Raw genomic sequence first — 112678 nt, 5'->3', positions numbered from 1 at the left:
ACAGGGCGATGGCGAAGCCGAGGGAGATCAGATCGGGCCGTTTCGCCTCGGTGACGTCCTCGATGAGGGGGCGCGCGATCTCGTTCACGCCCCGCTCGGACAGGACGGTGCGGGCCGCGTGGAGGATGTTCTCCTCGATGCTGGCGACCGTGTTGGTGTTGGTCCACTCGTCGGCGTAGCCGAGGAGGGCGATCAGACCGAGCAGCAGCGGTGGCAGGGACAGCAGCGTGAAGAAGGCGGCCTCGGCGGCGAGACCGAGGATGCGGTACTCCATGCACGAATTGATCGTGTCCTTCAGGAGCAGCCAGACCATCTGCCGTTTCGAGACGTTCCGGTAGAGAACGCGGGCGCGATGGAGTCTGCTCCAGGGACGCCGGTCGGCCTCTTCGGCCCGCGCGCCCCGCTCGGGTGTTTCGTTTGCTGCCTGCACCTCCTTACCGTATCGGCATGGCTCCGAGGACCCACACCGTGACCAATCAGGCTCCGCCGCTGGTCGGGTACGACCTGTTCGGTACCGACCGGGCACTGACCGAGGCCGTGGAACGACATCTTCCGCCGGAGGTGTACGAGGAGGCCCGGGCGGAGCTGTCGGAACTGGGGCGCTCGGCCGGCTCGGCGCAGGTGCTGGAATGGGGGGCGCTGGCGAACGAGTTCCCGCCTCGGCTCGTGACGCACGACCGCTTCGGCAACCGGATCGACGAGGTGGAGTTCCACCCGGCCTGGCACCGGCTGCTCGGCCACTCGGTCGGCGCGGGGCTCGCAGGCGGGGCGTGGGACCGCCCGGGTGGTCATGTGCGGCGGGCGGCGGGCTTCCTGCTGGTGTCGCAGACGGAGTCGGGGCACTGCTGTCCGCTGTCGATGACGCACGCGGCGGTGCCGGCGCTGCGGGCCGAGCCCGCGCTCGCGGCGGCGTGGGAGCCGCTGCTGGCCTCGCGGGTGTACGAGCGGGAGCTGCGGCCGCCGCTGGAGAAGGCGGGCGTCCTGCTCGGCATGGCCATGACCGAGAAGCAGGGCGGCAGCGACGTCCGGGCGAACACCACCCGCGCCGAGCCGCTGGCGGAGGCCGGGACGTACACCCTGACCGGGCACAAGTGGTTCTGCTCGGCACCGATGTCGGACGGGTTCCTGGTGCTGGCCCAGGCACCGGAGGGCCTGTCGTGCTTCCTGGTGCCGCGGGTGCTGCCGGACGGGGCGCACAACGCGTTCGCGCTCCAGCGGCTGAAGGACAAGCTGGGCAACCGGTCGAACGCCTCGGCGGAGGTCGAGTTCGACGGGACGACCTGGGCGCGGCGGATCGGGGCGGAGGGCGAGGGGTTGCACGCGATCATGGGGATGGTGGCGGCAACCCGGCTGGACTGCGTACTGGGCTCGGCAGCGCAGATGCGGCAGGCGGTCGCGCGGGCCGTGCACCACACCTCGTACCGGAGCGCCTTCGGCCGGCCGCTCGTCGACCAGCCGCTGATGCGCAACGTGCTCGCCGATCTGGCGCTGGAGTCGGAGGCGGCGACCGTGCTCGGGCTGCGGCTCGCGGCGGCGTACGACATGGCGGAGGGTGCGGCGGCGGGTGCGACGACGGGCCTGGCGGTGGGCTCGGCGGCGGAGGCCGGGGCCGTACGGAGGGAGAACGGCGGCGCCCGGGATCAGGAACGGGATCGGGAGCGGGAACACGAGCGGCAGCTGCTGAGGATCGCGGTGCCGGTGGCGAAGTACTGGGTGACCAAGCGGTGTACGCCGGTGGTGGCGGAGGCCCTGGAGTGTCTGGGCGGGAACGGGTACGTGGAGGAGTCGGGGCTGCCCCGGCTGCTGCGCGAGTCGCCGCTGAACTCGATCTGGGAGGGCGCCGGGAACATCCAGGCGCTGGACGTCCTGCGGGTGCTGCGCCGGGAGCCGGCCGCGCTGAACGCCTTCCTCACCGAGGTGGGCCGGGCGCGCGGGGCGGATCACCGGCTGGACCGGGCGATCCGGGACATGCTCGCCGAGCTGGCGGATCTGGAGGGGATCGAGGCGCGGGCGCGGCGGCTCGTGGAACGGATGGCGCGGGTGCTCCAGGGGGCGCTGCTCGTGCGGTGGGCGCCGGCGGAGGTGGCGGACGCGTTCTGCGCGTCGCGGCTGGGCGGGGACTGGGGCGCGTCGTTCGGGACGCTGCCGCACACGGTGGCGCTGGGCGCGGTGGTGGAGCGGGCGCGGCCGGTGGGGGTGGGGTGAGGGCGCGCTCCGTATCCCGCACTTAGATCTGAACTGAAGTTCGAGGCGTCCGCCCTTCGGGTGAGGGGGCCGGGCGGGTCGGGCGGCGCCGGCGACCGGCCCCGCGAGGGACCGGCCGGAGCGAAAGCCGAGGGTGGTGCCGCGCCGACACGGCACCACCCTCCGCTTCCGCCCACCCTCGCGCACCGGGGGCGGCGTTCGCCAGGGTTGCAGGGGGTTGCAGGATGGCTCCGAGCGTCCGGCGCCGACTGTCACCGGGCGATACGACGGGCGCCCGCGCCCGCGCGCGTCGGTGTCACCCGTACGCCGGCGTTCCCGCGTACGCCGGAGCGTCCGGAGCGCGGGGAGCGAGCGTGGGGTGCGAGCGCGCGCCGGGCCGCCGGAGCGTCTGTCCGGAGCATCGCGCGAAAGGCGGCACCGGGCGTGAGTGCCGGTGCGGCGAGGCGACGAGCGCGGGCCACGGGCGGCCGGGAGGGGACCGATGAACGACAGTCAGCTCGACCTGAAGCGGCTGGCGACGATGGACGCCGCGCGGGCGACCCGGCTGCTGCGCCGGGTGCGCGAGGCGACCCTGGCCGGCCGGACCCCGCCGGTGGCGCCGCGCCCGGTCATCGACGCCTCCTGGCAGCGGATGACCCGTCTCGGCGTCCTGCCCGACCAGGCCACCAGCAGTGTGCTGCTGCGCCGCGACGAGTTGGAGGAACGCCGCCGGACGACGGCGCTCGGCGCGGTGATGCGCACCCTGGCGGGCGGGCTCGCGGGCATCGCCGACGCCTCGACGCAGATCATGGTGGTGACGGACGAGCACGGCCGGGTGCTGTGGCGGCAGGGGCACACCGGGGTGATGCGCCGGGCGAACGGGATCTGTCTGGAGGAGGGCGCGGCCTGGAGCGAGCACTCGACCGGGACCAACGCGGTGGGCACGGCGCTCGCGATGGGCCGCGCGGTGCAGGTCCACTCCGCCGAGCACTACGTCGAGTCCCTGCACGACTGGACGTGCGCGGCGGCCCCCGTGCACGACCCGCGCGACCGGCGGCTGCTCGGGATCGTGGACGTGAGCGGTCCGGCGGCCGCCTTCCACCCGGCGACCCTGGCCCTGGTCGACGCGGTGGCGCGGCTGGCCGAGGCGGAGTTGCGGGAGCGGCATCTGCGGTCGGTCGAACGGCTCCGGTCGGTGGCCGCCCCGATCCTGTGCCGGGTGGGCGGACGGGCCGTCGCGGTGGACGAGCACGGCTGGACGGCGGCGGTGACCGGGATGGCGCCCGTGGACCGGCTCGTCCTGCCGAAGCCGCTGCGGGCCGGCCGGGTCCGGCTGCCGGCGCTCGGGATGTGCGCGGTGGAGCCGTTGCCGGGCGGCTGGCTGCTGCGGGTCGAGCCCGGGGAACCGAAGGCCGGTGATCCGGTGCCGGGCGCGGGGGCGGCGAGCCGGGTGGTGCTGGACGTGAGCCGGCCGCACCGCTGGACGGTCGCCGTGTCGGGCGCGGTCGGCTCCTGGTCGCAGGAGCTGAGCCCGCGCCACGCCGAGCTGCTGTACGTGCTCGCGCGGCACCCGGAGGGGCGGACGGCGGCGGAGCTGGCGCGGGACGTGTTCGGGGACCCGGCCCGGACGGTGACGGTACGGGCGGAGCTGTCCCGGATCCGGCGCACCCTCGCGGGGGTCCTCGCCCATCGGCCGTACCGCTTCGGCGAGGAGGTGGAGGTCGAGCTGCGCGGCCCTGCCGACCCGGCGGACCTGCTGCCCCGGTCGACCGCCCCGGCGATCCGGGCGGCCCGCGCGGCCCGCGACACACCGCCGGATTGAACGGAGGGGCGGCCGGAAGCGGACAACCAGGCACGAGCGGCGGAGAAGGAGCGGGCACGGACCGCCGGACGAGCGGCCGGGCGAGGCCGGCCGAGCGGCGGGGGCAGACACCCGTCCACGGACTGACCGACTGTCCACATCGTGGACAGAGGTCGCCGGATTCACTGCCCGTCCGCCCTGGGAATCCGGCGCTCCGCATGATGCGATAGGCCCATGAGCATCACTCTCACCACCTGGTCCCTGGAACAGACCTCGCCGGACGACCTCCGCCCGTCCCCCGCCCCCGAGGGCCGGGAGCTGCGGATCGCGCGCGCGGGGTTCCCGTCGGCGGAGTTCAGCCGCTTCCTCTACACCGCGGTCGGCGGCGACATCCACTGGGGCGACCGGCTGTCCCTGACCCGCCCGCAGTGGCAGGCGATCCTGGAGAAGCCGGGCACCGAGACCTGGGTGGCGTACGAGGACGGGACGCCGGCCGGGTACGTGGAGCTCGACGCGCAGGACGAAGGGGTCGTGGAGATCGTCTACTTCGGCCTGATACCCGCCTTCCGGGGGCGCGGAATCGGCGGCCGGCTGCTGTCGTACGGCGTGGCGCGCGCCTGGGACCTGGCGGAGCGCTGGCCCGAGCGACCGCCGACCAAGCGGGTCTGGCTGCACACCTGCTCCCTGGACGGGGAGCACGCGATGGCCAACTACGAGCGCCGCGGCTTCCGCCTCTTCGACACGAAGACCGAACAGATCGAGCCGTCCGAGACCCCCGGATCGTGGCCGGGCGCCGGCGCCTGAGACACCGCGCCGCATCACGCACACCAGGTCGCACAGCGGCCACAACCGCACCATTCCATCAGGGAAAAGGGGCCCCGAAACGGGCCCCTTTTTCTATGCCCCGACCTCTCTGATCTCGCCATGCGAGACCGAATCGTCCACATCCCGGATGTTGGTGGACTGGGTCCAAAGTCCCGTGACACGCTTCCGTCATGCCTGGAACTGGAATTGCCTTGGTGAGTCGGCGGCACGTCGACCTCGGCCGCGTGTCCAGCGCCATTTGTCCGGCGCGCTGAAAGATCCAGCACCGCCGCGTTTCCCCTGACGTCCCGTTTTCCTTGCGCATCGCCGCGCCCTCCCCTGCCCTGCGCGCGAATGTGCAGGTCAGAGCCGCCCTCATTCCGTCCCGAAGGACACATCGCCATGGCCGCCAGCCCGGAATCCCCCACGCCCGCCGCCGCGCCCCGCCGTAAAACCGGGCGCCACCGCGGCGAGGGCCAGTGGGCCGCGGGGCACCTCACTCCGCTCAACGGCAATGAGCAGTTCAAGAAGGACGATGACGGTCTCAATGTACGGACACGTATTGAGACGATCTACGCCAAGCGCGGATTCGACTCCATCGACCCCAACGACCTGCGGGGACGCATGCGTTGGTGGGGTCTGTACACCCAGCGCCGGGAGGGTCTCGACGGCACCAAGACCGGTGTCCTCGAACCGGAGGAGCTGGACGCCGAGTACTTCATGCTGCGGGTACGCATCGACGGCGGCCGGCTGACGACGCGGCAGCTGCGGGTCATCGGCGAGGTCTCCGAGGAGTTCGCGCGCGGCACCGCCGACATCACCGACCGGCAGAACATCCAGTTCCACTGGATCCGCATCGAGGACGTCCCCGAGATCTGGAACCGGCTGGAGGGCGTCGGCCTGTCCACCACCGAGGCGTGCGGCGACACCCCTCGGACGATCCTCGGCTCGCCGGTCGCCGGGATCGCGGCGGACGAGATAGTCGACGGCACGCCGGCCATCGAGGAGATCCACCGCCGGATCGTCGGCAACAAGGAATTCTCCAACCTCCCGCGGAAGTTCAAGACGGCCGTCTCCGGCTCCCCGCTGCTCGACGTGGCGCACGAGATCAACGACGTGGCCTTCGTCGGAGTGCGCCACCCCGAGCACGGCCCGGGCTTCGACGTGTGGGTCGGCGGCGGTCTGTCCACCAACCCCAAGCTGGGCGTCCGGCTCGGCGCCTGGGTGCCGCTGGAGGAGGTGGCCGACGTCCACGAGGGCGTCATCTCCATCTTCCGCGACTACGGCTACCGCCGGCTGCGCAACCGGGCCCGGCTGAAGTTCCTGGTCGCCGACTGGGGTCCGGAGAAGTTCCGCCGGGTCCTGGAGGAGGAGTACCTGAAGCGCGCGCTGACCGACGGGCCCGCCCCCGAACAGCCCGCCGGCCGCTGGCGCGACCACGTCGGCGTCCACGCCCAGCGCGACGGCCTCTTCTACGTGGGCTTCGCCCCTCGGGTGGGCCGGGTCGACGGAGCGACCCTGACGAAGATCGCCGACCTCGCGGAGGCGCACGGCTCGGGCCGGGTCCGCACCACCGCCGAGCAGAAGATGATCGTCCTGGACGTCACCGAGGAGAAGGTCGACTCGCTCGTCTCCGACCTGGAGGCGCTGGACCTGCGAGTCGCCCCGTCGCCGTTCCGGCGCGGCACGATGGCCTGCACGGGCATCGAGTTCTGCAAGCTGGCGATCGTGGAGACCAAGGCCCGGGGATCGCTGCTGATCGACGAACTGGAGCGCCGTCTCCCGGAGTTCGAGGAGCCGGTGACCATCAACATCAACGGCTGCCCGAACGCCTGCGCCCGGATCCAGGTCGCGGACATCGGCCTCAAGGGCCAGCTGGTCCTGGACGAGGCGGGCAACCGGGTCGAGGGCTACCAGGTCCACCTGGGCGGCGCGCTCGGCCTGGAGGCCGGCTTCGGCCGCAAGGTGCGCGGCCTCAAGGTCACCTCGGCCGAACTCCCCGACTACATCGAGCGGTTGCTGAAGCGCTTCCAGGCGGAGCGCGAGGACGGCGAGCGCTTCGCCGCCTGGGCGGCGCGCGCGTCCGAGGAGGCCCTCGCGTGAGCGGCCGGGCCGCCCCCTTCCACTGCCCCTACTGCGGCGACGAGGACCTTCGCCCCGGCGAGCAGGGCCACGGCGCCTGGGAGTGCGCGGCGTGCAGCCGGGCCTTCCAGCTGAAGTTCCTGGGCCTGCTGGCCCCCGCGACGCACCGTGCGCCGAACCCGACCGAAGCCGGCACCACCATCGGCACCGGCACCGGCACCACCGAGAACACCGACAACACCCCGCGAGAGGAGGAGAGATGACGGACACCCGCCACCCGACCGAGACCGAACGGAAGGCACTGGCCGAGCGGGCCGGCCGCGAGCTGGAGGACGCTTCCGCGCTGGAGATCGTCCAGTGGGCGGCGGACACCTTCGGTGACCGGTTCTGCGTCACCTCCTCGATGGAGGACGCGGTCGTCGCCCATCTCGCCTCGCGGGCAAGGCCCGGCGTGGACGTCGTCTTCCTCGACACGGGCTACCACTTCCCGGAGACCATCGGCACCCGGGACGCGGTCGACGCCGTCATGGACGTCCGTGTGATCACCCTGACCCCGCGCCAGTCGGTGGCGGAGCAGGACGCCGCGTACGGTCCTCGCCTGCACGACCGCGACCCCGACCTGTGCTGCGCGCTGCGCAAGATCCGGCCGCTGACCGAGGGCCTGGCGGGCTACGACGCCTGGGCCACCGGACTGCGCCGCGACGAGTCGCCGAGCCGGGCCGGCACCCCGGTCGTCGGCTGGGACGAGAAGCGCCGGAAGGTGAAGATCTCCCCCATCGCCCGCTGGACGCAGGACGACGTGGACGCCTACGTCGCGGAGTTCGGCGTCCTCACCAACCCGCTGCTGATGGACGGTTACGCCTCCGTCGGCTGCGCGCCCTGCACCCGCCGGGTGGCGGCGGGCGAGGACGCGCGGGCCGGCCGCTGGGCCGGGCGCGCCAAGACCGAATGCGGGATCCACGGATGACGGCCGGCCGCCAGGACGCGAGCGTCCCGTTCGACGCCCAGGAAGTTCAGGAGACAGACGTGACCACGGGCACCACCATCTGGCTGACCGGCCTGCCCAGCGCGGGGAAGACCACCATCGCGTACGAGCTGGCCGGACGGCTCGGCGCGGAGGGCCGGCGGGTCGAGGTCCTCGACGGCGACGAGATCCGCGAGTTCCTCTCGGCGGGCCTCGGCTTCTCCCGCGAGGACCGGAACACCAACGTCCAACGGATCGGCTTCGTCGCGGAGTTGCTCGCCTCGCACGGGGTGACGGTCCTGGTGCCGGTCATCGCTCCGTACGCCGACAGCCGGGACGCGGTGCGCGCGCGCCACGAGGCCGCGGGCACGCCGTACCTCGAAGTGCATGTGGCCACGCCGGTCGAGGTGTGCTCGGTGCGGGACGTGAAGGGGCTGTACGCCCGGCAGGCCGCCGGCGAGATATCCGGGCTCACGGGGGTCGACGACCCGTACGAGGAGCCGAAGGCGCCCGACCTGCGGATCGAGTCCCAGCACCAGACGGTGGCGGAGTCGGCGGCCGCGGTGCACGCGCTGCTCAACGAGAAGGGTCTGTCATGACGACCGTCGCGCACCCGCACGACACCACCGGCAGCCCGTTCACGCTGTCGCACCTCGACTCGCTGGAGTCGGAGGCCGTCCACATCTTCCGTGAGGTGGCGGGGGAGTTCGAGCGTCCGGTGATCCTGTTCTCCGGCGGCAAGGACTCCATCGTCATGCTGCACCTGGCGCTGAAGGCGTTCGCCCCGGCACCGGTCCCCTTCACGCTGCTGCACGTGGACACCGGGCACAACTTCCCCGAAGTCCTCGCCTACCGCGACCGCGTGGTGGCGGCGCACGGACTGCGGCTCCATGTCGCCTCCGTCCAGGAGTACATCGACGCGGGCACCCTGCGCGAACGCCCGGACGGCACCCGCAACCCGCTCCAGACGGTGCCGCTGACCGACGCGATCCGGCGGCACCGCTTCGACGCCGTGTTCGGCGGCGGGCGGCGCGACGAGGAGAAGGCCCGTGCCAAGGAACGGGTGTTCAGCCTCCGTGACGAGTTCTCGCAGTGGGATCCGCGCCGCCAGCGCCCCGAGCTGTGGCAGCTCTACAACGGGCGGCACGCCCCCGGCGAGCACGTCCGGGTGTTCCCGCTGTCCAACTGGACCGAGCTGGACGTGTGGCAGTACATCCAGCGCGAGCGGATCGAACTGCCGGAGATCTACTTCGCGCACGAGCGCGAGGTGTTCCGGCGTGACGGCATGTGGCTGACGGCCGGCGACTGGGGCGGCCCGAAGGACTCCGAGACGCCCGAGAAGCGGCTGATCCGCTACCGCACGGTCGGCGACATGTCCTGCACGGGTGCCGTCGACTCCGACGCCGCCACGCTCGACGCCGTGATCGCGGAGATCGCCGCGTCCCGGCTGACCGAGCGGGGCGCCACCCGGGCGGACGACAAGCTGTCCGAGGCCGCGATGGAAGACCGTAAGCGCGAGGGGTACTTCTAGCCATGACCACATCCACCACCGGGCCCGCGCCCGAGGCGCACACCGCGCTCGGGGCCACCACCCTGCTGCGCTTCGCGACCGCCGGTTCCGTCGACGACGGCAAGTCGACCCTGGTCGGGCGGCTGCTGCACGACTCCAAGTCGGTGCTCGCCGACCAGTTGGAGGCCGTGGAGCACGCCTCGCGCTCGCGCGGCCAGGAGGCGCCGGACCTGGCGCTGCTGACCGACGGCCTGCGGGCCGAGCGGGAGCAGGGCATCACCATCGACGTGGCGTACCGCTACTTCGCGACCGCGCGCCGCCGTTTCATCCTGGCCGACACCCCGGGCCATGTGCAGTACACCCGGAACATGGTGACCGGTGCCTCGACCGCCGAACTGGCCGTGGTCCTGGTCGACGCGCGCAACGGTGTGGTCGAGCAGACCCGCCGGCACGCCGCCGTCGCGGCGCTGCTCCGGGTCCCGCACGTGGTGCTCGCCGTGAACAAGATGGACCTGGTCGGCTACCAGGAGTCCGTCTTCGCCGCGATCGCCGAGGAGTTCACGGATTACGCGACCCAGCTGGGCGTTCCGGAGGTCACCGCGATCCCGATCTCGGCGCTCGTCGGCGACAACGTCGTGGAGCCGTCCGCGCACATGGACTGGTACGGCGGCCCGACCGTCCTGGAGCACCTGGAGACCGTGCCGGTCAGCCACGACCTGACGGCATGTCACGCACGGTTCCCGGTGCAGTACGTGATCCGTCCGCAGACCGCCGAGCACCCCGACTACCGAGGCTACGCGGGCCAGATCGCGGCCGGCGTGTTCCGGGTCGGCGACCGGGTCGCCGTCCTGCCCTCCGGCAGGACCTCCGAGATCACCGCGATCGACGCACTCGGTGTCTGCGTGGACACCGCCTGGGCCCCGCAGTCGGTCACCCTCCGACTCGCCGACGACATCGACATCTCGCGCGGCGACCTGATCACCCCGGCCGCCGACGCGCCGCCGACCGGTCAGGACGTCGAGGCGACCGTCTGCCATGTGGCGGACCGGCCGCTGAGCGTGGGTCAGCGGGTGCTGCTCAAGCACACCACCCGTACGGTCAAGGCGATCGTCAAGGAGATCCCGTCCCGGCTCACCCTGGACGACCTCTCCCAGCACCCGGAGCCGGGGCGGCTCGTCGCCAACGACATCGGACGGGTGAAGGTCCGTACGGCCGAGCCGCTGGCGCTCGACGCGTACGCCGACTCCCGGCGTACCGGATCGTTTCTGCTGATCGACCCGGCCGACGGCACCACCCTCGCCGCCGGCATGGCGGGCGACTCCTTCGCCTCCGCCGCCCCGGCTCCGGCCGAGGCGCCCTCGGTGGACGACGAGGACGGATGGGATTTCTGATATGAAGCAGGACATCTGGGCCGGATTCGCCAAGGAGGGCGGCCGGGTGGGCTCCGGCGCCCTCGGTGCGGGCCTGGGAGGGGTCGCGCGATGTGCGTGCTGACCTCCGTGTGCCGTCGCCGTTCCGGCGGCGCGGCACCGCTCCACCCGTACCACCCGCTCGCACCCGGGCGACGACATCGACATAGGCCCAGCCTCCGCTGAGCTCAGACCGAGGGGACCACCTCCCGTGCCTGCCACGCCTGCCACCACCCCCCGCACCACCCGTACCGTCTTGCGCCGAGGCATTTCCGCGGCCGCCGCCCTCCCCCTGCTGATCGGGGCGCTCGCCTCCTGCGGCTACGGTTCGCAGGCCGACGGGGCCTCGAACGGCGGAGCGGACAACACGGCGAACGCCGCGAAGAACGCGGCCCCGAAGGGTCCCAAGCTCTCGGCCGACACCGTACGGCTCGGGTACTTCCCCAACCTGACCCACGCGACGGCCCTCGTCGGCGAGCAGGAGGGCATCCTCCAGAAGGAGTTGGGCGGCACCGCGCTGAAGTCCACCACCTTCAACGCCGGCCCGTCCGAGATCGAGGCGCTGAACGCGGGCTCGATCGACATCGGCTTCATCGGCCCCTCCCCCAGCATCAACGGGTTCACCAAGTCCAAGGGCACCAGCCTGCGCATCGTGGGCGGTTCGGCCTCCGGCGGTGTGAAGCTGGTGGTGAACCCGACGAAGATCAAGACGACGGCCGACGTCAAGGGCAAGCGGATCGCCACCCCGCAGCTCGGCAACACCCAGGACGTGGCCTTCCTCAACTGGGCCTCGGAGCAAGGCTGGAAGGTCGACGCGCAGAGCGGCAAGGGCGACGTGTCCGTGGTCCGCACCGACAACAAGGTGACGCCGAACGCCTACACCACCGGTTCCATCGACGGCGCGTGGGTACCGGAGCCGACCGCGTCGAAGCTGGTCTCCGAGGGCGCGAAGGTGCTGCTCGACGAGCGGGACCTGTGGCCGGACAAGCAGTTCGTCATCACGAACATCATCGTGTCGCAGAAGTTCCTGAAGGAGCACCCGGACGTCGTGGAGGCGGTGCTGCGCGGCTCGGTGAAGACCAACGCGTGGATCAACGCCCATCCCGAGCAGGCGAAGACCTCGGCCAACGACAAGCTGCGGCAGCTCAGCGGCAAGCCGCTGCCCGCCGACGTGCTCGACAGCGCCTGGTCCTCGCTGCGCTTCACCGACGACCCGCTGGCCTCGACGCTGCGCGCCCAGGCCGACCACGCGGTGAAGGCGGGGCTTCTGGGGCAGCCCGACCTGACCGGCATCTACGACCTGCGGCCGCTCGACAAGGTCCTCGCCGCCGAGGGCCGATCCGCGGTCCCCGACGCCGGTCTCGGCGTCAAGTAACCGGGCACAAGCCCGCGTTCAGGTCTCCCGCCCCGTCTCCCAGGAGGTGACATCCATGGCTGCTCTCGACACGCTCGCCAAGGCCGAGGACCACGTCGTCGCCACGACCGGTCACGCCGCGCGGCTCAGCCACGTCTCGAAGTCCTTCGGCGGCCCTTCCGGCGGCCAGCTCGTCCTCGACGACATCTCGCTCGATGTCGCGCCGGGCGAGTTCGTGACCCTTCTGGGGGCCTCGGGCTGCGGCAAGTCCACTTTGCTCAACCTGGTCGCCGGACTCGACCGGCCGACCCGGGGAAGCATCGACACCCCGGGCGGCCGGCCCGCCCTGATGTTCCAGGAACACGCCCTCTTCCCCTGGCTGACGGCGGGCAAGAACATCGAACTCGCCCTGAAACTAAGGGGGATGCCGAAGCCGGAGCGACGCCCGGAGGCCGAGCGACTGCTCTCCCTGGTGCGCCTCGACGGCTCGTACGGCAAGCGGGTGCACGAACTGTCCGGTGGCATGCGGCAGCGGGTGGCACTGGCCCGCGCGCTGGCGCAGGCCGGGAATCTGCTCCTGATGGACGAGCCGTTCGCGGCGCTCGACGCGATCACCCGGGACGTCCTGCACGACGAGCTGACCCGGATCTGGCGCGAGACCCGGCTGTCGGTGCTCTTCGTGACCCACAACGTGCGCGAGGCTGTGCGGCTGGCCGAGCGTGTCGTCCTGCTGTCCTCCCGGCCGGGCCGGATCGCCCGGGAGTGGCACATCGACATCCCGCAGCCGCGCCGCATCGAGGACGCCGCCGTGGCGGAACTGTCCATCGAGATCACCGAACATCTGCGTGGGGAGATCCGCCGCCATGGCCAGCACTGATACGACGACGGCGACGCCCGGCGGCGACGCCGCCGAGGCCGGGGAGGCCGTCGCGGGAGGGGCGGCCGGGGTGGGGGCCGGGAGCGGGTCCGGGAACGGCTCCGATTCCGGGAACGGGTCCGTCTCCGGGTCCGGGAACGGCTCCGACGATCTGGCGGGCCTCGGCGCCGGTCTCGACGCCCTCGACAGCGTCCAGGTCCGCCGCGCCCCGGTCCGCGAGGTCCTGGTACGCAAGGTGCTGCCGCCGGCCATCGCCGTCACCGTCGTCCTCGCGGTGTGGCAGCTACTGGTGACGGCACAGGTCGCCGACGCCGGCAAGCTCCCGTCACCGGGCGCGGTGTGGGACAGCCTGACGGCCATGTGGCTGGCGGGGACACTGTTCGGCGTGCTGTGGACGAGCGTGTCCCGGGCACTGCTCGGCTTCCTGCTCGCGCTCGCGATCGGTACCCCGCTGGGTCTGCTCGTGGCGCGGGTGAAGCCGGTCCGGGCCGCGATCGGCCCGATCCTGTCCGGTCTGCAGTCGCTGCCGTCGGTCGCCTGGGTGGCGCCCGCGGTCCTCTGGCTGGGCCTGGACGACAGCATGATGTACACGGTGATCCTGCTCGGCGCGGTCCCGTCGATTGCCAACGGTCTGGTGGCGGGCGTGGACCAGGTGCCGCCGCTGTTCCTGCGGGCGGGCCGCACGCTGGGCGCGACCGGCCTGAAGGGCGCCTGGCACATCGTGATGCCGGCGGCGCTGCCGGGCTATCTCGCGGGTCTGAAGCAGGGCTGGGCGTTCTCGTGGCGCTCGCTGATGGCGGCGGAGATCATCGCGTCCTCCCCCGACCTCGGCCTCGGCCTCGGCCAGCTCCTGGAGAACGGCCGGAACAACTTCGACATGCCCGGCATCTTCCTGGCGATCCTGCTGATCCTGCTCGTCGGCATCGCCGTCGACCTGCTGATCTTCAGCCCGCTGGAGCGTACGGTGCTGCGCCGCCGCGGCCTGCTGGTGAAGGGCTGAGCGACCCCGTGAACACACCTGCCTCCGCCCCCGTGCTGCTCGTCCTCGCCCACGGCAGCCGCGACCCCCGGCACGCGGCGACCGTCCGGTCGCTGGTCGATCGCGCCGGTCTGCTGCGGCCAGGGCTGCGGGTGGAGACGGCGTTCCTGGACTTCAACCTGCCGTCCGTTCCCGGGGTGTTGGACCGGCTCGCCGCCGAGGGCGTACGCGAGGTGGTGGCGCTGCCGCTGCTGCTGACCCGCGCCTTCCACGCGAAGGCCGACATCCCCGCCGTCCTGAGCGCGGCCCCGCCCGCGCTCAGGATCCGCCAGGCAGCGGTGCTCGGTCCGTCGCCGCTGCTGCTGGCCGCAGTCGAACGGCAGCTGTACGAGGCGGGTTTGACGCCCGCCGACAAGAGCACGACCGGGGTCGTCCTGGCCTCGGCGGGCTCCTCCGACCCGGAGGCGATCGCGGTGATCGCAGAAACGGCGCGGGAGCTGCGGCGCACCGGTTGGTGCTCCGTGCGGCCCGCGTTCGCCTCCGCTTCCCTTCCCCGTACGGAGGACGCCGTACGGGCCCTGCGATCCGAGCCGGGAGTGCGGCGGGTGGCGGTCTCCCCGTACGTGATCGCCCCCGGCCGCCTCCCGGACCGCATCGCCGCAGGCGCCGCCATATCCGGCGCCGATGTCCTCGCCGACGTCCTCGGCCCCTGCCCCGAACTGGCCCGGCTGCTCATCGAACGGTACGAGGCGGCGGCCGGGGTGTGGCAAGGGGAACAGGAGCAGGAGCGGGCCGGACTGGCACTGGTGGCGGCAGCAGGCTGACGCCTGCCTCGCGCAGCGAGCCGCATGGCTCACTCGGGCCGCGCGGGTTCGGGGCCGGGCGCGCGTGACGCCCGGCCCCTCGCTCAGCGCACCACGCTCACCGCACCACGCTCACTGCCCCACGCGCCCGTCGACGCACTCGCGCAGCAGGTCGGCGTGTCCGCAGTGGCGGGCGTACTCCTCGATCCGGTGCACCAGCATGCTGCGGATCGAGACGTCGTCCTTGCCGACCCGGGTGCCGAGGTCGGCGAACGCGGCCAACGCGGCGTCGGTGGTGGCCTGTTCGCGTTCCAGATCGGCGTAGGCGGCGTCGACGAGGGCCTGGTCGGCGCGGGCGCCGTCGAAGTCGGCGTCGCGCGCCCCGTACAGCTTGGGCAGCCGCTCGTCGTGGGTGAGCCAGTTGCGCCAGTCCCGCTCCACCTCGGCGAGGTGCCGGATCAGACCGAGCAGCGACATCGTGGACGGGGGCACCGAGCGGCGGGCCAGCTGCTCCGGGTCCAGACCCTCGCACTTCATGCGCAGGGTGTACCGGTAGTCCGCCACATATCCGTCGAGAGTGGCGCGTTCACCCTCGGGGCCGGGCCCCTCACTGTCACGGGGGTCGTCCTTCGGGTCCACCCACATGTCGGGGTAGACGGTCGCCTGGGTCCATCGCTCGGGTTGATCGCTCATGTCGATCATGGTCGCCGCTGCTTTCTCCGCCCGCCACCGAATTCCCGCGCCCCCGGCGGGCCGGGGGCCCGCGTGTCAGGGGCGCCGACCGCTCAGAGCGAGAGCGCGGGTGAACGAGGCGTCATCGGCGTCGACTTCGGCCACCGGCTCGTCGAATCCCTCGTACTGCCGGTACATCCCCGCGTACCGCTCGACGACCTCCCGCACATACGCACCGGTCTCCTCCGGCAGCTCGAAGGCCCGTCCGGTGCTGTGGGCCAGGTCCCAGCCGTGCAGGGCGAGTTCGAGGACGAGCATGGCGACGATCTCGGCCGCCGGGACCGGGCTGCCGGCCATCTCGACCTCGCCCTCCCACGCCTCGGGCTTCTCCCACGCGGCGAGCGCACGGTCGAGCTGGTCCGCGTACCGCTCGGGCCAGTCGGCGTCGGCGGTGAAGTCGCGCGCGACCGTCTCCTTCGGCAATTCGGTGCGCAGGGCGCGGTGTTCCAGACCGTGGGCGGAGTAGAGGACGAGATGGTTGGCGAGTTCGCGGACCGACCAGCCGGCGCAGACCGACGGCCCGGCCAACTGCTCGGGGGTAAGGCCGCGAGCGACCCGGGCGGCTTCGGCGGCACAGAGGGCGAGGTGGTGGTGGATCGTGTTCATACGGCCGACGCTACGAAGCCCCGGCACGACGGGTCTTGAAGAATCGCGACACGGCCGGGCGCTCCGCCCCTGCCCCCCTGAGCCCGGACAACCCCTGCTCCCGGACCGCGCGGGCCGCCTGCCCTCGCGCGGAGATCAGCTGTAGTCGAGACCCCCGGTGCGGGTGCGCTTCAGCTCGAAGAGGTCGGGGTGGGCGGCGAGGGCGCGGACGTGGTCGAAGAGTTCGGCGGCGGCCTCGCCGCGCGGTATGGCGCGGAGTACCGGGCCGAACCAGGCGGTGCCGTCGATGTGCAGGGTGGGCGTGCCGATGTACGCGTCCGCGCCCGGGTCGCGGCCCGCGTCGTGGCTGCGGCGGACGAGCGCGTCGTACGCCGGATCGTGGGCCGCGGCGGCGAGTTCGGCGGGCAGGCCGAGTTCGGCGAGGGACTCGGCGACGACCACGCCGACGTCCGTTTCCTTGCGCTCGTGGATACGGGTGCCGTACGCGGTGTAGAGCGGGCGCAGGATCTCCTCGCCGTGCCGCTCGGCCGCCGCGGCGGCGACGCGGACGGGCCGGATGGAGTCGTCGACGAGGGTGCGGTACCAGTCGGGCAGTTCGTTGCCCTCGTTGTGGAAGTACAGACTCATCACCCGGAAGCGGAGGTCGATGTCGCGGTGCCGCTCGACCTCCAGCATCCAGCGTGAGGTGATCCAGGCGAACGGGCAGGCGGGGTCGAAATAGAAGTCCACAGTGGTCGTCATGCCGGAAAGCCTAGGCAGCGGATGGACCGCACTTCTGGGCCATTTCCTCGCCCTGCGACTGGGCCAATTCGGCACCCCGCGCGTGCTGTTCAGCTGGTCGGCTCGGTGGGCTCGACGGGGGTCTCGACCGGGGTGAACTCGGGCTGGTCGAGCACGCGCAGCCAGCTTCCGTCGGGCTGGCGGCGGACGACCTGCGCGCGGGCGCCCGCGCCGTCCTTCGGCGCGGTCGACGTGAGGGCGAGCCCGTCGCCGACCAGGGCGGGCAGCGGCGTCTCCGGCGCGAAGCGGGGACGGTTCGCCAGCACCTTCTCCCACAGCGCGCGGATCGCCTCGCGGCCCACCGTCCGCCGGCCGGGCGGATACGCCAGCACCGCGTCCTCCTCGTAGAGCGCGGCGACTCCGGCCGCGTCACCGGCGTTGGACCGCTCGACGAACAGACGGGTGATGTCCTCGGGGCTCATGGCCTTCTCGTACTCCGGCACAGGGGTTCTCCTGACGTGACGCGTGGACGGGCCGCGGCAGGTGGGCCACAGGCGGGCAGCCGTGCGCGCGGGGCGGCTGGAACGCTTCCCAGCCTCGTCCCCCACCAATCAGAAGTCCAACAGATGGTTCTTCTCCTCACTAGAATCCACAGTCATGGAACTGAGGCAGCTGGAGTACTTCGTCGCGGTCGCCGAGGAACGGAACTTCACCCGCGCCGCCGAGCGCGTCCACATCAGCCAGTCCGGCGTCAGCGCACAGATCCGGCAGCTCGAACTCGAGCTGGGCGCCACGCTGTTCGACCGGTCGGGCCGTACGGTCACCCTCACCGCGGCCGGGGCGGCGGCGCTCGATCACGCCCGCGCCGCGCTCGCCTCGGCCGGGGCCGTCGGCCAGGCGGTGGGCGAGGTGACCGGGCTGATCCGGGGCAGCCTCACCCTCGGGATGGTCGTCGGCTGCACCCTCACCCCGCTGTTCGACGCGCTCGCCGCGTTCCACCAGGCGCATCCCGGGGTGGAGATCGCGCTGCGCGAGGACGGTTCCGACCGGCTCGTGGAGGGGGTGCGCACCGGCACCCTGGACCTGGCCGTCATCGGGGCGGCGGGCGCCGCGCCCGCGGATCTGGAGTCGCTGACGATCGTCAGCGAACGGCTCGTCGTCGCGGTCCCCGACGGGCATCCCTTGGCCCGGCGACGGCGCGTCACCCTGCGCGACCTGATCCCCTACCCGCTCGCGTGCATGCCGTCCGGAACGGGCCTGCGCACCCTGTTCGACCAGGCCTGCGCCGCGCGGGGCCTGCGTCCCACGATCACCCTGCAGGCCGGTGCCGCCGACGCGCTCGCCGGCCTCGCCGCGCGCGGACTCGCCGCGACGGTCCTGAGCGAGTCGATGGCCGCGCGGTACGAGGACCGGCTCACCGTCCGCCCGCTCGACGACGTCGAGGAGCCGGCGCTGCTCGCCCTGGTGTGGAAGGGATCGCACGGGCCGGGCGCACGGGAGTTCCTCGCGCACGGGCGACGGGCGTTCACGGCCGGGCCCGCGTCCTGACCGGCGGCGCCCCACGACAGAGCTCCGATGCGGGCCCCTTTCCCCTACGCGGCTCCCATGGCGCGCAGGCCCCGGTCGGCGAAGGTGACCAGCCACTCGAAGCTCTCGTCTATGTCGGTGCTCCACTGGAAGCCGTTGGCGGCCTGCAGCGTGGCGAACCCGTGGCACAGGCTGCGCAGCATGCGCAGGGCGTGCCCGACGTCCGCCTCGCCGATCGCGTAGCCGCGCAGGACGGCCGCGAACGCACCGAGCAGACGCTCCCCCGCGAGGGCCAGCGGGTCGTCGGAACCGGCCGGCTCCATGCCGATGGTCGCGGCGTAGCGGCCGGGGTGGGCCACGACGAAGGTACGGAAGGCACGGGCGGCGGCGGCCAGGGCGTCGCGTTCCGTACGGCCGTCGACCGCGCGTTCGACGGCGTCGGCGGCCTGGCCTAGCGCCAGGGCGGCGATCCGGCGGTTGAGGTCGTCCTGCCCGCCCACGTGTTTGTACAGGGACGGGGTGCGCACCCCCAGCCGCGCGGCCAGCGAACCCATCGTCAGCTGGGCGAAGCCGACCTCGTCGGCGAGCGCGGCGCCGGCCGCGACGACGGCCGCCGGGTCCAGTCCGGCCCTAGGCACGGGCGGCCTCCGTCCGGAGGAAGTCGAGCACGAGGGAGACGACGCGGTCGGGGAACTGGTCGTGCGGGTAGTGTCCGGCGCCTTCGATCATCTCCAGGCGGCCGAGGCCGGCCGGCAGGTCCGCGACGATCGCCGTCCCCTCGGCGTGCGGGTCGGCCCAGTCGGGGTCGAGGGTGCCCTCCAGGACGAGGACGGGGCAGCGGACGTTGCCGAGCTGCGCGCCGGCGTCGGTCGGGGCGCTCTTGCCCATGTTCTGCATGGCCTTCATCCGGCCGGGCTCGTTCAGCCGGCGCTCGATGAGGTCGAGCCGCTCGGCCCAGTGCGCGGGCTTGGCTCCGGGGTAGGCCACGTCGAGGTACCGGCGCCACATCGGCAGGCTGCCGAACAGGGCGGTGCCGAGCAGCCGCAGCATGCCCTGGCGGTAGCGGGTGACCCGCAGGTCGCCGAGGCGCATGGACTGCTTGCGGGTGAACGGCGCGATCTCGACGACGGCGGTGATCAGCGCGGGCTCCCGCGCGGCCGCGATGGTGGCGGCGCCGCCGGAGACCGAGTGCCCGACGAGGACGGCGGGGCCGCCGAGGTGGCGGACGAGGGCGAGCAGATCGCCGGCGATGTCGGTACGCGTCCAGGCGGGCCAGTCGACGCTGGACTCGCCGCAGCCCCGCAGGTCGACCGCGGCGACCCGGTAACCCGCCGCCACGAGCTGCGGCATGACGGCGCGGTACGCCTCGCGGCTGTCGCCCATGCCGTGCGCGAGCACGATCAGCGGGCCGGATCCCGCGATCTCGTAGGCGAGGGTGCCGCCGCCGTCGACGGTCAGGTACTCGGTCTCGGTCATGTCGTCCCCCAGAGGCTTGGCTAATCTCGTTAGCCAAAAGCTAATATGATTAGCCGAAAGAGTCAACAGCGGAACCCGGGCGGGGCAGCAGGGAGTACGCGACCTTCGGAGGGGACCCGCTGGAGGCTCGCGCGAACGCGCCCGCGTCCGCGTCCGGCTTCGGCGGAACGGAGTCGGTCGCCGTGAGAGTGACCGCGCGGCACCTTTGCCGTGATCATGGGGACGTGGACACGGAACTTCCCGACGGCTGGACGATCGAGCGGGTGCGCTCCGCTTCGGGCGACGTCGCCGCGGACCCGCTCCCCCTGGAGCGGCTCGTCGTCATCGAGGAGTACGAGGACGGCCGGACCGACTACGCCGTCCTCCAGCCCGACGTCATCCTCTCGTTCCACGAACTCTGTCTCGCGCGGGTCGACGGCGACTGGTTCATGGGACATCTCGAAGCCGACGGCTCGATCGTCTGCTGGGCCTCCTACGGCCCGGATCTGGGCGAGGCCATCCGAGGGTTGTGAGCCGGGCGCCGCGACACGCCGACGGTCCGCACACCGGCAGTCCGCACGCCCACAGGCCCCGCGCCGCCCGCGTACCCGCGTCGCTCAGGCGCCCGCCGTCATCCCGACGAGCTTGCGCACGGTGTTCCAGTTGCGCGCGGTGACCGTGAGGCCCTTGAAGAAGGCCGGGCGGCCCAGGGCGTCGCCGAGCTTCGAACGCCCCAGCCCCTCGGGGGTGTACAGGTACAGCGCGCGATCGCCGAGCGCGAAGGCCTCGGGGGCGAAGACGGCCGGATCGAGGGAGGCGAAGCGGTCCGCGTCGAGGGGGCCGGAGCAGTAGAAGGCGTGGAGCTGTTTGCCCTCCAGTTCGGCGGCGGGGAAGGGGCAGGCCCGCTCGACGGCCGACAGATAGGCGTGGTCGCGTACGAGGCAGGGGACCGTGAAGCCGAAGTGCCGCTCGATCGCCGCCTCCAGCTCGGCGGCCAGTTCGCCTTCCGCGGCTGCCACGGACCCGGACCCCGCCGTCGCGCGGTCGGTGGTGAAGACCGCGTTGCCGCTCTGCAGATAGGTCCGCACGCCGGTGTGGCCGAGCCCTTCGAGCACGGAGACAAGCTCCGCCATGGGGACCTTGTTGCGCCCACTGACGTTGATGCCGCGCAACAGGGCGGCCCACGTGGTCGTCGTCATGACCTCACCCTAGGGTCCGCCCCGGTCCGTGTCCGGCAGGTCCCAGCAGCACGACGACGGCCGCCGTGCCCCGTGGGGGAGGGCGCGGCGGCCGTCGTCCGGCCGGCCGGGGCCGGTGCCGTACGGGTGCCCGAGTCCGTACGGCACCGGCCGGTCGGCGGCCGGGTCGGTCGGTCCTACTCGACGATCTTCAGGAGCCGGTTGGCGGTGCCGGGGCTCGCGTTGCCGATCGTGTCCGGGGTGGCCCCGTCGACCAGCGCCTCGGCGACCTGGTCGGGTGTGGCGTCCTGGTGGCCGGCGAGGTAGACGGCGGCGGCGCCGACGACGTGCGGGGTGGCCATCGAGGTGCCGGAGATGGTCTTGGTCCCGCTGTCGCTGTCGTTCCAGGCCGAGGTGATGTCCGAGCCCGGGGCGTAGAGGTCCACGACCGAGCCGTAGTTGGAGAACGAGGACTGCTCGTCGTCCTTGGTCGAGGAGGCGACCGTGAGGGCCTCGGTGACCCGGGACGGGGAGCCCTGGCCCGCGTCGGAGGACTCGTTGCCGGCCGCGACGCCGAAGGTGACGCCGGAGGCGATGGCCTGGCGCACCGCGTCGTCGAGGGCCGGGTCGGCGCCGCCGCCGAGGCTCATGTTGGCGACGGACGGGCCCTGGTGGTTCTTGGTGACCCAGTCGATGCCGGCGACGACCTGCTCGGTGGTGCCGGAGCCGCTGTCGTCGAGCACCCGGACGGCGACGATCTTCGCCTTCTTCGCGATGCCGTAGGTGGATCCGGCGATGGTGCCCGCGACATGGGTGCCGTGGCCGTTGCCGTCGTCGGCGGTGTCGTCGTTGTCGACGGCGTCGTAGCCGAAGGAGGCGCGACCGCCGAAGTCCTGGTGGGTGATGCGGACTCCGGTGTCGATGACGTACGCGGTGACGCCTTCGCCCGCGCTGTCGGGGTAGTTGTACGCGTCGTCGCCGGCGGTCTCGGTCTGGTCGACCCGGTCCAGGCCCCAGGACGGCGGGTTCTCCTGGGTGGCCTCGATGCTGAACTTCCGGTTCTGGACGACCTTGGCGACGGCCGGGTCGGCGGCGAGGCGCTTGGCCTGGGTCTCGCTGAGGCCGTTGACCGAGAAGCCGTTGACACGGGAGTCGTAGCTGCGGCGCAGGGTGCCGCCGTACTCCTTGGCCAGCTCGGACTTGCCGGCCCGGCCCTTCTTCTGGTCGAGCAGCACGACATAGCTGCCCGCGACGGCGTCCTTGACGCCGAGACCGTAGACCTTGCCCTCGGCGGGAGCGGGGGCCGCTCCCGCGAACTGGCCGGTGAGGACGGTCACTCCGGCCGCCGCCGCGATCGCGGTCGCGACGGCGATGATCCGGGTGCGCTTGCGGTCACGCTTGTGTATTGCCATGAAGAGGAGTCTCCTCGTCAGGTTTTGTGGGGGGTTGAGCCGTCGGACGGAACCCTTCCGGCGGCTTGCTCGAAACCTTGTCTGATTGACGAGTGCAAATCAAGGCCTTCACGAACCCCTGACTTTTCCAACAAGCTTCCTTAAAGAGAAAAGGGGCGAGTCGCCTCAACTCGCCCCTCACATCTCTAGAGTTGTCGGCAACCCCACCCGCCGAAGCCGCCCCGCACCCCCCGCCACGGCCCGGCCCCGCCCTCCCTCTCCGATGCCACGCGCGCGCTTCGGGCACCCCTTCCACACCCCCGCCACCGCTCCGGCCACCACTCCGGCCACTCTCCCGGTCTCCCGGCCACCACCCCGAGGCCCCGGCATCCGCCCCGCCACCCACCCGGCCGATCGCGGCGGCCACCAGCGCGGATGCGAGACTTTGGCGGAAATCGCACCTGATGTGGGGAGAGCACGATGAACGAGGCGCGGGCCCGGGAGATCCTGGCCGCCGCGGGACTGCGGGCGGACGAGGCGACCCTGCTCGCCCTGGGCGAGAACGCGGTCTTCGCCCTCGGCGACCTGGTGGTCAAGGTCGGCCGGGACGCCGAGCTGCTGCCGCGCGCCACGCGCGAGGTGGCCCTGTCCGGCTGGCTGGAATCGGCCGGCATTCCGGCCGTACGGGCGGCGGAGTCCGCGCCCCTCGTCGCCCTGGGGCATCCGGTGACCCTCTGGCACCGGCTTCCCGACGCGGTCCGGCCGCCGGAGCCGCGTGATCTCGCGCCGCTGCTGCGGGCCGTCCACGCCCTGCCGGAACCCGAGGACTTCGAGCTGCCCCGCCGCGAACTGCTGGGCGGGGTGGAGCGCTGGCTGCGGCTCGCGGGCGACGCCATCGACCCGGCGGACGCCGCGTTCCTGCGCGAGCGGCGCGACTCCTTCGCGCCGACGGCCGCCGCGCTCACCCCGCACCTGGCCCCCGGGCCGATCCACGGCGACGCGCTCCCCCGCAATGTCCACGTCGGCCCCGACGGCCCGGTCCTGGTCGACCTGGAGACCTTCTCCTCCGACCTGCGCGAGCACGACCTGGTGGTCCTCGCGCTGTCCCGGGACCGCTACGGCCTGGACCCGGCCGCCTACGACGCGTTCACCGAGGCCTACGGCTGGGACGTCCGCGCCTGGGAGGGCTGCGCCGTCCTGCGCGGCGCGCGGGAGACCGCGAGCTGCGCCTGGGTGGCCCAGCACGCGCCGGCGAACCCCAAGGCGCTGGCCGAGTTCGAACGCAGGGTCGCCTCACTGCGCGACGGCGATCCCGAGGTGCGCTGGTACCCGTTCTGACATCATGGCTCCCCGTAACGAACGGACCGGTCGGGACGGGGTGTTGTGATGCGCGTGGAACTGTCGGACGTCACGCTGGACGTCGAGGTGAGCGGCGAGGGACCGGCGGTCCTGCTGGTGCACGGGTTCCCGGACTCGCACCGGCTGTGGCGCCATCAGATCCCGGTCCTGAACGCGGCGGGCTTCCGTACGATCGCGCCGACCCTGCGGGGGTTCGGCGCGTCGGACCGTCCGGAGGGCGGCCCGGAGGCGTACTCCCCGGCCGCCTCGGTGGGCGACCTGGTGCAGCTGCTCGACCGGCTCGATGTCGAGCGGGCCCATCTGGTCGGCCACGACTGGGGAGCGGGCATCGTGCAGGGCCTCGCCCAGGGGCTGCCGCACCGGGTGCTGAGCCTCAGCCTCCTGTCGGTCGGTCACATCGCCGCCTACCGGCAGGCGGGCTGGACGCAGAAGCAGCTGTCCTGGTACGTCCTGCTCTTCCAGATCCCGGAGATCGCCGAGAACTGGCTCGCGCACGACGACTTCGCCAACCTGCGCGACATGCTCGCCGAGCACCCGGACGTGGAAGAGGTCCTGGAGCCGCTGCGGGCGCCGGGCGCGCTGACGTCCGCGCTGAACATCTACCGCGCGGGCCTGCCCCCCGAGCTGGTGTTCGCCCCGGAACTTCCGGTGCCGCCACTGCCCGACGGGTTCCCGGTGCTGGGGATCTGGTCCAGCGGCGACCGTTTCCTCACCGAGTACCAGATGACGGGTACGAGCGAGCGGGTGTCCGGCTCCTGGCAGTACGAGCGCGTCGAGGACGCGGGCCACTGGTTCCCGGTCGAGCGGCCGGAGTCGACCGGCGAGCTGCTGCTCTCCTTCCTCAAGTCCCACTCCTGACACCCTCGGGCCCAGTACCTCTCAGGCAGCCCACACCCCTCGGCCCGGGATCCGGGAACGACCGCCCCGCCCCCTGACCGTCCGGACCGCCCCCGCCGCTAGAACGGCGCCCGGGCGGTCACCGGCTCCTCGGACCCGGGCGTGAGCACGGACAGGCCGCGGATCGGCCAGACCGGGTCGATCACCGCCTGCGCGTCCCCCTTGCGGCGCAGGAAGGCCTGGAAGTCCACGGCCCAGGTCCGGTACCAGCCGATCTGGCTCTCGTGCAGCGCGGCCGGGGTGAGGGCGGCGACGGCCGGGTGCCGCTCGGCTATCGCGATGGCGACCCGGACGGCGGCGAGCGCGTCGGCCGACGCCTGGTGGGCGGCGGTCAGCTCCACCCCGTACTCCCCGCAGACCGCTTCCAGGGTGCGCTTGCCGCGCCGGTAGCGGTCCACGGCCCGGTCGATGGTGTACGGGTCGACGACCGGGCCTATCGTGGCGCCGCCGAGCCGCTCCTCCAGGGAGGGCAGCCCGTGCCGGCGCAGTTCGGCGGCGAGCAGGGTCAGGTCGAAGGACGCGTTGTACGCGACGACCGGGACCCCGTCCCGCCAGTACCCGGTGAGGGTCTCGGCGATCTCGTCCGCCACCTCGCGGACCGGGCGGCCCTCGGCGGCGGCGCGTTCGTTGCTGATGCCGTGGATCGCCGACGCCTGTTCCGGGATGCGGATGCCCGGGTCGGCGAGCCAGTCCCGCTGCCGGACCACCCGCCCGCCGTGGACGCCGACGACCGAGGCCGTGACGATCCGGGCCTCCAGCGGATCGGTGCCGGTGGTCTCCAGGTCGAAGCCGACCAGTGCTTCCGCATGCCAAGCCATCGGGTCCTCCTTACGTGATCTCCCCCGTGGTGATGTTCACCCTCGCACGCGCCACTGACAATCCGCCGCGGGCCATCGCTCGGGCGACGGCTCGGGCGCGGGGTCGGGCGCAGGGCCGGGGTACGACGCCGGGCGTGACACCGACTGTGGGGCGGGTGTCGGTCGACTGCGGGGCGGGTGTGGGTCGGAAGGCGGTCCGGCGGTCAGGAGACCGGCCGGGAGTCGAGCCACACGGACTCGAATTCCTCCCGATATGTCGAGAAAAGCCCGTTGTCCTCGTCGGCGTCGGCGGCCCCGTTCGGCCGCACCATGTTCCGTCCGCCGCCCCGCAGCACCAGGACCGGCGCCTCCATCCCGCGCGCCTTGCGCAGGTACGACTGGACGACGGCGACCCCGTCGGGGCCGTCCCCGTCGACGAGGTACGCGGTGAAGCGCGGCGTCTCGTCGAAGACGTGGATCTGGAAGGCTCCGGGGTCGCGCAGCCGGGAGCGGACCCGCCGCATGTGCAGGATGTTCATCTCGACCGCGCGGCTCAGCTCGCCCTTCTTCAGACCCAGCTCGCGTTCGCGCCGCTTGACGGCGCTGCTGGCCGGATTGAGGAACAGCAGCCTTATCCGGCAGCCCGACTCGGCCAGCCGGACCATCCGGCGCCCGGAGAAGTTCTGCACGAGCAGATTGAGGCCTATGCCGGTGGCGTCGAGCCGGCGCGCCCCGCCGAACAGGTCCTCGGCCGGCAGCTGCCGCTGGAGCCGGACCCGGTCGGGGTGGACGGAGACCACGTCCGCGTACCGGTCGCCCACCAGGTCCTCGACCGCGTCTACCGGCAGCCGGTCCGCCGAGGGCACCCCGGCGCCGCTGCCCAGGATCTCCAGGAGGCGGGCGGAGGCCCGTTCGGACTGGGCGAGCACGGTCAGCGACAGGGCCCGGTTGCGGGAGACGACGTTGCGCGTCACCTCCAGTTCGTCGAGGGCCAGCTCGACCTCGCGCCGGTCGTCGAAGTACGGCTCGAAGCACGGCCAGTGCTGGACCATCAGCTCGCGCAGCTGGGGGAGGGTGAGGAAGCTGAGGACGTTGTCGTCGGCCGGGTCGAGCAGATAGCCCTTGCGCCGCGAGACCTCACGGACCGCCACGGCCCGCTGGACCCATTCCTGCCCGGCGGGTCCTGCCGCGGCGACCACCCAGTCGTCGCCGTGCACCGGCTCGTAGACGGGGCGCAGCACCGCCGCGACGACGGCCCGCAGCCGCTGCTCGACGAGATTGAGCCAGATGTACGCGCGGCCGGCCCGCTGGGCCCGGGTGCGCACCTCGCTCCACGCCTCGGCGCCCCACTCCAGCTCGGCCCCGATCTCCACCGGCCGGGCGACGGAGACCGCGCCGGGCGGCACCGTCGCGGGCTCGGCCGCCCCGCCGTCGCCACCCGCCTCGCCTGGGGGCAGCTCCAGCTCTCCCGAGCTCACCCGCGCACCGCCTTCTGCTCCCGGACATCCGATCCGGCCCACCGGCCGGACAACCCGCCACTACCACCTGACAACGATCAAGGAAGGGTACTCCGGGACCGGGAGCCGACGCAGCAGGATCGTCCGGGGCTTTGCCCAACTGCCCGGATCCGGGCCGAGGTTCCCGGGGTCAAGATCGTCCGGAGTGAGCGGATTCATAGGGGTACGCCCCACTGTCGGGCCACTCCGCCCCACCGGCCCCGCCCCGCGCGGCACGGCCTTCCACCGAGGGGCGACGGCGCGGAACCCGATGTTGACCGCCGGGAGCGGACCGGCCGGACTCCCCCGGTTCGCCGGGCTTCCCGGCCGCGTGTTCGGGCCGTCCACGTGTTCAGACCGGCGGCGCGTTCGGACCGGCCGCGTGTCCAGACGGGCCGCACCTTCGGACCGGCGGCGCGTCCAGGCCGTCCGCGCGTTCGGGTCGCCCTCACCCGCGGCGGCCACCCTCCACAGGCGATCACCCGTCCGGAGGAATCGGCCTCCTAGGAGCTTGTCCGCTTTTCGGGCAGGATCGGCCTTTCGGACCGGGTCGGCCCGTAGGGCGGTCTCCCCGCCGCGTCCGGCTCGTTCCGCTGCCGTTGGCGCCGCGGTCGCCGTGTGCCGCTGCCCGCCCCGGATCGGAAGTGGGAGAGGTTCGCCTATGCAGGTCTGGCCGGGACAGGCGTATCCCCTGGGCGCCACCTACGACGGCGCCGGTACGAACTTCGTGGTCTTCTCCGAGGCCGCCGACCGTGTCGAGCTGTGCCTTCTCGACGACGACGGGGCGGAGACGACGGTCGAGCTGCGCGAGACGGACGCCTTCGTGCGGCACGCCTATCTGCCCGGGGTGATGCCGGGGCAGCGGTACGGCTTCCGGGCCCATGGTCCGTACGCGCCGGAGCGCGGGCTGCGCTGCAATCCGGCGAAGCTGCTCCTCGATCCGTACGCGCGGGCGATCTCGGGCTCGGTCGCGTGGGGGGAGGCGGTGTACGGCTACCCGTTCGGGCGGCCGGACGCGCGCGACGACCGCGACTCGGCGCCGCACACGATGACCTCGGTGGTGGTGAACCCGTACTTCGACTGGGGCGACGATCGCAGGCCGCGCACGGAGTACCACCACACGGTCATCTACGAGGCGCATGTGAAGGGTCTGACCATGCGCCATCCGGATCTGCCGGAGGAGCTGCGCGGGACGTACGCGGGGCTCGCGCATCCGGCGGTGATCGGGCATCTGAAGGAACTGGGGGTCACGGCACTGGAGTTGATGCCCGTCCACCAGTTCGTGAACGACCACCGGCTGGTGGACGCGGGGCTCTCGAACTACTGGGGCTACAACACGATCGGCTTCTTCGCCCCGCACAACGCCTACGCCTCCTGGGGCGATCGAGGACAGCAGGTCCTGGAGTTCAAGGCGGCGGTCCGGGCGCTGCACCAGGCGGGCATCGAGGTGATCCTCGACGTGGTCTACAACCACACCGCCGAGGGCAACCACCTGGGTCCGACGCTGTCGTTCCGGGGCCTGGACAACCCGTCGTACTACCGGCTCGCGGAGGACCAGCGCTACTACACGGACACCACCGGCACCGGGAACTCGCTCCTCATGCGCTCCCCGCACGTCCTCCAGATGATCATGGACAGTCTGCGGTACTGGGTGACCGAGATGCATGTGGACGGCTTCCGCTTCGATCTGGCGGCCACGCTGGCCCGCCAGTTCCACGAGGTGGACCGGCTGTCGTCGTTCTTCGACCTGGTGCAGCAGGATCCGGTGGTCAGCCAGGTGAAGCTGATCGCGGAGCCGTGGGATCTGGGCGAGGGCGGCTACCAGGTGGGCAATTTCCCGCCGCAGTGGGCCGAATGGAACGGCAAGTACCGGGACTGTGTCCGCGATCTGTGGCGCGGCGAGCCGCAGACGCTCGCCGAGTTCGCCTCGCGGCTGACCGGCTCCTCGGATCTCTACCAGGACGACGGTCGGCGGCCGCTCGCCTCGGTCAACTTCGTGACCTGCCATGACGGTTTCACCCTGCGCGACCTCGTCTCGTACAACGAGAAGCACAACGAGGCCAACGGCGAGGGGAACCAGGACGGCGAGAGCCACAACCGTTCCTGGAACTGCGGGGTGGAGGGCGAGACCGACGACATCGGGATCCGGGAACTGCGGGCCCGGCAGACCCGTAACTTCCTCGCCACCCTGCTGCTTTCGCAGGGCGTGCCGATGCTCAGCCACGGCGACGAGTTCGGCCGCACCCAGGGCGGCAACAACAACGCATACTGCCAGGACAGCGAGGTCTCCTGGGTGGACTGGCCGAAGCCGGGTGCCGAACCGGAGGCCACACTCCTGGAGTTCACCCGGGCGATGGTGCGGCTGCGGCGCGAGCATCCGGTGTTCCGGCGCCGGCGGTTCTTCCACGGCCGGCCGGTCGAGGGCACCCACGACGAGCTCACGGACATCGCCTGGTTCACCCCGGAGGGCGAGGAGATGACCGCCCGGGACTGGCAGGCCGCACACGCCAAGGCGCTGACGGTGTTCCTCAACGGCGACGCCATCTCCGAGCCCGGCACCCAGGGCGAGCGGATCGCCGACGACTCCTTCCTGCTGATGTTCAACGCCGAGTCGGCGCACCTGGACTTCGAGGTGCCGGACACGCACGGCGAGCGCTGGCAGGTCGTCGTGGACACCTCCCACCCGGAGGGCATGCCCCCGGAGCGCGGGCCGGAGGTCACGGCGGGCGAGCGGGTGACGCTCGCACCGCTGACCCTGACGGTGCTGCGCCGCCCCGCCTGACCCGTAAGGCTCCGAGGCCGGGCCACCACCCCGCGCCTGACCCGTACGGACCCCGACGCTCGTCACGCGGGGCGGCCGGCCGAGTGAGCCGAACGAGTGAGCCGGGACGGCCGCGCGGGTCCGGGCCGCCCCGGCGAGGGGCGTGGTCTCCCGCGTCCGACACCCGATCGGACGCGGGACGGGATGACAAGGAAGGCGTCCGGCGGGGTACGTACGTTCGCATGACGTCCTCCTCGCAGCGGGCGCTGCCCACCGCCACCTACCGGCTCCAGCTCGGGCCGGACTTCCCCTTCGCCGCCGCCGCGCGCGCCGTGCCGCACCTGGCCGGGCTCGGGGTCTCGCATCTGCATCTGTCGCCGGTGTGGGAGGCCGTGCCCGGTTCGGCACACGGCTACGACGTGACCGACCCCCGGCGGGTCCGGGCCGAGCTGGGCGGCGAGGACGGGCTGCGGGCCCTCGCGGCGACGGCGCGGGAGCACGGCCTCGGGCTGGTCCTGGACGTGGTGCCGAACCACATGGCGGCCTCACCCCGGCACAACCGCCCCCTGTGGGAGGCGCTGCGGGAGGGGCCGGGGTCGCCGTACGCCCGCTGGTTCGACATCGACTGGGCGGCGGGCGACGGGCGGGTGCTGCTGCCGGTACTGCCGGCGCGCCTGCCGGACGTCCGGGGCCGACTGCGGGTGACAAACGGGATGCTCGCGCTCGACGGGGCGGACGGTCTGGATGGGGCGGACAGTCCGGACGGGCTGGACGGGCCGGTGTTCCCGCTGCGGGCCGGTACGGAGGGACTGCCCCTGGACGAGCTGCTCGATGCCCAGTTCTACCGGCTCGGCTGGTGGCGGCTGGCCCGCACCGAGCTGAACTACCGGCGTTTCTTCACCGTCGCGGATCTCATCGGGGTGCGGATGGAGGACCCGGAGGTGTTCGCCGCCACCCACGCGAAGGTACGGGAGCTGGTGGCGGACGGGGTGGTGGAGGGGCTGCGGATCGACCACCCGGACGGGCTCGCCGACCCCGAGGACTATCTGGCCCGCCTTGAGGAGGCGACCGGTGGGCGGTGCTGGATCGTGGTGGAGAAGATCCTCACGGGGGACGAGGGTCTTCCCGGGGCGTGGCCGGTGGCGGGGACGACCGGCTACGACGCGCTGCGGCGGGTGGACGGCCTGTTCACGGATCCGCTCGGCGCCGAGGAACTCGCCGATCTGTACCGGGAGTTCACCGGCCGGGCGGGCGACCGGGGTGGCTACTGGGAGGCGACGGCCCGGCGGGCCGCGTACAAGGTGGTGACCCATGAACTGACCTCCGAGATCGTCGCGTTGACCCGCTCGGCGGCCCGGATCTGCGCGGCCGAGCCCGCCCTGCGCGATCACGCGCCCTGGGCGCTGCACACGGCGATCCGTGAACTCCTGGTCCGGATGCCGGTCTACCGCCCCTACCGCACGGGCGGCGAGCGGGTGCTCACGGCGGAGGCGGTACGGGGCGCGAAGGCGGCGTTCGCGGTACCGGAGGAGGCGACGGCGGTGGACGTCGTGCGCGGTCTGGCCCTCGGCGCGTACGGGGACGGCCCCGGGCAACGGTCTTTCCGGGCCCGGTTCGCGCAGACCTCGTCGGCGCTGCGGGCCAAGTCCGTGGAGGACACGGCCTTCTACCGATACACCCCGCTGCTCAGCGCCAACGAGGTGGGCGGCGACCCGGGCCGCCCGGCGGTCTCACCGGAGGAGTTCCACGCCTTCTGCGCCCGGCTCGCCCGGGACTGGCCCGCGACGGGGACGGTGCTGAGCACCCACGACACCAAGCGCAGCGCGGATGTGCGGGCCGCGATCGCGGTGCTGTCCCAGTGTCCGGGGCGCTGGGCGGAACTGTTCGCCGACGTGACCGCCCGGGCCTCGGACGTACCGGCGCCGGATCCGCATCTGGCATGGACGGCGTGGCAGACCGCGTTCGGCTTCGGCGCCCCGGACGCGGAGCGGCTGGGACCGGCGGTGCTGAAGTCCGTACGGGAGGCCGGGCTGCACACCAACTGGACGGAACCGGACGCCGGTTACGAGCGGGCGGTGGCCGACTTCGCCGCGGCGGGGCCGGGCCGGATCCCGCTGCGCGGTCCCGCCGGTCCGGCGGCTGGTCTCGAACCGCACATCCGGGCCCAGCTCCTGGGCGCCACGCTGGTCCAGCTGACGATGCCGGGGGTGCCGGAGCTGTACCAGAACACCGAGCGGGAGTACCGGGCCCTGGTGGACCCCGACAACCGGGCGCCGTTCGCGGCCGGTCCGGACGACGACAAGACGGCGGTGGTACGGGCCGCGCTGCGGCTGCGCCGCGACCGCCCGGAGCTCTTCGGCCCGGCGGGCACGTACACCCCGCTGACCGCGACCGGCCCGGCCGCCCGGCACTGTGTCGCCTTCGCCCGTACAGGGCAGGTGCTGACCGCCGTCACCCGGCTGTCGCTGCGGCTCGCGGAGACGGGCGGCTGGCAGGACACCACGCTGGTGCTGCCGGAGGGCCGTTGGGCCGATCTCCTGGACGGAGTACGGGAGTTCACCGGCGGCCCTGATACTCCGGTGAAGCTGGCGGAGTTGTTCGAGGCCCGGCCGGTGGCGCTGTTCGCGCGGGCCTGAGAAGAGAAAGAGGGGGCGAGGAAAGCGAGAGGACTAGTTCATCAGAGAGTGAATAAGAAGGAAGCCCTCTCATGGCCTCGCCCCGGGAGCGACCGTAACACTCAGGCGGGGATCAGGTCGCGCAGATTTCCGGGGGTGATCACCCGCGAGCCCGGCGCCAGGCCGTCGAGCGGCTCCAGACCGAGGTAGACGACCGGCTCGTCCGGTACGGTCCGCCCGTCCGCCACCGTGATCCGGGCGCCCTTCCCGGCCATCAGGTCCAGGAGGTAGCGGAGCGTCAGCGGGGTGCGTTCGACCAGACCGCGGACCAGAGTCGCGAAGGTCACCCGGTTCCCCTCGGCGGTGTTCGCCGCCGGGCTTCCCTTGAGATACAGGTGCATCCAACGGGCCTGCCAGCCGCCCTCGTCGTCGCGCTCGAAGACGAGCGGCAGCGCGATCCGGCCGGGACCGCGCAGATCGGACTTCATCCGCACGGTCCGCGGCTCATAGGGCCGCCCACCCTGGGCGGCGTCGCGCAGCATGAAGCCGAAGAACGACTCGGCGACCTCGTCGAATCCCTCCCCGGAGTAGATGTTCACGTGCGGCACGATGAACCGGCCGTCCACCGCGCCGAGCCACAGTTCGATGAACTCCGATGCCCCGTCCGGCGCTTCGGTGACATCGCCCGAGTGCGTGCCCGCCACGGACCGGAGGTTGGTGTACGACAGCCAGGTCCCGGTCGTGTAGTCGTCGCGCAGGACCAGCGCGGACAGGTCGTAGTCGGTGTTGCGCGCCGCCTGCTTCCAGTAGGTGAAGAAGCGTAGGAGCTCTCCGTCGACCGGGGAGAGGGAGCCGCGCGGCAGGGTGCCGAGCCCGGCCGCCGTCGCCCGGCCGCTCAGCGGCAGCGCCACGTCCAGGATGTCCGGGTCGACCAGCAGGTGCGCGGGCGCGTCGAGCCGGCGCCGGATCTCGGTGTCGAGCACGCCGAGGACCCGCTCGCGTACGGCGGACGGGAGCGGCTCGCGGGTGTCGTCGGCCACCCAGGCCCCGCCCGCACGGTTCACGAACACCCGCTGGGGTACGGCCTGTTCGGAGCGGTTCTGGAGGTGCTCGCGCACGGAGAGCAGGACCCGCCCCGACCCGCCGGGCACGGCCCGCAGGGCGGCGGCGAGGACGGCGTCGCGCTCCTCGTCCCCGGCGGCGGTGCGCAGCAGCCGGTCCAGTGAGCGCAGCAGCAGACCGGGCGCCTCGCGGGCGAGCAGTCCGGCGGCCTCGGCGACCTCGCCTCGGCCCAGCAGTTCCTCGGCGCGGGCGGCGAGCGAGGGCACCTTGCGCTCGCCGCGCGCGATCGCGAACACCTCGGCCGCGTGCGGCCACTGGGGGTACTCGTGCGGGTGCAGCCGCTCGCCGAGCCGCTTCCACTGCTCGCGGTACGGCGCCACGTCGGCGTACTTGCCGGGGGCCGCGGCGAGCACCGCGTCGAGCCCGGCGAGCAGGGCCCGCCGGTGCGGCCGGGACAGGGCACGGAAGCGGGTGCGCTCGCGCAGGGTGACATCGCCGTCCGCGAGCGCGCAGGCCAGCCGGAGCGCATCCGTCGCGGTGTCCAGGAGCGGCGCGCAACCGGCCATCAGGCGTGCCTTGTTGACGACGGCACGGCTCTCCCGGATCGGGATCGTGTCCGGCTGGGGGCCGTCGGCGCAGTGCGCGGCGAGCACGGCGAGGTCGGCGAGGTGTTCCGGGCCGAGCGGGGTGGTGCTGCCGGCCAGCGCGCGGTAGAGGCCGGCGACCTCGTCCTCCAGGGGTCCGCCGAGGACGAGGACGGTCACCCGGTCCCGGGCGGAGGCGGTCAACTCGTCGTGGGCGGCGAGCATGTCCTCGTACGTGTGCTGGTAGCGGCCGTAGGTGGGCAGGCTCAGCAGGTCGAGGTGTCCGTGCCGGAGCTGGTCGAGGACCCGGGTCCGGGTCTCCTCGTCGGCGACCAGCGCCTGGGCGACGCACGCGGCCCAGAAGTCCGGGGTGTCGGGCACCCCGGCGGGGAAGTCCTTGAAGTAGACGTTGTGGTCGACGTGGTCGCCGACCAGTTCGCGGACCGTGGCGAGGGTGCGGGCGGCGATCGTCTCGACCGCCGGCCGGTCGAGCCCGCCGAGCGCGGCCATGAGCCCGCCGGACAGCTTGAACCCCACGGACATCAGAGCGACGTCGAACTGCCGTACCGCGTCGGCCCCTTGGCGGAGACCTTCTTCCGGAGCGTTCCGTTCAAGGGTCTTTCCCTCGGCCGGGGCGGGGACGCGAAGGGTGTGCCGGACGACCAGTCGTTCGAGTGTGTGCGCTATGGGGTGTTCCATGGCGGCATGTTCGCAGGCCCCCGCACCTGCCCGCACACCCATTTCGCCCGGCCGCCTCGCCCCCTTTCCTCCGTTCTTGTCGTCGTCCGTCCTGTTATCCGCCCGGCCGGACGACGAGGCTGCGGGGCGCGCGGGTGACGACTCCGGCGCGCACGGGGCGGAAGCCGTCGGCGAGCCGGAGCCGGGGCATGGCGGAGAACAGGGCGCGCAGCGCGTACTCGGCTTCCAGGGCGGCGAGGGTGACGGCGGGGCACGGGCCGGAGCCGTAGGTCAGTTGGGCGGGGTCGGCGCGGCCCGGGTCGAAGCGGTCGGGGTGCCGGAAGCGTTCCGGGTCGCGGCCGGCCGCGCCGAGCAGCAGCGCGACGGGCGCGCCGGACGGCAGCACGCCCCCGCTGACATGGATCTCGCCGCGCGTGCGGCGCAGCACGATCTGCACCGGCGGCTCACGCCGCAGAGACTCGGCCCAGGCCCGGGCGACGAGGTCGGAAGGCGCGTCGCGCAGCGCCGCCGTCTGCTCGGGGTCGGTGAGGACATCCGCGAGGAACCCGGCCAGGGCCTTCTCCCGGACGGCGATCTGTCCGGTGCACTGGCCGGCGAGGGCGGCAGCGGCACGGCCGCGGACCAGCCGCATCATGTCGCGGTACGGGACGCCGACGGCGGCGGCGACGGTGCCGGCAGGCAGCCAGCGGCAGAAGTCGGCGACGAGGTCGACGAGCGGCCGGCCGACGAGTCGGTGGGCGAGGACGAAGGCGGTGCGTTCGGCGACGGCCCGCAGTTCGGCCTCGTCGACGTCGGTGTGGGTCTGGGCGCAGGGCGGATCACCGGGCCGGTGCCCATGGGTGAACCGGGAGTCGGTCAGCGCGCCCGCCACATCCGCGTACCGGCTGAGCACCCAGGCCCGCAGCAGCGGGTCGTAGGTGAGCGGGAACTCCTCGCGCAGGACGCGGTACGTGCGATACGGATCGCGCGCCGCCCCCGGCGCGAGCGGACTCGGCGGCACCCGGCGCGCCCCGGGCCGCGGCGCCCGCTCGACGGGCCGGGCCGCCGGCGCCATGGTGGGCAGCCGGGCCCAGAGGTCCCGCCAGGGCGCGCGGTCGTTCCGATGCCCGAGGGTGCTGCAGCCCGCCGGTACGCCGTCCGGCAGGTCGGACGGCGGGTCGGACGGCAGGCTGGACGGCAGGTCGGACGGCGGGCCTTCGGCCGCACCGCCGCGCATGTCTTCGTTCCCGTCGCCGGCCGCACCGCCGGGCACTTCGTCGGGCACGCCACCCGTCCGCTGCTCGCTCATCTCGCCCCCTCACCGGATCCGCGCCACCGATCACCTTCTCCTCACAGCACCACCGGCCCCACTTGGTCGCAGCAGGTGTACCGCCGACCGGGTGAAGCGCCTCTCGGGACCCCGGAGGGGTGCGAGCCACCCCTCTGCCGTCGCGTCCGGGTGCGGGCCGGGTACCTACCGCCGCACCCACCCGCGAGCCCAGCCCCCAGCCGCCTCGCTTACGTGCGGCCCATTCCGGAGGCACCGCGAGTACGGGCCACACCCCTACCGTCACGCCCCAGTGCGGGCTCACCCTGCTCCCGTGAGTGCGGGCCACGCCACTGCCGAGTGCGGGCTCACCCCGGCCGTTGCGAACCGGTGCGGCCCCGCTCCGGAGGCACCGCGAGTGCGGGCCGCTTCCCTGCCGTTACGTCTTTGTGCGGGCCGCCTCCTACGGCCGAGTGAGCCGAAGGGGTGCGTCGGGGGAACAGTGCCGAACGCGCGCAGGCCCGCGAGGAACGAGTGGGCCGAGCACGATCGGTGCTGTGAGTCCGACTCCAGCACCCCGGAGGCGAAGGAGGCACAAAAAAGGCCAACGTTGCCCAATCACACATGCGCCCAGGCTTGCCGCCGCGCTTACGTGCGGGCTGCACCCCCGCCGTCTCGCTTACGCACGGACCCCGCCCCCACACGTCTCACGCCCGTGCGGGCCGCACACCAGCCGCCGCGCTTACGTGCGGGCCGCACACCAGCCGCCGCACTCACGTACAAGCCCAGCCCCCACACGTCTCACGCCCGTGCGGGCCGCGCCCCCACCGCCGCACTTACGCGCGGGCCCACTCCTCAGTCCCCCGAAAGCCGGTACGCCACCTGCCCGAAGCCGACCTGGTCTCCGGGCCGGACCGCCACCGCGCCCACGACGCGGCGGCCGTTCACGGTGGTGCCGTTGGTCGAGCCGAGGTCGCGCAGGACCCAGGTTCCACCTTGGCAGGAGAGTTCGGCGTGCATGCGGGAGACGGTCTCGTGGGTGAGCCGGAGCCCGTTCAGGGGGTCGCGTCCTATGCGCAGCGGGTAGGGGCCGGGCGGCGGGAGGAGGAGTTTGGGCAGGCGTTCGGCGTGCCAGGTGCGGCTGAGTTTCGCCGTGAACGCCGACATGCGGCCGACCGCGCCCATCACCCGGCGGCTCCAGCCCGACTCGGTGGCGAGGTCGGAGGTGAGTACGACGAGTTCTTCGGGCCGCCTGGCGGCCAGGACGCGTTCCATCCGGAAGAGGAACGTGTCGTGCGAGAGCCGCCCTTGCGCGACTCCCTCGCGCAGCACCGCGAGCGCCTGTTCCCGCTCGGCGTCGCCGAGGCGGGGGGCACGGTCCGGCGGGGGCGCCGGGAGCGGGTACGGGTGAGGGGTCGTCACGCTCGTGATTGTCCGCCGGAAGGCCCCGAGGTGTCCAGAACGGCCGTTAATCGCGTGCCACCCTGCAGCTTCGTTGTTACGGTCGGCCCGCTTCGACCACGTGGAGGACCCCGTATGACCTCACCCGAGTCACCCGACTCGTACGCCCTGACCGCCCCGCAGGCCCCGCACGACCTGCACGACCCGCAGACCCCGCAGGCCCCGCTTGTCGTACGGCCGCTGGCCGGCCCCGGGGAGCTGGATCTCTTCAACCGTCTCGACTACGTCCTGGACCACGAACTCGCCGACGACCTCGCCACCGGCCGCCGCCGCCCCGAGTGGCTGTGGGTGGCGCTGCGCGGGGAGCGGCTGGTCGGGCGGATCGGCTGGTGGACCGGCCGGCCCGGCACGGAGCCCCAGTATCTGGACTTCTTCGATCTGGACCCCGCCCTGCCCGCCGACGAGGCCGCCGCCATTGGCACACGGCTGCTGGAGACGGCGAGCGCGGCGGTCGTCGGGGACGGCCCGCGCCCCGAGTACGGACGCTACATACCGCCGGACTGGCAGGGCGTACCGGAGACCCGCGCGCATCTGGAGACCCTGTTCGGCGTTCTCGCGGCCTCGGGTGCCCGGCCCCTGGTCGAGCGTCTCCGTCTGGAGTGGCGCCGCGAGCCGGCACCCCCGGACCCCCATCCCACTCCCGCACCCACCGGCCGGCTGGTCTTCCGCCCCGTCCGGGACCGTGAGGATCTCCTCGCGCTCATGACCCCGGTCATGGAGGGCACGCTGGACGCCCACGGCCAGGCCGATCTGGCGTCCGGGCTCTCCCTGCGCGAGGCCGCCGAACTCCACTACGACGACGAGCTGGCGCACTACACGACGCCCCGCTCGTGGTGGCGGATCGCGGAGCTCGCCACGACCGGGGAGCCGGTCGGCTTCGTCGTGCCCGCGCGCAACAACTACCACGCGATCATCGCGTACCTCGGGGTGCTGCCCGCCCACCGGGGCCGGGGGCACATCGACGAGATCCTCGCCGAGGGCACCCGGATCCTCGCCGAGGAGGACGTGCCGCGGATTCGCGCGGCGACGGACGTCGGCAATGTACCGATGGCGCGTTCCTTCGCGCGGGCCGGTTACGTCACCTTCGAGCGGCAGATCAATTACGTGTGGGACGCGCCGGATGTACCGGGCGGACAGGGCGTACCGGGCGGACAGGGCGACTGACTGCCAGGATGGTCCCGTAGCCGTGGATCGGGCGTGTGGACACGGGCGCGGTCACAGGGGCACAGGGCACTCGGTCATATGGCCATATGACCGAGTGGTCGTACGGCCGCCGGCCGGGTCCGGCCCACCCCCGGGTCCGGCCCACCCCCGTGTCCGCGCGCCCTCGACGAGACGAGGGGACCGTCACGTGCTGTTCGAGGTATGGGCGCCACAAGCCCGCGACCGGGTGACGCTGGAGCTGGCGGGTGCCGCGCACCCGCTCGCGCGGGACGCCGAGCGGGCCGGCTGGTGGACGGGTACCGCCCCGGCGGCCGACGGTGACCGGTACGGCTTCGCCCTGGACGGCGGCCCCGTGCTGCCCGATCCGCGCGCCCGCCGTCTCCCCGACGGCCCGGACGGTCTCGCCGCCGTCGTCGCTCACGACACGTACGTCTGGCGGCACGACACCCCGCGGCTGCGGCTGCGGGCCGGTGTCGTATACGAGCTGCACATCGGCACCTTCACTCCCGAGGGCACGCTCGACGCGGCGGCGGCGCGGCTCGGCGAGCTGGCGGGGCTCGGGATCACCCATGTGGAGCTGATGCCGCTGTGCCCGTTCCCGGGAACGCGCGGCTGGGGGTACGACGGGGTCGCGCCGTGGGCGGTGCACGAGCCGTACGGCGGGCCGGAGGCGCTGAAGCGGTTCGTGGACGCGGCGCACGGGCTCGGGCTCGGGGTGGTCCTGGACGTGGTGCACAACCACCTGGGCCCGTCCGGCAACCATCTGCCCTCCTTCGGGCCGTACTTCACCGACACCCACACCACCCCCTGGGGTCCGGCGGTGAACCTGGACGCGCCCGGTTCGGACGAGGTCCGGGCGTACTTCCTGGGCAGCGCGCTGGCCTGGCTGCGCGACTACCGGATCGACGGGCTGCGGCTGGACGCCGTGCACGCGCTCGTCGACACCCGCGCCCTCACCTTCCTGGAGGAGCTGTCGGCGGCGGTCGACGAACTCTCCGCCGAGCAGGGCCGCCGGCACTTCCTGATCGCCGAGTCCGACCAGTGCGACCCGCGCATGACCGCCCCGCGCGGGACCGGCGGCCTGGGGCTGCACGCGCAGTGGAACGACGACTTCCACCATGCCCTGCACACCGCGCTGACCGGTGAGTCCCAGGGGTATTACGCCGACTTCGCGCGCGCCCCGATGGCCGCGCTGGCGAAGACGCTCACGCGGGTCTTCTTCCACGACGGCACGTATTCGAGCATCCGGGGCCGCCGGCACGGCCGGCCGGTGGACCGGGCGCGTACCTCGGCGCACCGGTTCCTCGGTTACGCCCAGACCCACGACCAGATCGGCAACCGGGCCGCCGGCGACCGGCTCTCCGCCACCCTCTCCCCCGGGCTGCTGGCCTGCGCGGCGGCGCTGGTGCTGACGGGTCCGGCAGTGCCGATGCTGTTCATGGGTGAGGAGTGGGGGGCGCGGACGCCGTGGATGTACTTCACCGACCACACCGATCCGGAGCTCGCCGAGGCCGTACGACAGGGGCGGCGGCGGGAGTTCGCGGCGTTCGGCTGGACGGAGGAAGAGATTCCGGATCCGCAGGACCCGGCCACCCGGGACCGCTCCGTACTTGACCGCGCCGAGCGCGGGCGTGATCCGCACAAGCGGCTGCTGACCTGGCACCGCGAGCTGATCGCGCTGCGCCGTACCCTGCCGGACCTGACCGATCCGGACCTGGCGGCGGTGCGGGTGGCGTACGACGAGGAGGCGCGCTGGCTGGTGTTCCGGCGCGGGGACGTACGGGTGGCGGTGAACCTGGGGCCGAAGCCGGCGGAGATCGCGCTCGGTTCGAACGGCCGCGACCGGGTGCTCGCCGCCTGGGAGCGGACGGAGGCACCCGGCCGGGACGGGCTGCTGCGGCTGCCGGCGGAGTCGGCGGCGGTCTTCACGGACGGGTGACGGGCGGACGGCGGAGGGGTGACGGGCGGACGGCGGAGGGGTGACGGACGGACGGCGGACGGCGTCTCGCGAGGCCAGTGCCGCCACCCGCCACCCCGCCACCCCGCCTCCCCTGCTGTGGGACTACTCGACGAGGGCCATCTCCCGCGGGGTGTTGTTGAAGCGGCGGCCGGTGCCGTCCTCCGTCAGGGTCACGATGTCCTCGATGCGCACGCCGAAGCGGCCGGGCAGATAGACACCCGGCTCGATGGAGAAGCACATGCCGGGGACGATCGGCCGCTCCTCGCCCTCGATCATGTACGGGGGTTCGTGCGTGGTGACGCCGATGCCGTGACCGGTGCGGTGGATGAAGTACTCGCCGTAGCCCGCGTCGGCGATCACCCGGCGCGCGGCCCGGTCCACGTCCTGGCAGGCGGCCCCGGTCCGGACGGCCTCGAACCCGGCCTGCTGCGCTTCCCGTACGAGGTCGTGGACGCGCCGTTCCTCCGCGGTGGGTTCGCCGACGTGGACGGTACGGGTGGTGTCGGAGCCGTAGCCGTGCTTGAGGCCGCCGAAGTCGAGGACGACCATGTCGCCGTGCTCGATCGTCCGGTCGCCGGCCTCGTGGTGCGGGTTGGCGCCGTTGGGGCCGGAGCCGACGACGGTGAAGTCGACCTGGGAGTGTCCGAAGCCCATCAGCAGGGCGGCCAGGTCGGCGGCGACGTCGCTCTCCTTGCGGCCGGCGAAGCGGACCTTCAGGATCTCGCCGTACGTCCGGTCGGCGGCGGCCCCGGCGGCGGCGATCCGGGCCAGTTCGTGGGTGTCCTTGACGGCGCGGAGCATCGGCAGGGAGTCGGTGAGCGCGGTGTACGAGGTCCCCGGCAGGGCCTGCTGGAGGCCAAGCAGGTGCATGGCCCAGGCGTTGTCGCTGACGCCGAAGCGGCCGGAGGCGTCGAGCAGGGGCGCGGTGACGGCGTACGGGTCCTTGCCGTCGGTCCAGTCGCGCAGGGTGAGCGCGGCGGCGCCGGCGGCCTTCGCCGCGTCCGGGGCCTCCAGGGTGGGGACGACGAGGACGGGGTCCCGGCCGGGGACGAGGGCGAGGACGGTGAGCCGTTCGGTGCTCGCGGTCGGCTGGTAGCCGGTGAGGTACGTGAGGTCGGGGCCGGGTGCGACGAGCAGTCCGGCGAGTCCGGCCGCGGCGGCGGAGTCGGCGGCGCGGGCCATCCGGGCCCGGTAGTCGTCGGCGGTGAAGGGGGCAGGGGCGCTCTCGGGATCCTCGGGGGTGGTGCTCCGGGGCGCGGGGCTCTCGGTCATGGGTGATCTCCTCCTCGACGTACAGCATCCTGCCCCGGGGCGGCGGCGTCCCGCGACCGCGCGCGGGGCGGACCGGCGGAGGGTCGCTGGGCGGTCATCGGGCGGTCGGGAGACAGTCGGCGTGCGGTCGGCGGACCGGCGGACGGTCATCGGGCCGTCATCGGGCGGGCGGCAGACAGTCGGCGTGCGGTCGGAGAGCGGTCGGCGGACCGTCCGCCGACCACCGGGACTGCCGGTGACCGGGGCAGGCGGTGGCCGGGACTGCCGGTGGCCGGGGCAGGCGGTGGCCGGTGGCTGGTGAGCGGCCCAGGGCTTGGGGCCGCCGCCCGGCGGGAGCCGCAGCGGCAGCCGTCCGACGCCGCCTCGCCGGCCGGGCCCACGCCCGGCACCGTCAGAAGACGGATCCCCGGCAGATGCCCTCCGGGTCCTCTCTGGCCGTCTCCGCGAACTCGCGGAAGCTCAGGTTGGCGATGTTCAGGTTCGCGTTCATCTCGTGGACGGCGGGCGGCGTGACGCGGAACAACCCGGCCCACTCCTCGAAGTGTTCATGGTCCTCGGCGTGATCCTCGCTCAGCAAGGACAGGGCCAGCAGTGTCAGGGGAGTGCTCGTCATCGTGACGCGGTCGGCGAGATACACCTCGTGGTCCTGTTCCCCGGCCGAAGAGGCCATCGCGAGCATCCAATCGGGAGTGACACCCGCCCACGCCGGATCGTCGACGATGTGGAGGTACGACTCGTAGTCGTCGCCCCATTCCTCCGGGAGCTTCCTCAACTCTGCCAGCACCGTCTCCCACGCCCGGTCGTCGGAGTAGTCGGTCCTCACGATCAGCGCGGCGTCGACATCCCGATCGACCGGCCACTCCACACCGTCGCCCATGTCGCCGCCCCTCCACCCGCGCGCCCGCCGCGCGGTCGTTCACTGTCCGCTCACGCTAGGGGGTAGCTCTGACAATCCGTTGATCAGCCGTGTGGAGCCGGGGCCGGAACCAGGGCAGGGGCAGGGCCAGGGGCCAGGGACAGGGCCAGGACTTACGCGTGGGCCGGACGTACGCCGGACCACTGTTCGGCGCCGTACGCCTCGAAGCGCTCGACCTCGGTGAAGCCGAGCTTCGACGCGAGGCGCATCGCGCGAGCATTCGCTGTCTGGGTGCGGAGGGTCACCGGTTCGCCGGGGAGTGCGGCGGCGAGCCATGCGAGGGCCGCTTCGCTCGCCTCGGCGGCGTAACCGTGTCCCCATGCCTGCGGGAGGAGCAGGAAGCCGAGTTCGACCGGTCCGGCGGTCGGAGGGGTGTGGCCCGGGTGGTCCGAGCGGTCCGGGTGCTCCCCGGACTCCCGCTGCTCCTCGTGTCCCTGGTCGTCCTGGCCCTCGCCGGCCTCTACGTCACGGCGGTCGAGGGTGACCGTGCCGATCATCTCGCCGTCGAGGTCGATCACGAAGAAGCCGGGGCGCTGCCCGGGCTTCTCTGGCATCACGCGTGCGAGGTGGTCGCGCGGCTGGGCGCCGCCTATGTAGGTGCCCACCTCGGGCGACGCGAACAGGTCGACGAACGCCGCCCGGTCCCGGGCCTCGGCCGCCCGGAGCACGAGCCGCTCGGTACGGAGGGGGACGGGTGGCCAGGCGACGGGGCCGAGATCGGTCGTGGCGGTCATGGCGGTCATGACGGTCACCTTAGCCCCGCTCGGCCCCGCGCCACCGACCGTTCGTGCTCCAGGCGGTGCGTGCGCTCCTTCGCCTCGGCGGCGCGCGCTGCCGCGTCCGTCCGGCGGACCGGAGCCCGCCAAATCGGCCGGGCCCACCCCCGTCTCCCCGAACCACCCGCCCCCCACGGACCGGAAGCAGCTCACCGATGGGCGAGCGTGTCCTCAGCGGTGTGGATGACCCGGTCCAAAGAGCGCCGGTCCGCAGCCAGTTGCGTGGCGTGCTCCCGCACATAGCCCTGCTGGATACGGCTTTCGGCCTCGAACCAGGTCCGGGTGACCCGGTGTTGGTCGCGGCACGTGATGTCCGCCAGCGCGGTCGCGATCTCCTGCCCCGACACCCCGGCCCGGCTGGGCCGGAAGCGCGGGTCCTGGTCCGCGTCCATCGGGGCGGCGTAGTGGTAGCCGCGCTGCGCCATGCACTGCGACCAGCGGGCGAAGACCGCCTTGACCTCGGGTGCCTTCAGGGACGCCGGGTAGGAGTCGAAGGTCAGCCGGTCCACGAGGGGGGTGATGCCGTGGGTGGCGCTGCCGAGAGCGGCGCGGGCCTGCCCGAAGCAGCCGCCGGGCGGGATCCGCCGGCCGTTCTTCGTACCGCCGCGCACGTCGGCGCTCGCCTTGGCCGAGGGCCCGCCGGGCATGTCAGTGCCGCTCAGCAGGACTTGGGTGTCGGCGGAAGAAGCGGGCCGGGACTCATTCGCGCGCAGCGCGGCCTCGTACCGGGCCTGCTCTTCCGCGTCGGGCTGGTAGCCGCGCTTGGCGGACAGGGTGGCGTCATGGATGCCGTAACGCCAGTCGAGCATGTTGCGGGGGCCGACCTTGGGCAGTTCGGCGTCCGGCTTCCAGGCCACGCCGAACTCCTTCATGCACCGGCCGACCAGCTCCCTCTCGGCCAGGCTGATGGTCTTGGCCTGCGCGTCGGTGGGCCGGTACCGCTGGAGGGGAAGCGTCCAGGTGGCCGGATCGGCCGCGGTACCCCGGGACGAGACCGGTGACGCGGACGAGGACGGCGACCCGGAGGAAGCCTTCAGTGCGGTGTCGGCGGGCTGCCCTGACGCGCAGCCCGTCAGCAGGAACGCGGCGCCTGCCAGGGCCGCGACCGTCCCCCGCCCCTGGCGGTGGCCTCTTCTCATCGTGATTCCTCGTCCGGCCGTGGGTGTCCGTTACCAGCAGTTGGAGAATTCGATGGAGCGGTTGTTGTTGCGCAGCCCGGCGTCCTGGAGGTTGCCTCCGCTGTTCGGCCAGTACGACTTGTAGGCGCCCTTGCGGTTGTAACCGGCGTAGTAGTACACCGTGCCGCAGTACCCGTTGTACCAGTTGTAGACGGAGGCGGCGTTGTTGCCGACGTTCTGGCCCCAGCCCGCGCCACCGCCGCCGCAGAACGTCAGCGGGTGCGCACCGTCTCCGGCGTACACCGCCAGCAGGTCGTACAGCGGGTGGCCGATGTTGATGAACGCGCCCTGGTAGTTCGGGCTGTAGTAGAAGCGGAACCGCTGCTGTTCCGTGTGGTCGGCGCATCGCGCGCTGAAGGTGGTGGTGCCGTCGGTCTCGACCGCCCACCACTGGTCGTAGTCGCCTTCGATCATCGGGTTGTTCTGCGCCATGGCCGGAGCGGCCGAGAGGGTCATGCTGAGTGCGGTCAGCACGCCCGCGACGATCGCGGCCGACTTGCCTCTCGACTTCTTCTTCGTGATCACGTGATTCGTCTCCCTGTACGTACGTTGCGGACGCGGGCCGGCCAGGTGGCCGCCCGGCCGTGCCTGTGGCGTGCGGCTGAACCGTATGTACGTGCGGGCCCGTTCCCGGACCGCTGGGACGGGTGGGACGTCCCGTGACCGTCCCGACTGCGCTCACCTGCGCGTTCGACTCCGTCCGGGGACGCGGGACGGGACGCGGGACACCTTCGACTGGGTACGTCCGCCGGGCCGGCGTCTCCTCCCGGGCGCCGGCGAAGACGTCAGCCGGCTTCCGACAGCCGTCCGGCCCGGACGAGGTCGTGGATCGTCCTGCCCATTCTCCGTACCCCGGCCGCGGCGGTAGGTCGTCCACTCCATCCACGCCATCCACGCCATCCACGGGAAGGGGACATCGATCAGCGCGCGGGATACGGCGGCGCCGGCTCAAGCTCCAGGCGGCGCCCCCGCATCTCCTGGACGCGGGTGGCGGCCCAGGCGGGCGGGTTGTCGCCATGCGGGCGGCCGCGGACGAGTCCGAGGGCGGCCTCCAGGCCGACGATGCCGAGGTCCGCTGCCCGGGCTCCGCTACCCGAGCTCAACTACCTGGGGTCCGCTACCCGGGATCCCGGACGATGAGGCGTTCGAGCAGGTCCTGGAACTCGTCGCCGACGACGATCCTCAACTGGCCGTCGTCCTCACTGTGCTCGCTGAGCTGAGTGAGGGTGCCGGAGTGCCACCAGAAGACGTACGGGCTGATGGCGCCGGGGGTGTCCTCGTATCCGGAGGCGGCGAAGGAGGCCATGGCGCCGAGGGCGGGGACGATGGTGGTGTCGCGGATGACGTGGAAGGCGAGCTGGTGCCGGAAGGGCAGGGCCACCAGCGCGCCGTCGGGGGTGAGCGGGCGGCCGGTGACGCGGCGGACGACGGCGTCGAGGTCCAGGACGCGGCTGGCGGTGTAGAAGGAGTCGCCGAGGATGACCTCGAAGCTCATGCCGTCGGCGTCCTTGACCGTCTCGTGGCCTTCGACGGGCAGTCCGCGCAGGTTGTCGAGCGCCCGGGCGCGGAGCCGGGCCGGGTCGCCGAGCCGTTCGAGTGCCTCGTCGGTGAGGGTCATGACGCTCTCCGGCAGGTCGAGCGCCAGGACTTCGTAGAGCCCGGGGGCGACGCTGCGGGCGTAACCGAACGCGCCGGGGTCGATGCCCTCGCCACTGACGACACGCGGGTAGAGCTGGGAGCGGATCTGCTCGGGTGGCAGGGTGTCGAGGGCGGAGGGCCCTTCGAGGGCGCGGACCACGAGTCCGACGTGACGGTTGACGAGCTGGTGCCAGACGCGGGTGCCGCGCGGGTCGTGATGGCAGACGGCGGCGAGATTGGCCAGCCCGAAGCGGCGGCCCGAGTCGTCCGTCACATGGTCGGCGTAGAGGGTGACCTCCAGTCCGAGTTCGGCGAAGGTCTGCCGGACCCGGCTACGGAAGAGCGCGGCCTCGCGCTCGGAGAAGTACGTGAACTCCGGGTCCCGTGGCGCGCCTTCGCCATCCCGTCGGGGTCCTCGCCGGAACCACCCCACGTCGTCCCGCCTTTCGTCGGCCGTTCTCGCCAGATTACCCACCCGCCTGGGGCGCGGACGGCGCATTGGCGGCGCGCTCCGGTCAACCCGGGGGTCGTACGGACGGGTTGGCCGCCCGGGAGCGCCTCGCCACGCGCGCCGACGCGGGCCCGCACGCCGGAGGCGCCGGGGCGCGCGTGTCCGTCTCGCGCCCGGAGACCGGACATCAGTTCATCAGGTAGTCGCCCACCGTCCGCCTCACCCGGCGCGGGGACTCTCCGAGCCGCCCCTCAGCGGAACATCCCGGCCGCAGGTTCCTGCCGTACGTGGAGGACCGCGTCGAGGTCGGGGTCGGTGTCAGTGTCAGTGTCAGTGTCGGTGTCAGTGTCGGTGTCAGTGTCGGTGTCAGTGTCGGTGTCAGTGTCGGTGTCGAGGAAGCTGTCGGCGCTGGTCTTGGCGATCACCGGTTCCCCTTCCTCCGGGGCGAGTTCGGGGACGACGTGCCGGCCGTGGGTGCCGGGTTCGAGGTCGGGGCCGTGGCGCTGGACGGTGACGACGGGAACACCGGCGGCCCGGGCCCGGGCGCGGAGGCGCGCGATGACGGCGATGGTGCGGGCGGCGCGGTGGGCGATCCCGGCGAGGGCGTTCCGCATGTCGATGACGAGGAGCGCCGGCACATGGGTCATGCGCCCACCGTAGTTCCGCACGGGCCCGGGTGGGGCCGGGCGGGGCCGCCCACCTGCGGGAACCGCCAACGGCCCGGACCTGGGGAGGAGCTAGGGTCTGGCCATGGGCACCCAGAGGAACAGCTTCCGGAACCGTTGCGCCGTCGTTGCCAGGACCTTGTCCCGCATCCGTGGCTCCTCCTGGCCTGGATCCTGCTCGCGGTTCTCGTGGTCGGAGGGCAGAAGATCGTGCCGCAGCCGTGGAGTGCGGGTATCTACCCCGTCGCTCTCTTCGTGGCGATTTCGCTCTTCTCCCTGGCATCGTCGCCGAGGGAGTGACCGCCGCTCCGACAAGCCGCCCGAGGCCGGTCAGGAGGCGGACGGCTCGATCTCACCCGCGAAGACGATGACCTGGTCGATGAGGCTCCGCCGCAGATGAACGACGTCCGTTCCCGCCAGGCGGGGGCCTCCCTCAGGCAGGGTGAAGACCCACTGGTACCGGGCCCATTCGTCGGGCATGTCCACCGCCGAGCAGCGCACCATCGTGCCGGTCCCCGCCGGGTGGCGCCGGATGTCCAGCACGAACCGCTCGACCGCCGCGATTCCTTCGCTGCGGCCCAACGGCCCCCAGAAGACCACGTCCGAGGTCAGGGCCTGGGAGAGCAGGTCGGTCACATAGTTGTCGTCCGAGGCGTTGAACGCGGAGATGAATGTGTCGATCGCGGAACGTGCGGTCTCTTCCTGCATGTCCCAGTAATACCAGCCGTTTCGCGCGCCCTCGCCCCCCGAGCCGCCTTCCGGTCACGGTGAACCATCCCGGCCGCAGCACCGCACTGGATGCCGTCCGACGGCTCCCCGGGGGTACGGCGTCGGCGGGCGCGCCCTCCGCGCCACGCCGGATCAGCCGCCCCACCACCACGCGCCTCGCCCACCACGCCCGTCGCGTCAGCCAGGGAACCTGAGCGGGATCAAACCCGTGGAGCGGGCGCGGCCGAGTACGGCGGACAGCGAGGCCGCTCGGCCGCGTCCGAAGCCGGGGACCACCACGACCCGGGTGAAGTAGTCGTACGCCCAGTCCTCACCGCCGGGGACGGGGTCGACGTCCGGTCCCGTGACCGTGCCCCGCAGCAGCCATCCCGGGCCTTCCCGCCCCAGCATCCGCACGTCCGTGTCGGTGCGGCGGCCTTCGTAGGACTCGGCGGCCAGGGCGCACCGGACCTCGGTTCCGCCCGGTCCGGTCCGCTCCCAGGCGGTGCCGCCCCGGTCTTCGACGCCCTCGATCAGCTCGGCCCGCACGGCCGCCCAGCGCACGTCGGGGCCTCGGTACGCCTGGAGTTGCAGCGCCGATTCCTCGTGGAGCACCGTGGCCGCCAGCAGACGGGCCGGAACTCCCCCACTCTCCAGCCTGACTTCGATTCCCGGCCCCTGCGGTATCCGCAGCCCGCCCAGATCCAGCATGTCGGTTTCCGGCATCGGTTCCCCCCGTCGCCTCGCGCACCGGCCCGCCGCGCTCTGCCGAGGCTAACCGCCGGAGCGGGAGGCAGCCAGGGACAGGACGACACGGAACGGCGGCGGAACGGAGACGGAACAGCGACCGTACCGAAGGAGTGGAAGGGGGTGAAGGAGGTGAAGTAGCCGCAGGAACAAGGCCGTTACGACGCCGGGTTCGTCGACCGTTCCGCCGCTTCGCCCACCGACTCACCCACCACCCCGATCACCGCGTCGATGCTCGCGAGATGGTCGGCGAGGATGTCCTCGAACGCGGCGGGGCGGTCCACGCCGAGGGGGCGGATGTCGCGGGCGAAGTGGGCGAGGGCGGGGAAGCGTTCGGGGTCGGCGCCCAGGACGGCGACGCGGAAGTGTTCCATGCCCTGTTCGTACTCTTCGGAGGTGAGGCCGCCCATGCCCGCCTCCGAGGTGATCAGTGCCGTGAGGAGCACCACGATCCGGTGGTAGCGGACCGGGATCTCGGCATCGGGCAGCCCGGACAGGCGCAGGGCCTGGAGCAGTTCCTCCGCGATCAGCCGTGAGCCCGCGCCGCCCGCCCCGTAACGCCCCCAGACGGCGGCGAGTTGGGGCTGCCGGCCGAAGACGTCGCGCGCACGGCCCGCCAAGGCGGTGATGCGCTGCTTCCAGTCGCCCTCGGGGCGGTAGCCGTCCATGGCGGCCTCGAGTTGCCGGTCCGCGACCGCCCGCAGCAGCTCCGTCTTGCTGCGGAAGTGCCGGTAGAGGCTGGAGGAGTCGGTGCCGAGGGTCGCGGCGAGCTTGCGCACGCTGAACGACTCGGCGTCTCCCGTCCGCAGCAACTCGACCGCCGCGTCGAGTATGTCGTCGGTCGACCAGCGACGCCTTCGGCCCGTGCCCGCCATCATCTCGTACTCCTCGCCCTCTCCCCCGCCGCGTTCCCCGGCCCTCTTGGTTCCGGCTCTCTGTCTCTCAACACCCACCATAACGTGTGCACTTGGCGTTGCACGCACCGCGTGCATAATGAGGACATCAGCCGGCGGCGGGCGCATGCCATCGATGCCAGCGAGGGCATCGCCGCCGGGACAGGTGACCGAGAGGACGCACGTCATGAGGAACTCGCTCGATCCCGCACAGCTGAACGCCGCTCTCGAAGAGGTCCACCGCGCCGGGATACCCGGCCTGTTCGCCGAAGTGCGCGCGGGCGACCAGGTCTGGCGCGGGGCCGCCGGCGTCGCCGATCTCGACACGGGCCGCCCCGTCACCGCCGACCTGCGTCACCGCGTCGGCAGCGTCACGAAGACCTTCACCACTGCCGCCGTGCTGCGGCTCGTCGAGAGCGGCGAGATCGAGCTGGACGCGCCCGTCGGGCGGTATCTGCCGGAGCTGGTGCCCGGGGAGCGGGGGGCGTCGATCACCGTACGGATGCTGATCAACCACACCAGCGGCCTCGCCGAGTACCTGCCGTACATCTACCCGTCCCTCAAGGGCTTCCCGGTCGCCGGGGACACCCGGCCGGACAGCCTGGACGACCACCGGTTCACCCGGTTCGACACCGTCGAGATGATCGAGAAGGGGGTCGCCGCCCCCGCCGTCGGCACCCCGGGCAGCGGTCAGGGGGTCTACTCCAACACCAACTACCTTCTCCTCGGCGCCCTTTTGCTGAAGGTGACCGGCACACCGGCCGAGGAGTACATCACCCGCGACGTCATCGAGCGCGCCGGTCTGCGTGACACCGGATTTCCCACCGATCCGCAGATCGACGGGCCGCACGCGCGGATCTACGAGAGCTGGTTCGGCATGATCGAGCCGGCGCGGGACTACAGCGTCTACGACATGTCGTTCGTGGGCCCGGCCGCCGCCCTGGTCTCGACCGTCGCGGACCTGAACCGGTTCTTCCGCCTGCTGCTGGCCGGCGAGATCGTCGCCGCCTCCTCGCTCGCGGAGATGCAGCGCACCGTGCGGGTCTTCTCCCAGGAGAGCAAGATCATCGACTACGGTCTCGGCCTCTACCCAGTGCACGTATCCGGCCCGAACACCTTCTGGGGCCACGGCGGTTCGGTGTGGGGCGGCGGAACCCTCGCCGCGATCCGCGCCGACGGCGAACGGCAGATGGCGCTCGCCTTCACCCGCCAGCGCTGGAACGCACTCGACGCCGACGGCCGGCCCCAGCCCCACCCCATCGACGCCGCGCTCGCCGCTTTCCAGCGCGTGGCACTGGGCGGCTGAAACGCGGGTGCGGGGCACGGGGCACGGATGCGGATACGTCAGCGCGAACGTACCCGCGTCAGCGCTTCAGTCGAATCGACCGGTCAATGGATGTCGTGGCCGGGGTGGGTCTCGCCATACGCGTGCCGCGCCTCGGCGATGACGGCTCGGTGCGCGAGCGACCAGTCGGCGAGCGCCTTCACCAGATGGGTGAGGCCGGCTCCGGTCCCGGTCAGGCGGTAGTCGACCTGCGCCGGAACGGTCGGGTACACGGTACGCAGGACGAGTCCGTCACGTTCGAGCCTGCGGACGGTCAGGGTGAGCATGCGCTGCGAGATACCGTCGATCGCGCGCTGGAGTTCACGGAACCGGCGTGGCCCGCCCGCGAGTTCGACGATCACGAGCACCGACCACTTGTCGCCGATGCGGTCCAGGACGTCGCGGATGCCGCAGTCGGGGTGGTCTTCGCGCCCGCAGGCCTCCAGTTCGGCGGGGGCGGTCACCCCGGCGCCGGCGAGGACGGCCACCCCGGCATCGGCAGGGACGGTGACCGCTGCGCCGGCGGGGGTGGTTACTCCGGTGTGCGTGAGTGACATCGAACTGCCTTCTTGTCGTCGGGGTTCACGCGTTCGAGGATCAAGCGTAGTTACCGAAGAGAACCACGACGGAAGACGCGATTGACATGATCTTGGTGACAGGAGCGAACGGACACCTCGGCTCGGCCACCCTCGCGGCGCTGCGCGCCCGAGGCGCCGACGCGACGGGCGGCAGCCGCACACCGGGCGAGGGGACCCGGCGTCTCGACTTCGACGACCCCGCGAGCCTCGATCTCACCGGGGTGGCGACCCTGGTCCTGGTCTCCGCCGGGTACGGCGAGGACGACCTGGTCGTGGCGCGGCACGCGGCGGTCCTGGACGCCGCCGTGCGCGACGGCGTCGGTCATGTCGTCTACACGAGCCTGACCACGGCCGGCGACCACCTCGCCTTCGCCCCGGCCCACCGCGCCACCGAGCGCCTGGTCCGGGCGAGCGGACTGCCGTGGACCATCCTGCGCAACGGCCTGTACGCCGAACTCTTCGGCGGCCTGCTGATGTGGACGGGGGCGGACGGAGACGTGGACGCGGGCGTGGAGTCCGCGTTCGGGGACGGTGCCCTGGCGGCGGTCGCGCGGGAGGATCTCGCCGAGGCCGCGGCGGTCGTCGCGGAGGATCCGGCCCGGCACGACGGCCGGGTCTACGACCTCGTCGGCACGCCGATCACGGCGGCCCAGGTGGCGGCCCGGCTCGGGGTCCCGCACCGCTCCATCGGCCTGGGCGAGTACCGGGGCCGGCTCCTCGACGAGGCTGCGGGACTGCTGCCGTTCCAGCCGCCCATGCTCGCCTCGATCGCCACGAGCGTCCGGCACGGCTTCCTGGACGGCACCACGTCCGACCTCATGGATCTCCTCGGCCGCCCGGCCCGCGACCCGCTTGCCGTGGCCGTCGGGGCCGCGTCCGCCACCCGCCCTGGGGCGGACGGGTAGTCAGCGCCCCATGCCGTGGGTCGGCGGCGGAGGCGGCACGCGACGGGTCCGGGAGAGCTGCGCGGCCTTGCGCCGGGCCGCTTCGAAGCCCAGGACCGCGTTGCCGTTCTCGCGCCAGACCTGGGCGCCGCACCACACGCCGATCAGCCGGAACTGCTTCAGGGCGGGCCCGTACAGCATCGATCGCAGCATGGCGTGCGCCAGCAGATGGCGCAGGTACGGCAGGCGCTCGTCGTCGGGCTCGACCGTGTCGAACGTGGCCGCGATCCGCTTCAGCCGGCTCCGCGTCATGGGGGTGACGGGCGGCAGCAGGCCGGCCGGACGGTCGCCCAGTTCGCTCAGCGCGTGCAGATAGATCCCGGCGAGCGGGCTGCCGGGCGGGGCCTTGCGGACCGCCTCGCGGCCGAACCGCAGCATCTCCCGGTCGCTGCCGAACCACTTGGCGCACCAGTACTGGAGCGCCTGCCAGTGCCCCTCGTAGTGGTACGGCGCACGGGCGACGAGTCCGTCCCAGAGCGGCCTGAACCGGGCGTGGTCGTACTTCGCCCCGCGCGCCGCCGTGATCATGACGACCCAGGGGCCCGGGTTGGCGGGGTCGAGCAGTGCGGCCCGCCGGGCCTCCTCGATCGCGGCCGGGAGCAGGGAGACGAATTGATTCATGGCCGAGGTGCTGACCTCGTGGGCGTATCCGCGGCCCCGGATCTTCCAGGCGCGGTGGACCATCAGGCTCGCGTGCAGGGTGGCCGCGTCGCAGTCGCCGGGCTCGGCGGCGCGCCAGGCGTCCAGCCAGGCGTCGTCCTCCTCGGCGACCTGCTGCAGGATCTCCAGCCGGCTCCAGCGCTCGTCCCAGTCCTCGCCCGCCGCCCGGACGTACCGCGCGGCGGACTGCCAGTGCCCTGCCCACGCGGCGTCGGCGACGGCCTGCCGCTCCTTCGTCCGGTGGGGCGGCGGAGGCGGGCCGTGGCGCGCCGGGTCGAGCAGTTCACGAGGCGGCAGACCGTAGGCGGCCGCCTCGAAGACCTGCTTGTCGGCGCGGGCCGGTCTGAGGAACAAGTGGTAGAGCACGGGGAGGGACGCGCCGCAAACGACGACGAGGACGAAGGTGATCACAGCGGGGAATCCTCCCCGAAACGATCACCCTCCGCAATACCTTAGGCCAGGTAAAACCCCTGGTCAGAGCAGGTAGAGGCGACCAGTGCCACGACCGGGGTGACGGTCACCCGTCGGACACATTCCCGTCGCCTCCGCCGCACCCGCCGCTCCCGCCACACCCGCCGCGTCCGTTGCTCCCGCCGCGTCCGTTGGGGTCACGGCATGGGGACGACGCGATGGGCGCGGGCTCTGCCGCGCGCCACCAGGCGGGCGTTGGGCTCGTCGGAGTCGGCGACCCAGCGTGCGGCGTACGCCGGGTCCTTGCCGAAGCGGATGTGCCGCGCGACGAGCCGGGCGACCCGGGTGCGGTCGTCGAGATCCGTATACCAGGCCTCGTCGAGCAGCGGCAGTACGGCGGCCCAGGGGCCCTCGTCGTGCAGGAGGTAGTTCCCCTCGGTGATCACCAGCGGGATCACCGGCGGTACGGGGATCGCCCCGGCCACGGGCTCCTCCAAGTCCCGGTCGAAGGCGGGCGCGTACACGGTGACGCCGGGTTCGGCGGCGCGCAGCCGGGTGAGGAGGGCGGTGTACCCGGCGGCATCGAAGGTGTCGGGCGCGCCCTTCCGGCCGGCACGCCCGAGGCGTTCCAGTTCGGCCTGGGCGAGGTGGAAGCCGTCCATGGGTACGAGGACGGCCGCGCCGTCGAGTCGCGCGACGAGTGCGGCGGCGAGCGTCGACTTCCCGGCGCCGGGCGGCCCCGCGATACCGAGCACGCGCCGCCGGCCGTCCCGGGCGAGCTCCCGGGCCCGCTCGACGAGAAGTTCGAGTCGTCCGTCCATGCCCGCCATTGTCACTGACCGGCCCTCGGCCCGAGGCCCGGGGGACCACGCCGACCACGACCCCCGTCCCGCACCCGGCCTTGTCCCCGGCCGGAATTCCGTGGTCGGCGCCCGGTGCCCGGCGGTAGCGTCGCGTCTCCACCCCCGTACCTGTACCTGTACCTGTACCTGTACGCATACGACACGTCAGAGAAAGACCGCGAGCATGTCCAGCAGGCCGACGACCAGCACCGCGAGCACCATGACCACCGCAAGTCCCATGACCGCCGCAAACACCGCGCGCACCACCACTCTCTGGCGTCCCACGGGACCCGAGGAGCTGGAGCTCGTGCGCGCTTCCGGATGGCGGGCGTGGCCGCCGCGGCTGCCGGAGCAGCCGATCTTCTATCCGGTCCTGAACGAGGACTACGCGATCCGGATCGCGCGGGACTGGAACGTCCCGCACAGCGGCGTCGGTTACGTGACCCGCTTCGAGGTCGAGAGCGACTTCCTGTCCCGCTACCCCGTGCGGCAGGCCGGGGGCGAGACGATCCTGGAGCTGTGGGTGCCGGCGGAGGAGCTGGACGAGTTCAACGCGCACCTCGTCGGCACGATCGGGGTCGTCCGCGAGTTCCGCTGAGCCGACGGGCCGGGACCGGTCCGGCGGCGGGGGTGGCGGGGTGGGGAGCGCGTGGCGGGCAGCGGAGCGACCGCCGCCTGTCCACTCCCCCCTCTTCCCCTCTTCCCTTCTCCCCCTGCCGCCCGACTGCCTGCCCAGCGCTGGGCTTTCGGCGAAGGCAGCCTCCGCCTCTCTTTATCCGAGCGGCGCGAGGCGGCGCTGCAGGAGGCAGAATTCGTTGCCCTCGGGGTCCGTCAGCACGTGCCACGAGGCTGACTCGCCCTGGCCGATGTCGACCGGCTTCGCGCCGAGGGCGAGCAGTCGCTCCAGTTCGGCGTCCTGATCGCGGTCGGTGGCGTTGACGTCGAAGTGCAGACGGAGCTTGCCGGCGCGCGGGGCGTCGTTGCGGAGAAAGAGAAGCGTGGGCTGCGGGCCGCCGAACCCGGCTTCGGACGGGCCGATTTCTACGAGGACGTCTCCCTCACGGTCGATCTCGACGAAGCCGAGCACCTCGCTCCAGAAGGCGGCGAGACGCTGGGGGTCGGTGCATTCGATGACCAGTTCACTGATACGGCATGCCATGCGCCGCAGTGTAGGGGGACAGCCGCCCTTCGGATCAAGGGATTTCGCCCGGTCGGCGGCCGTGCGGACGGACGGACGCGAGACTCGCGCCTCACCCCACCGCACCCCGCTCCAGGGAAACTGAGGCGGGGTGCGGTGGGGTGAGGCATGTGTGTGTCCGTACGGGGGGCTCTACTCCACCCCCGCCTTCACACCCTCCCCCGCCTTCTCTTCCTTCCCGGACTTCCCGGGCTTCCCGGGCTTCGTCCTCCCGTAGTCGCCGTGCTCGCCATAGCCGTCGTGCCCGCCGGACTTCACCCGGATCGTGGCCGTGGCCGGGTCGCTGGTGACCTGGTCGCCCTGCGGGTCGGTCGCCGTGGCGTGCGCGGTGTTGGTGACCTCGCCGCACTCGCCGCCGCCGTAGCCTCCGCCATAGCCCCCACCGTCAGCACCCCCACGGCGCCCACCGCGCTCGCCATCCTTGGCCCCCTCGGCATTCCTCGCGCACGGCCTGACGTCGGACTCGGCCACGGTGTAGTTCCCCCGGCAGGTGGTGCTCGCGCCGGGCGCCAGGCTGGTCACCTCGCAGGTCACGGCCGTGACCAGGTTGTCCGTGACCGCCACGTCGTGCACGGCGGCGTCACCGGTGTTCGTGACCGTGTAGGCGTACGCGACCGTGTCCCCGATCCGGAACGGCCCCTGCGAGACGGCCCGCTTGGCCAGGGTCAGCCCGGTCGTCCGCCGCTGCCGGACGGTGATGGTGGCCGTGGAGTCGTTGGCGGTGACCTCCTGGCCGCCGGGATCGAGCGCCGTGGCCCGCGCCAGGTTGGTGAGCACACAGCCGTCCACGGCCTGCTCGCACGGGGTGATGTCCGCCTCGGTGATCACATGACTGGCGTGACAGGTGGTGCTCGCGCCGGGGGCCAGGGTGGTCGCGTCGCAGGTCACGGCCGCGATCACGTTGTCCGTCACCGCCAGGTCGTGCACGGCGACATCACCGGTGTTCGTGACCGTGTAGGTGTACGCGACCGTGTCCCCGACCTGGAAGGGGCCGGGGGTGACGGCCTGCTTGGCCAGGCTCAGCCCGGTGGCCCGGCGCACCTCCACGATGATGGTGGCCGCCACCTGGTCGCTGATGATCTGGTCGCCCTCCGGCGGAGTGCCGCCCGCCACCGCGTGGTTGGTGAGCGCGCACCCGTCGTCGATCGCCTGGCACGGGGTCACGTCGGCCTCGGTGATCGTGTGGATCCCGGTGCAGGTGGTGCTCTGCTCGGGGGCGAGGGTGGTCGTCTCGCAGACGACACCCGGGACGTGGTCGTCGTCGACCGCCACGTCGGTCAGCTCGGTGCCGTGGGTGTTGGTGACAGTGTAGGTGTACGTGACCTGGTCCCCGATGTGGAACGGCCCGGGCGAGGCCACCTGCTTCGTCAGATCGAGGTGGCTCGGTCCGGCCAGCAGGATCTGGTACACCTGCGGCGAGGTGACCTCCGTGCCGTTCGACGCCGTGCCGGTCGCCACCGCGTGGTTGGTGACCTCTCCGGCCTCCCCGTCGGCCGCCGTGATGGTGTACGTGCCGGTGCAGGTGGTGGTGTCGCCGGGGGTCTCGAACGGTGTCAGGGTCGTCGTCTCGCAGGTGATGCCGGCGACGTGGTCGTCGTCCACCCTGATGTCGTCGATCGTCAGGCCGCCCCGGTTGCGGACGGTGTAGGTGAAGGTGACCGTCTGCCCGACGGAGTAGGGGCCGGGCGTCACCGCCGACTTCTCCACTTCGAGGGCGGGCGGCTCGACCAGCGGCACGCTCTCCGACGAGGGCGGCGAGGTGACCTCCGTACCGTTCGAAAGCCCCGACGCGACGGCGGTGTTCTCGACGGAGCCGCGCGCCACGTCCTCGGCGGTCACGCGGTAGACGGCCGTGCAGGTCTCCGTCTCGCCGGGCTGGAGGGTCGTACGGGGACACGACACCGGGCCGATTTTCGGGTCGATGACGGTGATGTCCGTGAGGGGCGTCCCGCCGGAGTTCGTCACCACGAACTCGTACGGCACCTCGTCCCCGAGGGTCAGCGCGCCGGGCAGCGGATGCCGGACCTGCTTGACGAGGTTGAGCTCCGGGAGCGGCTCGTCGGTGGCGACGACCACGTTACGGATGAGATGGACGTCGGTGTAGAGGCCGGTGGAGCCGCCGAAGCCGAACTTGTACGTGTGGGGCACCGGGGTCGGGGCCGGCTTGTCGATCACCCGCTGGAAGCCCCGGCCGTCGTTGAAGTCGATCTCGACGCTCAGTTGCGGGTCGGGCACCGGGGTGAGCACCACGTGCACCCGGCGGCGCGACGGTTCGAGGAGGGTCTCGGCCGCCTGGGGCGAGATCCCCGCCGGCATCGTGGCCAGCGGCCCTTGCAGACTCCCCGGCAGGGTCGAACGCCACGGAGGTGTGGGGGTGAGGTGGTCGGCGGTCGCGTACAGGAAGCAGTAGCCCAGGACCCCGTCGCCGGGGCCGCGTACCGTGACCATGTCGGTGCCGGGCGCGGGCACCCGGAACGCGGTTCCGGCGGGCGAACGCTGCCCCGGCGGGCAGCCGTTCCCCCGGTGTTCCCAGTCGCCGAAGAAGTTGCCGAGCAGGTCGAGACCGACGCCCAGATAGCCCTCGTCCACGCCGGGCAGAAACGGGTGGCTGGGGATGTCGCTGTCGAGCTTCTGCGCGTACCCGAGGCTGCCGCCGAAGGCGCCCGGCCGGGTCAGCGAGACATCGCCGTTCACCAGGAAGAAGGAGATTCCGTCGGCGGGGTGGACCGGGGTCGTACTTCCGTACTGCCACTGGTCGAACATGACGTCGAGACCGTGGTCGGCGGGGATGGCCTGGTCGTAGAGGGCCGCCCCGGACTTGTCGTTGGTCGCGTCCGTCAGCCGGAGATAGCCGTACGGGTCGCCGTCGGCGGGTGGCGCGTTGACGCCGCCGTAACAGCCGCCGAGCGTGTGGTCATCGGCGGGGAGGGGCGCGGAGACGGCGGGTGCGCCGGTGAGGCAGGCGTCCCCGACGCCGACGAACTCCGGTGCCGTGGCATGTCTGAAGCTCTCGCTGGCGAGGGTGGAGCCGCCCGCGCGTGGCTTGGCGGCGGACGTGGACACGGACGCGGACGCGGACGCGGTTCCACCGGCTCCGAACCCCAGCGCCGTTCCGGCGCCGAGGATCAGGGACAGGGTTGCCGCGGCCACTCGGGGAGCCCGTGCCCGCAGGCCGGACGACGATCGCCTTCGGTTCATGACCAGCACAGTTAGCAGTCGCGTCGCCCTCGCGATCGGGTGACAAGCCGGGGCGGCCCGCCAAGCACCCGGTCAGCCGTCAGGGACTCCGCGCTCCGTACTCCGTACTCCGCGCTCCGCCCGGTCCGGCTCCGTACGTCACGATGACGGCGCCTACACGCCCGTGCTGCCGTCGATACGTTCGCGCAGCAGGTCGGCGTGGCCGTTGTGGCGGGCGTACTCCTCGATCATGTGGACGTGGATCCAGCGGAGGCTGACGTCCTGCCCCTGGAAGCGGCCGGTGTCGGTGAGGGCGCGGCCGGCGCAGCACGCGCGGGCGCGGTCGATCTCCGCACGCCAGGTCGCGAGAGCGTCGCCCAGGGTGGCGCCCTCGGCCGGCTCGAAGCCGCCGTCGGGGCCGTCCGGGTCGGCCGCCGGGTCGTGGATCGGCGGGGCGTCCTCGCCGGCGAAGACGCGCCGGTACCAGTTCCGTTCCACCTCCGCCATGTGCCGGACGAGTCCGGCCAGGGTGAGTCCGGACGGCGGAGCGGACGCGAGGGCGGCCTGCCGGTCGTCCAGGCCCTCGCACTTCAGGGCGAGGGTGGCCCGGTGGAAGTCGAGCCAGCTTTCGAGCGTGGTGCGCTCGTCGGCGTTCAGGGGCGGTAGGGGGCGATCGACGGTACTCATCGGCCGATTGTCGCTGGTGGCCAACAGTCATGCCACTCTTCCCACTTACCGGACTCACGCTTCAACTCGCCTTTCCTTTCTCTTCATTGACCAGAAATTCGAACCACCATGGGAAAGCGCGTTCCAGACGGACCGTCATATTCATTAGCCGAGGTCAGAGCCGCTTGTTAACCTCCCGGCGTCTGATCATCCGACGGTCGGACGCATTTCCAGGGGAGGGATTCACTCATGTTCGGACGATTCGCAAGACGGGGCCTGCTGCTGGGCAGCTGCTTCGCCGCGGTGGTGGGGGCCGCCGCACCCGGTACGGCGTACGCGGCAGGGGCGGCGAACATTCCGCCCACCGTGCAGAGTCCTCAGGTCGAGACCAGAGACTGCCTGACCGGCGCCGAGCCGCTGTACACCGGAAACCCGCATCCGATGCTCAGCGTCCAGGTCGCGGACCCCGACACCAGCGCCGGCAGCATGGAGTTCGAGCTCTGGTGGACGGACGCGGACGGCACCGAGCAGCGCCGCACCATCGACAAGCAGTTTGCCGCCCTGAACGCGCGCAGCGTCGCCCAGGTGTACTTCGACATCCCGGCGGACACCGTCATCTCCTGGCGCGCCCGGGCCAATGACGGCGTCGCGAACTCCGAGTGGACCTCGTCGGACCCCGGTGCGGCCTGCCGGTTCGTGTACGACGACCAGAGCCCGGAGACTCCCGTCGTCACCTCGTCCGACTTCCCCGAGGAAACGTGGTGGGCCGGCGCCGTCGGTGTTTACGGCAGCTTCACCGTGGACTCGCCCTCGCCCGACGTCGTCGAGTATCAGTACTCGTTCATCGGCGGCCCGTACAGCTCCGTCCGCCCCGCCGAGATGGGCGGTCCGGCCACCATCCGCTTCGTCCCGCTGAGCAATGCCCCGCAGACGCTGTCCGTGAGCGCGACCGACCGCTCCGGACGGCGGAGCGCGTCCAGGAACTACACGTTCATCCCGAAGTCGGCGAGCGCTCCGGTCTCCCAGTGGAAGCTCGCGGACCCGGCCGGCTCCACCACGGCCTCGGCCGAGACGGGCCAGGCGGCCCGCGCCGGAAGCGGTGTGACCTTCGGCGCCCCCGCACCCTCGGGCACCCCGCTCAGCACCACGGCCACCCTGGACGGCACCGGCCACGGCTTCCTCACCACCGACACCCCGGCCGTCGACAGCGGTCGGACCTTCGGCATCGGCGCGTGGGTGCGGCCGGCGGAGACCGGCCGCTCCATGACCGTGCTCAGCCAGGACACGGCGACCGGCTCGGCGTACTCCCTCGACCTGGACGCCGCGGCGGACGGCTCCGCAGCCTGGTCCTTCGCCCTCGGTGGCGCGAAGGTCTCCGGCGGTACGCCGAAGGCCGGCAAGTGGTCCTACGTGCTCGGCGTCTACGACACCGAGACCGGCAAGGCCCAGCTCTTCGTCGACGGCCGGGAGACCGGTACCAAGGCCGAGGCCGCGCCGGTCGCCGCCGACGGCGCCTTCCAGATCGGCCGGCTCCGGGGCAAGGACGGATACCGGCAGCGCTGGCACGGCGAGATCGGTGACGTCCGCGCCTACGACCGGCTGGTCGTCCCGGACGAGGTGACCTCGCTGGCCCAGCGCAAGAGCAAGGAGCTCGGCCACTGGTCGTTCGTCACGTCGGAGGACGGCACCACGCCCGAGCGCAATGGCGGCGCGCCGCTGCGGCTCGGCCCGGGTGCGACGGTCCGCGGGATTCCGGGGAACGGCTGCTCCGACTGCGCCTGGCCGCTGGAGGGCGACGGCGATCTGAAGCTGGACGGCGAGCGCGGGCACGCGGTCCTCGACAAGCCCGCCGTGGACACCGGTGACAGCTTCACCCTCGGTGTCATCGCCAAGATCGAGCGCGACGACGCCACCCGGCCGATGACCGTCCTCTCTCAGGCCGGTGAGCACACCGACGCGTTCAAGCTGCGCTACGACCCCGAGGCCCACGCCTGGCAGCTGGTCATGCCGGTGCGGGACGAGGCGGGCGCACCGGAGACGGTCGTCTCCCAGATCACCAGCCCCGACGGCTCGAGCGGGCACGGCACCAAGCTCGCCATCGTCTACGACGACGCGGCCGGCACGGTCACGCTGTACATCGACGGCTACACGAACGCCGGCGGCACCGCCCACGTCGCCCAGGGCTGGACGAGCAACGGTCCGCTCCAGGTGGGCCGGGCTCACACGGCCGACGGCACCGATGGCTGGGGCGAGTACCTGAAGGGTCACGTCGACGAACTTCAGGCCTACTACGGGGCTCTGACGGAGCGTGAGATCCAGTTCCTGGGCTCCGAGTGGTAGTTCGCGCCCACTGACCCCGGCGGCCCTCCGGCGGCTCCGGCGCCGCCGGAGGGCCGAGCCGAGGTCTTCCGCGCGCACGACCGCCCCGGTGAGCGACTGCCACACGGCTCGCTCGCCGGGTACCGGCCCGGTGGCCGCCGCCCGCGTGAGGGCGGCGGCCACCGCTGCTTCCAGCGGGAAGCGATCGGGCGACAGGCCGCGGCCCACGTACGACTCAGAGCCAGTCGGCAATGAGGGTTCCCGTCATCCCGACGGCGATGAAGCCCCCGATCAACCGGGCCGCGCGGACGGACCAGATCCCATGGACGTCGGTGATCACCAGGAACCAGTCGGCTGCCCCTCGGACGTTGCCGGCCAGGAGTACCCCGCCCACGATGGCAATACCTCTGATGATCAATCCGCCCACATGTTCGCTCACGGGTCGAGGATAGGTCTCCCGTGGCATGGGCGAGAGGACGGGCGAACGGCGGCCGCCGTCGCCACCCCTTGGCCGGGAGCCGTCACCCCTGCGGAGCCGCACGGGCGACGGGCCATCAGCCCCTACGACTCTACGAGTTCACGATTTGACCTCCAGCGGTCCGGGCTGGAAGCGGCCTCCAGCCGCGCTCAGGCAGCAGGGCGATCCGTCCCGGGGTCTCCCGACTCGCGCTTCTCCAGACGAGTCCCCTCACGGAGGGTGATCGACATCAGGTCGCTGGGGGCGTCCAGTTCCAGACGGTGCCAGCGGCCGCGGGGCACGATCACGGCCGTACCCGCCCCCAGCCGGACCATTTCCTCGTCGCCGTCGGGCCCTTCGGGGCGGAGATAGAGGCGGAAGCCGCCGGTCAGGCAGCACACCACTTCCTCGGCCTGCGGATGCATCTCCCAGTGGTCCGCGTGTACGTCGGCGTCGGTCTCCACGTGGAACGTCGCGATCTGCCAGGCGCCCAAGTCGCCACTGTTCATGCGTCGTTCAACTGCTTCAATGCCGCCGTCGGGGTGGAAGCGCAGTGCCGAGGCGAACAGGTCGACGGGCGAGAGAGGGGTCGTCGTCATGACGGTGTTCCTTCCAGTCGGTTCTCCGCGGGGGTGGCGGGTCGCGGCGCGGGGGCTTCGGTCCGGCGCCGGGGCAGTACGCCGATCGCCACGGCCGCCGCGATCACGAAGAGGGCCGCGGCGACGGCCAGGCCCAGGGCGTAGCCGTCGTTGAGTGCGGCGGGGTCGGTGGCCGTGCCGGTGTGGTGGACGGCGAGGGTGGCCAGGGCGGCCAGGGCGACGCTGCCGCCGAGTTGGCGGGAGCTGTTGAAGAGGCCGGAGGCCATGCCGGCCTCGCGGGAGGTGACGCCGCTGGTCGCGGCGGCGGCGACCGGGGCCGGCACCACTCCGGGACTCCCCCGTAACTTTTTATACATGTAAGGAAAGTAGCCCGTGCGGTCGGCGCTGTCCACGCCTGGGGGATGATGACGGCATGCCGCAACCGCCCGCCCCCCGCAAGACGCTCGGCCGCCCTCCCCGTATCTCCCGCGAGGAGGTCGTCACGACGGCCCGTCGGATCGTGGACGCGGAAGGGGTCGGCAAGCTGACCATGCGCCGGCTGGCCGCGGAGGTCGGCAGCACGCCGATGGCGCTCTACCACCACGTCCGCAGCAAGGAACAGCTGCTCGTCCTGCTCCTGGACGACTACGCCGCGCGGGCGTTGCACCGGCCCGAACTGCCGGCACAGCCCCGCGAGCGGGTCGTCGTCGCCGCCGCCGCGATCCACGAGGCGCTCGCCGCCTGCCCCTGGGTCGTGGAGGTGCTGACCGCCGACGACCTGATGTCCGCGTCGGCTCTGTGGTTCGTCGAGCAGATCGTCGACGGCCTGGTCGCGGGCGGACTGACCCCCGAGCGGGCCGTGCACGGGTACCGCGCGATCTGGTACTACACGGCCGGAGAGATCGTGGTCCGCACGACGGCGGCCCGGCGGCGCGCGGACGACGACCGGGCGACCTACCGGGAGCAGGTCTTCGCCGACCTCGACCCCGGCGAGCTGCCCCGCCTGACGCAACTCTCGGGCCAGTGGGCCTCACTGACCGCCGAGGACACCTACCTGGACGGACTCCGCGCCCTGGTGGACGGCCTCCTCGCCGCCCGCTGACGCACCGCCCGCCGCGCCCCTGCCTCGACTCCCCCTCCGGGGTTCCGGGTACGGCGCTTGCCCCTTCCCCAAGGGCAGGGGGCACAGTGGCCCCCGTGCAAGAGGATCTGATCACCATCGGGGAACTCGCGGCCAGGACCCGGCTCAGTCTCAAGGCCCTGCGGCTCTACGGCGACCGGGGGTTGCTGCCGCCCGCGCGGGTCGATCCTCGGACCGGGGTCCGGCGTTACGGGGTCGTCCAGGTCGAACGGGCCCGCCACATCGCGCTGTTGCGTGCCGCCGGCATGCCGCTGGCGCGGATCGCGACAGTGCTCGACGCGGCGGCGCTCGACGCGGCGGGCGGCGAGGAGTCGGTACGGCTGCTCGCCGCGTACTGGCGCGAGCAGGAGTCCGCGCACGCGGCCCGCCGGGAGGCGGTGGGCCATGCCCGTGAGGTGCTGGCCGGAAGGAGCCCCACCGTGTACGAGATAGCCGAGCGTGAAGTGCCGGAGCAGAAAGTCCTGTTCACCCGGCGCCATGTGACCGCCGCCGACCTGCCCGGCTTCCTCTCGGAGGCCGCCGAGCTGCTCTTCTCCCACCTGGGGCGGACCGGAGCGTGTCTGTCCGGGCCGGTCTTCGCCGTCTTCGAAGGCGTGGTGAGCGAGGACTCCGACGGCCCGGTCGAGGTCTGCGCGCCCACCTGGAACGCCGTCGAACCGGCCGGGCCGATCGGGGTACGTGTCGAGCCCGCGCACCGCGAGGCGTTCACCGCCCGGACCAAGGCGCAGATGAGCTACGCGGGCGCGACCGCCGCCCATGACGCCGTCGGCGCGTGGCTCACCGACCACGGATACGCCAGAAGCGCCTCCAACCGGGAGGTGTACTACCCGAATTGGGCGACCGCCGAGCCGGACGAGCACGCGGCCGACATCGCCATCCCCTTCCGCCGCGCGGGATCCGCACCCGGGCAGTCCGCACCCGGGCCGTCCGGCCCCGGATCGTCCGGCCCCGGATCGTCCGGCCCCGGATCGTCCGGCCCGAGCTCCGGCGAGTAGCGCCGGCCCGGAGATCAGAGAGGCGGAAACCGCCCCGGCAGGAGGCAGCCGATCGGGATGATCCTCGGCCCCTCGCGCGCGGTCCCGCTCGGGATCGGCGGGCCGGCCACGCGCCCGGGCCTGCCCGCCGGCCATCCGTCTCTCACCACCGTCACGCGGGCCCTGCCGGACCTCGCGCGGGGTCCAGTTCCACCATCATGTCCAGCGAGCGGGAGCCGTCCGCCTCGGTGAAGGAGCCGACCGGACGGAAGCCGTTCTTCTCGTAGGAGCGGATGGCCCGGGGGTTGTCGGCGCGGACGCCGCCCCACAGGATGATCCGCGTCCTGCCCAGCCGCCGCGCGACCTCCGCGACCAGCGGGAAGACGAGCGACCCGATGCCCCGGCCCTGGTGGTCGTCGGCCAGGGTGGGACCGTAGCGGCAGTCGGTCGTCTCCTCGAGCCGGATGCCCGCCTCCCGATAGCGCGCGATGTCCCCGGGTGTCAGAGCGAGGCTGAAGCCGAGCAGGCCGACGATCCGGCCGGACGGTACGTCCTCCAGCACCAGCCAGAGCTTGTCGTAGCGCGCGATCGTGGCGCACAACTCCCGGGCCGCCGCGAGGTCGTACCCGTCGAACGTGCTGAACCGCCGCGAGACGGCGGACAGCCCGCCGAGGAACCCGGCCAGTCGTCCCGCGTCCGCATGCGTCAGAGGGCGGAAGACGACATCCGCTCCCCGGCCGATCTCCAGGCGGCTCGTCAGGCACGGAGGGTTCTCGGCGATCTCCGTCAGCGTCAACATCCCGGCGGCTTCACCTCCCCCCTCGGCAACAGCATCGCGATTCACCGTACGTGGGCCCGCCAGGCCCCCAGGCCCGCCGGGAGCGGTCAGGGGTGTGCGGTACGTCCTTCTCGACACACAGTCGCAGGACCTCCGCCAGTCGGCGGGCGTCCTCCTGCGCACGCCGGAGCCGCGGGTCACCGGCGCTTTCGGCCACCCACCGCTCGATGATCTCCCGCAGCCGACCGAGCATCGACGCGCACGCGGCGGGCGGGAGATCGGCCCCGCCGGTGCCCGGGTGGTCGAGCAGCGGCTCCAGAGCGGTGGACACCTCGGTCCACAGGCGCTCGCCCCCGAACCCCCGCATCTCGGAGAGGTCGAACCCCTCGGCCTCCGCCGGCCGCCGCCGGAACACGGCGAAGCCGCTGTACGACCACGAGACGTCCGGAGTGCCGTCGTCCCCGTCGCCCGGGAAGAGAACCAGCCCCACGCGCCCTCCCCCGCTCGCCGGCCGACCGACCGACCAGGATCGAGCCCCCGGGTCGGCCTCGGCATCCGGAATGATCCCGGCATCAGGGCGACGCCCAGTACCCCGCCCAGGCGCGGGCCGCCTTGATCGTCTCCTCCAACCCGGGCGTCCCGTAGGCCTGCCAGGCTTCCCAGGAGCGGGCCTCGGCCTCGGTGAGCACCACGACCGCTTCGCGGGGAGCGTCGGCGAACGCGGGGACGGTCCGCGCCCAGGCGGCGGCCTGTTCGGGGGTCTGTTTGCCGTCCAGGACGAGCCGCATCCCCCACACGGCCGTATCGATCCAGGCCGGGCCGCGCATCGCCCACGCCCAGTCGATCATCCACACCCGTCCGCCCCGCTCGACCATGAAGTTGGAGGCGCACGGGTCGGAGTGCACCAACCGATCGCCCGTCAGGAGGGGTTCGTCGACCGGGTCGCAGTACTCGCCCCACCGTTCCCACGGCGTGAGCCGAACCGCCAAGTGCGCCGGGCAGCAACTCAGTTCACGCAGGGCGGCGGCGACCGGCGCCAAGTGGTCGCTGCCATCGCCGAACCACGCCCACGCGCTCGCCTGGACCCCTTCGAAACAGACCAGGAGCCAGCCCCCCGCCTCCTCCTGCCACAGCATCCTCGGAGCGCCGGCGGGCAGGAACGGATTGACCGCCGCCTCCGCCCGCAACTCCCCGATCCGCTCATGGTCGAGCGGCAGCCCCTTCACGAACACCATCTCCGGACCCGACGACGGCCAGAACAGCGAAGCGAGCGCACTGCTGGTGCCGTTCTCCACCTCGGCTCTCGGGCAGTCCTCCCCGAGCCGGTCGGCGAGGGCCCGCCGGGTCGCCTCGGGAAGCTCGTCGTACGGCAGCCGGCCGACCCGCATGCCCGGTCAGCACCCCGCCGGGCCCGCCGGCCCGGACAGTCCCACCCACCCCGACCGAGGCCGCTGCGGGTCGTTCGGCGGGAACGGCGGGTTCTTGTCCGGGCGCGTCGGGGGACCGGTGGACGGCCGCCCCGGCGGCGGCGAGGACGTGGGCCGGGGAGCCGGGCGGCGCTCCAGCAGGAAGTTCGTCATGGTCGCGAAGGCCCTTTCGTTCGTCTTCGGCCCGGCCGAGACCGTCGGCGCTCGCGCACGGCCTCGCTCCGGGTTCGCCGCACGCCCCGCATTCCCCTCGGGGGCGGCGGCCGGCAGAGCGGCGGAATCCTCCCCGCCGGATGTCGGGCGAAACCCGGCCGCCCTACCCCCTCCGTGTCAGGAACTCCTCGAAGGTCACCCGTCCCTCGGCCCGGTCCGGGGCCAGATGGCCGCCGGCGGCGAAGGCGCGGGCCGTCTTGCCGGGGAGGGAGACGGTCACGATACGGCGGCGGCGCCCCGTGGCCCGGAGATACGCCCCCGCCAGGTCGGGCAAGGTCCGGACCTCGGGACCTCCGAGGTCCGGAACCCGACCGGCCGGGTCGCCGCCGGCGAGCTCGGCGAGACGGGCGGCGACCTCGGAGGTGTCGACGGGCTGGTCCGAGACCCCCTTGGGCAGCACCATCACCGGCAACTTGGCGAGGGATTCCAGGAGTTTGCGCACGAGGTCGTGGAACTGGGTGGCCCGGAGGATGGTCCAGCCGAGCCCCGACGACTCCACGAGCCCTTCGACGGTCAACTTGGTCCGGTAGTAGCCGAGCGGTACGCGGTCGACCCCGACGATCGAGATGTAGACCAGGTGCCGCACCCCGGCCCGGTCGGCTGCGCCGATCAGGTGATGCGCGGCCTCCTCGTCCCCGCCCGTCGGCGAGCTGGCGCAGTGCACGACCGTGTCCACCCCCGCAAGCGCCGCGTCCAGCTCCGGCCCGCCTTTGCGCAGGTCCACGGCGTACGGCTGGGTGTGCCGGCTGAGCACCCGCACCTCGTGGCCCGCCTCGCGCAGCCGCGCGACGACGAGCCGCCCGAGGGTGCCGGTACCGCCGGTCACGAGGATCACGGTCATGGCCCCGCCGCCTTCCCTCACACCTGCGCTCAGTCCGCTTCTTCCGCTTCTTCCACTTGTCTCACGCCGGACGTCAGAGGTCGAGTTCGGCGCGGACCGTCTTGCCCAGCGGATGCCGGTCCAGGACCTCCCAGCGGCTGGCGAGCGCGTCCACGATGAGCAGCCCGCGCCCGAACTCCGCGGACAGCTCGAACGGAGCCACCTCCGGACGCCGTTCGGAGCGGGTGTCCCCGACCTCGATCCGCAGGATCGTGATCGGCTCGCTCGCGTACGTGAGCGTCAACTCGAAGTCCCTGCCCGGGATACGGCCGTGGGTCGCGGCGTTCGCGGCCAGCTCGGCCACAATGTGCGCGGCGGCGTCGGAGGCGAACGTGCCATAACCGATGCCCCAGCGGTCGAGCTCGTAGAGCGCGAGATGCCGGGAGAGACGAGCGCCGCGGGGCGTGGAGCTGAAGCGCTGGCTGAACACACGTACGGTAACCGGCACTTCTTGTGCCTGGGGGGTGGTCATGCGGCCACTTTTGCGGCGAAAAGCCCGTCTCCCCAGACCAGAAACTCGTACGCTCGGTAAGCGTACGGGTTCAGAGGGTGGACAGTACTCGTCACTGCCCGTAAGCATTCCTCTGAGATCGGGAGGTGGTGCCGCCATGGTGGCCATCAATTCAGAGCCCAATCCCTCTGCCAGCCTGAGGGTGTTCGGTGCACTGGTCAAGCTGTTCCGCAAACAGGCGGGATTCACGCAAGAGGAGTTCGCGCCGCTCGTCGGCTACTCGGTGGAGAGCGTGTCCTCCATCGAGCAGGGACGGCGGCTCCCCTCGGGGAAGTTCGTGGACGCGGCGGAGAGGGTCCTGGACGCGGGTGGGGTGCTCAAGGAGGCGGCGAAGTACCTGGAGCGGACGAAGGGGCTGGCCAACTGGTTCGCGCCGTGGGCCGAGCTGGAGAAGACGGCGATCTGCCTCTACACGTATGAGAGCCGAATGGTTCCGGGGCTGCTCCAGGTCGAGCCGTACGCGAGGACGCTCTTCGAGAAGCAGGTCCCGCTGATGAGCGAGGCGGACATCGAGGAGAAGATGATCGCGCGAGTGGAGCGGATGGAGCTGCCGACGAGTCTCCCCAAGACCGCGTACAGCTTCATCCTTGAGGAGCACGCGCTCCGGAGGCAGATCGGCGGTCCCGAGGTGCACCGGGCCCAGCTCGACTACCTCCTGCGCATGGCAGAACTGCGCAACATCGAAATCCAGGCCATGCCGCAGTGCCGCGACCATCACGCCGGTATCGCCGGTGCGTTTCAGCTCACGGAGACCCCGGAGCACAAGTGGCTCGCGTACGCCGAGGGGCAGGAGAACGGACTGCTCATCTCGGACCCCGCTGTGGTCAGCATGCTCCAGTTGCGGTATGCCAGGATGCGGTCACAGGCTCTCTCTCCGGAAGACTCCCTGAGCCTGTTGCGCGAGATTCGAGGAGCAACATGAGCACCATCGACCTGGCCTGGTTCAAGAGCAGCTACAGCAGCAGCGGAAGCGGCGACTGCGTCGAAGTAGCCCTCTCCTGGCACAAGTCCAGCTACAGCAGCAGCAGCGCCGGTGACTGCGTCGAGGTCGCCACCTGCCCCACCACCGTCCACGTCCGCGACTCCAAGCGCCCCGACGACGCCCAGCTCGCTCTCGCTCCCACCACCTGGAGCGCCTTCCTCGCCACCTGCGCGGAAATCTAGCGAGATCGTTTCACCCTCGACGGATGCCCCTCGCCCGGCTCGGGCCGGGGCATCCGTCGTTTTCCGAGCCCTTTGCCCGAGACCCGAGGAGCGACATGATCAGCACCGCAGACCTGACCTGGTTCAAGAGCAGCTACAGCAGCGGCGACGGAGACAACTGCGTCGAAGTAGCACTGTCCTGGCGCAAGTCCAGCTACAGCAGCGGCGGAAGCGGAGACTGCGTCGAAGTCGCCCTCCCCTGGCACAAGTCCAGCCACAGCAGCGGCTCCGGCGACGACTGCGTCGAGGTCGCCACTTGCTCCACCACCGTCCACGTCCGCGACTCCAAGCGCCCCGACGACGCCCGACTTGCTCTCGCCCCCACCACCTGGGCCGCCTTCCTCGCCACCTGCGACGGTCTCTGATGAACTACCTGAACGAACTGTTCTCCCTCGAAGGGCGCAACGCGCTTGTCACCGGCGGAAGTTCGGGCATCGGCAAGGCCATCGCCCGCGCTCTCGCCCGCGCCGGGGCGTCCGTCGTGATCGTCGCCCGGCGCGAGGCGGAGCTGAAGGCGGCGGTGGACGAGCTGACGGAGGCCGGGTGCCGGGCCGCGTGGGTGAGCGGGAATCTCGCTACGCGCGCCGGTGTCCGTACGGCGGCCGAGGAGGCGGCGGCGGTGTTCGGGGAGCCGGACATCCTCGTCAACGCGGCCGGGAACAACATCCGTCCGCCTCTCACCGAGCTCACCGACGAGGACTGGGACCGCACGATGGCGGTCAATCTGGAGGCGCCGTTCCTGCTCGGGCAGCGGTTCGGGCCGAAGATGGCCGAGCGCGGGTACGGGCGGATCATCCACGTCACCTCGCAGCAGGCGCACCGGGCGTTCGTCCAGTCCGGGGCGTACGGGGTGTCGAAGGGCGGGCTCGAATCACTGACCCGTTCGCAGGCCGAGGCGTGGTCCCCGTACGGCGTCACCGTGAACGCCCTCGTCCCCGGCTTCGTCATGACCCCGCTGAACGCCCGGCTCTCCTCCGACCCCGTGAAGGTCGCGGCCCTCGCCGAGCGCACGATGGTCGGACGGAACGGTCTGGCCGGCGACTTCGAGGGCGCGGCCGTCTTCCTGGCCGGTCCGGGTTCGGCGTACGTCACCGGGCAGGCGCTCTTCGTGGACGGCGGCCTGTCCGTTCACTGAGCCCGCACACGAGCACCGGCCGCAGCCCCCCGTTATCGGGTGGCTGCGGCCGGCGGCTTTCCGCTCCAACTACAGGAGGGCTCCCGTTACAGGACCGCGACCGTGAACGGCCGGTCCGCGTCCTTGCCCGCGTCGTCGCTGGTGACGACGGTGATGGTGTGGGCGTCGTTGCCGCAGTAGGCGTGCGCCTTGCCGATCGCGGTGATCTCGCCCCGGAAGTCGCTGAGTGTGGCGAGGATCGCGGCCGTGCTCAGGTCGCGGACGGCGGTGGTCGGCACCTTGACGCAGTAGATGCCCTTGCGGCCCGAGGATCCGCCCCGGGTGACCGACGTGACGTTCTTGGAGTGCTCGACGGTGGCGTTGGCGGCCACCTTCGCGGCGGCTCGGGCGTAGGGGGCGTCGAGGTCGTCGGTCGCGGCGGTGGCGGTCGCGGTGGCGGTCAGGAGGCCGAGCGACAGCGCTCCGCCGAGGGTGAGGGCGAGGACGCGGCTGATGCGGGAAGTCGAGGTTCGCATGATCTTCTTCCTTCTCGGCCACGGGCACCACGACGGGCGTCACACGGCCGGGGATTCAGGAACGAGCGGAACGATGACGGCCACGTGGTGCGTGTCCTCCGGAATCATGGGGCCGCACACACCGCCTCCACATCCGTACATACGCGGATTCACCCGATTCGGTGAGCGGGGCCCGCGGAGGTTTCGCCACCCCCTCCCCTGACGGCAGAAGGCGACACGCCGCGACACGCCGAAGGGGCCCCGGGTGGCGTACCACCCGGGGCCCCTCGTCACCGATCACCCGGTCGGCTCAAACGGCCCGACCGATTTCCCGGCGCCGCACTCAGCGCCGCACTCGGCGCCGCACTCAGCGGTGCAGGTCGAACCGGTCCAGGTCCATGACCTTGCCCCACGCCTTGACGAAGTCCTCGACGAACTTCTTCTTCGCGTCGTCGGAGGCGTACACCTCGGAGACGGCGCGCAGCTCGGAGTTGGAACCGAAGACCAGGTCGGCACGGGTCGCCGTCCACTTGGCCGCGCCGTCGGCGCCCCGGCCCACGAACGTGATCTGGTCGTCGTCGGACTTCCAGGTCGTCTCCATGTCGAGGATGTTGACGAAGAAGTCGTTGGTCAGCTTGCCGGGCGTCTCGGTGAGCACGCCGTACGACGTCTGCGGCTGGGTCACACCCAGGCTGCGCAGACCGCCGACGAGGACCGTCATCTCCGGGGCGGAGAGGGTGAGCAGGTTCGCCTTGTCGACGAGCAGGTACTCGGCGGGCAGGCGGACCCCCTTGCCCAGGTAGTTGCGGAAGCCGTCCGCGCTCGGCTCCATCTCGGAGAAGGACGCGACGTCCGTCTGCTCGATGGAGGCGTCGACGCGGCCCGCGTGGAAGGGGACCTCGACGGCGAAGCCGGCGTCCTTGGCGGCCTTCTCGACGGCCGCGTTGCCCGCGAGGACGACGAGGTCGGCGAAGGAGACCTGCTTGCCACCGGTCGCCGAGGAGTCGAAGGACTCCTTGACGCCCTCCAGGGCGCGCACGACCTGGGCCAGCTCGTCCGGGTTGTTGACCTCCCAGCCGCTCTGGGGCTCCAGGCGGACCCGGCCGCCGTTGGCGCCACCGCGCTTGTCGCTGCCGCGGAAGGACGAGGCGGCGGACCAGGCGACGCCGGCGAGCTGCGCGACGGTGAGGCCGGTCGCGAGGATCTTCTCCTTGAGGGAGGCGACGTCGGCGGCGTCGATCAGCTCGTACGTGCGCTCCGGCAGCGGGTCCTGCCAGAGCAGCTCCTCGCTCGGGACCTCGGGGCCGAGGTAGCGGACGACCGGGCCCATGTCGCGGTGGGTGAGCTTGAACCAGGCACGCGCGAAGGCGTCCTTGAACGCCTGCGGGTCCTCGTAGAAGCGGCGCGAGATCGGCTCGTAGATCGGGTCGTAGCGCAGCGACAGGTCCGTCGTGAGCATCGTCGGACGGTGCTTCTTCTTCGGGTCGAAGGCGTCCGGCACGCTCTCCGGGGCGTCCTTGGCGACCCACTGGTGGGCGCCGGCCGGGCTCTTGGTGAGCTCGTACTCGAACTCGAAGAGGTTCTTCCAGAAGCCCTGGCCCCACTGGGTCGGGGTGTCGGTCCAGGTGACCTCCAGGCCCGAGCCGATGGCGTCCTTGCCGGAGCCGGTGCCGTACGAGCTCTTCCAGCCGAGGCCCATCTGCTCCATCGGGGCGGCCTCGGGCTCGGCGCCGACGTTGTCGGCCGGGCCGGCACCGTGGGTCTTGCCGAAGGTGTGGCCACCGGCGATGAGGGCGACGGTCTCCTCGTCGTCCATCGCCATGCGGGCGAAGGTCTCGCGGATGTCGCGGGCGGCGGCGATCGGGTCCGGGTTGCCGTTGGGGCCCTCGGGGTTGACGTAGATCAGACCCATCTGGACGGCGGCGAGGGGGTTCTCCAGGTCGCGGTCGCCGGTGTAGCGGGCGTCGCCGCCCAGCCACTCGGTCTCCGGGCCCCAGTAGACGTCCTCGTCAGCCTCCCACTCGTCGACGCGGCCGCCGCCGAAGCCGAAGGTGTCGAAGCCCATGGTCTCCAGGGCGACGTTGCCGGTGAGGATCAGCAGGTCGGCCCAGGAGAGCGACTTGCCGTACTTCTTCTTGACCGGCCACAGCAGACGGCGGGCCTTGTCCAGGCCGACGTTGTCCGGCCAGCTGTTGATCGGCGCGAAGCGCTGCTGACCGGCTCCGGCGCCGCCTCGGCCGTCACGGACGCGGTAGGTGCCGGCGCTGTGCCAGGCCATGCGGATCATCAGCGGGCCGTAGTTGCCGAAGTCGGCCGGCCACCAGTCCTTGGAGTCGGTGAGCACCTCGGCGATGTCGCGCTTGACGGCCGCCAGGTCGAGACCGTTGAAGGCGTCGGCGTAGTCGAAGTCGCCGCCGAGCGGGTTCGCCACGTCGGGGTTCTTCGCGAGGATCTTCAGGTTGAGCCGGTCCGGCCACCACTGCTGGTTGCCGCCGCCCTGGGTCGGGTGCGGGGCGCGACCGTGCGCCACGGGGCAACCGCCCGTGCTCTGCGCGGCCGACGCGTCCTCGGTGACAAGTGGATCGTGCTTCTGCTCAGACATCGGACTTTCCTTCCGAACCATGCGGCTCACGGGGCGCGGGGACTGCTGGGGGCGTCGATGGTCGGGCGGAACGCCGGGGGGACCGGCGCGCACCCTCTTGGCTACTACTGGAGTCGATCCTAATATGGACACAGTCCAAGTCAAGATGACAGTCGGACTCGTACGGTCGGGGTAGTGGCTTGTTACTCGCACAGCAAGGCTGGTGACCATGAGCAACCTGCTGGAACGGCTTCGCCGACGCGGCTGGCGGATGACCGCCCAGCGCCGGGTGGTCGCCGAGGTCCTGGACGGCGAGCACATTCACCTCACAGCGGACGAGGTACTGACCCGTGCGACTGCGAGACTGCCCGAGATCTCGCGCGCGACGGTGTACAACACGCTGGGCGAGCTGGTGGCGCTCGGGGAGCTGATCGAGGTGTCGAGCGTCGGGCGCGCCAAGCGTTACGACCCGAATGTCCGGCGCGCGCACCAGCATCTGGTCTGCGCGGGCTGCGGCACGGTCCGCGACGTCCACCCGGAGGGTGATCCGCTGGACGTGCTGCCGGAGGGGGAACGCTACGGGTTCACGGTGACGGGGGCCGAGGTGACCTACCGCGGCCTGTGCCCCGCGTGCGCGAGGAGGCGGGGCGGGGACGGGGAGCTGCCGGGCGGCGAGGCCGGATAGCGGCTGGGCGGGGCGCCGGGCGGGTGTCCGCCAGGCGGGGGTACGTGGGGCGAGGGTACGCGGGGCGGCGGGCGCGCGTGACGCGGCGAGGGCGCGCGGGGCGCCGGCTGCCCGTAACACGGCAGGGGCGGGCAGGGCGCCCGGGGCACGTAACGCGGCAAAGGCACCCGGCGCGCCCGGGGTACGTAACCCGGCCTGCGCGCGGCCGGGCACACGTAAGCCGGCGCGACGCGTACGCACCGGCCGGCTCACGGACATCCCTGGGCTCCCTGGACTCTCGGTTCTTCGGGCTCTGGGCTTCTGGGCTCTCTGGACCTACTGGGCCGGTCGGGTGACCAGTCCGGCGATCTCCCGGGCCAGTTCCGGGCCGAGTTCGCCCCAGCCCTCCTTGTAGCCGTAGACACTCGCCAGGCTGCGGGCGTCGTAGTCGCCGTTCATGATCTCGATGTCGTCGGTGGTGATGAGCCCCGGATGGGCGACGCCGACGGCGCCCGAGACCTTCAGCAACTCCTTGCGCAGGGTGCGCAGATAGGTGGCGGCGCGGGTGGCCTTCGACGGCGCGTCGACCCCGCGCACCAGCCACGGGTTCTGGGTGGCGATGCCGGTGGGGCACTTGTCGGTGTGGCACTTCTGCGCCTGGATGCAGCCGATCGACAGCATGGCCTCACGGGCGACGTTGATCATGTCGACGCCGAGCGCGAAGGCGACGGCGGCGTTCTCGGGCAGGCCGAGCTTGCCCGAGCCGATGAAGGTCAGATCGTCCGTCAGACCCCGTTCGGCGAAGGTGCCGTAGACCCGCGAGAAGCCCATCCGGAACGGCAGCGACACCGAGTCCGAGAAGATCAGCGGCGCCGCGCCGGTGCCGCCCTCGCCGCCGTCGACGGTCACGAAGTCCACACCCCGGTCGCCCCGGGCCATCAGGGCGGCCAGCTCCTCCCAGAAGCTCATCTCGCCCACGGCGCTCTTGATCCCGACCGGCAGACCGGTCTCGGCGGCGAGCAGTTCCACGAAGTCGAGCAGCGAGTCGACGTCGTGGAACGCGGTGTGCCGGGAGGGCGACGCGCAGTCCTCGCCCGCCGGGATGCCCCGGATCTCGGCGATCTCGGGGGTCACCTTCGCGGCCGGGAGCATGCCGCCGAGGCCGGGCTTGGCGCCCTGGGAGAGCTTGATCTCGATCGCCCGGACCGGGGCTCCGGCGACGACGGCCTTGAGCTTGTCGAGATTGAAGGTGCCGTCCGCGTTGCGGCAGCCGAAGTACGAGGTGCCTATCTGCAGGACGAGATCACCGCCGTTGCGGTGGTACGAGGACAGGCCGCCCTCGCCGGTGTTGTGCATCGTGCCGGCCATCGCCGCGCCCTGGTTGAGGGCGGTGATGGCGGCGCCGGACAGCGAACCGAAGCTCATCGCCGAGATGTTGACGACGCTCGCCGGGCGGAACGCCTTGGCGCGCCCGCGCGGGCCGCCGAGGATCTTCGCCGAGGGCAGCGGGGCGTCCGGATCCGTCAGGTCGGGCAGCACTCCGGCGAACGTGCGCTGCTTCACGTACGCGTGACCCTGCACGTGCTCGACGTCGACGTCGGTGCCGAAACCGAAGTAGTTGTTCTCGCCCTTGGCGGAGGCGTAGATCCAGGTGCGCTGGTCGCGGCTGAAGGGGCGCTCCTCCTCGTTGGAGGTCACGACGTACTGCCGCAGCTCCGGCCCGATCCGCTCCAGCAGATAGCGGGCGTGGCCCACCACGGGGAAGTTCCTGAGCAGCGCGTGCTTCTTCTGGACGAGGTCGCGGGCCGCCACCGCCGCCAGGGCTGTCGCGGCGGCCGTACCGATGATCCGAGCACGCATGAAACGTTCCTCTCGTCGACTTGCTCGACGCCCGGCTCCGCCGCTCTGCGCGGCGGGTGGCGCGGGCCCCGTGGGCATGGCGCGGCGGACGCGTCCGGGCAGGCTTCGGCGTCCACCGTCGATCGTCAGACGATCTTAGAGGTCATTCAAATGATTGGGCAGCCCAAAAAGGCGACCCGGGAGAGTCCCGGCATATCGCCGGGCTCCCTCGGGTCGCCTCTGGATCGGTCTCCTGAGTCGCCTCTTGAACCGCGAGTCGCCTCCGGAACCGTAGCGGCCCGCTCGGGCCGCCCCGGATCAGCTCGCGTCCGGCTCCAGCCGGAGCGAGATCGAGTTGATGCAGTACCGCTGGTCGGTGGGGGTCGGGTAGCCCTCCCCCTCGAAGACGTGCCCCAGGTGCGAACCGCAGCGGGCGCAGCGCACCTCGGTACGGATCATGCCGTGGGACGTGTCCGCGATCAGCTCGACGGCCTCGCTGTCCTTCGGGTCGTAGAACGACGGCCAGCCGCAGTGCGACTCGAACTTCTCGGTGGACGTGAAGAGTTCGGCCCCGCAGCCCCGGCAGGAGTAGACGCCCTTCGTCTTCGTGTCCGTGTACTCGCCTCGGAAGGCGGGCTCGGTGCCCGCGAGCCGCAGCACCTGGTACTCGGACGGCGTGAGCTGCGCCTGCCACTCCTCGTCGGTCTTCTCGACCTCGTAATCGGCCTTACCGGCCTTACCGGCCCTATCGGCCCTGTCAGCCCTGTCAGCCATGGTCCGCCTCCGCTCCCTCGGTGGTTCAGTTCGCCAGGCGGGCGAGGATCCTCGGGCCCAGGTCCGTGACGTCGCCCGCGCCCATGGTCAGAACGAAGTCGCCGGGGCGGACCATTCCCGCGATCACGTCCGGGACGGTGTCCTTGTCGTGGACGGGCGTGACGTCGACGCCGGCCGCGCGGGCGGCGTTGATGATCAGCTCGCTGGTGATGCCCGGGATCGGGTCCTCGCGGGCCGGGTAGATGTCGAGGACCACCGACGCGTCGGCGAGCGCCAGCGCGTCGCCCATCTCGCGGCCCAGCTCCTGCGTACGGGAGAACAGGTGCGGCTGGAAGACGACGAGGAGCCGGGCGTCGGCGGCGGCGCCGCGCATGGCCTCCAGGTCGGCGGTCATCTCGGTGGGGTGGTGCGCGTACGAGTCGATGACCTGTACGCCCTGGGCCTCGCCCTTGAGCTGGAGGCGGCGGCCGACACCGGTGTACGCGGTGAGGGCGCGGGCCAGGTCGCGCGGGTCGATGCCCAGGCGGGAGCCGGCGGCGAGGGCGGCGGCGGCGTTGTGGGCGTAGTGGCGGCCGGGGACGGAAACGGTGAAGACGATCTCCTCGTCCAGGTCCGGCATGACGACCGCGACCTCGCTGGTCATGCCCTTCGGGGTGATCCGGCGGATCCAGACGTCGGAGCCCTCGGCCTCGCCGACGGTGAGGACCGTCAGGTCCTTGGTGCCGGAGACCCGGCCGGCCAGCTCGCGGGCGCCCGCGTGCTCGCCGACGACCAGGGTGCCGCCGGGGCGGATCTTGGCCGCGAACGCCTCGAAGGACTCGTAGATCTCGTCCATGGAGGCGTAGTTGGCGTGGTGGTCCAGCTCGACGTTGAGGACGATCGCGACCGTCGGGTCGTACTTCTGGAAGCTGCGGTCGCTCTCGTCGGCCTCGGCGACGAAGATGTCGCCCTGGCCGTGGCGGGCGTTGGTGCCGGGGCCCGCGAGGTCGCCGCCGATCGCGTACGAGGGGTCGAGACCCAGCTCGGTGAGCGCGACGGCCAGCATCGAGGTGGTGGTGGTCTTGCCGTGGGTGCCGGCGACCGCGAGGGCGCCGAGGCCGTCCATCAGGGAGGCGAGCGCGTCGGAGCGGTGCACGACCGGGATGCCCAGCTCGGCGGCGCGGGCCAGCTCGGGGTTGTCGGCGCGGATGGCGCTGGAGACGACGACGGCGGAGGCGTCGTCGGCCAGGTGCTCGGCGGCGTGGCCGATGTGCACGGTGACGCCGAGGGCGCGCAGCGCGTCGGCGGTGGCGGATTCCCTGGCGTCGCTGCCCGCGACCTTGGCGCCCCGCTGGGCGAGGATCTTCGCGATGCCCGACATTCCGGCACCGCCGATGCCGATGAAGTGCGGCCGTTCCATGGCGGCAGGGATGGCGGGTGCCATGCGGTTCTCCCCTGGGTTTGTGTGTGACGAATGCGGGCCCAGCCTAGGGGATGGCGGTCGGGCGCCCGGGGAGCGGTGCTCCCGGGCGCCCGCGGCGCCGCGAGGCCACGCGGGGATCACACGCCCCTCACACGCGACTCACGAGGGGCTCATGAGGGGCCCATGAGGGGCTCACGTACGGCTCACGAGGGGCCCGCGCGGGTCACTCGCTGTGCGCGAACAGCTTCAGGACCGGGACGCCGACCTTGTGGCGGGCCCGGGAGGCCCAGTCGCGGTGGAAGAACTCCTCCACGTAGTGCGGGGCGGTGAGCACGATCACCTCGTCGGCGCTCGCCTCCTCGACCACGCTCTTCATCTTGTCGAGGGGGTGCTCCTCGACCACCTGCCCGACCGCCTCGCAGCCCGCCGCCCTCAGCGCCTGGAGCGAGATCTCCAGACCCTGCTCGGCGGGGGCGAGCGCCGCCTCGCCCTCCGGCTCGTCGCCCTCGCGGGCCGCTTCCTTGAGCTCGCCCATGGCCACGTCGTCGATGGCGCGCAGCAGCGCGTCGGCCTGGTCACCGCGCGGCTGCATCAGGACGATGAAGGACACGCCCTCGTCGCCGTGCAGGGTGGTGACGAAGTCCACGTCGTCGGCCGTCAGGGGCTTCTCGATCATCAGAACGCTTGTGAACACCTCAGGAAAGCCCTTCTGCGGAAACCATCCTTCCCCGCGGCCGCAGGCGGTTCACGGGGACTGCGAGGGTAAGTCTGCCCAGTGCACGCTAAGCGGAACGGGAAATTCCGCCGATTGTCAGATCCGACGGTAGCGGGTGAAGAGAAAGCCGTCCTGCTCCAGTACGGAAGCCACCGAGAAGCGTTGCGGAACCGCGATCACCGGTCCCCCGGCGATCCGCTGCGCGCCGCCCGCCGTCATGGTCGGCGACAGGCTCAGACACATCTCGTCGAGCACCCCCGCCGCCACGAACTGACCCAGCAGCCTCGGCCCGCCCTCGGTCAGCTGGCGCCGCAGCCCGCGCTCGGCGAGCGCCGCCACCGCCTCCAGCGGCTGGACCTCCCGGCCGTCGCCCGCGATCACCACCTCCACCCCGGCCCGCTCGGCCTCCGCCCGGCGCTCCGGGGAGGCGGCGGCGCCGGTCAGCACCAGGGTCGGCACCAGCGGCTCGGTGAACAGCGGCAGCGAGAAGTCCAGCTCCATCGAGGCGGTCACGACCGCGATCACCGGCGCCGGGCCCTGCCCCGCCGCCTTCCGGCGCTCCGCGAAGGCCTCCCGCGCCCGGGCGGGACGGTAGCCCTCCTGCCGTACGGTCTCGGCGCCGACGATCACCACGTCGGCGAGCGCGCGCAGCGTCCCGAAGACGCGCATGTCGGCCGCCGAGGACAGCGGCTGCGAGCGGCCGTCGTGCTGGCCCGCGCCGTCGAGCGAGGAGACCATGTTGGCGCGCAGCCAGGAGGCGCCCTTCGGGAGCGGGTCGGGGTACGCGTAGGCGTCGGCCAGCTCGTCCAGCGACCACTCGCGGTCGGCGTCGGGGTCCGGCCCCGCGACGCCCTGGGGAGTCGGGGCGCCCTGAGGGGTCGGGGCGCCCTGGGGAGCCCTCGTCGCCAGGGAGGGCTTGGTGTCCCGGGACGCCTCGGCTTCCCGGGAGGCCCCGGTGCCCGGGAGGGACGCGGGGCCAGTGGCGCCGGAGAGGGCGGGGGACGTGCCGTGGGGGGTCTCGCGGACGGCCTCGCGGGGGGTCTCGCCGGGGGCGCCGGCGGAGGTGCCGGCGGGGGTGCCGGCGGGGGTGCCGACCGCGGCCGGGGCTGTCATGTCCGTCACAGGGAACAGGCGTCGCATCCTCGCAGTCTGACATGGCGCTTAGAGTGGATAACTGTGTCGACCCGTGCCATAACCGAAGCGGCGCCCACCGAGGCCGCCCCGCTCTCGCTGTGCTCGCGTGAGCCCCATGTCCCCGCCGACCGCCTGGTGGCGGAGATGGTGCCGCCGCCCCGGTTCGACTCGGTGCGTTTCGACACGTACATACCGGACCCGAACCAGCCCAGCCAGACCGAGGCCGTACGGGTCCTCTCCGGCTTCGCCGAGGGCCTCGGCGGCGCCCACGCCTCGGGTGCGGGACGACGCCGCTGGTTCTCCCGTACGCCCAAGCGGACCGCCCCGGCCGGACCCCGCGGCGTCTACCTCGACGGCGGCTACGGCGTCGGCAAGACCCACCTCCTGGCCTCCCTGTGGCACGCCACCCCGGCCGACCCCTCGCTCAAGGCCTTCGGCACCTTCGTCGAGCTGACCAACCTGGTCGGCGCGCTGGGCTTCCAGCAGACCGTGCGCACCCTCAGCGACCACCGGCTGCTGTGCATCGACGAGTTCGAGCTGGACGACCCGGGCGACACCGTCCTCGTCTCCAGCCTGCTCGGCAAGCTCGTCGAGCAGGGCGTCGCGCTCGCCGCGACCTCCAACACCCTGCCGGGCAAGCTCGGCGAGGGCCGGTTCGCCGCCGCCGACTTCCTGCGCGAGATCCAGGGCCTGTCCGCGCACTTCCGGCCGCTGCGCATCGACGGCGAGGACTACCGCCACCGCGGGCTGCCCGAGGCGCCCGCGCCGTACGACGAAGAGACCGTCACCCGTACCGCGTACGCCACCCCAGGTGCCTCCCTGGACGACTTCCCGCATCTGCTCGACCACCTGGCCCGGGTCCACCCGAGCCGGTACAGCGCGCTGACCGAGGACCTGACGGCGGTGTGCCTCACCGACGTCCAGCCGGTCCCCGACCAGTCGACCGCGCTGCGGCTCGTCGTGCTCGCCGACCGGCTCTACGACCGTGAGATACCCGTGCTCGCCTCCGGTCTGCCGTTCGACAAGCTGTTCAGTGACGAGATGCTGAACGGCGGGTACAAGAAGAAGTACTTCCGGGCGATCTCCCGGCTCACCGCGCTCGCACGGGACGCGAAGGGGCTGGTGGCGCAGTAGTTTGGCCGTACCCCAACGAAAGGGATACACATGGCCACCGTGCGTCACGCCCACACCGTCTGGCAGGGCGACCTCATGAAGGGCTCCGGTGAGGTCAGCCTCGACTCCTCCGGCATCGGCACGTACCCGGTCTCCTGGCCGGCCCGCGCCGAGCAGCCGAACGGCAAGACCAGCCCGGAGGAGCTGATCGCCGCCGCGCACTCCGCCTGCTACTCCATGGCGCTCTCGCACGCCCTCGGCGGCGCCGGCAACCCGCCGACCCGCCTGGAGACGAAGGCGGACGTCACCTTCCAGCCGGGGACGGGCATCACGGGCATCCACCTCTCCGTGCGCGGCGAGGTGCCCGGCATCGACGCGGCGCAGTTCCAGTCGTACGCGGAGGACGCGAAGAAGAACTGCCCGGTGAGCCAGGCGCTGACGGGGACCACGATCACCCTGACGGCCGAGCTGGCCTGAGGCTTCGCGGCATCCGACGGAAGTCCCTTGGGCGTCACGAAGGGTTCCCTCGGCGCCTGATCGGCGGCTGACCGGCGACTGATCCGTACCTGACCGGTGCCTGATCGGCGTCCGTACGGCATATTCCGGAGGCTTCGGCACATACCTGAGGCGCGCGTGACCCGCGTGGTTCACGTGTCACCACTGTGCGTGGTACACACATGCGGGTCACACGTCACACCCCCTCTGCTGGTCTTACAGAAAGCGGGTCGTTGCCTCATGTTCACCGAACGCTTGTCCGCAACACGACGTCAGATCCTCGCCGGGACGGGCGCGTCCGTCGCCGGCATCGCCTTCGCCGGCGCATTCTCCGAACTCTTCGCCGGTACGGCCGCCGCCGCTCCCGCCGGCGGTGGCGCGCTCTTGGGGAACCATGCCGGATACGGTCCGCTGGTGCCCGACCCGGACGGGCTGCTCGATCTTCCGGCCGGTTTCTCCTACAAGGTGCTGTCCCGGCAGGGCGACCCGCTGCGTTCCGGCGAGGGCCCGGTGCCGGGCAACCACGACGGCATGGGCGCCTTCGCCGGACAGCGCGGCCGGGTGCACCTCGTACGCAACCACGAGAACCGGGTCACCGCGCCGATCGGCGTGCCGACCGTGGCCGGGCTGACGTACGACCCGGGCGCCAAGGGCGGCTGTACGGTCCTGGAACTGGACGGGCGCAACAACGTCCTGGGCGAGCGGGTCGGCATCGCCGGTACGGCCGTCAACTGCGCGGGCGGGCCCACCCCTTGGGGCACCTGGCTGACCTGCGAGGAGACCGAGGACCGGGCCGGCACCAACGGCTACACCAAGGACCACGGCTTCATCTTCGAGGTCGACGGCGCCGATCCGCACCGCACCGGCGCGGTCCCGCTGACCGCGATGGGCCGCTTCCAGCACGAGGCCATCGCGGTGGATCCGAGGAACGGCATCGTCTACGAGACCGAGGACGCCTTCGACCGGCCCTTCGGCCTCTTCTACCGCTTCCTGCCCAACAAGCCGCTGGGCGGCAGCGGTTCACTGCGCGCGGGCGGCGCCCTGGAGGCGATGCGGGTGCCGGGCGTGCCGGACCTGTCGGTCGTCCAGAAGCCGGGGACGCGCTTCGACGGCATCCAGTGGGTGCCCGTACCGGATCCGCTGGCCACCGAAACCCCCATCCGCTTCCAGGACTTCGGGCCGAAGGGCATCACGCACGCGCAGAAGCTGGAAGGCTGCTACTGGGGCGGGCAGGCGGTGTACTTCGTCTCGTCGTTCGCCCGCGCCAAGGACGGCTCGGCCGCGACCCACTACGGACAGGTGTGGAAGTACGAGCCGGGGCCGCGCCGGCTCACCCTGGTCGTGGTCTTCGGACCGGACACGGACGTCCAACTGCCGGGCGAGTCCCCCGACAACATCTGTCTCGCGCCGACCGGCGGCCTGATGGTCTGCGAGGACGGCGAGGGCGCGCAGCACGTCTTCGGCGTGAGCCGGAAGGGCGAGGTGTACGCGGTCGCGCGGGGCGCCCAGAACATCGGCACGCCCGAGGCCCCGGAGTGGGGCGAGTTCGCGGGTGTCACGTTCTCGCCGGACGGCTCGACGATGTACGTGAACTGCTACACGCCGGGGACGACGTTCGCGGTGACGGGGCCCTGGAAGTAGGCGAGGGCGGGGGCGGGGCCGGCATCGGCTGAGCGCCCGACCTCCGGAGCACCCTGCCCCACCCCGGCACATGACGAACCCTTGTTCTTTCTCTCGCCGTTCGGGGAGAGAAAGAACAAGGGTTCCTCGCGTCCACGCCGTACCGCATGACGACCCCCGCGCCTTCTCACGCGCCGCCGCGCGTGGGGTCGGTGATGCCCTGCTCGGCGAGCGCCTTGCGCAGCGCGGTGTTGTCGCTCTCCAGCTCGTCCATGCGGGCGCGGATCGGGTCGAGCGCCCGGTGGAGCTCGGGGAGCGTGTAGCGCGGGGTGATGTGCTGCGGGCAGTTCCAGTCGAAGGCCTCGACGGTGACGAGGACCAGGCGTTCGACGATGTGCGGGTGGTCGTAGTCCACCGGCCGCAGGCGCTCGGCGAGTTCGGGGTGCTCGGCGAGCTGCACGATGCGGGCGTGCCCGAGGACCTTCAGCCGGATCCGGTGCGGATAGTCCATGAAGATCATGGAGACCCGGTCGTCGCTGTCGAGGTTGCCGTTGGTGATGTACTGCCGGTTTCCCCGGAAGTCGGCGAAGGCCAGGGTGCGGCCGTCGAGCGGCTGGAGAAAGCCCGGCGGACCGCCCCGGTGCTGGACGTAGGGCCACCCGGCGGTGTTGACGCTGGCGATGTAGAAGCTCTCGCGTTCGAGGATGAACTCCTGCTCGTCCTCGCCGAGTTCATCGGGCGCCGGCCCGGCGGCGGTGGCCATGCGCCGGTAGGCGCGGGCACTGCCCGCGGTGTCCTGGTGGCGCTGGACGTCGGGGGTGAAGAGGAGCTGGGCGAATCTGCTGGTCATCCGTTTACCACCAGTACTGCGGGTACGAGGGAGTGGTCGGGTCGATCTTGGCGCGCAGGACGGCGATGAGGCTGAGGGTGACGGTGGTGAGGGCCAGACCGCCGAGGAAGACGCCGAGGGAGGGCTGGGTGAGGACCACGATGATCGCGGTGGCCGCCGCCGGGGAGTGGTTGGTGCGGCTGAGGGTCATCGTGGTCAGCGCGAGCGCGCCGGCGACGGCGGCGGTGACGGTGCTGGAGGGCAGCAGCGCGAGGACCGCGAAACCGGTGAGGGCGGAGATCAGCTGGCCGCCGATGATGTTGCGGGGCTGGGAGAGCGGGAGATTGGGCGCGCCGTAGGCGAGGGCGGCGCTGGCGGCGAGCGGGGGGATGAGAAGGGGCTCGTGGAGGAGCAGCCCGAGGCCGGCGATGGCGGTGAGCGCCAGGGTGGCGGCGAGGGTATTGGTGAGAATCGTGACCGGCTTCGGGCGCGCGGGGGCTTTACTGGTGAGGAGCTTGATGTAACGACCGCCGGGAGAGGGGGAGTTGGCTGGCGGCGTGACTGCTTCGGGGGTGACCGTCGGTGCGGGAGCGGGTGTGGGGGTCTGGGTGGCCATGGGTGTTCCTTGGGGGGTACGAGCGGGGACGCGCCCGGACGTGCGGGCGCGCCGCCCGGTGGGGTGTGGGGCGGAGCGGGCGGATGGGGCGGCGACCACGGCGACACCACGGCCCGGGAGGGCCGTGGTGTCGTGGTCCACGGGGTGGCGGCCGGGTGAGCGGCCGCCACGTGTGCCGGTGTGCCGGGGTGTCGGCATCACCGAGCCGTTGTGCGGATCAGAAGCGGGCGTTGGTCTTGTTGGCGACCTTGTAGCCGAGGTCCAGCGCGGCGGCGTTGTCCCACTCGAAGTGGACGCCGATGTACTTGCGGCTGTCGGCCTTCTCCTTGGCGGCGGCGGTGAAGGACGGGAAGGTGCGGGTGACGTTCTTGGCGAACGGGTCGTCCGTACCACCGGTGAAGGACAGGTCGTCACGGCCGAAGTAGTTCTTCATCGCGCCGGCCCAGGCGGCGGCGATGCCGGAGTGACCGGAGACGTAGGTCGGGAAGTTCGGGCTGAAGCTGTTGCCGGCGAGGTCCGACTCCAGGGGCTGCCAGGTCGGGTCGGCGGTGATGTCCTTGTTGTAGACCTGGTCGGCGAAGTTGATGGCGTGCTGCGGGCGCCACAGGTCCCAGTCCGAGTTGAACTTGGAGTCCCAGATCGCGATGGCCGCGTCGGCGAGGGAGACGGACATCTTCGTGAAGAGCTTGGCGGAGGCGAAGGAGCCGCCGTTGGGCCGGTACTTCTTGAAGATGACCAGGGTGTGGTCGTACTGCTGGCCGACCGGCTTGTAGGTGCCGTCGAGGTCGTTGGCCCAGTAGTGGGCCTGCTGGGTCTGGTCGGCCGTACGGACGGTGGAGTTCTTGCCGCCGACCGCCTTGAGCTCGTTGACCTGGGCCGCGTACTCCGGGCTGGCGAGCATCTGGTCGGGGCTGGTGAAGCCGTAGGGCTTGGCCGGACGGAACTCGTTGCCGCTGGTCAGGGCGAACGGCTTGACGTTGCCCCAGTTCGGGTTGCCGACCGGCTTGCCGGCTGCCGGGATCCAGTGGCCGGGCGCGTTGACGGCGACGTACGGGCTGGTGTCGGTGGAGCCGTCGCCCGTGCGGTTGGCGATGATCGCGTTGGCGGTCTCGATGCCCAGCTGGCTGCCGACCTGCTGCTCGGCGGCGTTGCCGCGGTCCGGCAGGGCGCGGGCGGCGTTGAAGGCGGCCGTGAAGTCGACGCTGGGGAAGGCGTTCGTCAGGGCCGTGTAGGCGGCGTAGTCGACGGCCGCGTCGACGGAGCCGTACTTGCCGGCCGCGGTGGCGTCCTTCGTGACGTACGGGGTGCCGATGGTCTGGATGGAGTTGACCGCGTCGTAGATGGCGAGGTTCATCATCGCGCCACCGCGAGTGAGGGGACCCGGGGTGCCACCGACCTGCCGGAACGCGTCCAGGATGGCGTTGTTCCAGTACAGGACACGGTCGGGGGTGGTCGGCGTGGTCGTGTCGAGGGGCTGGGCACCGGCCGGGGTCGCGCCGACGGCGGCGGTGATCAGGGCGAGACCGGCGGCGGCCACGGCGATACGGCGGCTCGAACGTATGGAGAGCATCTGGGTCCTCTTCGGGTGTCTGTCGGCAGGTCATCACCTGTTCCCGGTGAGGTGTGCGGCACTCGGGAGGAGGTGGTGGAGCGGGAGACGCTGGAGCAACGTTGCTGTTCCGCTATCGAAGGTAGGTCGCGGGCCGGACCTGTGGAGCTGATGTTCCAGATGGCTGATATGGCGTTTGCCGATATCTGCTCGTCAGACGGTGTCTAACGGCAATCGAGAAGCGGGCCGTTAGATCTTTCGCGTCCCGGCAGACGCCCCGCAGACGCCTCCGGGCCGCTCTCCGGACTGGTGGACAGTCCGGAGAGCGGCCCGGTGGGCGGGGGTCCGGCGATCGGGCCGGCGGTCAGTCCGCGGGGCGGTGGCGGTGGTAGTGGCGGGCCGCGCGGGCACGGTTGCCGCAGCCGGGCGAACACCAGGCGCGGCGGGGCGGAGTGCGCTCGAAGAACAGGACGCAGCCGGGGCCGGGACAGGCCGCGACATCGGCGCGGGGGGCGGTCAGGAGGGTGACGACGGCGTGGGCGAGTTCGGCCTGGGCTTCGAGGAGCGGGCCCTGGGATCCCAAGCGGGCAGCCGTGGGGGGCTGTTGGGGGTTCCAGAGCAGGATGGGCCAGGAACGGCCCAGGCCGCCGGCCCGGTTGAGCTGGGCGACGTCACGACTGTCGGGCTCCCCGCCGTCGACGCGGGCGTCTATCAAACGGCGGGAGGCGTCCCGGAGTTCACGGAAGTGGACGACATCGGCTTCGTCGACCGCGGCCAGCGCCGCGTCGGTGAGTTCGGTGGTGAAGCGGTCCCGGCACATGGACAGCCACCAGGCGAGGTAGTCGGGGCGGCCGAGGCCGTCGCGCATCGAACCGCGCACGGCGTAGTGGGTGTTGACGAACTCCAGCGCCAGCGGTTCGCCGAGCAACGGCGGCGCTTCGGTGGCGGGATGAGGAGAGGTCAGGGCGTGGGGGGTCACCGGCATCCTTCGGGGGGCGGGTTCTCGGACCGACTTGCCGAGCGAGGCAGCGGCATGCAACCATCTCATACCTAACGGGGGTATCCGCAGTAATGCGTTAGACGCATCGCTGTAGCGGCAGGGTACGACGTGACGGCGCTCCAACGCGAGTACGAGCAGGGCGCCGGAGCGACCCGGAGGAGCGTTCTCGCAGGACATTCGGCGGGTCCGCGCCCTCGTGTTCGAACATCACGTGACGGCACGAAGGGTGCGGTCCGGCCGAGGTCGGATCTCTCACTCTTGGGGACAGCAATGGTTTTGGACCTTTCCATCCATCAATTGCGAACCTTTCGCGAAGTCGCACGCCAGGGGAGCGTCACCAGAGCGGCGCGCAATCTCGGATATGCCCAGTCCAGCATCACCGGGCACATCAAGTCCCTGGAGACGAAGCTCGGTTATCCGCTGCTGAAAAGACTTCCGCACGGAGTCCGACTGACCCAGCACGGTGAAATCGTTCGAGATTACGCGGAAAGAATCATGCTGACCATGGAGGAGATGAGCGGCGCGCTACAGCCCCAGGGCGAGGCCGAAGGCCGGGTCGCCATCGGCGCGGACCCCCTCCTCATGGAGCAGCGGCTGGGCCGGCTGATCCGGGAGGCCCGCTACCGCTACCCCAAGGTCACCGTCTCGCCCCGCCAGTTAAGCGCGCACAACGCCGCCGAATCCGTCGCCCGCGGCGAGACCCAGCTGGCCGTCGTCGCCTTCGAGGACGGCGCGGACACGCTTCCCGACGACCTGACCGTCGAGAAACTGCCCGCCCTGACCCTGGTGCCCGTCGCCTCGCCCGCGCTGGCCGCCACTCCGGTGACCGACGCCCAGCGCCCGGTCCGCGTCCTGACCGTCAACGCCGACTGCGCCGGTCACCTCCCGCTGGTCCGCATCCTGCGCAGCCGGTACGGCGTCGACCCCGCCGTGATCGAGGCGGGCTCGGTCGGCGGCGTACGCGAACTGGCCCGCGCCGGCTACGGACTGGCCATGATCCCGCCGGACGACTCCCTGGCCGCCCAGGGCCTGCAGATCGTCCCCGGCGTCCCGCACGCCGAGCTCGACGTCCGTCTCGTCTACTCCCGCGCCGACCACCTGGGCCGGGCCGACCGCTCGATCGCCGAGCTGATCCGCCGTATGCCCGCCCCCACCCCGGCCGAGTGCGCCGGCGATGCTCCGTACAGCGTCGAGCTCGACAAACTGCTCGCCTCCTGAACCTCTGGCGAAAAACGATCCGGGCACGGCCCGCGGACGGTGAATTCCCGAAAGGGGAATGACCGGCGCGGCCGTGCCCGTCGTGCTGCCCGGAACCGTTTCGGAAAGGCCGACGAAAGTCTTCGGAAGGCTCACGGAAGACCCCTGGAAGGTCCATCGGATACCCGGATACCAGCCATCGGAAACATTCTGTTCGAATGAATTTCCGCACCCTAGCCTTTCTAGTGACAGGACATCACGTCCCGTCCCCGGAAAAGCACTTGAGGGAGACCATGGATAACGTCCTCTACGTACAGAACGTGTTCCGCAGCGGATTCGATCTGGACGGCCTGGAATGGACCGCCTGGCAGGAGCCCGGCCGGGTCAGCGTCGAGCACGCCGTCCTGTGGGCCCCCGACGCCGAGAAGAACGAGGACTCCATCGGTCTGCTGCTGCGCTTCCCGCCCGGCGCGCACGGCGACTTCCACGAGCACCTCGGCTACGAGCTGATGCTCGTCCTCGACGGTGTCCTCGACCACAGCGACGGCCCCTCCTACGTCAAGGGCGACCTGATCGTCGAAGGCCCCGGCACCGAGCACCAGATGTCCAGCCGCACCGGTTGCACGGTCCTGGCCATCCGCACCCACCCGGCCGAGGCCCGCACCCCGGTCAAGGCGATCCGCCCCGTCGGCGTCACCGCCGCTCCCTGAGCCGGCGACACGCACGCCCTTCCGCCCGCCGGTCGGTCTCCCGGCCGGCCGGGAGGAACCCCCACGGTGCGGGTCCCGGCCCGGTCGGACCGGTTCGATTCGGCTCGGCTCGGCTCGGCTCGGCTCGGCTCGGCTCGGCTGACCATCCGGCCGGCGTCCGCCCCGTACCTCCGCGCCGCTCTCCTCCCGGCGCCACCCGGCTCCTCCTCTCCGCCTCTCCCCTTCCCCCTCACTGCCGGTCGTTCGACCGGCCGGTGCCCCACGGAAAGATCACTCCCATGTCTCTGCCCGCGTCCAGTCACAGCGGCGCTCCGACGGCCTCCGCGGGCCGGCGGGTCCTGGTGTCCAGCGTCTCCTCCGACTCCCACACCTGGAACCTGGTCTTCCTCCAGCTCCTCCTTGAGGACCTCGGTCACGAGGTCACCAACATCGGCTCATGCGTCCCCGACGACCTGCTGATCGCCGAAGCCCGCCGGCACCGCCCGGACATGATGGTGATCTCCAGCGTCAACGGCCACGGCGCGCTCGACGGCGGCCGGCTGATCCGCAAGCTGCGCCAGGAGCCCGACCTGAGCGACCTCAAGGTCGTCATCGGCGGAAAGCTCGGCATCCGAGGCGTGGACGGGGCGTCCCACAGCGAGGGCCTGCTGGACGCCGGGTTCGACGCGGTCTTCGAGGACGCCGCGGGCATCGAGCCGTTCCGCCGCTACCTGGCGGCCTCCGCCCCGGCGCTCGAAGGAGCGGCGCGATGACCGCCCCCGGCCCCTCCCCCGTCGCCACACCCGCCACCGGCGCCCCGGCCCCGGCTCCGGTGTCCGCGTCGCGCTCCTTAGGTGTGTTCGCCGGCGCCGTGGCCCGGGCGCGTGCCGAGGGCGAGCTCGTCGTCCAGCCGCGCATGGGCATGGCGACCACCACGGAGATGGCGCTCGGCCTGAACGCGGTGAAGAACGCCCGCGCCCGGGTCGTGGGCACCATCACGCTCGACAGCTACACCCGGGTCGGCGACCACGACTCCGCCCGGGCGGCGCTGGCCTCGGGCGCCGACCTCAACGGCTATCCGATCGTCGCGCACGGCCCCGACGTCACCAGGGCACTGGTCGACCAGGTCAAGCAGGGCAGCGACTTCGCGGTGCAGGTCCGGCACGGATCCGCGAAGCCGTACGACATCATCGCCGCGCTCCTGGACGCCGGGCTCGACGCCACCGAGGGCGGCCCGATCTCGTACTGCCTGCCCTACAGCCGTACGCCGATCCCGGAGTCCGTCGACGCCTGGGCCCGCAGCTGCGAGCTGCTCGCCTCCCGCCCGGGGACCCATCTGGAGTCGTTCGGCGGCTGCATGCTCGGCCAGTTGTGCCCGCCGAGTCTGCTGGTCGCGCTGTCCGTCCTGGAAGGCATCTTCTTCCGCCGGCACGGTCTGACCAGCGTCTCGCTGAGCTACGCCCAGCAGACCCACCGCGCCCAGGACGTCGAGGCCCTGCACGCGCTGCGGACCCTCGCGGCCGAGCACCTCGACGGCATCGACTGGCACGTCGTCCTCTACAGCTACATGGGGGTCTTCCCCCGTACCGTCGGCGGCGCGCTGGAACTGCTGCGCGACTCCGCCCGGCTGGCGGCGATCACCGGCACGGAGCGGATGATCGTCAAGACTCCGGCCGAGGCCCACCGCATCCCGACCATCGAGGACAACATCACCGCTCTGGAGGAGGCCGCCCGCGCCGCTCGCGAGGCCCGCGAGGCCCGCGAGGCCACCGTCAACGGCATCGGGGCGGGGCTGGGGCTGGGCATCGGGACGGGCGCGACCGAGGGAGAGTTCGGGGTGCTGGCCGAGGCCCGCACGCTCGTGGAGGCCGTGCTCGATCTCCACCCGGACATCGACCGGGCGCTGGTCCTCGCGTTCAGCCGAGGCATCCTCGACGTCCCGTACTGCCTGCACGCCGACAACGCCCAGCGCGCCCGCAGCTTCATCGACGCCCGAGGCAGCTTGCAGTGGCTCCGGGCCGGGTCCATGCCCGTGACCACCGCCCCGCTCGGCGCCGAGACCGGGCTGCGCGCCGAGGACCTGCTCCGGATGCTCGGCCATGTGCAGGAGCACTACGACCGCGCCGCGCTGACGGCCGCGGGTCCCGCCGCCCTCTCGGGCCGCTGAGTCCGGTACCTCGCTCTCCCGCGCCGCACCGCACTCCGACCGCACCGCACCGCACCGCACGACAGGCACCACCCCGCGAACCCCCCACCGCACGGCCCGTCGGCGTACCACCCCCGCACCGCCCGGCAGCCCCGCCCGCGGACTTCCCCCACTCCCCCCACCTGCGGACTCCCCCGTCCGCCGGGGTACGGGGGCTGGCCGCTCCGGCGTCGCCGGGCCCCGCACCCCCACTTCGTACCCCCGTCCCGGCTCGTCGCTTCTTCCGACCTTCGGGGTCTCCGTCCGTCCCGCTGTCCCGCCGTCCCGTTCCTGGCCCCGCGCCGCCTGGCCCCGCGTCGTCTCGCCCCGTGTCTCGTCGCGCCGCCCCGGCTCGTCCCGGCTCGTCTCGGCTCGTCTCCGCTCGTCCTGTCTTCGGCCCGCCGCCGGCCACTCGTCCGCCCGCCCGCTGTCTGATCCATCTAGGGGATTCGCATGCTCACCAGCCTCAACCGCCCTCTGCACCTCGCCGTGATCGGCAGCGGCCCGCGTGGCCTGTCGGTCCTGGAGCGCCTCGTCTGCCGGCTGACGGACGAGTACGACCAGGCCACCTCGCAGGGCGGCCCCGCGCCCCGGCCGGTCGTCGTCCACCTCGTCGACAACACCGAGATCGGCGCGGGCCGCGTGTGGCGTACGGACCAGGATCCGTGGTTCACGATGAACACCGTCGCCAGCCAGATCACCATGTACTCGGGCGACGGCGACCAGGGCCCGGCCCGGCCCGGCGCCGGCCCGTCGCTGCACGAGTGGCTGGTCGCCCAGACCCCGGCGGGCGCGGAGCCGGCCGGCCCCAACGACTACGCCACGCGCGCCGAGTACGGCCGCTACCTCGCCGACGTCTACCGTTCCGTCGTCCGCGCGCTGCCGCCGCACGCCACCCTCGACGCGCACCGGGCCGGTGTCACCGCCGTGGAGCCCCGGCCGGACGGCACCTACCGGCTCACGCTGGACGCCGAGCCGCGCCGGCTGACCTGCGACCGGGTCGTCCTGGCCACCGGCCACCCGCGCAACGAGGCCGACCCCTTCGACGCCGCCATGGAGTCCTTCGCCGGCCGTCACCCGGTGCACTACCTGCGCGGTGACTCGGCGGCCGACATGCCGCTGGACGAGGCCACCATCCCGGCCGGCTCCACCGTCGCGATCCGCGGGCTCGGTCTGTCCTTCTACGACGTGATGCTCTCTCTGACGGTGGGCCGGGGCGGCGAGTTCAAGGCCGCCGCGGACGGCACGTACACCTACATCCCCTCGGGCCGCGAGCCGCGGATCGTCGCCGGTTCGCGCAGCGGTCTGCCCATCCCCGCCCGAGGCCGCAACCAGAAGTCCGCCACCCACAGCCACAAGCCGATGTTCCTGACCCGCGCGGCGCTCACCGCCACCCGGGCGGCGCGGGTCGCGCGGACCGGCAGCGCCCAGCTCGACTTCGGCGCGGACGTGCTGCCGCTGCTGCTCGACGAGATCGCATACGTCTACTACACCACCGCGCACCGCGCCCAGGCGGGCGTGGGGACGGGCGTGGGTGCGGGTACGGAGACGGGCTCGGGCGTGGGGACGGGCTCGGCGGATCGTTTCGCCCGTGATCTGGCCGACCACCTCCACCGCGGCCAGGACCCGGCCGCGCTGCTGGCCTCGGCGGGCCTCGCCGATCTCCCGCCGATCGATCTGAAGGCGCTGGCCCGGCCGTTCGCGGACATGCGGTTCGACGGTACGGACGCCTTCCGCACCCACCTCCTGACGGTCATGCGCGACGACCTCGACCAGGCCCGCCTCGGCAACGCCGACGGCCCGCTCAAGGCCGCGCTCGACGTCCTGCGCGACATCCGCAACGTCGTCCGCGACGCCGTCGACTTCGGCGGTCTGCTGCCCGCGTCCCACGCGGAGCACTTCGAGCGCGACTACCTGCCGATGAACGCCCTGCTGTCGGCCGGCCCGCCGCTGGAGCGCGTGGAGCAGCTGTACGCGCTGATCGACCAGGGCGTCGTCGACGTCGCCGGCCCCCACACCCGCTTCGCCACCGACGAGACGACCGGCACCTTCACCGTCGCCTCCGAGCAGGTCCCCGGATCCTTCGCCGAGGCCACCGCGCTGATCGACGCCCGTATCCCCACCCCGGACCTGGCACGCGACACCTCGCCGCTGGTGCGCCGGCTGCTCGCCGACCGCCTGGTGCGCACCTTCACCATCCAGGGTCCCGACGGCGTGCACGCCACCGGTGGTCTCGACGTCACCCCGGCACCGTTCCGGGTCCTGGACGCCGAGGGCCGGCCGCACCACGGTCTGTTCGCGCTGGGCATCCCCACCGAGCACACCCGCTGGTTCACCCAGGTCGGCTCCAGCCGCCCGGGCACCGGCCAGACCCTGTTCTACCGGGACGCCGACACGATCGCCGAGGCCCTCCTGACCTCCACCGACACCACCGCCGCCGCCACCACCGCCACCGCCGGTGTCCGTACGGACAGCGAAGCCGGTGACACCGCCGCCGCCGACCGTCCGCTCGCCGCCGCCGGCACCGCCCGGAGCACCTCGTGACCCTCCCCGCCGCCACCCCCGCGTCCGTAACGACCGCCGTGTCCGCGTCCGAAACGACTCCGGCTCCGGCTCCGGCTCCGTACGAGGTGTTCCGTGCCGCCCGGGACACGCTCCTGGCCCACCGCGAGGACCTCGAAGCGGCCCACGAGGCCTTCTCCTGGCCGGAGTTCACCCACTTCAACTGGGCGCTGGACTGGTTCGACGAGATCGCCCGCCACCCGGAGACCGCCGGCCGCCCGGCCTTGCGCCTGGTCGGCCCGGCCGGCCCCGGCAGCGACCAGGTCGTCACGTACCGGGAACTCGCCGCCCGCAGCTCCCAGGTGGCCGGCTGGCTGGCCGCCCTGGGCGTACGCCGCGGTGACGCGGTCCTGCTCGCGCTCGCCAACCGGGCCGCGGTGTGGGAGACGACGCTGGCCGCGATCAAGCTCGGCGCCGTCGTCATCCCCACGTACACCACGGCCACTCCGGCCGAGCTGGCCGACCGGATGGCGCGCGGCGAGGTCCGCCACGTCGTCGCCGAGGCGGCCGTCACCGACCGGTTCCCGGCGGCCGGCACCGTCAACCGGATCAGCGTCGGCGCCCCGGTGCCCGGCTGGACCGACTACGCCGACTCCCGCGCCTTCACCGGGGGCTTCACGCCCGACGCCCCCACGAAGGCCGACGACGTGCTCTTCCGCTACTTCACCTCCGGCACCACGTCCGCGCCGAAGATGGTCGAGCACACCCACACCAGTTACCCCGTGGGTCACCTCAGCGGCATGTACTGGAACGGCGTCGTACCCGGCGACCTCCATCTGAACATCTCCCTGCCGGGCTGGGCCAAGCACGCCTGGAGCAGCTTCTTCGTCCCGTTCAACGCGGAGGCCACCGTCCTGGCCCTGCCCGCCGAGGACGCCGCCCCGCGCCGCGTCCTGGACGTCCTCACCTCCCGCGGGGCCACCACCTTCTGCGCTCCGCCGACGGTGTGGCGCGCGCTGGTGGCCGAAGGGCTGGGGCCGCGTCCGCCTCGGCTGCGGGAGGCGGCCTCGGCCGGCGAGCCGCTGGAGGAGCCGCTGATCGAGGCCGTGCGCGCGGCGTGGGGCATCGAGCTGCGCGACGGGTTCGGGCAGACCGAGACCACCGCGCAGGCGGGCACCACGCCCGGCCAGCGGGCGGTGGCCGGGCGGATCGGCCGGGCGCTGCCCGGCTACCGGCTGGTCCTGGTGGATCCCGAGACCCACGAGCCGGTGCCCGCCGGCAGCCCGGGAGAGCTGTGCGTCGATCTGACGGACCGCCCGGCCGGCCTGATGAACGGGTACACCGGCGACGCCGAGCGCACCGCCCGCGCCTTCGCCTCGGGCCTCTACCACACGGGTGATCTCGTGCTGGGCGACGAGCAGGGGCATCTGAGCTATCTGAGCCGGGCGGACGACATGTTCAAGTCGTTCGACCACCGCATCTCCCCGCTCGAACTGGAGCAGGTGCTGCTCGCACAGCCGCAGGTCGCCGACGCGGCGGTCGTGCCCGTACCGGATCCGGTGGGGCTGTGGAAGGCCAAGGCGTACGTGGTGCCGGCCGACGGCTGGGAGCCCGACGCGCACACCGCGCGCGTGCTGTTCAAGGCGGTCGTGCGAGATCTGCCGCCGGAGAAGCAGGTGCGGGTGGTGGAGTTCACCGGTCCGCTGCCGCGTACGGCCTCCGGCAAGGTCCGCCGGGCGGCGCTGCGGGAGCGGGAAGCCGGCAGCGAGTACGCCCTGGGCGACTGAGCCCGTCCCCCACTCGACACTCGCCACGGTCCCTCCCCCTTGCACCCGACCCCTCTCCCTTGCACCCGGCCCCTCTGCGGCGCACCGCCCGCAGGGGGGTCGGGTGCAAGGGGGCAGGGGCGAGGCGGGCGGGGCGGGCACGGGACAGGCCCGGGACAGGCACGGGAACGCGACAGCGGCGGTGGCCGCCGGCTGCTCTGGGAGCCGGTGACCACCGCCGCTGTGTCCGTCACCGCGCGGAGCCGTAAGGAGCCGCGCGGAGCCATGTGCCCCGCCCTACGGGACGGGTGCGCCGGCGCTACGGGTTCGTGGGGGCGGTGTTCTTGCGGTGCCGGGTGTAGTGGCGCTGGGTCTTGGCGCGGTTGCCGCAGCCGGCCATGGAGCACCAGCGGCGGCCGCCGTTCTTGGAGATGTCGTAGAAGTGCAGGACACAGTCGGGGTTGGCGCATTTTCGGATGCGGTCGGGGTTCTCCTCCAGCAGCCGCAGGTACGCCTCGGCGGCGCTCCAGGCCGCCAACCAGGCCGGAGAGTCGGTGTCGACGACGCTCTGGGGCCCTTCCGGGGCCAGCAGGCGCCGGATACGGCCGTGTCGGAGGGTCTCATTCAGGCCGTTGACCGCCTGCTCGTGATCACTGTGCTCGTCGAGGAGCGCGTCGATCGCGGCGCGGGTGACCAGGAGGGCCTCAAGGGTCTCCGGGGTGTCGGGGACGGTGTCGCCGAACCCGGTGGCCGCCAGCCAGATAGATACCCCTCCGGGGTATTGCAGCAGGTCATGGCGCACACCCCCGTCGATCCAGACGGTGTTGACCAGGTCCAGCGGCAGCGGCTCGGTGGTCAGGGGCCGTGGGTCGGCGCCGGGGGTCGGCTGCGGGTCTGTGCTCATCGGGGAGCCCCTTTCGTGTCGTGGTCCATGCGACCACATGGCCAGATTCAACCAGCAAACCCAGTTTCACCGGTTGACCGTGAGCGAGTCAACCAGTAACGTTCTTTTCACCGGTTGGGCCGGACGGGGAAACCCGAAAAGCCCGGCCCCCACCTCTTCTAGGAAGGCACTTCCATGTCGCAGTCCCTCGCCTCCAAGTCCCTGCAGACCGGCCACGTCGGCCTCAATGTCACCGACATCGAGAAGTCGCTGCCCTTCTACATCCGGGTCTTCGGCTTCGAGATCCTGGCCGAGGGCAAGGACGACTCGCAGCGCTGGGCGTTCCTCGCCCGTGACGGCAAGCTGGTGCTGACCCTGTGGCAGCAGAGCGACGCCGCCTTCTCCACCGGCGCGGCCGGCCTGCACCACCTGTCCTTCCAGGTCGACACCATCGAGGACGTCAAGATCGCCGAGGGTGTCCTGCGCGAGCTGGGCGCCAACTTCGCCCACGACGGCGTCGTCTCCCACGGCGAGGGCGCCGGCTCCGGCGGCATCTTCTTCACCGACCCCGACGGCATCCGCCTGGAGATCTACGCCCCGTCCGGCGCCGAGACCGCTCCCGCGCCGACCGGTGCCGCCCCCACCTGCGGCTTCTTCTAAACCGGAGCAGCCGGATCAGGCGGGCTGCCACCCCTGGTCAGCCCGCCCCCCGGGCCCGAACCGCCCCGCCCGGCCGGATCCACCACGGCGCCACCACGGCGCCACCTCGTACCACCGCACCACCTCGTACCACTGGCATCACCGCACCACCACGGCACCACCACGGCATCACCGCGGCACCGAGGCGGCACGCCACCCCCGCCGCCCCGGCCCCCGCTCGTACGCACCACCGTTCGTACGCGTCACCGGCTCGTACGCACCACCGGCTCGTACGCACCACCCGCTCGTACGCACCACCGGCTCGTACGCACCACCCGCTCGTACGCACCACCTGTCACTCGTACCTCCGCACTCTCCGCACCTCCGGCGCCTCGCGCGCCCCCGCGGATCAGCACCGACCGGAAAGGAGCCGGACATGGGCGTCTACCACCCGGGAGAACGCACCGTGCAGGAGCGCGCCGGCCTGCTCGACCACGCCGACTTCTCCTCCGCAGCCATCAAGAGCGAAATCCCGGACATCGCCCGGGGGTTCCTCGCCGAACAGCCCATGCTCGTCATCGGCGCCACGGACGCCCATGGCGACGTCTGGGCCTCCCTGCTCACCGGGGAACCCGGCTTCGTCACCGCCACCGGCCCCGCCGGCCTGGCGGTCACCGCCACCCCCGAGGCCGGTGACCCGCTCCACGAGACGCTTGCCGCGCCCGCCCACCTCGGCATGATCGCCATCGAGCCCGCCACCCGGCGCCGGATGCGGATGAACGGCCGCTCGCGACCCACTCCCGACGGCGGCCTGGACATCGCGCTCGACCAGATCTACGCCAACTGCCCCAAGTACATTCAAAAGCGTGAGCCGGCGTACGAGACGGACCGCCCCGAGGCACCGCGCCACGGCCGTGAACTCGACGCTTCGCAGCTGGAGTTCATCGCGGGCACGGATACGTTCTTCGTCGCCACCGCCGACGCCGACGGCAACGCCGACGCGTCCCACCGCGGCGGCAACCCCGGCTTCCTCCAGGCGCTCACGCCCACCCGGCTGCGCTGGCCCGACTACGTCGGCAACGCCATGTTCGGCACCTTGGGCAACATCGAAATGAATCCCCGCGCCGGCCTCCTGCTCCCCGACTGGAGCACCGGCACCCTCCTCCAGCTCACCGGTACCGCCACCGTCGACTGGAACCCCGATCACACGGCCGATCTCCCCGGCGCGCAGCGCGTCGTCGAGTTCACCATCGAGCGCGTCGTGCAGCGGGACCACGCCTCCCCGCTGCGCTGGAGCGCCCCGCAGTACTCCCGTTTCAACCCGCCCGCCCCCCAGCCCGTCCAAGGAGCAGCAGCATGAGCGTGAAGATCACTGTCGACATGAACCTGTGCGAGAGCCACGGCCAGTGCGTCTTCGCCGCCCCCGAGATCTTCTCCTTCGACGACGACGACTACCTGGTGTACGACGCCAGCCCCGACGACGCCCTGCACGACAAGGCCGTCAAGGCCGCCGCCGTCTGCCCCGTCCGCGCCATCCTCGTCGAGGCGACGCCGTGACCGCGCCCACCCCGGCAAGCTCCGGCGGCGGGGCGGGCCGGCCGGGGGCCGGGGCCGGGGCCGGGGCCGGGGAACGTCCTGAGCGGATCGTCGTCGTCGGCGCCTCCCTGGCGGGTCTGCGCGCCGCGCAGGCGCTGCGCGAGGCCGGCCACCAGGGGCCCCTCACGCTCATCGGCGCCGAGAACCACCCGCCGTACGACCGGCCGCCGCTGTCCAAGGAACTCCTCCAGGGCAAGATCACTCCGGCCGCTCTGGCGCTGGAGGACACCGCCCCACTCGGCCTGGACGAGCACTACGGGCGCCGCGCCGTCCACCTGGACACCGCCGCCCGTCTCGTCCACCTCGACGACGGGACCACTCATCCGTACGACGGTCTGATCATCGCCACGGGCGCCACTCCGCGCGCCTGGCCGGGGCCGCTACCGACCACGGGCGTGCACACCCTGCGCACCCTGGACGACGCGCACGCGCTCAAGGCCGACCTCGATCCCGCCACCCCTCGGCACCTGCTGATCGCGGGCGGCGGATTCATCGGCTGCGAGATCGCCTCCGTGGCCCGGGAACTCGGCCACACCGTCACCCTCGTCACTCCCGAACCGCTGCCGCTGCAGGCGGCGATCGGCCCCGAGGCCGCAGCCTTCCTGACCGCGTTGCATCGGGACGCGGGCGTGGAGATCCTCACCCACCACACCGTCACCGCCGTCGCGGGCACCGACCGTCCGACCCATGTCACCGTCAACGGCCCGGACGGCACCCGCACTCTGCCCGCCGACACGGTCCTGCTGGCCCTCGGCGCGGTGCCGCGAACCGACTGGCTGACCGGTTCGGGCCTCCGGATCGACCAAGGTCTGGTCACCGACGAGTACGCCCGGGTCCTGGACGGCGCGGGCCGGCCGCAGCCCCGGATCACGGCGGCCGGGGACGTCACCCGCTTCCCCCACCCGCACGCCGACGACCTCGTCAACCTCGGCCACTGGAGCAACGCCGCCGAACAGGCCCGCGCGGCGGCCCACAACCTGCTCCATTCTCAGGACCCGGTCGCCTACCGCCCGGTCGCCTCGTTCTGGTCGACGCAGTACGGCGTCCGCCTGCGCGCGGTGGGCCTGACCCGCCAGGCCGACCGTACGGAGGTACGGGAACTCGACCCGGAGCGCCGCCGTCTCGATGTCGCGTACTACCGCCGGGGCCGACTGATCGGCGCGCTGACGGCGAACAGGGCGGCTCGTATTACGGCTTATCAGGCGCAGTTGGCGGAGGATATTGGCGGCGGGGTTTTGGCTTTGGTGTGAGGCGGCAGGGGGGGGTGGGCGGGGCGTACGTGTCTGAGCGCGAGGTGCGAGTGGGTGTGACGTGGTGTCCGCCCTCCTTCCGAGAGTCGCGCCTTCCAGCGCCGCGTCAAGGGCGCTCCCTTCGGTCGCGTCGCTTGCGCGACTCCGCTGCGCTCCGCCCTTGACCCGGCGCTTCCAGGCGCGAAAGACACTCTCGGAGGGCGGCCCAGGGGAAAGGTCCACGCGGGGGCGGTCTTGTCCGTCGGCCGCCGTGGGCGGGTGGCGGGCCGGGGAGAGTGGGGAGGGGTCCGGGTATCGCTCCGGTCGGTTTGATGTCCGCGCGCCGGTGGGGTGGGGCTCGGTTTGCGGCCCGGGCCGGTGGGATCGCGCCCGCCGACCCGGGGTGCGCGGTCGTGGAGTGGGGCGGCCCGGGCCGTCTCGGCGGATGACGGCCGTCGGTGGGCTGGGATTCATGCCCCGCTGGTCACGGCCCGGTGGCACTGAAGAACCGGCAAGCACCCGCATGAACATCACCCCCGCGTACGCGGGGAGCACCTGACAAGTGATCTTGACCGTTTGTCAGGTGAGGGACCACCCCCGCGTACGCGGGGAGCACCACGCAGCGAAGGGGACGGTAATGGACTGGCGGGGACCACCCCCGCGTACGCGGGGAGCACAGGAGCTGACCTGCGGCTTCACATCGCCAGGCTCCGAATTTTGCTTACTTTACCAAGGCACGACGTAAGTCGAAATCCCCGCCGAAAATGGGGCAGGAGTGAACTCCTGTGACGACAGAGGCGCCCCGGAGCGCTCGCGAGCGCACTTACTCACACAGCCCGGGGCGGAAGGCACTACTCCGCACCCGCCGTGAGGCGGATGTGAACTGGTGTGACGCCAGAGGCAGCCCCGGGTCCTCGTGAGCGCACTTCCCCGCCCAACGGGCCGCACACCTGCCCTATCGGGGACCGGGATGGGCTCATACATCAGGCCCGGAACCTCCCCAAAGGTTCCGGGCCTGACGCCGTGGCGGCTACGAGTACTGGACGCCCCACAGGTTGTTGCTCCGCTTGACCGGAGCGATGTTGCCCGACTTCTTCCAGTCCTTGACCTTCTTGCAGCCGGAGGAGGTCGGCGCCCAGTGGTAGCGGGTGACGCTGAAGCCCTTCGCCTCGTGGTACATCATCAGGCGCCCCTTGGTCTTACCCGGCTTCTTCGCGACCGTGGCCGCGTACGTCCACGTGTCCGACTTCGACCAGGACTTCCCGACGGAGACACTGAACGAGCTCGACACCTTGCCGAAGATCACGCCGGCCTCGGCGCCGACGGTCGCGGTTCCCGTGGCCGTCCAGGTGCCGGTCTTGTTCTTCGAGTAGCTGATGCGCACGCCCGGCTTGGCCCAGTCGCTGTGGATATTGGTGGGCTTCCAGACGGTCTTCTTGTCGCCGATCGTGTACATCCGCTCTTCAGAGCACCGGATGCCTGCCGAAGCGGGTGCGGCGGAGGCTGCTATGACACCGGTGCTCAGCACAGCGGTGGAGAGAACGGCGCTCATAAGACGCTTCACGTGGAATCTCCGTGTTCGGGGTGCATTGCTGGGACACCTCATGCCCTGCCGGTCGATTTCCACCGGCATCCGCATTTCCCGAGGTGAACCGCCCTCAGAATGCCCCGCAGCCCGGGGGGTGTCGTTGGCTGTGAGTCCACCGTTTCCTGGCTCTGCGTCTACTCACCGCCCGCCAAAACGGAATGCATTACTCCGCCCCAGCCATGGGGCAGAAGTGAACCCCTGTGACAACAGAGGCACCGCCGCAGGCTCGTGAGCACACTTACCCACCCGGGCGGGATGGAATGCGCTACTCCGCACCCAAGGTGGGTCGGGTGTGAACTCGTGTGACTCCAGAGGCGATTCCAGGGCCCCTTCCCTCCGCGCGAGCGGGGTTTCCCCCGTCCCACCCTCCAAGGGTGACCAGCGGGGCATGAATCCCGACCAACCGACGGTGGTCATCCGCCGAGACGGCCCGGGCCGCCCCACTCCACGACCGCGCACCCCGAACCGACGGACACCGCCCCACCCACCCCGACCACAAGCCGAGCCCCACCCCACCGGCGGACGGCCATCAAGCCGACCGAAGCGATACCCGAACCCCACCACCCCCGGCCCCGCACCCGCCCACGACGGCCCGCACAAAAGAAGCTGCCGCGTGGACCCTTCCCCCCGGCCCGCCCTCCGAGTGTGAAAAGGCCCCCGCAGCCGGGCGGTCAAGGGTGGGCGCAGCCCATCGCGCAAGCGACGCGACCGAAGGGAGCGCCCTTGAGGGCCCGGCGAAGGGGGCCACACTCGGAAAGAGGGCGGGCCACCGCCCGAACCCACCGCACACGCCCACCCATAGGACCTGCTCTTCCCGCCCACCCCCTGCGCGCCGCCCCATCCCCCACTCCCGTACCCCTGCCCCACCCCCGCCCTCACCCGAACTCGTACCGAACCCCCGTCAGCCGCTCCGACAGCTCCCACAGCCGGCGGCCCATTTCCGCGTCCGTCGCCGCCGGGGCCAGGGCGACCCGTTTCGGGGCGCCGCGCAGTTCGCCCGGGCCGTCCGGGCCGAAGAACGCGCCGCTCTCGACGTCCGGCGCGGTCGCCGCGTACAGCTGCGGCAAGGCGCCGGCCTCGGGCGACTGGGCGAACAACGGACGGAGGAGCCGGCCGAAGACCAGGCGCACGAGGGCGACCGGGGTGTCGGCTTGGAGGTGGGTGGAGGCGTATCCGGGGTGCGCGAGCAGACTGCGCACCAGGCTGCCGGCGGCGGTCAGACGACGGTGGAGTTCATGGCCGAAGACAGCGTTGGCGAGCTTCGACTGGTTGTACCAGCCCATCGGCGAGTAGCGACCCGCCCCGCGTTCCCCATCCACCCCATCCACCCCATCCACCCCGCCCGCCCCAGCCTCCAGCGCCTCGAAGTGGATGCGACCCTTGCGGTGCTGCACCGAACTGACCGTCACCACCCGGGGCTCGCGCCCCGCCGCGAGCCGGTCGAGCAACAGCCCGGTGAGCGCGAAGTGGCCGAGGTGGTTCACGGCGAACTGCAGCTCGTGGCCCTGCGCGCTGCGGGTGTACGGGGGTGCCATCACCCCGGCGTTGTCGATCAGCACATCGAGCTTCGGGTAGTCGGCGCGCAGGGCCGCCGCGAACTCCCGTACCGAGTCGAGATCCGCCAGATCGAGCCGCCGTACGTCGAGCCGGTCCGCCACTCCCCGGCCCCTGCCATCGCCCCCACCCCCGCCCCTGCCCCTGCCCCCGCCCTTGCCCTCAGCCGTAAGGGCGCGGACGGCGGCCCGCCCCTTCGCCTCGTCTCGAACGGCGAGCACCACATGGGCGCCGTGCCCGGCGAGAACCCGGGTGGTGGCGAGTCCGAGCCCGCTGTTGGCACCCGTGACGACGAAATGGCGTCCGGTGAGGTCGGGGATGTCGAGGGAAGTCGTCACGCCGGCGGCGGAGACGTTCTGAGATATGCCCATGCGACACACGCTGCCGCGCATGTCACTCGGTGTCAACTTTTACGCTCGGTGTCATCGACGGTCTAGGATCGGCCCATGACTCCCCCCGGCACGGACTCGCACTCCTCCCCCGCCCCCACCTCATCCGCCCCCATGAGCCTGGCCGAGCGCAAGCGCCTGCTGGTAGCCGGCGAGCTGACCGAGGCGGCGCTTCAGCTGCTGGCGCTGAAGGGGTTCGACGCGGTGACCGTGGACGAGATCGCGGCGGCGGCCGGGGTATCGAAGCGGACGTTCTTCCGCTACTTCGCGTCCAAGGAGGACGTGGTCGTCCAGTTCCTGTCCGGGATGGGCGCCGACATCCGCGCCGCTCTCGCCGCCCGCCCCACCGACGAGGCACCGTCCGTCGCGCTGCGGCACGCGGTCGCCGTACCGCTGGCCGCCTGCACCGACCGCCATCCGGACCACGCGGCCCGCGCGCTGCGCGTGGTCCAGTTGATCCTGCGTACGCCCGCGCTGCTCGCCCGTTTCCTGGAACGTCAGGCGGCCTGGCGCGAAGCACTGGCAGAGGAGCTGACCGCCCGCCAGGCCCGGGCCCGCCGGACGACGGAACCGGCAACGGAACCGGCAACCGAACCGCTGACGCCCGCCCCGACATCCGACCTCTATCCGACACTCGCGGCCGGCACCGCGCTGGTCGCCTTCCACACGGCGCTGGAGCGGTGGAGCGACAGCGACGCCGCCCTCGACCCGCTGGACCTGCTCGATCGCGCGTTCGCGGTGGTGGCCCCGGCGCTGGACGCGCAGGATCAGGAGGAGGCAGCCGGGCGGGCGGCCGGGAAGGGGTGACGCGGTGCCGAAGAAAGACGAGCGGGGAAAACCCGAGCGGGCGAAGAACACGCGGAAAGAGAAGGGCGAGCGGCAAGGAAAGGGGAAGGGCGAGGGGAAGGGAAAGGGGCAGCGGGCGCGCGGGGAACAGGGGGAGCGCGGGCCCGGCGCGGACGGCGGGCAGTCGGTACGGGAGCTGCTGAGGCTGCCCGTGGGCGAGCGCGTCGACCTCTCCGCGTACGACACCACCGGCGTCTCCCGCACCCCCCGCACCCCCGGCTCCCGCACCCCCATCTCCCGCACCCCCGCCACCCCCGACTCCTCTGCCCCCGGCCACCCCACCGCCGACTGGACCCCCTCCACCAAGGCCGCCGGTCTCGCCGCCACCAAAGCGCTCGCGCCCCGGCTGGCCGGACTCCAGGAGCGCCTGTTCGCGGCGAGCACGGCGGGCGACCGGCGCCGGATCCTGCTCGTCCTCCAGGGCATGGACACCAGTGGCAAGGGCGGCACGGTCAAGCACGTCGCCGGTCTGCTCGACCCGAACGGCTGCCGTATCCACGCTTTCAAGGCCCCGACGGACGAGGAGAGTGCCCACCCCTTCCTCTGGCGGGTCGCCCGCGCCGTCCCCCGGCCCGGCGAGATCGGGGTCTTCGACCGTTCGCATTACGAGGACGTGCTCGTCGCCCGCGTCCGCGCGCTCGCGACGCCTCCCGTGATCGAGAACCGCTACGGCCAGATCGCCCGTTTCGAGCAGGCGCTCGACGACGAGGGCGTGACCGTCGTCAAGGTCTTCCTGCACCTGTCCTACGAGGAGCAGCGGGCCCGGCTGCTCGAACGGCTGGACAATCCCGACAAGCACTGGAAGTTCAGCCCCGGCGACATCGACGACCGCGCTCTGTGGCCCGCGTTCCAGGAGGCGTACGAGATCGCCCTGGAGCGGTGCGCGACCGACCGTACGCCCTGGTACCTGGTCCCGGCCGACCACAAGTGGTACCGCAACTGGGCGATCAGCTCCCTGCTTCTGGAGCATCTGGAGGAGTTGGATCCGCAGTATCCGAGGGGGGACTTCGACGTCGCGGAGTGCCGCAGACGTCTGCTCACCTCATAATCAGCTAATTTCCCCAGGTGACCATTCCTGCACGAAGATTTGCAGCAATCGCCCTTTTCGGTGCTGTTCTTGTCGGATGCGCCGGAGGCGGGGGCGCATCCGAGCACTCCGCGCCCCCGAAAGCCGGCGCCTCGAAAGCCGACACCGCCGCGAAGGCCGACGGCACCCCCGCCGCCGGAGCCCGCCACGCGCCCGGCCACCCCGAGGACCAGCCCGAGGACCAGCCCGAGGACCAGCCCGCGAACCAGCCGGCCGACGCCGCACGCAAGGCACCCCCCACCCTCGCCCCGGCGGCCGGCGGGCTCACCCCGGTCTACAGCCACCGGGCCAAGAGCGCCGAGAAGGTCGTCGCCCTCACCTTCGACGCAGACATGACGGCCGACCAGGGCCCGCGCGCGGCGGCGGGCGAGCACTTCGACAATCCGCAGCTCATCGAGACCCTGCGCCGCCTCAAGGTCGACGCGACCGTGTTCATGACGGGCCGCTGGGCGCAGGAGTACCCCGACCAGGCCAAGTCCATCGGCAACGACCCGCTCTTCGAGGTCGCCAACCACTCGTACAGCCACTACGCCTTCTCCAGCCCCTGCTACGGCCTGCCGACCGTCGAGCGGGGCGAGATGGCGGCCGACGTCCAGCGCGCCTTCGACGCCTTCCGGGACGCCGGGGTCACCCATGTCGTGCCGTACTTCCGCTTCCCCGGCGGCTGCTACGACGACGCGGCCCGACGCGCCCTCGCCCCGGCGCGGGTCACCGCCGTGCAGTGGGACGTGGTGAGCGGCGACGCCTTCGCGACGGACGCGGACGCCGTCGCCGAGGAGGTCCTCTCCGGGGTGAAGCCGGGTTCCCTGGTCGTCATGCACTGCACGCGCAGCGCCGCGCCGGTGACGGAGGAGGCGATCCGCCGGATCGTCCCGGAGCTGCGCGCCAAGGGCTACCGCTTCGTCCGGGTGTCGGAACTGATGAGCCGCTGACGGACCGCCCCGGCGGCGCCGGACCGACTCCTCCACGAAGGGGCCCCCTGGCCGTACGTCCGATCCGGCTGCCCCCGATCCGCTCCCCCGCTCCCTCGGTCCCGTCGTACGTCCGTCAGCCTTCGCGGTGACGAGGCGCCTCGTCCCGGCCCGGCGCCGTCTCCCGACGGAAGAGCCAGGCCAGCCGGGGTTCGACCAGCGGACGCAGCAGCGTCCGGACCGGCCGCGTGCACAGCAGGACGGCGAGGGCGACGGACACGGCGGTGAGCACCGCCAGACCCGGGGTGCCCTGGACGAAGGGGTGGTCGAAGACGCCTGCGGCGACCGCGCCCTGGCGGATGAAGGCGTGCAGGAGGAAGGCGCCCATGGTTCCCGCGCCGAGCGCGGTGAACCAGGTGCGGCGGGTCGGGACGAGGGCCAGGAACGCGGCGGTGAGAACAAGGCCCGCCGCGCACACGGCCCCGGCTTCGGCGGCCCAGCGGGCGTAGCCGACATGGAGGTCCGGGGCTCCCGCGCTCCGGTACAGCCAGAGGACCTTCATGCCGGGTGCGATCTTGTACGCCGCCGCGCCGGCGACGGCGAAGACGGCCACCGCGGCCCCCTTGACCCACCGGGTCTCCCGCAGCCAGGCGAGGTGCCGAGGCTCCACCGTGAGCCCGAGGACGAAGAAGGGCAGGAACTGCAGGACACGGGTGAGGGACAGCTGGGCCCCGAACGAGAAGGCGCCGGAGGCCAGGAACACGAGGGTCGCCACCGTCACCGGGGCGCGCAGCATCCGCCAGAACGGCACGGACAGGCGCCAGAGGAAGAGCGCAATCAGGAACCAGGTGACCCACACCGGCGTGAGCGGTTCGATCGCGACCGGCGTGTCCTTGACCTCGGCTGTGAAGAGCGCGAGCAGGACCCCCCAGACGAGGAAAGGGATCAGCACGCCGCTCGCCAGCCGCCGTATCTGCCGGGGCCGAGCGGTGAAGCCGCGCGAGAAGAACCCCGACACGAGGATGAACGCGGGCATGTGGAAGGCATAGACCAGCAGGTAGAGCGCCTTGGCGACCCGCTGCTCCGGCTCGCCGATCAGCGGCTCCCAGAAATGCCCGCACACGACGAGGACGACGAGGAGGAGTTTCGCGTTGTCGAAGTACGCGGCGCGTTCGGACGGAGCGGCCCGCGCGGTGTCGGGACTCTGGACCGGTGACGCGAGCTGGGACACGTACTTCCTCGGGTGGTGACGTTCTCGGGGGCGCCCGACGGGCGACGGCCCCGTCCCACGCTCCTCGTGAGTCCGGTTGCCGCCTGCCGACCCTAACCGCGTACCGGGGGTGCGAGCCGCCCGCCCGTCGTCGCGCACGTTCCCGCCGACCGGACCCTTCGTGAGGGACCGAGGCGCGCACCTTGAGGAAATGCCCTTGTCAGGGCCCTGCTCGGCCCTGTGTCATATGCCGGTCCGTGTAGGCGCGGTGAAGCGCATATGACTCTTGGGTGGGGACCATGAACATGAACACAAAGCGAGGGCATGCTCCGCGTGCCCGAGGATCGAGACGGCTCGCGACCTTCGCCCTGGCCTGGGGCCTGACGGTGAGTGCCCCGTCGCTGCTGGCCCTGGCCGGCAGCGCCCAGGCCGCCGAGCAGGCAGCGGGGCCCACAGCGCCCAAACCTCCGGTGGTGACGTACAGCACGGTCTACCAGCCGTGTGTCACGGGCGGGCCGTGCGAGATGCTCGGCGGACCGAACCAGGCAGGGTCGTTCACCTTTGCCACGGGTGCCGACGAGGCCGTCACCCACTACCAGTACAAGCTCTCCTCCGATGCCGTCTGGAGTGGCTGGAACCCCCTCACCGCCGAGTCGTTCACCGTAGACGTCACCCCTCCGACGTCCGGCACCTTCCTCTTGGACGTCCGGGTCAAGGACACCCTGAACCGCACCGGCGAGACGACGGTGAAGTTCCTGGTCAAGATGGGATCCGCGCCGGTCGGCCACTGGGACTTCGACGAGGAGTCCGGCGCCGCGGTGGACCGTTCCACGGACGACCCCGCCCTTCGGCACGACCTGACCCTCGCCGCGTCCGGCGCGAGCCGTAACGACCACGGTCGCCGGGGCGAACTGACCGCGGAGGACGGCACCAGAACGCAGGACCAGGCGCTGGCGCTGACCGGCGCGAGCCAGGGCACGCCTCAGGGCGCGGCCTGGAGCGCCGAGCCGGTCGTCGACACCCGGACCTCCTACACCGTGACGGCTTGGGCGCGGCCGGAGACGGCCGGTGCCGGGGACGCCACGGTCCTGAGCCAGGACGGCTCCCACCGCAGCGCTTTCTCCCTGGGCTACTGCGGGGACGTCCGGACCTGGTGCGTACGGCTGCCCGACACGGACGGTGCGGAGGGTACGGTCGGCGCGGGTGACGCGAACGGCACGGACGGTGGCACGGTCGGCGACTCCGGGACTCGGCGGGTCGACGCGCTGCACGCGCCGCAGCCCGGGGCGTGGACCCAGCTCGGTCTCGTCGTGGACAACGCGGCGAAGAAGCTCCAGCTCTATGTGAACGGCGCGCCGCAGGGCAGCGTCGACCTCACCGCGCCCCTGTGGCCCTCGACCGGCGGCCTTCAGGTGGGACGCGCCAAGGACGCGGGCTCGTACACGGATTACTTCCCGGGCGAGATCGACGAGGCGACCGTCTGGCAGCGTCCGCTGTCGCCGCAGGAGATGGCGGACCAGGCCGATCTGATCGCTACGGGAGGCCAAGCCCATGTCGAGCTGGTGGGCCGGTACAGCCCGGCCGGTGCCACCGGTTCCGTCCTGCCCGACACCAGCGGATACGGGAACACTCTGACGCTGTCGCCCTCGGCCTCGCTGGACGGCGAGAGCATCAAGCTGAACGGCGCCGACGGCTTCGGCTCGACGGAACGGCCGCTCGTGGACGACACCGGCTCCTTCACCGTCGCCACGGAAGTGGACGTGGACACCGAGAAGCTCTACGACATGCCCAAGGGGACCCGCTTGCAGGTGCTCGGCCAGCAGGCGGGAGCGACGGGTTCCTCGTGGGGCATCTGGTTCGAGAAGACCGGCACGAAGGACGACACCAGCGCCCCTCCGGTGTTCGACGAGGAGACCGGCGAGATCACCTTCCCGCAGATTCCCGTTGGAAAGTGGCACTTCGGGCGGGTGGCCTCGGACGGCACCACCGTCTCCGTCACCAGCAACGAATCCCTCATGCCGAAGGGCAGGATCGGGCTCACCGGTGTCTACGACGCCGGGACGAGGACCATCTCCCTCTACACCGCCGGTAGCCGGCAAGGCGTGCCGACGGCCTATCAGGCCACGGTCGGTTCGGGCTTCACCATCGGAAAGGACGCGACCGGGAGCCACCTGCCCGGCCGGATCAGCGACATCCGGGTGTGGGCGGGCGCCCTCACCAGCACGCAGCAGGTGTCGGAAGTCGTCGGCTACTGACCCGTCGGACGTCCGCTTCTTCCCTCGCACACCACCTCGACCGGGGCGGGCGCACCACGCGCCCGCCCCGGTCGGCATATGCCCGAGTCGACGTGTGCGCCCGGGCATATGCCCGGGCGGCATGGACGGCGAGGGTCAGGGCCGCCGCCCCGGGCCACAGTGCATCGTGAACTCCACGCGCGTACTCATGACCGCCGGCCCGTGACGCGGACGGCGAGGATCACGGCCGCCGCCGCGAGGACGAGGGCGAGCAAGAGGGCCGGCCAGGAGTACGGGGCGGTGGCGGGGGTGGTGCGGGCGGCCGTCGTCAAGGCGGTCAGCGCCGTGCGGGCCGGGGAGCCCGCGGTGACCAGGGCGAGCAGCGAGCCGAGCAGCAGGGCCGCGAGGGACCAGCCGCGGGCCCGGATCAGCGGACGGGTGGTCAGCACGCCGATGGCCGTACCCATGAGGACGCACACAGTGGCGGCCGTCAGCCCCGCCGTCCCCGCCGCGAGCGGGGTGAGGCCGTGCCGGCCGGTCACGGCCGTGACACCGAGGACCGTGACGACGCCGGTGAGGAGCGCGGCCAGGGTGCCGGTGAGGACGGTGGCGAGGTGGGCACGGGCACGTCCGGCGGCGGCCGCGGTCACGGCCCGGGCGGCGGACAGCTCCTGGACGAGACAGATTCGTACGACCCACGCCGTCACCGGGACCAGGCCCGCGACCGCGTACCCGAGAGAGTCCAGCACCGGATCGCCGGCGCGGATGCCGACGGCGACGAAGGCCGCGTAGAGGAGGAAGGGCGCGAGCCAGCGCTGGGAACGCAGCAGCAGGGCGGTCTGGTAGCGGATCAACGCCGTCATACGTGGACGCCTTCGTCTTCGGTCGTGCACGTACGCAGGCCGTCGATGTGCCAGCCCGCGTCGAGCAGGGCCCGGAGGGTGGCATCGGAACGGGCGGGGTCGACGGTGACGGTCAGCCGGTCGCCCTCGTACACGTGCCGGGCGGGCAGATCGCCGGGAGGGCGGGTACCGCCGGTGGCAATGATGCGAACCAGTGGATCGACCTGTGCCCGGGGTGGTTCCTGCCGGACCGCCGCGCGGGTGACGCGGCCCGCCGCCACCGTCCACACGGCGTCGGGCTCGCCCGCGAGCCGTGCCGGGTCGTGGTCGACGAAGAGGACACGGCCGCCGGCGGCGGTCCGTTCGCGGACGGCGCGGTCGAGTTCGGCGCGGGCGCCGGTGTCGAGTCCGGTCCATGCCTCGTCCAGGACGAGCAGGTCCGATGCGGCCAGCAGGGCCTGGGTGACGGCGATCTTCTGGCTGCTGCCCTTGGACAGTTCGCCGAGCCGGGTGTCCCCGTACTCCGCCGCGCCGAAGCGCTCCAGCCACTCTCCCGCCCGCCGCCGGGCGGTGGAGGCCCCCAGGCCCTGGATCCGGCCGAGGTGGACGAGATACGCCAGGGCGGTCAGCGGCAGGGCGGCCGGGAAGCGTTCGGGGACGTACGCGGTACGGGCCGGACGGCCGGTGATCCGGCCCTCGCCCGGCGCGTCGAGGCCCGCGGCGAGCCGCAGCAGAGTGGACTTCCCGGTGCCGTTGGCGCCGGTGATCCGGGCGAGGGTGCTGGCGGGCAGTTCCAGGCTCACCTCGCGCAGCACCCATGGCCCGCGCGGTCCGTAACGGCGTCCGACGCCTTCGAACCTCATCCGGATCCCGTCCCCCCGACCTCGGCCCCTGAGTTCACCCCAGCCCCGGCCTCTGACCCCGGCCCGCGGCCCCCTCGCCCTCACCGTCCCCTACGACGGTCAGTTCGCGACCTTCTGCGGGGTCGCCTCGCTCGGGCGGACGATGACGAAGCCGTTGCCGTCCAGGCGCAGCTGGACGGCCTCGCCGGAGCCGCCGCGCATCATCGAGCCGAAGGACTGGGAGCGGTGCAGCGAAGTCTGGAGCTGCTGGCTCCAGCCGACGACGGCGTCGGTGTCGACGAAGACCGGCGCCTGCGGGGTGACGGGTATGACGATCGGGGTGCCCTCGCACATCAGGGCGAGCTTGCCGTATCCGGTGAAGACACTGTTGAACAGGCCGCCGCCGGTCATGCCGGCGCCCTTCACCGTCTTGATCTCGTAGTGGAGGGTGGAGTCGAAGCAGAGGACGTTGCGGCCGTTGACGGTCAGCGCGTCGCCCTGCTCGATCTCCACGATGAAACAGTTCT

106 protein-coding genes and 2 pseudogenes (2 of these 108 cut by a window edge) are annotated in these 112678 nt (G+C 72.1%); 51 read left to right on the top strand and 57 right to left on the bottom strand.

Annotated elements, in window-relative coordinates; translation table 11 throughout:
• Window positions 1–313, bottom strand: the beginning of a protein-coding gene (locus tag ABZ990_RS03275) for a YihY/virulence factor BrkB family protein (RefSeq protein WP_361224475.1). It extends 713 nt beyond the left edge of the window; 313 of the gene's 1026 nt are visible here — the first part of the coding sequence; its start codon is at window positions 311–313; the stop codon falls past the left edge of the window.
• Window positions 314–447: 134 nt separating this feature from the next.
• Here ABZ990_RS03275 and ABZ990_RS03270 point away from each other — a divergent pair, with 134 nt between their 5' ends.
• The 14 genes from ABZ990_RS03270 (at window position 448) to ABZ990_RS03205 (ending at window position 14788) form a co-directional block, all read left to right on the top strand.
• Window positions 448–2205, top strand: coding sequence for an acyl-CoA dehydrogenase family protein (locus ABZ990_RS03270; protein ID WP_361224426.1), 1758 nt, complete (start codon window positions 448–450; stop codon window positions 2203–2205).
• 481 nt (window positions 2206–2686) lie between these two features.
• On the top strand, window positions 2687–4006 hold the full coding sequence (locus ABZ990_RS03265) for a GAF domain-containing protein (RefSeq protein WP_361224424.1): 1320 nt from the start codon (window positions 2687–2689) through the stop codon (window positions 4004–4006).
• 213 nt (window positions 4007–4219) lie between these two features.
• The gene (locus tag ABZ990_RS03260) at window positions 4220–4789 is read left to right on the top strand and encodes a GNAT family N-acetyltransferase (protein ID WP_361224422.1); all 570 of its coding nucleotides are present in this window, start codon (window positions 4220–4222) and stop codon (window positions 4787–4789) included.
• Between the two features lie 191 nt (window positions 4790–4980).
• Window positions 4981–5064, top strand: coding sequence for a putative leader peptide (locus tag ABZ990_RS03255; RefSeq protein ID WP_361224472.1), 84 nt, complete (start codon window positions 4981–4983; stop codon window positions 5062–5064).
• A 127-nt stretch (window positions 5065–5191) separates the two neighbouring features.
• Window positions 5192–6892: a nitrite/sulfite reductase gene (locus tag ABZ990_RS03250; RefSeq protein ID WP_361224419.1), complete on the top strand. Its 1701-nt coding sequence runs from the start codon at window positions 5192–5194 to the stop codon at window positions 6890–6892.
• Entirely contained in the window at window positions 6889–7134 is a 246-nt protein-coding gene (locus ABZ990_RS03245) for a hypothetical protein (RefSeq protein ID WP_361224478.1), read from the top strand. Before ABZ990_RS03250 ends, ABZ990_RS03245 begins: the two co-directional genes overlap by 4 nt.
• Window positions 7131–7838, top strand: a complete 708-nt coding sequence (locus ABZ990_RS03240; protein ID WP_361224416.1) for a phosphoadenylyl-sulfate reductase — start codon at window positions 7131–7133, stop codon at window positions 7836–7838. Before ABZ990_RS03245 ends, ABZ990_RS03240 begins: the two co-directional genes overlap by 4 nt.
• Window positions 7835–8434, top strand: a complete 600-nt coding sequence (cysC, locus tag ABZ990_RS03235) for an adenylyl-sulfate kinase (protein WP_361224413.1) — start codon at window positions 7835–7837, stop codon at window positions 8432–8434. The genes ABZ990_RS03240 and cysC overlap by 4 nt, the downstream gene beginning before the upstream one ends.
• A complete protein-coding gene (cysD, locus tag ABZ990_RS03230) occupies window positions 8431–9366 on the top strand; it encodes a sulfate adenylyltransferase subunit CysD (protein WP_361224410.1) in 936 nt (311 codons plus the stop codon). Before cysC ends, cysD begins: the two co-directional genes overlap by 4 nt.
• 2 nt (window positions 9367–9368) lie before the next feature.
• Complete coding sequence (locus tag ABZ990_RS03225) at window positions 9369–10736, top strand: GTP-binding protein (RefSeq protein WP_361224407.1); 1368 nt, start codon at window positions 9369–9371, stop codon at window positions 10734–10736.
• A 229-nt stretch (window positions 10737–10965) separates the two neighbouring features.
• Window positions 10966–12129, top strand: a complete 1164-nt coding sequence (locus ABZ990_RS03220; protein WP_361224404.1) for an aliphatic sulfonate ABC transporter substrate-binding protein — start codon at window positions 10966–10968, stop codon at window positions 12127–12129.
• Between the two features lie 55 nt (window positions 12130–12184).
• Complete coding sequence (locus ABZ990_RS03215) at window positions 12185–12985, top strand: ABC transporter ATP-binding protein (protein WP_361224401.1); 801 nt, start codon at window positions 12185–12187, stop codon at window positions 12983–12985.
• On the top strand, window positions 12972–13985 hold the full coding sequence (locus ABZ990_RS03210; RefSeq protein WP_361224398.1) for an ABC transporter permease subunit: 1014 nt from the start codon (window positions 12972–12974) through the stop codon (window positions 13983–13985). The genes ABZ990_RS03215 and ABZ990_RS03210 overlap by 14 nt, the downstream gene beginning before the upstream one ends.
• An 8-nt stretch (window positions 13986–13993) precedes the next feature.
• Window positions 13994–14788, top strand: coding sequence for a sirohydrochlorin chelatase (locus tag ABZ990_RS03205; protein WP_361224395.1), 795 nt, complete (start codon window positions 13994–13996; stop codon window positions 14786–14788).
• Window positions 14789–14899: 111 nt separating this feature from the next.
• Here ABZ990_RS03205 and ABZ990_RS03200 read toward each other — a convergent pair whose 3' ends face one another.
• The 4 genes from ABZ990_RS03200 to ABZ990_RS03185 form a co-directional block, all read right to left on the bottom strand.
• The gene (locus tag ABZ990_RS03200) at window positions 14900–15460 is read right to left on the bottom strand and encodes a DUF664 domain-containing protein (protein ID WP_361224392.1); all 561 of its coding nucleotides are present in this window, start codon (window positions 15458–15460) and stop codon (window positions 14900–14902) included.
• Window positions 15461–15535: 75 nt separating this feature from the next.
• Entirely contained in the window at window positions 15536–16105 is a 570-nt protein-coding gene (locus ABZ990_RS03195; RefSeq protein WP_361224389.1) for a TIGR03086 family metal-binding protein, read from the bottom strand.
• Between the two features lie 135 nt (window positions 16106–16240).
• A complete protein-coding gene (locus ABZ990_RS03190) occupies window positions 16241–16846 on the bottom strand; it encodes a DsbA family protein (protein ID WP_361224386.1) in 606 nt (201 codons plus the stop codon).
• Between the two features lie 89 nt (window positions 16847–16935).
• Complete coding sequence (locus ABZ990_RS03185) at window positions 16936–17328, bottom strand: nuclear transport factor 2 family protein (RefSeq protein WP_361224383.1); 393 nt, start codon at window positions 17326–17328, stop codon at window positions 16936–16938.
• Window positions 17329–17482: 154 nt separating this feature from the next.
• Here ABZ990_RS03185 and ABZ990_RS03180 point away from each other — a divergent pair, with 154 nt between their 5' ends.
• Window positions 17483–18373 carry a LysR substrate-binding domain-containing protein gene (locus ABZ990_RS03180; RefSeq protein ID WP_361224380.1) on the top strand — a complete coding sequence of 297 codons (891 nt, stop codon included), beginning with the start codon at window positions 17483–17485 and terminating at the stop codon, window positions 18371–18373.
• A gap of 44 nt (window positions 18374–18417) precedes the next feature.
• Here the strand turns inward: ABZ990_RS03180 and ABZ990_RS03175 are convergent, their stop codons facing one another.
• Both ABZ990_RS03175 and ABZ990_RS03170 read right to left on the bottom strand, forming a co-directional pair.
• Window positions 18418–18990 carry a TetR-like C-terminal domain-containing protein gene (locus tag ABZ990_RS03175; RefSeq protein WP_361224378.1) on the bottom strand — a complete coding sequence of 191 codons (573 nt, stop codon included), beginning with the start codon at window positions 18988–18990 and terminating at the stop codon, window positions 18418–18420.
• Window positions 18983–19828, bottom strand: a complete 846-nt coding sequence (locus ABZ990_RS03170) for an alpha/beta hydrolase (protein ID WP_361224376.1) — start codon at window positions 19826–19828, stop codon at window positions 18983–18985. The genes ABZ990_RS03175 and ABZ990_RS03170 overlap by 8 nt, the downstream gene beginning before the upstream one ends.
• Window positions 19829–20052: 224 nt before the next feature.
• On the opposite strand from ABZ990_RS03170, the gene ABZ990_RS03165 reads away from it, so the two are divergent.
• Window positions 20053–20340: a hypothetical protein gene (locus ABZ990_RS03165; protein WP_361224374.1), complete on the top strand. Its 288-nt coding sequence runs from the start codon at window positions 20053–20055 to the stop codon at window positions 20338–20340.
• Between the two features lie 84 nt (window positions 20341–20424).
• Here the strand turns inward: ABZ990_RS03165 and ABZ990_RS03160 are convergent, their stop codons facing one another.
• Window positions 20425–21006, bottom strand: a complete 582-nt coding sequence (locus ABZ990_RS03160) for a DUF1697 domain-containing protein (RefSeq protein WP_361224371.1) — start codon at window positions 21004–21006, stop codon at window positions 20425–20427.
• Window positions 21007–21182: 176 nt separating this feature from the next.
• Window positions 21183–22397, bottom strand: a complete 1215-nt coding sequence (locus ABZ990_RS03155) for a S8 family serine peptidase (RefSeq protein WP_361224368.1) — start codon at window positions 22395–22397, stop codon at window positions 21183–21185.
• A 459-nt stretch (window positions 22398–22856) separates the two neighbouring features.
• Between ABZ990_RS03155 and ABZ990_RS03150 the strand changes: the two genes are divergently transcribed.
• The gene (locus tag ABZ990_RS03150; protein WP_361224365.1) at window positions 22857–23714 is read left to right on the top strand and encodes an aminoglycoside phosphotransferase family protein; all 858 of its coding nucleotides are present in this window, start codon (window positions 22857–22859) and stop codon (window positions 23712–23714) included.
• 48 nt (window positions 23715–23762) lie between these two features.
• Complete coding sequence (locus tag ABZ990_RS03145) at window positions 23763–24593, top strand: alpha/beta fold hydrolase (RefSeq protein WP_361224362.1); 831 nt, start codon at window positions 23763–23765, stop codon at window positions 24591–24593.
• A 98-nt stretch (window positions 24594–24691) separates the two neighbouring features.
• Here the strand turns inward: ABZ990_RS03145 and ABZ990_RS03140 are convergent, their stop codons facing one another.
• Together ABZ990_RS03140 and ABZ990_RS03135 are read right to left on the bottom strand one after the other, a co-directional pair.
• The gene (locus ABZ990_RS03140) at window positions 24692–25450 is read right to left on the bottom strand and encodes a 3'-5' exonuclease (RefSeq protein ID WP_361224359.1); all 759 of its coding nucleotides are present in this window, start codon (window positions 25448–25450) and stop codon (window positions 24692–24694) included.
• 203 nt (window positions 25451–25653) lie between these two features.
• Window positions 25654–26907 carry an SAV2148 family HEPN domain-containing protein gene (locus ABZ990_RS03135; protein ID WP_361224356.1) on the bottom strand — a complete coding sequence of 418 codons (1254 nt, stop codon included), beginning with the start codon at window positions 26905–26907 and terminating at the stop codon, window positions 25654–25656.
• 679 nt (window positions 26908–27586) lie between these two features.
• On the opposite strand from ABZ990_RS03135, the gene glgX reads away from it, so the two are divergent.
• Window positions 27587–29707: a glycogen debranching protein GlgX gene (gene glgX, locus ABZ990_RS03130; RefSeq protein ID WP_361224353.1), complete on the top strand. Its 2121-nt coding sequence runs from the start codon at window positions 27587–27589 to the stop codon at window positions 29705–29707.
• Window positions 29708–29928: 221 nt separating this feature from the next.
• Window positions 29929–32322, top strand: a complete 2394-nt coding sequence (treY, locus tag ABZ990_RS03125; protein WP_361224350.1) for a malto-oligosyltrehalose synthase — start codon at window positions 29929–29931, stop codon at window positions 32320–32322.
• A gap of 101 nt (window positions 32323–32423) precedes the next feature.
• Here the strand turns inward: treY and ABZ990_RS03120 are convergent, their stop codons facing one another.
• The 3 genes from ABZ990_RS03120 to ABZ990_RS03110 all read right to left on the bottom strand — a co-directional run bounded on the left by ABZ990_RS03120 (window position 32424) and on the right by ABZ990_RS03110 (window position 37314).
• Entirely contained in the window at window positions 32424–34646 is a 2223-nt protein-coding gene (locus tag ABZ990_RS03120; RefSeq protein ID WP_361224347.1) for a hypothetical protein, read from the bottom strand.
• 94 nt (window positions 34647–34740) lie between these two features.
• Entirely contained in the window at window positions 34741–35934 is a 1194-nt protein-coding gene (locus ABZ990_RS03115; RefSeq protein ID WP_361224344.1) for a cytochrome P450, read from the bottom strand.
• An 813-nt stretch (window positions 35935–36747) separates the two neighbouring features.
• Complete coding sequence (locus ABZ990_RS03110; RefSeq protein ID WP_361224341.1) at window positions 36748–37314, bottom strand: DUF1707 and FHA domain-containing protein; 567 nt, start codon at window positions 37312–37314, stop codon at window positions 36748–36750.
• A gap of 114 nt (window positions 37315–37428) precedes the next feature.
• Between ABZ990_RS03110 and ABZ990_RS03105 the strand changes: the two genes are divergently transcribed.
• Together ABZ990_RS03105 and treZ are read left to right on the top strand one after the other, a co-directional pair.
• Complete coding sequence (locus ABZ990_RS03105; RefSeq protein ID WP_361224338.1) at window positions 37429–38517, top strand: GNAT family N-acetyltransferase; 1089 nt, start codon at window positions 37429–37431, stop codon at window positions 38515–38517.
• A 187-nt stretch (window positions 38518–38704) separates the two neighbouring features.
• On the top strand, window positions 38705–40456 hold the full coding sequence (treZ, locus tag ABZ990_RS03100; RefSeq protein ID WP_361224335.1) for a malto-oligosyltrehalose trehalohydrolase: 1752 nt from the start codon (window positions 38705–38707) through the stop codon (window positions 40454–40456).
• 123 nt (window positions 40457–40579) lie between these two features.
• Here the strand turns inward: treZ and ABZ990_RS03095 are convergent, their stop codons facing one another.
• The 11 genes from ABZ990_RS03095 to ABZ990_RS03045 form a co-directional block, all read right to left on the bottom strand.
• Window positions 40580–41749: an aminopeptidase P family protein gene (locus ABZ990_RS03095; protein ID WP_361224332.1), complete on the bottom strand. Its 1170-nt coding sequence runs from the start codon at window positions 41747–41749 to the stop codon at window positions 40580–40582.
• A gap of 391 nt (window positions 41750–42140) precedes the next feature.
• Window positions 42141–42626 (bottom strand): hypothetical protein, encoded by a 486-nt coding sequence (locus ABZ990_RS03090; protein WP_361224329.1) that lies wholly within the window; start codon window positions 42624–42626, stop codon window positions 42141–42143.
• 152 nt (window positions 42627–42778) lie between these two features.
• A complete protein-coding gene (locus ABZ990_RS03085; RefSeq protein WP_361224326.1) occupies window positions 42779–43408 on the bottom strand; it encodes a GNAT family N-acetyltransferase in 630 nt (209 codons plus the stop codon).
• 182 nt (window positions 43409–43590) lie between these two features.
• A complete protein-coding gene (locus ABZ990_RS03080) occupies window positions 43591–44580 on the bottom strand; it encodes a hypothetical protein (protein ID WP_361224323.1) in 990 nt (329 codons plus the stop codon).
• A gap of 30 nt (window positions 44581–44610) precedes the next feature.
• The gene (locus ABZ990_RS03075; RefSeq protein WP_361224320.1) at window positions 44611–45144 is read right to left on the bottom strand and encodes a hypothetical protein; all 534 of its coding nucleotides are present in this window, start codon (window positions 45142–45144) and stop codon (window positions 44611–44613) included.
• 395 nt (window positions 45145–45539) lie between these two features.
• On the bottom strand, window positions 45540–45722 hold the full coding sequence (locus tag ABZ990_RS03070) for a hypothetical protein (protein ID WP_361224317.1): 183 nt from the start codon (window positions 45720–45722) through the stop codon (window positions 45540–45542).
• 14 nt (window positions 45723–45736) lie between these two features.
• Entirely contained in the window at window positions 45737–46690 is a 954-nt protein-coding gene (locus tag ABZ990_RS03065) for a hypothetical protein (protein WP_361224314.1), read from the bottom strand.
• 269 nt (window positions 46691–46959) lie between these two features.
• Window positions 46960–47355 (bottom strand): isochorismatase family protein, encoded by a 396-nt coding sequence (locus ABZ990_RS03060; protein ID WP_361224311.1) that lies wholly within the window; start codon window positions 47353–47355, stop codon window positions 46960–46962.
• Window positions 47356–47703: 348 nt separating this feature from the next.
• Complete coding sequence (locus ABZ990_RS03055) at window positions 47704–48081, bottom strand: nuclear transport factor 2 family protein (protein ID WP_361224308.1); 378 nt, start codon at window positions 48079–48081, stop codon at window positions 47704–47706.
• A gap of 198 nt (window positions 48082–48279) precedes the next feature.
• A complete protein-coding gene (locus tag ABZ990_RS03050; protein ID WP_361224305.1) occupies window positions 48280–48807 on the bottom strand; it encodes a DUF3710 domain-containing protein in 528 nt (175 codons plus the stop codon).
• Between the two features lie 179 nt (window positions 48808–48986).
• Entirely contained in the window at window positions 48987–49703 is a 717-nt protein-coding gene (locus ABZ990_RS03045) for a helix-turn-helix domain-containing protein (protein ID WP_361224469.1), read from the bottom strand.
• Between the two features lie 205 nt (window positions 49704–49908).
• Between ABZ990_RS03045 and ABZ990_RS03040 the strand changes: the two genes are divergently transcribed.
• On the top strand, window positions 49909–51027 hold the full coding sequence (locus ABZ990_RS03040; RefSeq protein WP_361224302.1) for a serine hydrolase domain-containing protein: 1119 nt from the start codon (window positions 49909–49911) through the stop codon (window positions 51025–51027).
• Between the two features lie 83 nt (window positions 51028–51110).
• On the opposite strand, the gene ABZ990_RS03035 is transcribed toward ABZ990_RS03040, so the two are convergent.
• Window positions 51111–51602, bottom strand: coding sequence for a helix-turn-helix domain-containing protein (locus tag ABZ990_RS03035; RefSeq protein ID WP_361224299.1), 492 nt, complete (start codon window positions 51600–51602; stop codon window positions 51111–51113).
• Window positions 51603–51688: 86 nt separating this feature from the next.
• Between ABZ990_RS03035 and ABZ990_RS03030 the strand changes: the two genes are divergently transcribed.
• On the top strand, window positions 51689–52528 hold the full coding sequence (locus ABZ990_RS03030; protein WP_361224296.1) for an NmrA family NAD(P)-binding protein: 840 nt from the start codon (window positions 51689–51691) through the stop codon (window positions 52526–52528).
• Here the strand turns inward: ABZ990_RS03030 and ABZ990_RS03025 are convergent, their stop codons facing one another.
• Together ABZ990_RS03025 and ABZ990_RS03020 are read right to left on the bottom strand one after the other, a co-directional pair.
• Window positions 52529–53638: a hypothetical protein gene (locus ABZ990_RS03025; protein ID WP_361224293.1), complete on the bottom strand. Its 1110-nt coding sequence runs from the start codon at window positions 53636–53638 to the stop codon at window positions 52529–52531.
• A gap of 197 nt (window positions 53639–53835) precedes the next feature.
• On the bottom strand, window positions 53836–54459 hold the full coding sequence (locus ABZ990_RS03020) for a nucleoside/nucleotide kinase family protein (protein ID WP_361224290.1): 624 nt from the start codon (window positions 54457–54459) through the stop codon (window positions 53836–53838).
• A 259-nt stretch (window positions 54460–54718) separates the two neighbouring features.
• Here ABZ990_RS03020 and ABZ990_RS03015 point away from each other — a divergent pair, with 259 nt between their 5' ends.
• Window positions 54719–55078: a hypothetical protein gene (locus ABZ990_RS03015; protein ID WP_361224287.1), complete on the top strand. Its 360-nt coding sequence runs from the start codon at window positions 54719–54721 to the stop codon at window positions 55076–55078.
• 174 nt (window positions 55079–55252) lie between these two features.
• Here ABZ990_RS03015 and ABZ990_RS03010 read toward each other — a convergent pair whose 3' ends face one another.
• The 3 genes from ABZ990_RS03010 to ABZ990_RS03000 form a co-directional block, all read right to left on the bottom strand.
• Entirely contained in the window at window positions 55253–55639 is a 387-nt protein-coding gene (locus ABZ990_RS03010; RefSeq protein WP_361224284.1) for a VOC family protein, read from the bottom strand.
• A 171-nt stretch (window positions 55640–55810) separates the two neighbouring features.
• On the bottom strand, window positions 55811–58828 hold the full coding sequence (locus ABZ990_RS03005) for a hypothetical protein (RefSeq protein ID WP_361224281.1): 3018 nt from the start codon (window positions 58826–58828) through the stop codon (window positions 55811–55813).
• Window positions 58829–59029: 201 nt separating this feature from the next.
• Window positions 59030–59542 carry a DinB family protein gene (locus ABZ990_RS03000; protein WP_361224278.1) on the bottom strand — a complete coding sequence of 171 codons (513 nt, stop codon included), beginning with the start codon at window positions 59540–59542 and terminating at the stop codon, window positions 59030–59032.
• A gap of 228 nt (window positions 59543–59770) precedes the next feature.
• Between ABZ990_RS03000 and ABZ990_RS02995 the strand changes: the two genes are divergently transcribed.
• A complete protein-coding gene (locus ABZ990_RS02995; RefSeq protein ID WP_361224275.1) occupies window positions 59771–61861 on the top strand; it encodes a LamG domain-containing protein in 2091 nt (696 codons plus the stop codon).
• A gap of 214 nt (window positions 61862–62075) precedes the next feature.
• Here the strand turns inward: ABZ990_RS02995 and ABZ990_RS02990 are convergent, their stop codons facing one another.
• The 3 genes and pseudogenes from ABZ990_RS02990 to ABZ990_RS02980 all read right to left on the bottom strand — a co-directional run.
• Window positions 62076–62279 (bottom strand): hypothetical protein, encoded by a 204-nt coding sequence (locus ABZ990_RS02990; RefSeq protein WP_361224272.1) that lies wholly within the window; start codon window positions 62277–62279, stop codon window positions 62076–62078.
• A gap of 188 nt (window positions 62280–62467) precedes the next feature.
• Window positions 62468–62896, bottom strand: a complete 429-nt coding sequence (locus ABZ990_RS02985) for a cupin domain-containing protein (protein WP_361224269.1) — start codon at window positions 62894–62896, stop codon at window positions 62468–62470.
• Window positions 62893–63225, bottom strand: a pseudogene (locus tag ABZ990_RS02980) (MFS transporter); the annotation flags it as partial. The pseudogene ABZ990_RS02980 and the gene ABZ990_RS02985, both read right to left, overlap by 4 nt.
• 83 nt (window positions 63226–63308) lie before the next feature.
• Between ABZ990_RS02980 and ABZ990_RS02975 the strand changes: the two are divergent.
• Both ABZ990_RS02975 and ABZ990_RS02970 read left to right on the top strand, forming a co-directional pair.
• Window positions 63309–63977, top strand: a complete 669-nt coding sequence (locus ABZ990_RS02975; RefSeq protein ID WP_361224267.1) for a TetR/AcrR family transcriptional regulator — start codon at window positions 63309–63311, stop codon at window positions 63975–63977.
• A gap of 95 nt (window positions 63978–64072) precedes the next feature.
• Window positions 64073–65011, top strand: a complete 939-nt coding sequence (locus ABZ990_RS02970) for a MerR family transcriptional regulator (protein WP_361224264.1) — start codon at window positions 64073–64075, stop codon at window positions 65009–65011.
• A 151-nt stretch (window positions 65012–65162) separates the two neighbouring features.
• Here ABZ990_RS02970 and ABZ990_RS02965 read toward each other — a convergent pair whose 3' ends face one another.
• From ABZ990_RS02965 to ABZ990_RS02945, 5 genes are all read right to left on the bottom strand, one after another.
• On the bottom strand, window positions 65163–65789 hold the full coding sequence (locus tag ABZ990_RS02965) for a GNAT family N-acetyltransferase (RefSeq protein ID WP_361224261.1): 627 nt from the start codon (window positions 65787–65789) through the stop codon (window positions 65163–65165).
• A gap of 10 nt (window positions 65790–65799) precedes the next feature.
• Window positions 65800–66258: a hypothetical protein gene (locus ABZ990_RS02960; RefSeq protein ID WP_361224258.1), complete on the bottom strand. Its 459-nt coding sequence runs from the start codon at window positions 66256–66258 to the stop codon at window positions 65800–65802.
• A gap of 82 nt (window positions 66259–66340) precedes the next feature.
• Complete coding sequence (locus tag ABZ990_RS02955; protein WP_361224255.1) at window positions 66341–67156, bottom strand: aminoglycoside phosphotransferase; 816 nt, start codon at window positions 67154–67156, stop codon at window positions 66341–66343.
• 355 nt (window positions 67157–67511) lie between these two features.
• Window positions 67512–68249, bottom strand: a complete 738-nt coding sequence (locus ABZ990_RS02950; RefSeq protein WP_361224252.1) for an NAD(P)H-binding protein — start codon at window positions 68247–68249, stop codon at window positions 67512–67514.
• A 73-nt stretch (window positions 68250–68322) separates the two neighbouring features.
• The gene (locus ABZ990_RS02945; RefSeq protein ID WP_361224249.1) at window positions 68323–68760 is read right to left on the bottom strand and encodes an ATP-binding protein; all 438 of its coding nucleotides are present in this window, start codon (window positions 68758–68760) and stop codon (window positions 68323–68325) included.
• 181 nt (window positions 68761–68941) lie between these two features.
• On the opposite strand from ABZ990_RS02945, the gene ABZ990_RS02940 reads away from it, so the two are divergent.
• The 4 genes from ABZ990_RS02940 (at window position 68942) to ABZ990_RS02925 (ending at window position 71137) form a co-directional block, all read left to right on the top strand.
• Window positions 68942–69721 carry a helix-turn-helix transcriptional regulator gene (locus ABZ990_RS02940; RefSeq protein ID WP_361224246.1) on the top strand — a complete coding sequence of 260 codons (780 nt, stop codon included), beginning with the start codon at window positions 68942–68944 and terminating at the stop codon, window positions 69719–69721.
• On the top strand, window positions 69718–69963 hold the full coding sequence (locus ABZ990_RS02935) for a DUF397 domain-containing protein (RefSeq protein ID WP_361224243.1): 246 nt from the start codon (window positions 69718–69720) through the stop codon (window positions 69961–69963). The genes ABZ990_RS02940 and ABZ990_RS02935 overlap by 4 nt, the downstream gene beginning before the upstream one ends.
• A 95-nt stretch (window positions 69964–70058) precedes the next feature.
• Window positions 70059–70367 (top strand): DUF397 domain-containing protein, encoded by a 309-nt coding sequence (locus ABZ990_RS02930; RefSeq protein ID WP_361224240.1) that lies wholly within the window; start codon window positions 70059–70061, stop codon window positions 70365–70367.
• Complete coding sequence (locus ABZ990_RS02925) at window positions 70367–71137, top strand: SDR family oxidoreductase (RefSeq protein WP_361224237.1); 771 nt, start codon at window positions 70367–70369, stop codon at window positions 71135–71137. Before ABZ990_RS02930 ends, ABZ990_RS02925 begins: the two co-directional genes overlap by 1 nt.
• An 86-nt stretch (window positions 71138–71223) precedes the next feature.
• Here the strand turns inward: ABZ990_RS02925 and ABZ990_RS02920 are convergent, their stop codons facing one another.
• A complete protein-coding gene (locus tag ABZ990_RS02920; protein ID WP_361224234.1) occupies window positions 71224–71652 on the bottom strand; it encodes a hypothetical protein in 429 nt (142 codons plus the stop codon).
• Window positions 71653–71998: 346 nt separating this feature from the next.
• Complete coding sequence (gene katG, locus ABZ990_RS02915) at window positions 71999–74233, bottom strand: catalase/peroxidase HPI (protein ID WP_361224232.1); 2235 nt, start codon at window positions 74231–74233, stop codon at window positions 71999–72001.
• A gap of 208 nt (window positions 74234–74441) precedes the next feature.
• On the opposite strand from katG, the gene ABZ990_RS02910 reads away from it, so the two are divergent.
• Window positions 74442–74897, top strand: coding sequence for a Fur family transcriptional regulator (locus ABZ990_RS02910; RefSeq protein WP_361224229.1), 456 nt, complete (start codon window positions 74442–74444; stop codon window positions 74895–74897).
• Window positions 74898–75212: 315 nt separating this feature from the next.
• On the opposite strand, the gene ABZ990_RS02905 is transcribed toward ABZ990_RS02910, so the two are convergent.
• The 5 genes from ABZ990_RS02905 to ABZ990_RS02885 form a co-directional block, all read right to left on the bottom strand.
• On the bottom strand, window positions 75213–76736 hold the full coding sequence (locus ABZ990_RS02905; RefSeq protein ID WP_361224227.1) for an FMN-binding glutamate synthase family protein: 1524 nt from the start codon (window positions 76734–76736) through the stop codon (window positions 75213–75215).
• A gap of 297 nt (window positions 76737–77033) precedes the next feature.
• Window positions 77034–77489: a peptide-methionine (R)-S-oxide reductase MsrB gene (msrB, locus tag ABZ990_RS02900; RefSeq protein WP_361224224.1), complete on the bottom strand. Its 456-nt coding sequence runs from the start codon at window positions 77487–77489 to the stop codon at window positions 77034–77036.
• A 25-nt stretch (window positions 77490–77514) separates the two neighbouring features.
• Window positions 77515–78912: a UDP-N-acetylmuramate--L-alanine ligase gene (murC, locus tag ABZ990_RS02895; RefSeq protein WP_361224221.1), complete on the bottom strand. Its 1398-nt coding sequence runs from the start codon at window positions 78910–78912 to the stop codon at window positions 77515–77517.
• Window positions 78913–79114: 202 nt separating this feature from the next.
• Entirely contained in the window at window positions 79115–79585 is a 471-nt protein-coding gene (locus ABZ990_RS02890) for an indole-3-glycerol phosphate synthase (RefSeq protein WP_361224218.1), read from the bottom strand.
• Window positions 79586–79702: 117 nt separating this feature from the next.
• Entirely contained in the window at window positions 79703–80416 is a 714-nt protein-coding gene (locus ABZ990_RS02885; protein ID WP_361224466.1) for a pyrimidine reductase family protein, read from the bottom strand.
• Between the two features lie 366 nt (window positions 80417–80782).
• On the opposite strand from ABZ990_RS02885, the gene zapE reads away from it, so the two are divergent.
• The 3 genes from zapE to ABZ990_RS02870 all read left to right on the top strand — a co-directional run bounded on the left by zapE (window position 80783) and on the right by ABZ990_RS02870 (window position 83989).
• Window positions 80783–81874, top strand: a complete 1092-nt coding sequence (gene zapE / locus ABZ990_RS02880) for a cell division protein ZapE (protein ID WP_361224216.1) — start codon at window positions 80783–80785, stop codon at window positions 81872–81874.
• Window positions 81875–81904: 30 nt separating this feature from the next.
• Complete coding sequence (locus ABZ990_RS02875) at window positions 81905–82330, top strand: OsmC family protein (protein WP_361224213.1); 426 nt, start codon at window positions 81905–81907, stop codon at window positions 82328–82330.
• Window positions 82331–82588: 258 nt separating this feature from the next.
• A complete protein-coding gene (locus tag ABZ990_RS02870; protein ID WP_361224210.1) occupies window positions 82589–83989 on the top strand; it encodes an alkaline phosphatase PhoX in 1401 nt (466 codons plus the stop codon).
• Window positions 83990–84155: 166 nt separating this feature from the next.
• Here the strand turns inward: ABZ990_RS02870 and ABZ990_RS02865 are convergent, their stop codons facing one another.
• The 4 genes from ABZ990_RS02865 to ABZ990_RS02850 all read right to left on the bottom strand — a co-directional run bounded on the left by ABZ990_RS02865 (window position 84156) and on the right by ABZ990_RS02850 (window position 87941).
• A complete protein-coding gene (locus tag ABZ990_RS02865; RefSeq protein WP_361224208.1) occupies window positions 84156–84818 on the bottom strand; it encodes a pyridoxamine 5'-phosphate oxidase family protein in 663 nt (220 codons plus the stop codon).
• Between the two features lie 4 nt (window positions 84819–84822).
• Window positions 84823–85413, bottom strand: coding sequence for an HPP family protein (locus ABZ990_RS02860; protein WP_361224204.1), 591 nt, complete (start codon window positions 85411–85413; stop codon window positions 84823–84825).
• 217 nt (window positions 85414–85630) lie between these two features.
• On the bottom strand, window positions 85631–86983 hold the full coding sequence (locus ABZ990_RS02855; protein ID WP_361224201.1) for a hypothetical protein: 1353 nt from the start codon (window positions 86981–86983) through the stop codon (window positions 85631–85633).
• 343 nt (window positions 86984–87326) lie between these two features.
• A complete protein-coding gene (locus tag ABZ990_RS02850; protein WP_361224198.1) occupies window positions 87327–87941 on the bottom strand; it encodes an ABATE domain-containing protein in 615 nt (204 codons plus the stop codon).
• Window positions 87942–88232: 291 nt separating this feature from the next.
• Between ABZ990_RS02850 and ABZ990_RS02845 the strand changes: the two are divergent.
• The 7 genes and pseudogenes from ABZ990_RS02845 to ABZ990_RS02815 all read left to right on the top strand — a co-directional run.
• A pseudogene (locus ABZ990_RS02845) lies at window positions 88233–88418 on the top strand (LysR family transcriptional regulator); the annotation flags it as partial.
• Window positions 88419–88457: 39 nt separating this feature from the next.
• Window positions 88458–89180, top strand: a complete 723-nt coding sequence (locus ABZ990_RS02840) for a substrate-binding domain-containing protein (protein ID WP_361224463.1) — start codon at window positions 88458–88460, stop codon at window positions 89178–89180.
• Between the two features lie 272 nt (window positions 89181–89452).
• A complete protein-coding gene (locus ABZ990_RS02835) occupies window positions 89453–89869 on the top strand; it encodes a cupin domain-containing protein (RefSeq protein WP_361224195.1) in 417 nt (138 codons plus the stop codon).
• A 278-nt stretch (window positions 89870–90147) separates the two neighbouring features.
• Window positions 90148–90621, top strand: coding sequence for a cobalamin-dependent protein (locus ABZ990_RS02830; RefSeq protein WP_361224192.1), 474 nt, complete (start codon window positions 90148–90150; stop codon window positions 90619–90621).
• Window positions 90618–92015 carry a methylaspartate mutase gene (locus ABZ990_RS02825; RefSeq protein ID WP_361224189.1) on the top strand — a complete coding sequence of 466 codons (1398 nt, stop codon included), beginning with the start codon at window positions 90618–90620 and terminating at the stop codon, window positions 92013–92015. Before ABZ990_RS02830 ends, ABZ990_RS02825 begins: the two co-directional genes overlap by 4 nt.
• Window positions 92016–92486: 471 nt before the next feature.
• Window positions 92487–94577, top strand: coding sequence for an FAD/NAD(P)-binding protein (locus tag ABZ990_RS02820; protein WP_361224186.1), 2091 nt, complete (start codon window positions 92487–92489; stop codon window positions 94575–94577).
• Complete coding sequence (locus ABZ990_RS02815) at window positions 94574–96322, top strand: AMP-binding protein (RefSeq protein ID WP_361224183.1); 1749 nt, start codon at window positions 94574–94576, stop codon at window positions 96320–96322. The genes ABZ990_RS02820 and ABZ990_RS02815 overlap by 4 nt, the downstream gene beginning before the upstream one ends.
• Before the next feature lie 298 nt (window positions 96323–96620).
• On the opposite strand, the gene ABZ990_RS02810 is transcribed toward ABZ990_RS02815, so the two are convergent.
• On the bottom strand, window positions 96621–97205 hold the full coding sequence (locus ABZ990_RS02810; RefSeq protein WP_361224180.1) for a CGNR zinc finger domain-containing protein: 585 nt from the start codon (window positions 97203–97205) through the stop codon (window positions 96621–96623).
• 174 nt (window positions 97206–97379) lie between these two features.
• On the opposite strand from ABZ990_RS02810, the gene ABZ990_RS02805 reads away from it, so the two are divergent.
• From ABZ990_RS02805 to ABZ990_RS02790, 4 genes are all read left to right on the top strand, one after another.
• A complete protein-coding gene (locus ABZ990_RS02805) occupies window positions 97380–97844 on the top strand; it encodes a VOC family protein (protein ID WP_361224177.1) in 465 nt (154 codons plus the stop codon).
• 415 nt (window positions 97845–98259) lie between these two features.
• A complete protein-coding gene (locus ABZ990_RS02800) occupies window positions 98260–99183 on the top strand; it encodes a pyridoxamine 5'-phosphate oxidase family protein (RefSeq protein ID WP_361224174.1) in 924 nt (307 codons plus the stop codon).
• Between the two features lie 2 nt (window positions 99184–99185).
• Window positions 99186–99380, top strand: a complete 195-nt coding sequence (locus ABZ990_RS02795; RefSeq protein WP_361224460.1) for a ferredoxin — start codon at window positions 99186–99188, stop codon at window positions 99378–99380.
• Window positions 99377–100669, top strand: coding sequence for an FAD-dependent oxidoreductase (locus ABZ990_RS02790; RefSeq protein ID WP_361224171.1), 1293 nt, complete (start codon window positions 99377–99379; stop codon window positions 100667–100669). The genes ABZ990_RS02795 and ABZ990_RS02790 overlap by 4 nt, the downstream gene beginning before the upstream one ends.
• A 1009-nt stretch (window positions 100670–101678) precedes the next feature.
• Here the strand turns inward: ABZ990_RS02790 and ABZ990_RS02785 are convergent.
• On the bottom strand, window positions 101679–102104 hold the full coding sequence (locus tag ABZ990_RS02785) for a hypothetical protein (RefSeq protein ID WP_361224169.1): 426 nt from the start codon (window positions 102102–102104) through the stop codon (window positions 101679–101681).
• A 1007-nt stretch (window positions 102105–103111) separates the two neighbouring features.
• Window positions 103112–104161, bottom strand: coding sequence for an SDR family NAD(P)-dependent oxidoreductase (locus tag ABZ990_RS02780; RefSeq protein WP_361224166.1), 1050 nt, complete (start codon window positions 104159–104161; stop codon window positions 103112–103114).
• Window positions 104162–104293: 132 nt separating this feature from the next.
• On the opposite strand from ABZ990_RS02780, the gene ABZ990_RS02775 reads away from it, so the two are divergent.
• The 3 genes from ABZ990_RS02775 to ABZ990_RS02765 all read left to right on the top strand — a co-directional run bounded on the left by ABZ990_RS02775 (window position 104294) and on the right by ABZ990_RS02765 (window position 107044).
• Entirely contained in the window at window positions 104294–104986 is a 693-nt protein-coding gene (locus ABZ990_RS02775; RefSeq protein ID WP_361224457.1) for a TetR family transcriptional regulator, read from the top strand.
• A 175-nt stretch (window positions 104987–105161) separates the two neighbouring features.
• Window positions 105162–106073, top strand: coding sequence for a PPK2 family polyphosphate kinase (locus ABZ990_RS02770; RefSeq protein WP_361224454.1), 912 nt, complete (start codon window positions 105162–105164; stop codon window positions 106071–106073).
• Window positions 106074–106090: 17 nt separating this feature from the next.
• On the top strand, window positions 106091–107044 hold the full coding sequence (locus ABZ990_RS02765) for a polysaccharide deacetylase family protein (protein ID WP_361224163.1): 954 nt from the start codon (window positions 106091–106093) through the stop codon (window positions 107042–107044).
• Window positions 107045–107159: 115 nt separating this feature from the next.
• Here the strand turns inward: ABZ990_RS02765 and ABZ990_RS02760 are convergent, their stop codons facing one another.
• On the bottom strand, window positions 107160–108254 hold the full coding sequence (locus ABZ990_RS02760; RefSeq protein ID WP_361224160.1) for an acyltransferase family protein: 1095 nt from the start codon (window positions 108252–108254) through the stop codon (window positions 107160–107162).
• A 284-nt stretch (window positions 108255–108538) separates the two neighbouring features.
• Between ABZ990_RS02760 and ABZ990_RS02755 the strand changes: the two genes are divergently transcribed.
• Window positions 108539–110488, top strand: coding sequence for a LamG domain-containing protein (locus tag ABZ990_RS02755; RefSeq protein ID WP_361224157.1), 1950 nt, complete (start codon window positions 108539–108541; stop codon window positions 110486–110488).
• Window positions 110489–110673: 185 nt separating this feature from the next.
• On the opposite strand, the gene ABZ990_RS02750 is transcribed toward ABZ990_RS02755, so the two are convergent.
• The 3 genes from ABZ990_RS02750 to ABZ990_RS02740 all read right to left on the bottom strand — a co-directional run.
• Complete coding sequence (locus tag ABZ990_RS02750) at window positions 110674–111330, bottom strand: ABC transporter (protein WP_361224155.1); 657 nt, start codon at window positions 111328–111330, stop codon at window positions 110674–110676.
• The gene (locus ABZ990_RS02745) at window positions 111327–112172 is read right to left on the bottom strand and encodes an ATP-binding cassette domain-containing protein (RefSeq protein WP_361224152.1); all 846 of its coding nucleotides are present in this window, start codon (window positions 112170–112172) and stop codon (window positions 111327–111329) included. Before ABZ990_RS02745 ends, ABZ990_RS02750 begins: the two co-directional genes overlap by 4 nt.
• Before the next feature lie 99 nt (window positions 112173–112271).
• A protein-coding gene (locus ABZ990_RS02740) for an AIM24 family protein (RefSeq protein ID WP_361224149.1) crosses the window boundary here: on the bottom strand, window positions 112272–112678 show its 3' portion. The gene runs 268 nt beyond the window's last position; only the last 407 of its 675 coding nucleotides appear in the window; the start codon falls outside the window, past its right edge; it ends in the stop codon at window positions 112272–112274.

Origin of the sequence: Streptomyces sp. NPDC046203 (assembly GCF_040646255.1) — a bacterium.
Taxonomy (GTDB): Bacteria; Actinomycetota; Actinomycetes; order Streptomycetales; family Streptomycetaceae; genus Streptomyces.
The sequence above is the reverse complement of the archived record's forward strand: the minus strand, read 5'-3'. Positions and strand labels throughout refer to the sequence as shown.

Excerpts from the sequence above, each read along its gene's own strand:
- ABZ990_RS03045 (WP_361224469.1), bottom strand. The coding sequence starts at position 49,703 with ATGGCGGGCACGGGCCGAAGGCGTCGCTGGTCGACCGACGACATACTC.
- ABZ990_RS03195 (WP_361224389.1), bottom strand. The coding sequence starts at position 16,105 with ATGAACACGATCCACCACCACCTCGCCCTCTGTGCCGCCGAAGCCGCC.
- ABZ990_RS02945 (WP_361224249.1), bottom strand. The coding sequence starts at position 68,760 with ATGACCACCCCCCAGGCACAAGAAGTGCCGGTTACCGTACGTGTGTTC.
- ABZ990_RS02950 (WP_361224252.1), bottom strand. The coding sequence starts at position 68,249 with ATGACCGTGATCCTCGTGACCGGCGGTACCGGCACCCTCGGGCGGCTC.
- ABZ990_RS02935 (WP_361224243.1), top strand. The coding sequence starts at position 69,718 with ATGAGCACCATCGACCTGGCCTGGTTCAAGAGCAGCTACAGCAGCAGC.
- ABZ990_RS03000 (WP_361224278.1), bottom strand. The coding sequence starts at position 59,542 with ATGAGTACCGTCGATCGCCCCCTACCGCCCCTGAACGCCGACGAGCGC.
- ABZ990_RS03095 (WP_361224332.1), bottom strand. The coding sequence starts at position 41,749 with ATGACCGAGAGCCCCGCGCCCCGGAGCACCACCCCCGAGGATCCCGAG.
- ABZ990_RS03155 (WP_361224368.1), bottom strand. The coding sequence starts at position 22,397 with ATGGCAATACACAAGCGTGACCGCAAGCGCACCCGGATCATCGCCGTC.
- ABZ990_RS03160 (WP_361224371.1), bottom strand. The coding sequence starts at position 21,006 with ATGACGACGACCACGTGGGCCGCCCTGTTGCGCGGCATCAACGTCAGT.
- ABZ990_RS03085 (WP_361224326.1), bottom strand. The coding sequence starts at position 43,408 with ATGACCGCCATGACCGCCACGACCGATCTCGGCCCCGTCGCCTGGCCA.
- ABZ990_RS03105 (WP_361224338.1), top strand. The coding sequence starts at position 37,429 with ATGACCTCACCCGAGTCACCCGACTCGTACGCCCTGACCGCCCCGCAG.
- ABZ990_RS03080 (WP_361224323.1), bottom strand. The coding sequence starts at position 44,580 with ATGAGAAGAGGCCACCGCCAGGGGCGGGGGACGGTCGCGGCCCTGGCA.
- ABZ990_RS03115 (WP_361224344.1), bottom strand. The coding sequence starts at position 35,934 with ATGAGCGAGCAGCGGACGGGTGGCGTGCCCGACGAAGTGCCCGGCGGT.
- ABZ990_RS02995 (WP_361224275.1), top strand. The coding sequence starts at position 59,771 with ATGTTCGGACGATTCGCAAGACGGGGCCTGCTGCTGGGCAGCTGCTTC.
- ABZ990_RS03255 (WP_361224472.1), top strand. The coding sequence starts at position 4,981 with ATGCCTGGAACTGGAATTGCCTTGGTGAGTCGGCGGCACGTCGACCTC.
- ABZ990_RS03050 (WP_361224305.1), bottom strand. The coding sequence starts at position 48,807 with ATGCCGGAAACCGACATGCTGGATCTGGGCGGGCTGCGGATACCGCAG.
- ABZ990_RS03140 (WP_361224359.1), bottom strand. The coding sequence starts at position 25,450 with ATGGCTTGGCATGCGGAAGCACTGGTCGGCTTCGACCTGGAGACCACC.
- ABZ990_RS02820 (WP_361224186.1), top strand. The coding sequence starts at position 92,487 with ATGCTCACCAGCCTCAACCGCCCTCTGCACCTCGCCGTGATCGGCAGC.
- ABZ990_RS02800 (WP_361224174.1), top strand. The coding sequence starts at position 98,260 with ATGGGCGTCTACCACCCGGGAGAACGCACCGTGCAGGAGCGCGCCGGC.
- ABZ990_RS03265 (WP_361224424.1), top strand. The coding sequence starts at position 2,687 with ATGAACGACAGTCAGCTCGACCTGAAGCGGCTGGCGACGATGGACGCC.
- ABZ990_RS03015 (WP_361224287.1), top strand. The coding sequence starts at position 54,719 with ATGACCGCCGCAAACACCGCGCGCACCACCACTCTCTGGCGTCCCACG.
- ABZ990_RS02910 (WP_361224229.1), top strand. The coding sequence starts at position 74,442 with ATGAGCAACCTGCTGGAACGGCTTCGCCGACGCGGCTGGCGGATGACC.
- ABZ990_RS03180 (WP_361224380.1), top strand. The coding sequence starts at position 17,483 with ATGGAACTGAGGCAGCTGGAGTACTTCGTCGCGGTCGCCGAGGAACGG.
- ABZ990_RS03030 (WP_361224296.1), top strand. The coding sequence starts at position 51,689 with ATGATCTTGGTGACAGGAGCGAACGGACACCTCGGCTCGGCCACCCTC.
- ABZ990_RS03260 (WP_361224422.1), top strand. The coding sequence starts at position 4,220 with ATGAGCATCACTCTCACCACCTGGTCCCTGGAACAGACCTCGCCGGAC.
- ABZ990_RS02925 (WP_361224237.1), top strand. The coding sequence starts at position 70,367 with ATGAACTACCTGAACGAACTGTTCTCCCTCGAAGGGCGCAACGCGCTT.
- ABZ990_RS03010 (WP_361224284.1), bottom strand. The coding sequence starts at position 55,639 with ATGGCATGCCGTATCAGTGAACTGGTCATCGAATGCACCGACCCCCAG.
- ABZ990_RS03200 (WP_361224392.1), bottom strand. The coding sequence starts at position 15,460 with ATGAGCGATCAACCCGAGCGATGGACCCAGGCGACCGTCTACCCCGAC.
- ABZ990_RS02745 (WP_361224152.1), bottom strand. The coding sequence starts at position 112,172 with ATGAGGTTCGAAGGCGTCGGACGCCGTTACGGACCGCGCGGGCCATGG.
- ABZ990_RS02775 (WP_361224457.1), top strand. The coding sequence starts at position 104,294 with ATGAGCCTGGCCGAGCGCAAGCGCCTGCTGGTAGCCGGCGAGCTGACC.
- ABZ990_RS03190 (WP_361224386.1), bottom strand. The coding sequence starts at position 16,846 with ATGACGACCACTGTGGACTTCTATTTCGACCCCGCCTGCCCGTTCGCC.
- ABZ990_RS02855 (WP_361224201.1), bottom strand. The coding sequence starts at position 86,983 with ATGCTCTCCATACGTTCGAGCCGCCGTATCGCCGTGGCCGCCGCCGGT.
- treY (WP_361224350.1), top strand. The coding sequence starts at position 29,929 with ATGACGTCCTCCTCGCAGCGGGCGCTGCCCACCGCCACCTACCGGCTC.
- ABZ990_RS02870 (WP_361224210.1), top strand. The coding sequence starts at position 82,589 with ATGTTCACCGAACGCTTGTCCGCAACACGACGTCAGATCCTCGCCGGG.
- ABZ990_RS02955 (WP_361224255.1), bottom strand. The coding sequence starts at position 67,156 with ATGCGGGTCGGCCGGCTGCCGTACGACGAGCTTCCCGAGGCGACCCGG.
- ABZ990_RS02905 (WP_361224227.1), bottom strand. The coding sequence starts at position 76,736 with ATGCGTGCTCGGATCATCGGTACGGCCGCCGCGACAGCCCTGGCGGCG.
- ABZ990_RS02975 (WP_361224267.1), top strand. The coding sequence starts at position 63,309 with ATGCCGCAACCGCCCGCCCCCCGCAAGACGCTCGGCCGCCCTCCCCGT.
- ABZ990_RS03210 (WP_361224398.1), top strand. The coding sequence starts at position 12,972 with ATGGCCAGCACTGATACGACGACGGCGACGCCCGGCGGCGACGCCGCC.
- ABZ990_RS03145 (WP_361224362.1), top strand. The coding sequence starts at position 23,763 with ATGCGCGTGGAACTGTCGGACGTCACGCTGGACGTCGAGGTGAGCGGC.
- ABZ990_RS02920 (WP_361224234.1), bottom strand. The coding sequence starts at position 71,652 with ATGCGAACCTCGACTTCCCGCATCAGCCGCGTCCTCGCCCTCACCCTC.
- ABZ990_RS02835 (WP_361224195.1), top strand. The coding sequence starts at position 89,453 with ATGGATAACGTCCTCTACGTACAGAACGTGTTCCGCAGCGGATTCGAT.
- ABZ990_RS03120 (WP_361224347.1), bottom strand. The coding sequence starts at position 34,646 with ATGGAACACCCCATAGCGCACACACTCGAACGACTGGTCGTCCGGCAC.
- ABZ990_RS03060 (WP_361224311.1), bottom strand. The coding sequence starts at position 47,355 with ATGACCCATGTGCCGGCGCTCCTCGTCATCGACATGCGGAACGCCCTC.
- ABZ990_RS02840 (WP_361224463.1), top strand. The coding sequence starts at position 88,458 with ATGCTGACCATGGAGGAGATGAGCGGCGCGCTACAGCCCCAGGGCGAG.
- ABZ990_RS03035 (WP_361224299.1), bottom strand. The coding sequence starts at position 51,602 with ATGTCACTCACGCACACCGGAGTAACCACCCCCGCCGGCGCAGCGGTC.
- ABZ990_RS02785 (WP_361224169.1), bottom strand. The coding sequence starts at position 102,104 with ATGTACACGATCGGCGACAAGAAGACCGTCTGGAAGCCCACCAATATC.
- ABZ990_RS02755 (WP_361224157.1), top strand. The coding sequence starts at position 108,539 with ATGAACACAAAGCGAGGGCATGCTCCGCGTGCCCGAGGATCGAGACGG.
- ABZ990_RS02985 (WP_361224269.1), bottom strand. The coding sequence starts at position 62,896 with ATGACGACGACCCCTCTCTCGCCCGTCGACCTGTTCGCCTCGGCACTG.
- ABZ990_RS02830 (WP_361224192.1), top strand. The coding sequence starts at position 90,148 with ATGTCTCTGCCCGCGTCCAGTCACAGCGGCGCTCCGACGGCCTCCGCG.
- ABZ990_RS03055 (WP_361224308.1), bottom strand. The coding sequence starts at position 48,081 with ATGCAGGAAGAGACCGCACGTTCCGCGATCGACACATTCATCTCCGCG.
- ABZ990_RS02930 (WP_361224240.1), top strand. The coding sequence starts at position 70,059 with ATGATCAGCACCGCAGACCTGACCTGGTTCAAGAGCAGCTACAGCAGC.
- ABZ990_RS02875 (WP_361224213.1), top strand. The coding sequence starts at position 81,905 with ATGGCCACCGTGCGTCACGCCCACACCGTCTGGCAGGGCGACCTCATG.
- ABZ990_RS03090 (WP_361224329.1), bottom strand. The coding sequence starts at position 42,626 with ATGGGCGACGGTGTGGAGTGGCCGGTCGATCGGGATGTCGACGCCGCG.
- ABZ990_RS03250 (WP_361224419.1), top strand. The coding sequence starts at position 5,192 with ATGGCCGCCAGCCCGGAATCCCCCACGCCCGCCGCCGCGCCCCGCCGT.
- cysD (WP_361224410.1), top strand. The coding sequence starts at position 8,431 with ATGACGACCGTCGCGCACCCGCACGACACCACCGGCAGCCCGTTCACG.
- ABZ990_RS03020 (WP_361224290.1), bottom strand. The coding sequence starts at position 54,459 with ATGGACGGACGACTCGAACTTCTCGTCGAGCGGGCCCGGGAGCTCGCC.
- ABZ990_RS03215 (WP_361224401.1), top strand. The coding sequence starts at position 12,185 with ATGGCTGCTCTCGACACGCTCGCCAAGGCCGAGGACCACGTCGTCGCC.
- ABZ990_RS03040 (WP_361224302.1), top strand. The coding sequence starts at position 49,909 with ATGAGGAACTCGCTCGATCCCGCACAGCTGAACGCCGCTCTCGAAGAG.
- ABZ990_RS03225 (WP_361224407.1), top strand. The coding sequence starts at position 9,369 with ATGACCACATCCACCACCGGGCCCGCGCCCGAGGCGCACACCGCGCTC.
- glgX (WP_361224353.1), top strand. The coding sequence starts at position 27,587 with ATGCAGGTCTGGCCGGGACAGGCGTATCCCCTGGGCGCCACCTACGAC.
- ABZ990_RS02825 (WP_361224189.1), top strand. The coding sequence starts at position 90,618 with ATGACCGCCCCCGGCCCCTCCCCCGTCGCCACACCCGCCACCGGCGCC.
- ABZ990_RS03150 (WP_361224365.1), top strand. The coding sequence starts at position 22,857 with ATGAACGAGGCGCGGGCCCGGGAGATCCTGGCCGCCGCGGGACTGCGG.
- msrB (WP_361224224.1), bottom strand. The coding sequence starts at position 77,489 with ATGGCTGACAGGGCTGACAGGGCCGATAGGGCCGGTAAGGCCGGTAAG.
- katG (WP_361224232.1), bottom strand. The coding sequence starts at position 74,233 with ATGTCTGAGCAGAAGCACGATCCACTTGTCACCGAGGACGCGTCGGCC.
- ABZ990_RS02865 (WP_361224208.1), bottom strand. The coding sequence starts at position 84,818 with ATGACCAGCAGATTCGCCCAGCTCCTCTTCACCCCCGACGTCCAGCGC.
- ABZ990_RS02810 (WP_361224180.1), bottom strand. The coding sequence starts at position 97,205 with ATGAGCACAGACCCGCAGCCGACCCCCGGCGCCGACCCACGGCCCCTG.
- ABZ990_RS02965 (WP_361224261.1), bottom strand. The coding sequence starts at position 65,789 with ATGTTGACGCTGACGGAGATCGCCGAGAACCCTCCGTGCCTGACGAGC.
- cysC (WP_361224413.1), top strand. The coding sequence starts at position 7,835 with ATGACGGCCGGCCGCCAGGACGCGAGCGTCCCGTTCGACGCCCAGGAA.
- ABZ990_RS02805 (WP_361224177.1), top strand. The coding sequence starts at position 97,380 with ATGTCGCAGTCCCTCGCCTCCAAGTCCCTGCAGACCGGCCACGTCGGC.
- ABZ990_RS02780 (WP_361224166.1), bottom strand. The coding sequence starts at position 104,161 with ATGGGCATATCTCAGAACGTCTCCGCCGCCGGCGTGACGACTTCCCTC.
- ABZ990_RS02860 (WP_361224204.1), bottom strand. The coding sequence starts at position 85,413 with ATGGCCACCCAGACCCCCACACCCGCTCCCGCACCGACGGTCACCCCC.
- ABZ990_RS03240 (WP_361224416.1), top strand. The coding sequence starts at position 7,131 with ATGACGGACACCCGCCACCCGACCGAGACCGAACGGAAGGCACTGGCC.
- ABZ990_RS03270 (WP_361224426.1), top strand. The coding sequence starts at position 448 with ATGGCTCCGAGGACCCACACCGTGACCAATCAGGCTCCGCCGCTGGTC.
- ABZ990_RS03170 (WP_361224376.1), bottom strand. The coding sequence starts at position 19,828 with ATGACCGAGACCGAGTACCTGACCGTCGACGGCGGCGGCACCCTCGCC.
- ABZ990_RS02750 (WP_361224155.1), bottom strand. The coding sequence starts at position 111,330 with ATGACGGCGTTGATCCGCTACCAGACCGCCCTGCTGCTGCGTTCCCAG.
- murC (WP_361224221.1), bottom strand. The coding sequence starts at position 78,912 with ATGGCACCCGCCATCCCTGCCGCCATGGAACGGCCGCACTTCATCGGC.